Origin of the sequence: Pseudomonas sp. MH10 (assembly GCF_034353045.1) — a bacterium.
In the GTDB taxonomy this organism is placed as follows: Bacteria; Pseudomonadota; Gammaproteobacteria; order Pseudomonadales; family Pseudomonadaceae; genus Aquipseudomonas.
In genome coordinates this window covers 2,115,515-2,230,857 of record NZ_CP133783.1, presented here as the reverse complement: position 1 = coordinate 2,230,857, position 115,343 = coordinate 2,115,515, and the positions used below count along the sequence as shown (strand labels likewise).

The following is a 115,343-nucleotide window of genomic DNA, read 5'->3' as shown; positions in this document are numbered from 1 at the left end:
CATTTTTCCAAAACACAATGAACAGGATGTTCACTATGCAAACTAAAAGGGGTCGGGATTCCGGCAGCGGTCGTTTCATTTCAATCGACGAAGCGAAAAAACGGCCGAAGGAGACGACGGTCGAAACGGTTAAGCGTCGAGTCAAAAAAGAGACATGTCTGGCGGGCTAGTATTTTCCTGCGAGGTTCGTAGCGTTTGTCCGAGACCCGCGTTGCGACCCTTGCACCTACTAAAAGCTCGTGTACGGTATTCGCCCTGACGTGCCGTCTGATGCAAGACCTGTGGGAGAACGCCGTGGATGAAATTACTCGACTTGCCGCAGAACTCGGCAAGCGCCTGCAAGTACTCAAGGCTCAAGTGACCACCGCCGAGTCGTGTACCGGTGGGGGTATCGCCGAGGCTATCACGCGCATACCGGGCAGTTCGGCCTGGTTTGAAGCGGGTTATGTCACCTATTCCAATAGCCAGAAAACGCGCCAATTGAACGTGCCGACCGAACTGTTTTCCTCTGTAGGGGCTGTCAGTCGCGAGGTGGTTGAAGCCATGGTTTCCGGGGCGCAGGCTAACAGTCAGGCACATTTTGCGGTTGCAGTCAGCGGCGTGGCGGGTCCTGATGGTGGGTCGGACGAAAAACCGGTAGGCACCGTATGGCTGGCATGGGGTGAGGGAGCCCAGGTTATTTCTGAGCGTCGCCAATTCGACGGCGACCGCGACGAGGTCCGCCGACAAACGGTCAAGGCCGCGCTAGAAGGGCTGATCCGACGTACTGCCAGTTAAATACCAAAACGGGGGTAGGCGAGCGCTCAACCCTGTGGAATAATACTGGCTACTTATACAGTTATGTGGCCGCAAGGCCTTATTGATTACGAGAGGACTTCAATGGACGAGAACAAGAAGAAAGCCTTGGCTGCGGCCTTGGGTCAGATCGAGCGTCAATTCGGCAAAGGTGCCGTAATGCGCATGGGCGACCATGACCGCCAGGCGATTCCTGCTATCTCCACCGGTTCGCTGGGTCTTGATATCGCGCTGGGTATTGGTGGCTTGCCAAAAGGTCGGATCGTTGAAATCTACGGTCCAGAATCTTCGGGCAAAACCACGCTGACGCTTTCGGTTATTGCTCAGGCTCAAAAAATGGGCGCTACCTGCGCATTCGTCGATGCCGAACACGCATTGGACCCTGAGTACGCAGGCAAACTGGGCGTCAATGTCGACGACCTGCTGGTTTCGCAGCCGGATACTGGTGAACAAGCGCTGGAAATCACCGACATGTTGGTGCGTTCCAACGCCATTGACGTCATCGTGATCGACTCTGTGGCCGCACTGGTGCCTAAAGCCGAAATCGAAGGCGAAATGGGTGACATGCACGTCGGTCTGCAGGCACGTTTGATGTCTCAGGCATTGCGGAAAATCACCGGCAACATCAAAAATGCAAACTGCCTGGTTATTTTCATCAACCAGATTCGGATGAAAATTGGCGTCATGTTCGGCAGCCCGGAAACCACTACCGGCGGTAACGCACTGAAGTTCTACGCTTCTGTCCGTCTGGATATCCGCCGCACTGGCGCGGTAAAAGAAGGCGATGAAGTCGTCGGCAGTGAAACCCGCGTCAAGGTCGTGAAAAACAAAGTGGCTCCGCCGTTCCGTCAGGCAGAGTTCCAGATTCTCTACGGTAAGGGTATTTACCTTAACGGCGAAATCATTGACCTGGCTGTGCTTCACGGTTTCGTCGAGAAATCCGGTGCCTGGTACAGCTATCAAGGCAGCAAGATCGGTCAGGGCAAGGCCAACTCGGCCAAGTTCCTGGCAGACAACCCGGAAGTAGGCGCAACACTGGAGAAACTGATCCGTGACAAACTGCTGACTCCGGGCGTTGACACCAAAGCAGTCAGCTCCCGAGTGCCTGCTGACGATTTAGCTGAAGCTGACGTCGATATCTGATAGATAACGTCCATGGCTGCGGTACTTGATACGCCTCTCGCCATTCGGCGTACTGCAATGGACCTGCTCGCACGTCGCGAGCATGGTCGGGTCGAGTTGACGCGCAAGTTGCGTCAGCGCGGCGCCCCTCCTGAATTAATCGACCCAGCCCTTGACCGTCTTACGGAAGAAGGGCTGCTGTGCGAATCTCGTTATCTGGAAAGCTTCGTCTCCTACCGTGCCCGCTCAGGTTATGGTCCTTTGCGTATACGCGAAGAACTGAGTCAGCGCGGCTTGCAGCGCACGGACATCGAACAAGCGTTGAAAGAATGTGGTTTTGACTGGAAAGAAAAACTGCAAGAAACCTGGGAGCGCAAGTTTTCCGGACAAATGCCAAGGGACATGCGTGAGCGTGCACAGCAAGGCCGCTTTCTAAGCTACCGAGGTTATCCGCTGGATTTGATCGGCCGCTTGTTGAGCGGCCGGCATGAAGATGATTAAGCGATGGGCAGGCTACGTGACCTTCAAAGGCTTGCGTGCATGGGTTTGCTTTTGCGAGGGGGCGAGTGCCCAGCTTTCAGGCAGATTGATGTAATCGACAAGCTCTCGCAGGTGTCCGTTGTTTCGTCCGGTGAAGGAAAACGCCAGGCGAGCAAGGTGACTGAACTGTGCTTCGTCGTGCTCTTCCCCAAGATACGTATGCTGGTGGAAATTCTCACTCAGGCACAAGTCCGCATACGTTGCTTGTATGTGATCAATGGCTTGCTCGTTGAGCGGGTGATGCATACGAATGACGAACTTGTTTTTCAACCAGCGGGTGGAATGAAAGTTGGTGTAGAAGCTATTGATCTCTTCTACTGCTTCTTCAGCGCTGTACACCAGTCGCAATAACTTCATGTCGTTAGGCAAAATATAACGGTTGGCTTCCAGCTGGTTTTTGATGAAGTTAAGCGCCTCCTGCCAAAAACTACCACCCGGCGTATCGAGTAGCACGATGGGCACCAGAGGGCTCTTGCCCGTCTGAATCAACGTCAATACTTCCAGCGCCTCATCCAGTGTGCCAAAGCCGCCTGGGCAAAGCACCAGCGCGTCGGCTTCCTTGACGAAAAACAGTTTGCGGGTGAAGAAAAAGTGGAACGGCAGCAGGTTTTCAGTGCCTTCCACGGTGGGGTTGGCGTGTTGCTCGAAAGGCAGGGTGATGTTGAATCCCAAGCTGTATTCGAGACCGGCACCTTCGTGGGCTGCTGCCATGATGCCGCCGCCAGCGCCGGTGATGACCATCAGCTCCGAGCGGGCCAACAGCGCGCCGAGTTCTCGCGCCAGTGCGTAGAGTGGATGTTCAACAGGCGTCCGAGCTGATCCGAATACTGTGACCTTGCGACGTCCCTTGAACTGCTCTAACACACGGAAGGCATTTTCCAATTCGCGTATGGTTTGCAGCGTGATTTTGGCATTCCAACGGTTGCGATCGTCCTGAGCCATGCGCAGGACGGTCAATATCATGTCGCGGTAGAGCGGAAGATTTGGGCTGGTGGGAGCAACCAAACGGATTTGATCTTCAACCTCGCTTGCGAGGTCAAGGCCATCGCTCTGAAAATGTCGCGATAAAAGATCATTAGGTTCATAGGGCATTCAAGGTTCTCCTTTGCGGAACCATTAGCTGTCGACCACATGCTGATTGATCTTGTGCTTATATCGACAACACTGGCAACGAGTGATTACGGCAATAAGCCTATGCGTGTTGTGAGGGAGGAGTGCGGATCACTGAGGGCGCATTGATGATAAGTATCGTTGCGCCTGCCCCGATGTAGGGTTGCGATTAAAGATTAAACGCGACTATTTTTTCATTTTGCAGTCAGATGCCTTAAATACATGCGTAGCCACTGCACGGTTGGTTTTGTATTCAGTGAATTCATATTTGAGCAGTGCGCCTTTTGCCATGAGTTGGCGAAAGCCGTCGTTGTTGCAAACACTGGAACCCAGTTGATTGCGAACGGCGTCGGGATTGGCGCGCATCTCTACGGCATGGCTTTCGAGTACGCTCAAGTGGTCGATGAGCTCTCTTCCTTCGACGGTGTAACCTTGATCAAGGATGTTTTCGTTGATCGCCCGAGGCGTACCGACGCTGCTTTGCGCCGCTACTTTTTCCAGCATCTTGCTCAGTTCGTAATCCTGCTTTGATGCCGCTTGGGCGCCAAAGGGTACGATTAGCAAAAGTGTGAGGGTGGGGACGATAAAGCGAAGCATGAAACTCTCCTGATTCAGTGACTTGCCCTTGGACCATTGACTTGAATGTGCGTTCACCGGGCGTCTGATCCTTATAAACCAATAAGGTGCCGGGCGGGCCGGTAGCCGCGCGGCAGTATAAATGAATGGCTGCGGAAACAAAGTTTCCCTTGGCGACAAAGCGCGTCACGCAGCTCTGATAAACTGTGCCAACTTTTATTCAGCGAGTTTCTGTGGTGTCGATGTTTTCTATCTGGCGATGTAATCCCCTATGAGTCATGCCGTCTCCCGCCTTCGCGCCCAGCGCCTGGCCCGCGCGCTTAAACCTTTTATAGCCAGGGGTTCAAGAGCGCCGCGTTGTCCTGGATGTCGGGTAATCCCGAGTTATTGCCTGTGTGCCTGGCGCCCGACAGTGGCCGCAACATCGGCCATGTGTTTATTGATGTACGACGTTGAGCCATTAAAACCGACCAATACCGGCTGGTTGATTGCCGATATCATCGAAGAAACCCATGCATTTGGCTGGTCGCGAACGGAGGTCGATGCCCAATTGCCGGCGCTGCTCAACGATCCGCAATGGCAGCCTTATATCGTATTTCCTGGCGAGTTCGTTGCACCGGAAAGGGTGGTGACCCAGGTGAAGCTTGAACAGGGCAAGCGTCCGCTGTTCGTCCTGCTCGATGCGACCTGGAGTGAGGCACGAAAAATGTTTCGCAAAAGCCCGTATCTGGACCATCTGCCGGTGCTTAGCCTGGAGCCGGAACAGATTTCTCGCTATCGGCTGCGTCGTTCCCGCCGTGACGATCACTTCTGCACTGCTGAAGTGGCGGCGCTATGTCTGGAGTTGGCTGGGGATCAAGCGGCTGGCGGTGTATTGGATGCCTACCTCGATGTCTTTAGCGCGCATTACATGGGGGCAAAGCATCTACTCCCGATTGATCTGGAAGATGGGGCGCACACTTACCTGAAAGACTTCCTGTAGGAGCCAACTTGAACTGGCGAGAGGCATTATGGGATATGCCGGTTAAGCCGCCTTGCGAAGTTCGCTCCTACAGAATATTTTTACTCACGAACCGTGGCTGGGGTTCGGTATTTTCACGGACAACTCAGGTTTTTTTGGCCACAACTGAGCCACTAACATTCCCGTAAGCATCAATGCGCAACCGAGATAACCTTTCAACTGCAACGACTCGTTGAGCATCAGTGCGCCGGCTATCGCGGCAAAAACCGCTTCCAGGGAAAGAATGATCGCAGCGTGTGACGCGATAGCGTTTTTTTGCGCAATCACTTGCAAGGTGTAGCCGATCCCCACGGCGACCACTCCGCCGTACAGCAACGCTGGGCCGGCCGCGATGATGGACTGCAAATGGATGTCTTCAAAGATCAGCGCGAGGATCAAGCTGACGACGGAGCAGGTGACGAATTGCAGGAACGCCAGGCGAATAGGGTCGTGGCGGCTGGCGAACACGCTGACCAAAATCACATGCCCGCCCCAGACAAATGCCCCGATCAGTTGCAACCAATCACCGGCCGCGACCTTGAAGTTGTCCCCAACACTGAGCAAGAACATTCCCACCACGGCCATGCCTGCACCCAACCACGTTCCCATTCCAGTCTTATGCCCCATCAGCAATCCCAGAAGCGGAACTACAATGACGTAAAGACCGGTAATGAATCCCGCGTTGGTCACGCTAGTGAACAGCAGGCCGACTTGCTGAAGATTAATCCCCGCAGCCAGTGCAAGACCCATGACCAGTCCGCCGAGTAATAAGCTACGCGTCATAAAAGGTTCTGGTTTGGCTGCCTTCGCAGCGCGTGGACCACGCAAAATGAGCGGCAATAAGCACAATGACCCAAGGGTAAAGCGCAAACCAGTAAAAAGGTAGGGGCCGATATGCTCCATGCCTGCGCTCTGAGCGACAAAACCCGAGCCCCAGATCATTGCCGTAAGGAGCATTAAAAGGTCGGCACGCAGGGCTTGTTTTCGCATGATGGCGCTCAGGTCGGTGGGTCGCAGACTTTGCCGGAAATCGTTGAACTTGACCACCCCGACTTCGCTCGTCATCCTTGTCGCCGCAATACCGCTTGAACGCCGATTATCTGGGCTTGGCGTTAACCGTGCCAAGTTGGCGCCGTGAGTTTGCTGGCATCCATGGATGCCTTCGTGAGAGCTGAATTCTTCAGCACTCACCTAAAAACAGGATCATTTATAAATGACATACGAAATCCTGATTGCCGATGACCATCCGTTGTTTCGCAGCGCACTGCGCCAGGCTGTCAGTCTGGGTCTCGGCCCGGATGTGAAGTTGGTCGAAGCCGAAAGCATTGCCGAGCTTGAAGTCCATCTGGCGGATAAGCGTGATTGGGATCTGGTGCTGCTGGATTTGAACATGCCGGGCGCCTACGGATTTTCCGGGCTGGTGCTGTTGCGTGGGCAATACCCGCAAATTCCGGTGGTGATGGTGTCGGCGCAGGAAGAAGCCTCCATCGTTGTGCGTTCTCGTGAGTTTGGTGCCAGTGGTTTCATCCCCAAGTCCAGTTCCCTGGAAACGATTCAAGACGCTGTGCGTACAGTGCTCGCGGGTGATGTCTGGTGGCCGCCTCAGGTCAACGAAGCGATCAGCGTCTCCCCCGAAGCCAAAGCGGCCAGCGCCGGATTGGCGAGTCTGACGCCACAACAGTTTCGCGTGCTGACCATGGTGTGTGAAGGTCTGTTGAACAAGCAGATCGCTTACGAACTCAGCGTGTCGGAAGCGACGATCAAAGCGCATGTCACTGCGATTTTCCGCAAGCTTAATGTGCGGACCCGTACTCAGGCAGCCTTGCTGTTGCAGCAAATGGAGTCAATCCCGCATACCTGATCCGTAAGGGATTGGTTATTCACGCTTTTTTGACCTCTGTTGAATTAGCCTCTTGCTTCTTTTTTCAAGCAGTTAACTACCTATGTCGCCCTTCAAAGGTCAAACCGGTCTGAAACGCATCCTCAATGCCACGGGTTATTCATTCGATGGTTTGCGTGCAGCCTTTAAGGGCGAAGCTGCCTTTCGCCAGTTAGTCCTGCTCAATGTCATTCTCATCCCCCTGTCGTTCGTGTTTCACGTCAGTAGGGTCGAGCGGGCGGTGTTGATCGCGGTGTGTCTGTTGGCACTGATTGTCGAGTTGCTTAACTCGGCCATTGAGGCGGCGATCGACCGCATTTCGCTGGATTTACACCCGTTGTCGAAAAATGCCAAAGACATGGGCAGCGCAGCGCAATTTATTGCGCTGTGCATGATAGGCCTGGTCTGGGCGCTGATTCTGCTCGGTTGATGGCCGAAGGTTTAAGCAATACTCGGTAGGACGATTTCATCGCTGCGCTGCACGCCTGCGGTGAACGCCCGGCACAGGTCTAGAAACTCGCGTATGGCGGAGGTCTGGTACTTCTGTTTGTGCCAGATGAAATAAAACTGTCGCGTCAAGTCCAACTCAGGGGTTTCCACAGCCACCAGGCTGCCCCTGCGGAAGGCGTCGCGCAGGGCCAGGCGCGAGATGCATCCAATGCCCAAACCGGACTCCACGGCGCGTTTGATGGCTTCGGTGTGTTCCAGCTCCAGTCGTACGTTTAATGCATTGCGATGATGACGCATGGCTTGATCGAACGTTAGCCGGGTTCCTGAACCCTGCTCACGGAGAATCCAGGCCTCTTGAGTGAGTTCCTTCAGGGTTGCGTGACCGCGTTTCGCCAACGGGTGCTGCGGGGCGCAGAACACCACCAGTTCGTCCTCGACCCAGCTTTGCACTTCGATGTCTGGGTGTGTGCAATCACCCTCGATAAGACCTAGATCAATTTCGTATTGCGCCACTTGCTGCACAATGTGCGCAGTGTTCTGCACATGCAATTTGACTTGGCTTTCCGGGTGACGCTGCATGAAGCTGCCAATCAGCAGAGTGGCCAGGTAGTTGCCAATGGTCAGCGTGGCACCCACCGAAAGCGAGCCGAAGCCGGATTTGCCGTTGAGCAAGTCTTCTATTTCCTTCGCCTGATCAAGCAACGCAACCGCTTGGGGCAATAATTGGCGCCCGGTAGCATTTAAGCTCAAGCGTTTGCCGGCGCGGTCGAACAGTTGGCAGCTGGATTGGCGTTCCAGCTCGGTGATCGAGGTGCTGGCGGCGGACTGCGACAGCGCTAAAAGACCGGCAGCCCGCGAGACGCTTTCCTGCTGGGCGACGGAGACGAAAATCTGAAGTTGACGCAGAGTAAATCGCATATCTATATAACCGATAACCTATATCTTAATAATTCGTTTAACAGATATTGTGCTTGCTACTAGAATGACGCGCAATGGCGCTCAACGTTGGCGCAAGCGAAACTTTCAGGAGCCACCTTTACATGAGCAACATGAACCACGAGCGCGTCCTCAGCGTCCATCACTGGAACGATACGCTCTTCAGTTTCAAGTGCACCCGTGATCCAGGTCTGCGCTTCGAGAACGGTCAGTTCGTCATGATCGGTCTACAGCAGCCAAACGGGCGCCCGCTCATGCGCGCTTACTCTATCGCCAGTCCGAACTGGGAAGAGCATCTCGAATTCTTCAGCATCAAAGTGCAGGACGGTCCACTGACCTCGCAGTTGCAGCACTTGAAGGAAGGCGACGAGATCATCATCAGCAAAAAACCTACGGGTACGCTGGTGCTTGACGACCTCAAGCCGGGCAAGCACCTGTACTTGCTCAGCACCGGCACCGGCCTTGCGCCTTTCATGAGCGTGATTCAAGACCCGGAAACCTACGAGCGTTTCGAGAAAGTCATCCTTTGCCATGGCGTGCGCTATGTGAATGAAGTCGCCTACCGCGAGTTCATCACCGAGCATTTGCCACAGAACGAGTTCTTCGGTGAAGCGCTGCGTGAAAAACTGATCTATTACCCAACCGTCACCCGCGAGCCGTTCGAGAACGAAGGCCGGCTGACGGACTTGATGCGCAGCGGCAAGTTGTTCCGCGATATCGGTCTGCCGCCGATCAATCCTCAGGACGACCGTGCGATGTTGTGTGGCAGCCCGAGCATGCTTGATGAGACCAGTGAAGTGCTAAACGGCTTCGGTCTCAAAGTCTCTCCGCGGATGCGGGAGCCGGGTGATTATTTGATCGAACGCGCCTTCGTCGAGAAATAAATCGCTGCCGACGACGCATTTCTGTAGGCGCGAACGTGTTCGCGAGACGGTTTACCTCACTCGCCGCAGGTGACGCCTCGCCAACAAGTTGGCTCCTACAGGGCTACAGCGGGTACGACTTCAAGCACACGTATCAGTCCCGCCTGCGGATAATGCCAGCGCACATCCACATCCCACAGTTGCGCGCCGTAGCGTCGCTCGGGTGTAGGGATCTGATACGCCGGGCGCGGGTCTTGCGCCAGGCACTGCTCAATCAGTTCTATCAACGGCTCGCTTAAGCGTAAGGCGTGCTCCTGCGCTTGCAGCAGTGCGTTGTCTGCCCATTCCACCGCAATCAAGACGGGCGCTTCACTGGCGATGCGGTTTGATGCACCGTCGATCACATCGGCGTAGGGCACGTAGGGTTTGATGTCGATTACCGGTGTGCCGTCCAACAGGTCGATGCCCGAGACCCACAGCCTCCCAGCCTCGACCTTGTCCAGCTTCACCACAGATTGGCCGATGCCGTTGGGGCGATGGGTTGCCCGCGTGGCAAAGACGCCCATGGATTGGTTGCCACCCAGTCGTGGCGGCCGGACTTTCAGGCGAGGCTTTTCTTCCAGCGCTTGATGAAACAAAAATAGCAGCCAGACGTGGCTGACTTGTTCGAGCCCTTGCACGGCGTCGGCATGATCGAACGGCGCTATCAGTTCCAGTACACCGCGTGCGGCAGGTGCCAGTTGAGGCTGGCGGGGGATGGCGAACTTCTCTTTGAAGCAAGAGCGCATGAAGCCGATGGGCGAAACGGTGTAAGTCATGGTCGCCATCGGCCTCTGTGCAGTGATTAGCCGCGAATGCGCAGGGTCAGGCCCTTGAGGAAGTTACGCAGCAGCTGGTCGCCACAGGTGCGGTAGTTGCTATGCCCGAACTTGCGAAACAGGGCGCTTAGCTCAGGCTTGGAGACCGGGAACTCGGACGCTTTGAGGATCGCGTGCATGTCATCTTCTTTAAGCTCGAACGCGACCCGCAGCTTTTTCAAAACTGTGTTGTTGGTCACTGGCACTTCGATTTTTTGCGGTGGGCGGCTGTCATCTTTGCCACGCTTGAAAACCACCAGACCATCCAGAAAGTGCGCCATGATTTCATCGCTGCAATCCAGGTAACCTTCTTCTTCCTCGTCCTTCTTCATGAAGGCGATCACGTCGGCTTTGGAGACATCGTAGCCGCCGAGTTTGACGATATCGACGATTTTGCCATCGCTGATATCGAGCATATAGCGAACGCTACGCAGTACATCGTTGTTCATCATGGTGTTCGGTCCTGATAAGACGGGGGTGAGGGGCGCACGGAAATCCGAACGCCGCTCAAAGGTGGGTCAGCGAAGGGCTAGAACTTTTCCTTGCTGGACAGGTAACGCCACTGGCCTTCTGGCAGCTTGCCCATGGAGACGCCGCCGATACGGATACGCCGAATGGCAACGACTTTCAGGCCAACGGCTTCGCATAATTGAGCGATAACACCGGGCTGCGGGTTCTTCATCGCAAAGCGCAGTCGGTTTTCGTTCTGCCAGCTGGCTTTGACTGCTGGCAGATCCTTGCCCTTGTAGGTCAATCCATGAGTTAGGCGATTGAGCCCGTGGGCGACCATGTCGCCGGAAATCTCGACTACGTATTCTTGTTCGATCTTGCTGCGATCGTCGGTCAGCTTGCGTAATACCTTCCAATCTTGACTAAACACCATCAAGCCGCTGGAGTTGGCTTGCAGGGTGGAAATCGGTGAAAGGCGCATGAAATGCCCTTTGAGCGGGCGCTTACCGTAGCGATGCTCTTCGGACAACGTGTCAGGGCTGATCAGTTGCAGCGCGCTTTCAGCATCAAAGCTTGCCGGTTGATGCAGCAGAATAGTGACCGGCTCGGGCGCGGTAGCCTTGGCCTGTGGGTCCAGTTCGATCTTCTGCGCGTCAACCTTGAACTGGGGCTCTTCAATGACTTCGCCATCAACCGTGACCCAACCGCCTTCAATAAACAGTTCAGCCTCCCGGCGGGAGCAGCCGAACAGCTCGACAAGGCGTTTGGAAAGGCGAATGGGTTCTGTCATGACAAAGAGCCGTACTAAGGGGATAGGCGGCTATTGTACCCGCGCTCGCCCGGTTAATCGCGGCTACATTGAAAATGCCTTGATATAGCGGAGCCTGCGGTGATTTCACTAGGGAAAAATCATCAAGGACCCATCATCGGTTAAGTTGTCTGAGACGGTTGGCGTTTTTTTTCTGGAGTCCGGTCTTATGAGCAAATGGTTTGTCGTCGTCATGATGAGTGTCAGTTTGCCGCTCTTCGCTGCCGAAGCGCCGTCTTACGGCCCTCAACTAGAAGGGTTTGATTATCCCTATGCCGCAAAAAATTACGCGTTCGAGTCTCAGGGTCAGCGTATACAAATGGGCTACATGGACATTAAGCCGTCTGCCAAACCCAATGGGAGGACGGTGGTTTTGCTGCACGGGAAAAACTTCTGTGGCGCGACCTGGGAAGGGACGATCAAGCCGTTGAGTGAGGCCGGTTACCGAGTGGTTGTGCCCGATCAAATTGGCTTCTGCCGCTCAAGCAAGCCTGAGGATTACACCTACAGCTTTAAACAGCTGGCGCAGAACACCCGAGGACTCCTTAACAGTCTGGGTATCGACCACGCCACAATCGTCGGGCATTCCATGGGCGGCATGCTCGCCACCCGTTTTGCGCTGACCTACCCGAAACAAGTGGATCAACTGGTATTGGTCGACCCGCTAGGTTTGGAAGATTGGAAAGCCAAAGGCGTACCGGCCATTACGTTTGAGCAGTGGTATGCCCGTGACCTTAAAACCACGGCGCAAACCATTCGTAAGTACCAACAAGCGACCTACTACGCCAACCAGTGGCGCCCCGAGTTTGATCGTTGGGTCACTATGCAAGCCGGCATGTACACCGGCAGCGGCCGTGACGAGGTTGCCCGTGCATCTGCGATGACCTACGTCATGATCTTTAATCAGCCGGTGTTCTACGAGTTCGAGAAACTGCAAATGCCGACCCTGCTGCTGATCGGCCAGAAAGACAATACCGCCATCGGCAAAGACCTCGCGCCGGAACCGTTGCGCAGCACGCTGGGTAACTATCCCGATTTGGGCAAGGCGGTCGCCAAGCGCATACCCCATGCAACCCTGGTGGAGTTCGCCGAGTTGGGCCACTCACCGCAAATCCAGGATCCTGCGCTCTTTAACAAAGCGTTGCTTGATGGCCTGATGCCCAGCTTGTAGGAGCGAACTTGTTCGCGAATGGCTTGAGGCGGTGTGCCAGATATAACGCTTCCCGAATAAATTCGGTCCTACAGATTCGCTCCAACTGATTTCAAGCGCATGTGCAGTAACGGATAAGGCTGGCCCATACCGTCAAATTCCTCCCGTCCGATGACTTCAAATCCTTGCTTGAGGTAAAAACCTCGCGCCTGATGGTTTTGCACGTTCACGTCCAGTCTCTCGGCATGGAAGTGGTCAATGGCGTGGTTCAACAGCATCTTTCCCAACCCCTGGCCTCGGTGTTCAGGGTCGATGAACAGCATCTCGACCTTGCCTGCGGCGATCCCGGCGAAACCGGTAATGCGTTGCTGAGTGTCTTTGCTGCAAATCAACACCACAGCGTCCAGGTATTGATCGAGCACCAGGCCCTTGAGCATCAGAATGTAGGAGTCAGGTAAGAAATCGTGGGTCGCCCTTACCGAGTCTTCCCAAATACGAGCAAGTTCCGGGTAGTCGCTTTGCTTGGGTGTGTGAATGACGGAATGGTTACGCATACAACCTGTTCTCCTGAGGCCAGCGCGTCGATCAATGATTCGACAGCGCCTGAAGTCGATAGCTGAGGCGGGGGTGGATTCTTCTAGTGTGCTCGAATTACAAGAATCGCCCTACAGCTATATAGGACCTCGCTGGCTGTTAACAGATCAAGTGCCGGGCAGACTTTCGTCATCTTTCGATGTGGAGAATCTGCCAATGCCTCAGGCCGCCGTCCCAACCTTCACGCTGAGTGTGAAAGGTGTTGAACCCCGCCATTTTCAAGTCCTCGCATTTGATGGCACCGAAGCCGTCAGCACGCCGTACGCCTTCACCGTCGAACTGGTCAGTCGGTCGTCTGGTATTGAGCTGCCGGACCTGCTGCACAAGGCGGCTTTTCTTGGTTTTGGCCCGGACGGCGAAGGCATTCACGGGCAGATTCATTCCATCCGCAAAAGCGATTCCAATGCCCGGCTGACCCGCTACGTCGCGGTGCTCAAACCCTCTCTCGCGTACTTGGAACACAGCAGCCACCGCCGCTCGTTCCAGCAGATGAGCGTGCCGGCGATCATTCTTGAAGTGCTCAAAGAACACGGCCTGTTTGACGGTTTAGACGTGCAATTCGACAGTGGCGTGACCCGCGCTCCGATCCGTGACTATTGCGTTCAGTACGACGAAAGCGACCTGCACTTCGTCAATCGGCTGTGCGAAGAAGAGGGTTGGTTTTATCGCTTCGAGCATTCGGCTGACGGCCATCGGTTGATTTTCGCCGATGACGAAATAATGTTTCCCCACGCGGCGCGGGTTGTGCTGCCGTTCAGACCGTTGAACGGCATGGTGCCCGAGGACTATTCGATTCAGTCCTTCGGCGTGCGCTTGGCGGCACGCACCAGCCACGTGGTGCATCGCGATTATGATTTCCAGAAAGCCGGTTATTTGCTGGAAAGCGTTAGAGGTCCGCAGGCGACCCCAGCCCAAGTCCAAAGGGGTGAGGCCCTGCATGTCGATCCCAAGCTTGAGCATTACGTCTATCCCGGCCGCTTTCTGGAGGACGATCACGGCAGACGATTATCCAACCGAGACCTGGAACGGCACCGCACGGATTTCCAACTGGCCGACGGCAGCAGCGATCACCCGGTGTTGCGCAGCGGGACGGTGATTCAGCTGGAAGACCACCCGCAGTTGAAATGGAACAGTCCGTGGGTGCTGATTTCGATCAAGCACGAAGGGCGACAGCCGCAGGTGTTGGAGGAATCAGGCGCCTCGTCGGAGGTTGAAGCGGGTCGTATCGTTCAGGGTTATCGCAATACCTTCACCGCCATTCCAGAAACCATCCAGTTTCGCCCTGCCTTGCGCCACCCCAAACCACTGATCCACAGCAGCCAAACCGCCAAGGTCACTGGCCCGGAAGGCGAAGAAATTCACTGCGATAAATTCGGTCGGGTGAAGGTCAAGTTTCACTGGGACCGCCGCGAACTCAACGACGACACCAGCAGTTGCTGGGTGCGGGTGGCGTCGAGTTGGGCGGGCAACAGTCATGGCGCGGTGACCTTGCCTCGGGTCGGCATGGAAGTGTTGATCTCCTATTTGGAAGGCGATGCAGACCGGCCGATGGTCATGGGCTGTTTGCCGAACAGTCTGAATCCGGTGCCGTACGAACTGCCAACCCACAAAACCAAAAGCGTATTCCGCAGCCGCAGCTCCAAGGCAAGCCAGGGCTTCAACGAAGTTTCTTTCGAAGACCGCAACGGCGCCGAGTTGGTTTACCTGCGCGCCCAGCGCGACATGGAACAACTGATCCAGAACGACAGCCGCCTTGAGGTGCGCGGTCAGCGCTTGGAAACGGTCAAGGGCAACAGCGTTTCAGTGCTGGAGGCTGAACACCACCAAGCCGTCAGCGGCGACCGCAAGGTGCAGTTATCGGCGGGGGATCACCTGCAGGTCGCAGGTTCCAGTCATACCCGCATTACTCAAGCATTGGTTGTAGACGCTGCACAAGAGGTGCATATCTCTGCCGGTGAACACGTGGTTGTCGATGCCGGCCTGATCTTATCGCTGGCCGCTGGCGGTCAACACCTGGTTCTCAACCCCGCAGGTATTTTTTCCAGCGTACCGATCTTGCTCGGCGGCGTTCCGCTGCCGGGAACGCCTGCGATGCCGTTAGCGCCGGGCGACACTCAGCCATTGATCAGCAACGTTCTAATGGCTACCCAAGGTCAGATCGACAAAATAATGGAAGGGGAACTGACGTCTCCGTTGTGCGCTCAAGTCAAAGCCAGCGGGTGATTGAAATGAACGTCTGACGCTTATCCTTGGAGCAAGCGCCTAGCCGCGCTTTGCTTCTGCGACTTGCACGTCAACAAAATGCTGAATCAATGAAACCTGCGGCTCTTTTTCACGCAGGTCTTTGAGTTTTTTACTCATGCGCTGAAGTTTCTCGCTGGGCTTGGCCCATTCACTTTCCGGCAACGGCGCGGACCATGCTTGCATGGCCTCGGGTACGGCGGCGCGGCCTATGCTTTTGATCCGGCGGATTTCCCATTCGGTCAGGTAGTTGGGCAGGGTCCACAAGGTCATGACGTGATACAGGTACCACCAGAACGGATAACTCCAGCCGACTTCCCCAGCTTTACGCCGACGACGCATGCGTTCGCGGGCGCTGTAGAAGGTGTGTAAACCTTCATGGGGCGGGTCGTCCGGGCCTTGCAGGTCTAGCGGGTCCTGGATGTCCTTGAGGGTATGAACCTCGTATTCCATGTAAGCGCGGATGGCTTCCCAATTACAGACCGCCAGTTCAAAACCGCCGCATTGAAATTCCAGGGTGTATTGCTGATCGTCGGGCGGGTGGTAAAAGCCGATGCCCATGGCGTAGTGGAGCGTCGCGCCGTATTGGGTCACGGATTGGGATTGTATGACCCATGCGCAGAGGGATTCCCACGGGACGAAGATCGGTTCGGTTTGGCCGGCAGGGACGAAGCAGACTTCGCGGCGTTGGCGGTTGAAGCGGGTGGGGACGAGGGTTTCGTATTTGGCTAGGTTGTTGAAGGTGGTGATGAGGAGTATTGCAAGAACGGCTCCGCCGCCCCAGGCCCCAAACTGTGAGCCAGCCGGCATCAGGCTGAATATAAATTCGCCCGCTTCTTCCGGGTTCCCGCCGATAGCTAGAACCGTCAGTCCAACCAACAGTGGCAACAGCCCTACGCACATTAAGTACCAGAATAGTGGAAAGCCTACTGTCACTTGCCAGCCAAATACTGCTGGTAAACCTATGCCGAAATCCAAATGACTATCATTGACCGCACCTACGGCACCGCCATAGTCCTTAGCTGGTCTATCGGTAGGCAATGGAGTCGGTGCCAAATAACTAATCTGGGAACTAGCAAAGGTTTCGATCATCCCGGCATAGGGTTCACGGTTAATAGGGGGTGGACCGCCGAAGGATGACTTAGCCATATCAGTCTTCCTCCTGCGGCAGAAGTAGGGGTTCAATCCGGTAGTAAGAACATATTTCTCCCTTAGGGGTGAGGTTATTGTCAGAAATCTCGCCGCTGTAACCACTGAGCGATACGCGCAAGTAATAAACATTGAGGTCATGAATCTCAACGTCTGGGCGTAAATCGCCGAGTTCCACGACGACTACCACGTGGTCTTGTTCGCCAGCGATGGGGCGATGCTCACAAGCAGGCGCTTCAAATTCCAGTATCAGCGGGAATGTTTGTTTGATCCGTAGTGTCTCCACCACGGCCTCTGTCGCTACGGTCCAGCGTTCCACGGAGGTAGGTTTCGCAGGATGAATCCTTATTGCATAACAGCCAATTCTGAGCACGGTTCTGGCCGGTTTTCCGCCTAATGGCCTCATCAGATCGTTGCTGGAGGTGGTAGGCAGGTGCAGCATCAGTCGGGTCGCTGTCAGGTTGCCCAGCTTGTCGGCTAGGTTCGGCGTCACTCGGATTTTGGGGGCCTTGACCTGAACGTGTAGGTTTTTTTGGTACTCATCGATTGTCAGGGATAAACGTTTGTCCGGGTCTTGGCTCCATGGTGTCGTGTGCAGCCATCGATCATGGCGGCTAAGCTGATAACGGTTGTAAAACCAAGTGCCCGATAGCTCCAGGGCAGTGAATAAGATGCCGGCCACGCTGGTACGGAAAAACACCGTAGCCAAGCGAGGGCCGGCGATTGCCCACGCCGCTGCACGAGCTTCAGGCTGCCGGATAACCGCCAGGACGGCTTTTAAGGCGTTAGCACTGTGTTGCAGGCCATAAGCATTATTCAGAAAATACGCGCTGTTACCCGACATGCTTAGAGCGGCCCCTGCCTGAGCACCAACGTTGCCTTCGCGAGCAGCATTTAGCCAGTTACTGTGTGAGGCGTTTAGATTTATCAGCGAAGTTACTGCGCCCGCTGTATAGGCAACCAGACCTAGACCGATATGCAATTTTCCCATCTGCACATGTATGCCTTTCAGCTCTGCTGCTTTTAGCGATCTGCCCAGTTGAGTTGATTGAGCACTGAGAGCGGTGTCGGCTATCCCTTGGGCAGCACCAAATCCGGCAGCTACGGTTGTAAAAACCGGACTCCACAACAGATTTTGATCTCTTTGCTGACTCGATTGAGCGAATAGTTCTTTAGTTATCTGCACCAAATTCACCAACTGCGCCACAAACACCAACAACCCGACCCCATCCCCAATCAACCCTGCTTTAGGCGCAACCTTCAGCCCTAGCCGGTAGTTGTCCAGCAACGAGCGCACGTGCATGTGTTGCTCGTCTGGAAGCACCAACGCCAATCCAGGCCTGACCGACGTCGCCGTTTGCACATGCACCGCCCCCTCTGGCAACGCTGAAATCGGGCTCATTATTCGAGCAAGCCGTTCTTCCAAAACGTTCAGGCGCTCTTGAGTTTGCGGCCGTTTGGCCTGCAAGTACTGAGCATTTGAGTGATGTTTCTCGGTTTTATAGCGGCGTATTTCATTATTCAAATAACGCAGATGTTTGCGTTCTTCCTGCACCTCTTTGACCGTCTCACTCAGCGCCCTCAAATCATCCGCGTCAGCCACTTGAAAACTGACCTTTTCCCTTCGCGCCGCATCGAGCAACGAAACGCCCAGGGTCTTGGGCATGTAACGAAACAGCGCTTCGGTGTCCGGCATCTGGCCTTTGTCCAAGGCCTGCATGAACGCGTGTAACGCGCTTTGCACGCCCCATTGCATGGCAGGGGCGAGGGTTCCCCAGGCGGCGGTGGCGTAGATTTGCGTGGTGTGGGGCAGGGTGTCCACGTCCGGAAGATGGCCGTCAAACAGGGTCTTAAGTTTCTCGGACCATTCCGGCGCGTTTTTGAGCAAGTTCCAGCCGGCGTTGGCAAACACCGCGAATTGGGTGCCCAGTTCGGTTTGAACGCTCAGTGGCAAGGTATAAAACAGCGGACGGCTCTGATGCGGAGCGTCGTCGAGCCATTCCAGGACTTTCTCCAAGGCGGTGTCACTGCGCCCGATGTCTTTGAGGCAGGCGTATTGGGCGATAAATGCCTGGTCGATCTGCTCCGGGTCGCGGGCATCGAAATACCAGGCCGCACGATGAAACCGGCCTTGAACCAGCATCTCCAGCCGGTCCTCGGTGATGCGCTCCAGCAGGGCATTCCAATGCGCCAGCTTGGGACGTTGCTCTTCGAGAAAAGCGTCCATGCGCGGGCGGTCAATCAGGTCGTTGATTCCGCGCCGACCGAAGCCTGCACCGTATAGAAGATTTTTTAAGCGTTTATCCTGTTCGAGATGCAGCGTGATCAACGTTTCCCAGTGAGTGTTGATCAATCCGGGATCGGCAGCGGCCAGTTTTTGTTTGAAAAAATACGAGTCAGCCGCTTTTTTTAGTGCTCTGCTCATGTCGAAGCTGTTCGCCCGGTTAGGGCCGAGCCGGATATTCTCTAATAATGCTTTCAGTTCGGCGGGTAGATCAGCCTCCCCGGCGCCAGGCGCTGGATTGGCGACCGGATCCAGATTCAAGGCATCCACCAGCGCCTCTCCCGTCTGCCCGCGCTGAGGCTCGGGCAATTTCTCCAGATCGTGCATCAACGCCTTAACCGCAGGATCAGGACTGTCCAACGCCATTGCAGTCAAATTCGCCACACTGATCTGACTCAGTGACTCGATATAGCAAGCCAGCAAATAATCGCGCTCGGTATTGCCGGCCTGCTCACCGCTGCTGGCCCAGTCACCGATCCAGCCCACCACCTTGTCCTGATAGTTCGCCAAATCCCGCATGACGCCTAGATCATCGCGGACGGCGAGGAACAGGTAGTCCATCTTCTGTGCGTTGTTAACCTGACTGGTCAGCTCTTCAATAATGGTCTGGCGAAACAGTGGCGGGTGTTCCCACTGATAGGGGAGGTTTTCGTCAGGGGTTATTCCGTCCTGCGGCATCGGGTGATCGCGCACCACCTCCGCCAGCCATTTTTTTACGTGCCGCTGATGGATCAGGGGTGCGACGATGTTTTCGCTGTTGGCCTGGGTCAGGTCGACGCGCTGCATGAAGTGCTCGCGCTCACTGGCGTTGTCCAGCACTTGCCGGCATTTGGCGACCGCCCATTGTGTTTCCGCATAAGCCACATGCAGCACGCTGCGCCGGGAGAAAATCATTTCCGGTGGGTCACCCAGCGGCGTGCGATGTTCCTTGATGTCTTTACCGGTAAACAGCCAATACTCCAGGGAGCCGTCTTTGACGGTGTATTCGCTCAACAGGCCAGTGGCGCTGTCGATTACGTACAAAAAGCCACCGCGCAGCATCCGCAAACCCAAGGGTCGGCTTTGCAGCGTGTATGGCATTGCCATATCAGCGCGGGGATCAAGGCCCGGTTCGACCAAGCCGTAACGCATCGGCAGCAGTTGGATAGTGGTTTTCGTCAGCGGACACACGCCGATTTCGCCGAAAGGGGTGGCGCTTTTGGACAGGGCAACCAGATTGGCCATGTGACCGCGTGGGGTCATGAAGTCGGTCATTGCGCGTTCCTTGCAGTTTGAAAGCGCGCAGCCTGATGGATATGCAATGTCGCCTCAATCCCCCGAACAGCGTTTGGGAAAAGGCCTACACCTAGTGTCGGCACTTCCTCTCCGGCCACCGATGGCACGAATCCTGCGGCCATTGACCTGCATCGGGTCGGTGTTTGACATGTGGAGGGCAGTTTCAGATCAGCCCCTCCCAACATGATCCCGATAATCGATACCTTCCTAACGAGCGCGCCGAGGCCAGCATGACAACCCAAGCAATGACGCGGGTAGACCCTGCCACCTTGAGACGTGTGATCTGTGCGGCGGCCATTGGCAACTTTGTCGAATGGTTCGATTTCGCCGTGTATGGCTTTTTGGCAACGACCATTGCCCAGCAGTTTTTCCCCAGTGGCGACCCCAGCGCAGCGCTGTTGAAAACCTTCGCGGTGTTTGCCGTGGCTTTTGCGTTTCGGCCATTGGGCGGCATCTTTTTCGGCATGCTCGGTGACCGAGTGGGTCGCAAGAAAACCTTGGCCTTGACCATCTTGTTGATGGCCGGCGCCACGACCTTGATTGGCGTACTGCCAAGTTACGCCGCCATCGGCGTTTTGGCGCCGGTGCTTTTAACCACTATTCGCTGTGTTCAGGGTTTTTCTGCCGGTGGCGAATACGCCGGGGCTTGCGCCTATTTGATGGAGCACGCGCCGCGCACCGAGCGGGCTTGGTATGGCAGCTTCGTTCCGGTGTCGACCTTTTCTGCCTTCGCCAGTGCGGCGGTGGTGGCCTACGCGCTGGAGTCTTCGTTGTCGTTGGAGGCCATGAGCAGTTGGGGCTGGCGCTTGCCGTTCCTCATTGCCGCGCCGTTGGGCCTGGTGGGTTTGTACTTGCGCTGGAAACTGGATGAAACCCCGGCGTTCAAAGCCGTCGCCGAAGAACACGCGGTGGCGCACTCGCCCTTGCGCGAAACCCTGAAAACCCACGGCGCTGCTATCTGTTGCCTAGGGGCGTTCGTTTCGCTGACGGCGTTGTCGTTCTATATGTTCACCACCTACTTCGCCACTTACCTGCAAGTCGCGGGCGGGCTCAGCCGTGCTTCGGCGTTGTTGGTGTCGGTGATTGCCTTGATTTTTGCGGCAGCCATTTGTCCATTGGCGGGTGCGTTTTCCGACCGGGTAGGGCGTCGCGCAACCATGGCCAGTGCGGGCGTGCTGTTGCTGGTGGTGGTCTATCCCGCGTTTTTGATGGCCAGTTCGGGATCGTTCATCGCCTCGATTGTCGGCGTGATGCTGCTGGCCGTCGGCGCGGTGTTGTGTGGTGTGGTCACAGCAGCCCTGCTGTCAGAGACGTTTCCTACCCGTACCCGTTACACCGCCTCGGCGATCACCTACAACATGGCCTACACGATCTTCGGCGGCACCGCGCCGTTAATGGCTACATGGTTAATTACCTCGACTGACAGCAACCTCTCTCCAGCGTTTTACCTGATGGCGGTTAGCGTGCTGGCATTGATCGGCGGCATGGCGTTGCCGGAAACGTCGACAATATCCTTGCACGGCCCAGAAGGTGAAGACGGTCAAGGTCTGCAACAAAAAATGGCATTAACGCGCTAAAAAGTGGCACATTGGCGCCCCAGGCGCTGATGTCCGAACCTTGCAAAGGTTTGCAACGCGCATGTCCATTTAGACGGATGAACTCCATGGCTCTCACAAACGCTCAGTCGAGCGCGATACCCCCGGCGGCTTCAACGCAAAGCAGCCCATTGGTCATGCGCATCATTGGTGCGGTGGCGTTGGCGCACTTGATCAACGACTTGATTCAGTCAGTACTGCCGTCGATCTACCCGATGCTCAAGGCCAATTACGGCCTGACTTTCACCCAGGTCGGTTTGATTACGCTGACGTTTCAAGTCACGGCTTCGCTGTTGCAGCCTTGGGTTGGTTATTACACGGATCGCCATCCGAACCCGCTGCTGTTACCCGCAGGCTCTCTCTGCACATTGCTGGGTATTTTGATGCTATCGATGGTCGGCAGCTTTCCGCTGATCCTGTTGGCATCGGCGCTGATTGGCATCGGCTCTTCGACTTTCCACCCAGAGGCGTCGCGCATTGCTCGTCTGGCCTCGGGTGGGCGTTTCGGTCTGGCGCAGTCGACCTTTCAAGTGGGCGGTAACACCGGCTCGGCGTTCGGGCCGTTACTGGCAGCGGCAATCATTATTCCGTTTGGTCAGGGCCATATCGCCTGGTTCGGGCTGATCGCGGTGTTCGCCATCGGTTTGCTGTACGCCATCAGCCGTTGGTACAAGGCGCACTTGAACTTGTTCAAGCTAAAAGCCGGGCAGAAAGCAACCCATGGTCTGTCGAAAAATCGAGTGATTGCGGCGCTGGCGGTACTCGGGTTTCTGGTGTTCTCCAAGTATTTCTACATGGCCAGCTTCACCAGTTATTACACCTTCTACCTGATCCAGAAATTCGATATGTCGGTGGCCACTTCGCAGCTGCATTTGTTTCTGTTCCTTGGCGCGGTGGCAGCCGGTACGTTCTTTGGCGGCCCGATTGGCGACAAAGTAGGCCGTAAAACAGTGATCTGGTTTTCGATCCTCGGCGTGGCGCCCTTCACCTTGATGCTGCCTTACGCGGACCAGTTTTGGACCACCGTGTTGAGCGTGATCATTGGCTTTATCCTGGCGTCGGCGTTCTCTGCCATTGTCGTGTTCGCGCAGGAACTGGTGCCGGGTAACGTTGGCATGATTGCCGGGGTGTTCTTTGGGTTGATGTTCGGCTTCGGCGGGATCGGCGCGGCATTATTGGGTTATCTGGCGGACATAAAAGGCATTATCTACGTCTACACGCTGTGCTCGTTCCTGCCGCTGCTGGGAATATTTACCGCGTTGTTGCCCAATACCAAACAGGTGTAGATCGCTAAATCTGCAGGAGCCAACACATTGGCTCCTTGCGGGATGTATTTGCGGTTAACGCGCCAACGCCGCTGAACTGATGGTGTTGGTCGTATCCCCAAGGTTCGGCCATTGATCCGAGACCAGGAACAGCCGCTCGGCCTCTTCCCACTCGCCAGCTTGATTTTCGCTCAACCTCACCAGTAGTTGCGCCGGGGCCAGTGGGTCGAGTTGGCTGAGCCAATCGCTCAGTTGATCGTTGTGCCACGTCTGTTCTTCGCGGTAGTGCGCGGGTGCCAGCCAGGCATGACGCGGCAGCGGTTGCCAGCGGCCAACCGGGCTTTGCGCAATAAACGCCGGCCAATCCCGCTGATGCAGCCATCGGCCGTTCAAATGCTGACCGTGCACCCCAAACGGCGGTTGCGCATGGCCGGGCCATGGATAGAGTAGGTACCCTCCGAGCCACAGTTCTGCGCTAAGGAGCGTGATGCCCAATGCGGCTAACACCTCGCGACTCTCCGGTCGCGCCGAGATCGGCAATTGATGCTCGCTCAAATGGGCCAGTTTACGGTCCAGCCGGTCGTGGCAACCCGGCCCCAGCCATTGCGCCGGGTCCTTGCCATTGCCTGCTTGCGGCCCCAGATAGAGTTTGATCGCCAATTCCACGTGATGCACACCGTCAGCGTCACGCAGCAACATGTCCAGCTCGCCCAGCGTATGCCCGGCCACACGGATCGGCAGGTTGGCCGTGATCAGTTCAACGCCGGGGGCTTGATGCACGGCAAACTGCCAAAGTCGTTCGTAATACAGGCCCAAACGGCGGGTCGCGCCCAACGCCAGCCAATGATTGAGGGCGCCGCTGTCCTGATCAAGGCGCAATAGCCAATCGGCGAGGCGTTGCGGGGCCTGCACCCAATCACTGCCGGTCAACGGATGGCGTTGCGGCCATGGCGTCTGGCTGAGCATCGGCGGCGCGAGGATCACCCACGCCAGATCGCGCACTTCGGGATGGCGCAGTTGGCGGGGGAGGTCGAGTAAGCTGGGGAACAAAGTCATGGTCCGAGAATAGCTGGTGTTGCCCTGGCTGGCGCGTCTGGTGATCTGAAGTAGCCAACACGTTGGCTCCTCCAGAGGTTCTTCACGAAATACTCGGTGTTGGTTTGCCGCTGGGCAGGCCTTTCACCCATAATCGCTCTCTTTGAGTCGCATCGAATTTCGCAGGAGCCCCATGGAGCAATTTCGCAATATCGGCATCATCGGTCGCCTAGGCAGTTCGCAGGTGCTCGATACCGTGCGCCGCCTGAAGGCGTTTCTGCTTGAGCGGCACATGCATGTGATCCTTGAGGACACCATTGCCGAAGTCCTGCCGGGCCATGGATTGCAAACCTCGACGCGCAAAATGCTCGGGGAAGTCTGCGACATGGTGATAGTCGTCGGCGGTGACGGCAGCCTGCTGGGCGCCGCGCGGGCGTTGGCGCGGCACAATGTGCCGGTGCTGGGGATCAACCGCGGCAGCCTGGGGTTTCTCACCGACATTCGTCCCGACGAACTGGAAGTGAAAGTCGCCGAAGTGCTCGACGGCCACTATTTGGTGGAGAACCGCTTCCTGCTACAAGCCGAAGTCCGGCGCCATGGTGAAGCCATCGGGCAGGGCGACGCGCTGAACGATGTGGTGCTGCACCCCGGCAAATCGACGCGCATGATCGAATTCGAGATCTACATCGACGGTCAATTCGTCTGCAGCCAAAAGGCCGACGGCTTGATCGTCGCCACGCCCACCGGTTCGACCGCCTACGCGTTGTCGGCGGGCGGCCCGATCATGCACCCCAAGCTCGACGCCATTGTCATCGTGCCGATGTACCCCCACACCTTGTCGGGCAGGCCGATTGTGGTGGATGGCAACAGCGAGCTGAAAATCGTCGTGTCGAAAAACATGCAGATTTATCCACAGGTCTCTTGTGACGGTCAGAACCACTTCAGCTGCGCGCCCGGTGACACCATCACCGTCAGCAAAAAACCGCAAAAGCTGCGGCTGATCCATCCCCTCGATCACAACTATTACGAAGTTTGCCGCACCAAGCTCGGCTGGGGCAGCCGGCTCGGTGGTGGAGGCGACTGATGCTCGATCCCGCGCGTGGTTATGACCTGATCGGAGACGTGCACGGCTGTGCTCACACGCTTGAGCACTTGCTCGACACCCTCGGTTACCGTTTTCAGGCGGGCGTGTGGCGCCACCCTGAACGTATCGCTCTGTTTCTGGGCGACATCATTGATCGTGGCCCGCGAATTCGCGAAGCGCTGCACATTGTCCACGGCATGGTCGAGGCCGGCCAGGCGCGCTGCATCATGGGTAACCACGAATTCAACGCGTTGGGTTGGAGCACGCCGGCCCTGCCGGGCACCGACAAGCAATTCGTCCGCGAACACACCCCGCGTCACGCTCGGCTACTGGGTGAAACCCTGACTCAGTTCGAGCAACACCCCGCGGACTGGCATGACTTTCTCGCTTGGTTCTACGAGCTGCCGCTGTTCATTGATGCCGGGCGTTTCCGCATGGTTCACGCCTGTTGGGACGCAGATTTGATCGAGCCACTGCGGGCGCTGCACAGCAATGGTTGTATCGACGAGGCCTTCGTCCAGGCGTCTGCAGAGGCGGGCAGTTTCGCCGCCAACGTCTTTGATCGTTTGTTACGGGGCACCGACATGCGCCTGCCCCACGGCTTGACGCTGACGGGTGGCGATGGTCTGACCCGCGCCTTCTTCCGCACAAAGTTCTGGGAAGACGACCCGCAAACCTACGGCGACGTGGTGTTTCAACCCGATGCGTTGCCTGAGCTGGTGGCGAAGACGCCGTTAACCTCCACCGAAAAAAGCGCCTTGTTGCGTTATGGCAGCGGCGAACCCATGTTGTTCGTCGGCCACTATTGGCGCAGCGGTCATCCCGCGCCCATACGGCCTAACCTGGCCTGTCTGGATTACAGCGCGGTGCTTTACGGCAAACTGGTCGCCTATCGGCTGGACCAGGAAACCCAGATCAACCCGCATAAATTTGTCTGGGTCGACGTCGAACGTCCCGAGGCTTCGCAATGAGTGCTGTTGCCGTATTTCGTCTGCCATTGGCCACCGATTTGAGTGGTTTCGTCAGTCTGTTGCAGCGCTTGCGCGTGCCCCATCGCGTCAGTGAAGACGGCAGCGAGCAAGTGCTGTGGGTGCTTGACCCGCAATTGGCTGACGACATTCGCTCGCTGTATCAGCGCTTTCCCGAAGGCGATCCGTCTTTTGAGCTGCCGGCTGCGGAACACCGTACGACCCCCGCTAGGCCTGGCATCGTTCAGCAATTGCGTAACAGTCCGGTCACGACCCTGGTGTTACTGCTGAGTTTGATTGTTGCGGGCGTTACCCTCTTTGGTGAAAACCTTGAAAGCCTCAGTTGGCTGACGTTTCTCGATTTCAGCGTGCATGGCGATTACATCCAGTACACACCGTTGTCCAGCAGCCTCGCTGCCGGACAGTGGTGGCGCATCGTGACGCCGATGCTGGTGCATTTCGGCGTCCTGCACTTGGCCATGAACGGCATGTGGTTTTGGGAGCTGGGGCGCAGGATTGAATTGCGTCAGGGCAGTTGGCACTTGCTTGGCCTGACCCTGGTGTTCAGCGCCGTGTCCAATTACGCGCAATATTGGTACAGCGGGCCGACCTTGTTTGGTGGCCTGTCGGGAGTTCTTTACGCGTTGCTCGGTCATTGCTGGATCTACCAGATGCTGGCGCCGAACCCGATTTATCGGCTGCCACGCGGCGTGCTGGTGATGATGCTGGTGTGGCTGGTGCTGTGCATTTCGGGCCTGATCAGCATGCTGGGCTTTGGTGCCATTGCCAACGGCGCCCATGTGGGTGGACTGATCATTGGTTGTCTTACAGGTCTTTTGGGCGGTGCGTTAGCCCGTCGTAACCGTTAAAATCGCGCACATACTTTGGAGAGTGACATGTCCTCTTTCGTCGAAATGATCGAAAACATTACCCCTGATATCTACGAAAGTCTGAAGTTGGCGGTAGAGATCGGCAAGTGGTCCGATGGCCGCAAATTGTCCCAGGAACAACGTGAGTTGTCGTTGCAAGCGCTGATCGCTTGGGAAGTGCAAAACCTTCCGGAAGACCAGCGCACCGGCTACATGGGCCCGCAGGAATGCGCATCCAAGTCCATCACAGTGCCGAACATTCTGTTCAAATCGGATTCCGTCCATTGATCGAGATTGGTCGCGGTGCAGTCAACAAGATGTCGGTGCGCCTTGACGCGCCGACTGTGCAATACGGTTTTCGTTTGGGGGATGCGGACATTCCAGTCAACCCCATGATTGGCAAGACGGTGCGCCTGGAGTACTTGGGCGCTATCCATTGCAGCCATTGCGGGCGAAAGACCAAAACCAGTTTCAGTCAGGGCTATTGCTACCCCTGCATGCTCAAACTGGCCCAGTGCGACGTGTGCATCATGGCCCCGGAAAAATGTCACCACGAACACGGTACCTGCCGCGATCCGGCGTGGGGAGAACAATTCTGCATGACCGATCACGTGGTGTATTTGGCCAACTCGTCCGGGGTCAAAGTTGGTATCACCCGCGCAACTCAGTTACCCACCCGTTGGCTGGACCAAGGCGCGATTCAGGGTTTGCCCATCGCCCGCGTTGCGACCCGCCAGCAGTCCGGCTTTGTCGAAGACCTTTTCCGTAGTCAAGTCGCCGACCGCACCAATTGGCGTGCATTGCTTAAAGGCGATGCGCTGCCGGTTGATTTGAAAGCGGTTCGCCAGCAGCTTTTTCAGTCGTGCAATGAAGGCTTGTTGGCGCTGCAAGAACGATTCGGCCTACAAGCTATCCAACTCCTGCATGACGTCGAACCCACCGATATTCGTTACCCGGTTGAGGCGTACCCGGCCAAGATTGTCAGCTTTAACCTGGATAAAAACCCGATTGTCGAAGGCACCCTGCTGGGGATCAAAGGCCAATACCTGATCTTCGATACCGGCGTAATCAACATTCGCAAATACACGGCTTACCAACTGGCCGTGCATCACTAGACTTTGAATCACTAGGCACGTCTCCCCAGAACGTGCACCAGTAAGGGGATTCCAGCATGCGCACCGAACAACCGAAAATGATTTACCTGAAGGACTATCAGGCGCCTGAGTACCTCATCGACGAGACGCACCTGACCTTTGAATTGTTCAACGACCACACACTGGTCCATGCGCAGTTGATCATGCGCCGTAACCCTGCGCGGGGTGCGGGCCTGCCGCCGTTGGTGCTGGATGGGCAATTGCTTGAGTTGGTGACACTCAAGCTCAATGACGCCGAGCTGAACCCCACCGATTACCTGCTGACGCCGGATAACCTGACGGTGCAGCCGAACGCCGAGCAGTTCACCCTCGACACCACTGTGCGCATCCACCCGGAAACCAACACGGCGCTGGAAGGGCTGTATAAATCCAGCGGCATGTTTTGCACCCAATGCGAGGCCGAAGGCTTTCGCAAGATCACCTTTTACCTCGACCGCCCGGACGTGATGAGCAAGTTCACCACGACCCTCAGCGCCGAAAAGCACAGCTTTCCGGTGCTGTTGTCCAACGGCAACCCGATTGCCAGCGGCCCGGAAGACGGCGACCGGCACTGGGCGACCTGGGAAGACCCGTTCATGAAACCGGCGTACCTGTTTGCGCTGGTGGCCGGTGATTTGTGGTGCGTCGAAGACACCTTCATCACCCTGAGCAATCGTGAAGTGACTCTGCGCATTTACGTCGAGCCAGAGAACATCGACAAATGCCAACACGCCATGAACAGCTTGAAAAAGTCCATGCGCTGGGACGAAGAAACCTACGGCCGTGAATACGATCTGGACATCTTCATGATCGTCGCGGTCAACGATTTCAACATGGGCGCCATGGAGAACAAGGGCCTCAATATCTTTAACTCCAGCGCCGTGTTGGCCCGGGCCGAAACCGCCACCGATGCCGCGCACCAGCGGGTTGAAGCGATTGTTGCCCACGAATACTTCCACAACTGGTCGGGCAACCGCGTGACTTGCCGCGACTGGTTTCAGTTGTCGTTGAAAGAAGGCTTCACCGTATTCCGCGATTCTGGTTTCTCTGCCGACATGAACTCGCGCACGGTCAAGCGTATAGAGGATGTCGCCTACCTGCGTACTCACCAGTTCGCCGAGGACGCGGGACCTATGGCCCATGCTGTGCGCCCGGACAACTTCATCGAGATCTCCAACTTCTACACCTTGACCGTGTATGAGAAGGGCTCGGAAGTGGTCCGCATGATCCAGACGTTGGTCGGCGCCGAAGGCTTCCGCAAAGGCAGTGACCTGTATTTCGAGCGTCATGACGGCCAAGCCGTCACCTGTGACGACTTCATTGCCGCCATGGAAGACGCCAACGGTGTCGACCTGACTCAATTCAAGCGTTGGTACAGCCAAGCGGGGACGCCCCGCTTGGTGGTCAGCGAGTCTTACGACAGCGCGGCAAGCACCTACAGCCTGACCTTCCGCCAAAGCTGCCCGCAAACCCCGGACAAGCAGGAAAAGCTGCCGTTCGTGATTCCCGTAGCGCTGGGCTTGTTGGACGCTGCCGGTAATGAATTGCCATTGCGCTTGTCAGACGAAGCCGCCGCTGGCAGCACCACCCGGGTGATCTCGGTCACCGAAGCGGAGCAGACGTTCACCTTCGTCGACATCGCTGAACAGCCTCTGCCATCGCTACTGCGCGGTTTTTCGGCCCCGGTGAAAATGAGCTTCCCGTACAACCGCGACCAGTTGATGTTCCTGATGCAGCACGACAGCGATGGTTTCAATCGTTGGGACGCGGGTCAGCAGTTGTCGGTGCAAGTGTTGCAAGAAATGATCGGCCAGTATCAGAAGGGTCAAGACTTGGTGCTTGATCAGCGCTTGGTCACCGCGCTGAGCAGTCTCTTGGCGAACGATGAGTTGGATCAGGCCATGGTCGCTGAGATGTTGTCATTGCCGGGTGAGGCTTACCTCACTGAAATCAGCGAAATCGCTGACGTCGATGCAATCCACGCCGCACGTGAGTTCGCCCGCAAGCAATTGGCAACTTTGTTGTTCGATGGTTTGTGGAAGCGTTATCAAGCAAATCGCGCGCTGTCGAAAACCACCGCTTACGTCGCCGAAGCCGAGCATTTCGCCCGTCGCGGTCTGCAAAATATCGCGCTGTCGTACTTGATGCTCAGCGGCAAGCCGCAGGTGTTGGCGGCGTGTCTTGAGCAGTTCGAGGCCAGCGATAACATGACCGAGCGCCTAACGGCCTTGGCGGTGTTGGTCAACTCGCCGTTCGCCGAAGAAAGAGCCAAGGCACTGGCGACCTTTGCCGAAAACTTCAAAGACAACCCATTGGTTATGGACCAGTGGTTCAGCGTCCAGGCCGGCAGCACTATGCCGGGTGGTTTAGAGCGGGTTAAGGTGCTGATGCAACACCCGGCGTTCAACATGAAAAACCCGAACAAGGTCCGCTCGGTGGTCGGCGCGTTTGCCGGTCAGAACCTGATCAACTTCCACGCGGCAGACGGCTCGGGTTATCGCTTCCTGGCGGACCTGGTGATTGAACTGAACGCCTTCAACCCACAAATCGCCTCTCGCCAACTGGCGCCGTTGACCCGCTGGCGCAAATACGACAGCAAACGTCAGGCGCTTATGAAAGGCGAACTGGAGCGCATTCGCGCCTCAGGTGAACTGTCGAGCGATGTGTACGAAGTGGTGAGCAAAAGCTTGGCGTAACTGCTGATAAAGGCGGCGCGCCAAAAACGCCGCCTTCGCGAACACAATGACCCCTCGGAAGGTGATACCGCCCCGTCTCCGGCGCCTTACTGTCGCTCGGCACACTGCGTGGCACTTTGGGTTGTTTGAGGTTGCAGTGTGTCAGGACGCAAGCCTTCCCGAATAAATTCGGTCCTACAGTTTTCTCGGGCAATGCACAGATTTTGTAGGAGCTGCCGAAGGCTGCGATCGGTCGGAGGGTCCTTCGCCAACAAGTTGGCTCCTTGATCACTGACCTGCGCTTCTCGCCCATCAAGCAAACGAATACCCCATAATCACGACCCTTCTGCTTAACAAAAGATAACGTCATGTCGATTGTCATACGTTTCTAAAGCTGGATAGGATAGGCCTGCTTCCGAAAGGGTTCTGCTAGAGCGCTTGCCGCTGTCTAGCCTGAGCACCTTGAAGGTCGACCTAATAACAATAAGAAGGGGAATAGTCCATGAGTGAGCCCGTAAACCGGCGCACCCAGCTTGATGGGAATTTGGCCTTTGGCCGCCCATTAACGCCACCTAAAGGCTCGTCCCTGGCGGCAGCGCTTTCTGTACTCAGCGTGCTCTCGGTGTTTGCGTTTTGCACACCCGCGTACGCAGCTCAAGCCACCGCTGAAAACCATGACACCTCCATCCCGTCACCCCGGTCTTCTCGCAGCCTGTTGCTTGGCATCACTCACGCCGGTGCGCGTCTGGTGGCGGTGGGCGACCGTGGGCACATTTTGTATTCCGATGACCAAGGCAAAACCTGGACACAGGCAGCAGTGCCAAGTCGGCAGTTATTGACGGCAGTGTATTTTGTCGACGACAAACACGGCTGGGCCGTCGGGCATGACGCACAGATTCTTGCCAGCACCGACGGCGGCGTGACCTGGACCAAGCAGTTTGAAGACCTCAAGCGTGAGGCGCCGCTGTTGGACCTGTGGTTCAAAGACGCCAACACGGGTTTTGCCATTGGCGCGTATGGCGCATTGCTGACCACCACCGACGGTGGCGCACAGTGGGCAGATGTCAGCGACCGCATCGACAACGAAGAGCAGTACCACTACAACGGCATCGCCTACGTAAAGGACGCCGGTCTGTTTATCGTGGGCGAGCAGGGCAGCATGTTTCGTTCGGCCGACGACGGGCAAACCTGGAAGCATGTGCAAAGCCCGTATCAAGGTTCGCTGTTCGGCGTCGTCGCCACGGCTAAACCTTCAACGCTGTTAGCCTACGGTCTGCGCGGCAACCTGCTGCGCTCCACTGACTTCGGTGACACCTGGACCCCCATTAGCTTGAAAGGCGCACGAGGCCCGCTGGAATTCGGCCTGTCGGGCGCGTCCTTGTTGCCCGACGGTTCGTTGGTGTTGGTCGGCAATGGCGGCAGCGTCATGCGCAGCAGCGACGATGGCCAAACGTTCGTAGTGACCAACCGTTCTGATCGAATTTCCCTGTCCGGTGTGACCGTCGATGACAAAGGCGATCTGATCCTGGTAGGACAAGGCGGTGTCCACATCACCTCGCCCACCGGCGCTGAGCTGGTCCAACAATAAGACCTATTAAGGCGAGGATATTCTCCATGACCCATCACCAGCCACTAACGCCTCAAACCAAACCCACGCGCCTTGAAGACCTGATTTTCAACCATCGCCCGGCGGTGATCTTCATCTGCCTGGTGGTCAGTATTTTCCTGTTCTACCAAGCGACATTGGTGCGGCCATCCACCAGCTTTGAAAAAATGATTCCGCTGGAGCATCCGTTTATTCAGAAGATGCTTGAGCACCGCAATGACTTGTCCAACATGGGCAACACCGTGCGGATTTCTGTGGAAGCGGTGAAGGGCGATATCTTCACCAAGGAGTACATGGAAACCCTGCGCCAGATCAACGACGAAGTGTTCTACATTTCCGGGGTTGATCGCTCCGGGATGAAGTCGTTGTGGAGCCCTAACGTACGCTGGACCGAGGTTACCGAGGAAGGGTTTGCCGGGGGTGAAGTCATCCCGCAAAGCTACAACGGTTCCGAAGACAGCCTCGAATTGCTGCGCAACAACGTCCTTAAATCCGGCCAGGTCGGACGCTTGGTCTCCAACGATTTCAAATCCAGCGTGGTCGAAATTCCGCTGCTGGAGTCCTACCCGGACCCCAAAGATCAAGGCAAATTACTTGCCCTCGATTACCGGCAGTTTTCCCATGAGCTTGAAGAGAAAATTCGCAACAAATTCGAGGCGCAAAACCCTAATGTGAAAATACACATCGTCGGCTTCGCCAAGAAAGTCGGCGACCTGATTGATGGCCTGATCATGGTGGTGATGTTTTTCGGCGTCGCGTTCATGATCACTTTGGTGGCGCTGATCTGGTTCACTCGCTGCGTGCGAAGCACCGTCGCGGTATTGAGCACCACTTTGATTGCGGTGGTTTGGCAATTGGGCTTGATGCATGTGGTTGGCTTCGGTTTGGACCCGTATTCAATGCTGGTGCCGTTCCTGATTTTCGCCATTGGTATTTCCCACGGTGTGCAGAAAATTAACGGAATTGCGCTGCAATCCAGCGACGCTGAAAACTCGTTGATGGCCGCGCGACGAACATTCCGCCAACTGTTTCTGCCGGGGATGATCGCGATCCTCGCTGACGCCGTGGGCTTCATCACTTTGTTGATCATCAACATCGGGGTGATCCGTGAGCTGGCCATTGGCGCGTCGATTGGTGTGGCGGTCATCGTGTTTACCAACCTCATTCTGCTGCCGGTCGCCATTTCCTACGTGGGGATCAGTAGAAAGGCGATAAGTCGCAGTAAAGAGGATGCGGTGCGTGAGCATAAGTTCTGGCGTCTGCTGTCGAACTTTGCCAATCCGAAAGTTGCTCGGGTATCCATCGTCTTGGCGCTGCTGGCCTTTGGTGGCGGCCTTTGGTATAGCCAGAACCTGAAAATCGGTGACCTCGATCAGGGTGCGCCGGAACTGCGCCCGGACTCGCGTTACAACAACGACAACCGCTTCATCATCAACAATTACTCCACCAGCTCCGATGTGCTGGTGGTGATGGTCAAGACGCCCCCGGAAGGTTGTTCGGCTTATCCCACGATGTCGGCGATCAACGAGCTGACCTGGAAGATGGAGAACACCCCCGGCGTGCAGTCGGCGATCTCGCTGGTAACGGTCTCCAAGCAGATGATCAAGGGCATGAACGAGGGCAACTTGAAATGGGAGTCCCTGTCGCGTAACAAAGATGTGTTGAACAACTCCATTGCTCGCGCCGATGGCCTGTACAACAACGACTGTTCGCTGGCACCGCTGCTGGTGTTTCTCAACGACCACAAAGCCGAAACCCTCGACCGAGCAGTGAATGCGGTGAAGGACTTCGCCAAGCAAAACGACACCAAAGGCTTGCAATTCCAGCTGGCGGCAGGCAATGCCGGGATCGAAGCGGCGACTAACGAAGTGATCAAAGAGTCGGAGCTGACGATTCTGATCTTGGTCTACGTCTGCGTCGCGACCATGTGCATGATCACGTTCCGTTCATGGGCTGCGACCTTGTGCATTATCCTGCCATTGGTACTGACCTCGGTACTGGGTAACGCGCTGATGGCGTTCATGGGCATCGGGGTCAAGGTGGCAACGCTGCCGGTGGTGGCGCTGGGGGTAGGGATTGGCGTGGATTACGGCATTTACATCTACAGCCGTTTGGAAACCTTCCTCCGTGCGGGTCTACCGCTGCAAGAGGCGTATTACGAGACGCTGAAATCTACCGGTAAAGCGGTGCTGTTTACCGGTTTGTGCTTGGCGATTGGTGTTTGCACCTGGATATTCTCCGCGATCAAGTTCCAGGCTGACATGGGTCTGATGCTGACCTTCATGCTGCTGTGGAACATGTTCGGCGCCCTGTGGCTGCTACCGGCCATCGCGCGGTTCTTGCTCAAACCGGAAAAAATGGCTGGCCAAGTCGGGCACTCGTTGTTTTCTCACTGAGTGATTCAACGCTTCGCAGGCAAGCCTGCTCCCACAGGTGATGTGCACTCTCAGTGGGAGCAGGCTTGCGTGCGAATGGGGCTAATCGGTTTCTCAGATCAACCTTGGTTTTCCTGCCCCAACACCAACTTCAGCGCATATTTCGCATCATCCAGCTGCACCAGCGTGGCGTGCTTTGCGGCCAGGGTGTCGCGGTTTTCGATGGCGGTGAGGATCGCTTTGTGGCGCGGCATCGCCAGCTCATGCAGGTTGGGCCGCTGATTGGAGTGCTTCAACGCTTCGCGCAGGGCCAGCGACAACATATTGCTCAAGTGGGCGAGCAGATCGTTGTGAGTGGCATCGGCGATTCGGCTGTGGAAATCCAGGTCAGGCTGTAACAACTCTTCGGGTGACGTCGCGGCGTCCATGCGCTGGTACGCTTCGCTGATCGAGGCGATTTCTTCGTCCGTTGCATGCTGGGCGGCGAGGGCGGCGGCGGCAGGCTCAATGATGCTGCGAACGCTGGTCAGCAGGGCGAAGAACTCATTTTGTGGCGTGCTTTGCATGACCCAGTGCAACACGTCCGGGTCGAGCAAATGCCATTCACGGCGCGGTTTGACCACCGTGCCGACCCGAGGCCGGGAATACACCAGGCCTTTGGCAACCAATACCCGCGTGGCCTCACGCAGCACTGGCCGGCTGACCGCATATTCTTCGCACAAGGTCGCTTCAGCGGGCAGTTTGTCGTCGGGCTTGAAGCGACCGGAGACAATCTGCATGCCGATTTCCTGAACGATACGGGCGTGCATGCTTTTGCGGGCTGAGGGCTTACGGTAATCCATGGGGGACGTGTCGATCCTGAGTCGTGAATGCGGCGGATCATAACATTGCGCCCCTTATGTGGTGGGGCTGATGGCCTCTTCGCGAATGAATTCGCTCCCACAGAGTGACTAAACCCGTGGGAGCGAATTCATTCGCGAAGGCAATATTTCAAACACCAAAAATCAATGCGAATGACGCGGCACCTCGGATCCACGGCAGCCGACCAAGAAGTCGAAGTCGCAACCCTGATCCGCTTGCATCACGTGCTCGACATACAACTGACGGTAGCCACCCGAGATCAGTTTTTCAGGTGCTTTCCATTCAGCCAGTCGCGCAGCCAGTTCGGCGTCGGAAATGTCCAAATGCAAACGGCCGCTGGCGCAATCGAGTTCGATGAAGTCACCTTCTTGCACCACCGCCAACGGCCCGCCCGCTGCAGCTTCCGGTGCGACGTGCAAGACCACGGTGCCGTAAGCGGTGCCGCTCATGCGCGCATCGGAAATGCGCACCATGTCGGTCACGCCTTGGGCCAGCAATTTTGCCGGAAGGCCCATGTTGCCGACCTCAGCCATGCCTGGATAACCCTTCGGCCCGCAGTTTTTCATGACCATGACGCAGGTGGCATCGATGTCCAATTCCGGGTCGTTGATCCGCGCCTTGTAGTGGTCGAAGTTCTCGAACACCACCGCGCGGCCACGGTGTTGCATCAGCTCAGCCGTCGCCGCCGACGGTTTGAGCACCGCACCCAGTGGCGCGAGATTACCGCGCAATACGCAGATTCCGCCGTCAGCCCGGATTGGGTTGTCGAGGGCGCGGATCACTTCATCCTCGCCATAAATCGGCGCGGCTTTAACGTTGTCGCGGATGCTTTTGCCGTTGACGGTCAAGGCATCAGGATTGGGCAGCAGGTTGGCTTCATCCAGCCGACGCAGCACGGCGGGTAAACCACCTGCGTAGTAAAACTCTTCCATCAGGAAACGCCCCGACGGTTGTAGGTCGACGATGGTGGGCATGCCACGGCCCATGCGCGTCCAGTCATCCAGGTCCAGTTCGACACCGATACGTCCTGCAATCGCCTTCAAGTGAATCACCGCGTTGGTCGAACCGCCGATGGCGGCGTTGACCCGAATCGCGTTTTCAAAGGCTTCTTTGGTGAGGATTTTCGACAGGCGCAGGTCTTCTTTGACCATCTCAACCGCACGCATGCCGGACATGTGCGCCAGTACATAGCGGCGGGAATCGACGGCCGGGATGGCGGCGTTGTGCGGCAACGAAGTGCCCAATGCTTCGGCCATACAAGCCATGGTCGAGGCGGTGCCCATGGTGTTGCAAGTGCCGGCTGAGCGCGACATGTCGCCTTCAGCGGCGAGGAAGTCGTCCAGCGTGATTTGGCCGCCTTTATAGGCTTCGTGCATCTGCCAGACCACCGTGCCGGAGCCGATGTCTTTGCCTTTGTGCTTGCCGTTGAGCATCGGTCCGCCGGTGACGACGATGGCCGGAATGTCACAACTGGCCGCGCCCATCAACAGGGCCGGGGTGGTTTTATCGCAGCCAGTGAGCAGCACCACGCCGTCAATGGGGTTGCCGCGAATCGCTTCTTCCACGTCCATGCTGGCCAAGTTGCGGGTAAACATCGCCGTGGGGCGCAGGTTGGATTCGCCGTTGGAGAACACTGGGAATTCAACCGGAAAGCCACCGGCTTCGATCACGCCGCGTTTGACGTGTTCGGCGATGGTACGAAAGTGCGCGTTGCACGGGGTCAGTTCTGACCACGTGTTGCAGATGCCAATAATAGGTTTGCCATGGAATTGATGGTCAGCGATGCCCTGGTTCTTCATCCAGCTGCGGTACATAAAGCCGTTTTTGTCGGCAGCACCGAACCACTGGGCAGAACGCAGGACATATTTTTTATCAGGCATGTCAGACATGATCAGCACTCTTATTGTAAGACTTAATGGCTTTTTCGAAGGCTAAAGTAAGCCTAAACGGTAGCGTTTGGAAGTGTTGTAGCTCAAATAGTAATACTATATAGTCGATTTTCATTGAGGGACGACCCTGCAGACAGTGCCGATTGATTCGGGCGTCAGCGCGCAGAGGCGAGCCCCAGAGGTTCCATAACAAAAATAATTGGAGACCGCTTGCATGGGCCAGGAACTCAGGCTTATACGTCGCATCACCTTGAAGTTGATCCCCTTTTTAATCCTGTTGTACCTGGTCGCTTACGTCGATCGCTCTGCCGTGGGTTTTGCCAAGCTGCACATGGGCACGGACCTCGGTATTGGTGATGCAGCCTATGGCCTGGGCGCCGGTCTGTTTTTCATCGGCTACTTCCTGTTGGAAATCCCCAGCAACCTGATGCTCGAACGTTTCGGTGCCCGCCGTTGGTTTGCGCGGATCATGATCACCTGGGGCGCGATCACCATAGGTATGGCCTTTGTGCAGGGGCCTCACAGTTTCTATGCGATGCGTTTGCTGCTCGGCGCCGCTGAAGCCGGTTTCTTCCCTGGGGTGCTGTACTACATCACTCAGTGGTTCCCGGTTCGCCATCGCGGCAAGATTCTCGGGCTGTTCATCCTCTCGCAACCCATCGCTATGATGATCACCGGACCGGTTTCCGGCGGTCTGTTGGGCATGGACGGCGTGCTTGGGCTGCACGGCTGGCAATGGTTGTTTATCGCCATCGGCACCCCGGCGATTCTGCTGACATGGCCAGTGCTGCGCTGGTTGCCGGACGGCCCAAAACAAGTGAATTGGATGGATCAGGCCGAGAAGGATTGGCTGACCGGTGAGCTTAAACAGGACCTGGAAGAATACGGCCAAACCCGCCACGGCAACCCGTTGCACGCCCTCAAAGACAAACGTGTGCTGCTGCTGGCGCTGTTTTACCTGCCCGTCACCCTGAGCATTTATGGCTTGGGCCTGTGGCTGCCGACGTTGATCAAACAGTTTGGTGGCAGCGACCTCACCACCGGCTTTGTCTCCGCCGTGCCGTATATCTTCGGCATCGTTGGTTTGCTGATTATTCCCCGCAGCTCCGATCGTTTGAACGACCGTTATGGGCACTTGGCGGTGCTCTATGTGCTGGGCGCTATCGGCCTGTTTTTAAGCGCGTGGTTGACCCAGCCGCTGCTGCAACTGGCCGCGCTGTGCCTGGTGGCGTTTGCGCTATTTTCCTGCACCGCCGTGTTCTGGACCTTGCCGGGTCGGTTCTTTGCCGGTGCCAGTGCGGCCGCAGGGATCGCGTTGATTAACTCAGTGGGCAACCTCGGCGGTTACATCGGCCCGTTCGTGATTGGTGCGCTGAAGGAATACACCGGCAGCCTCGCGTCCGGTCTGTACTTCCTTTGTGCCGTGATGCTGTTCGGGTTGGTGCTGACCGGCGTCGTTTACCGTCTGCTGGAGCGCAAGCACGCGTTGGCGCCCAGCGAATTTGCCGCCAGCGCCCGTAATCAAAGGGCTCAGCCGGCCAGTCGTCCTTGAACCCTGCCTAGAAAGGAGCATGAACATGCGTTTAGTACAGTTCGAATTGAGCAACGGCGAACGTCGCGTCGGTGTGGTTGACGGTGAGCGTGTACACGAAGTATTGGGCGCTGGCAGCGTCCGTGAATTGGCCATCGCCGCTATCGAAGCCGGCCTAAGCCTGGTGGAGCAAGTCGACGGTCAAGGGCTCGGCGCCAATCATGACTACGCGCAGCTGTTGCAGGAATTGCGACCTTGTCGTTTGCCGACGGTGTACGCACTCAGCCGGGCGATCAATTTGAAATCAGCCAAGCCGATTTCGGTGCACCGTTGATCAACGGTATCGCGCCAGCTGACGCGGTGTTTGAGCCGGGGCAGGTCAAAGCGCTTTAACCTTGCAACACCGCATCAAACTTTCGCCGCCACGCCTGTTTCCACCTGGGAACAGGCGTGGCCGAGAGTACCTAATAACAATAACGAGGTGCGCCATGACCGCTGACACCCTGGCTATCGAACGACCGTATACCGAGTCTTTCGAAGACGCTATCTACCGCAAAGTGAATTGGCGGATCGTCCCGCTGTTCATTGCCTGCTTCCTGTTTGCCTACCTGGATCGGGTGAACATCAGCTTCGCCAAGTTGCAGATGCAAACCGATCTGGGCTTTAGCGACACCGTATATGGCTTGGGCGCGAGCCTGTTTTTCGTGGGTTATTTCCTGTTTGAAGTGCCGAGCAACATGCTCCTGCACAAGATCGGCGCGCGTGTCTGGATCGCTCGAATCATGGTTACTTGGGGCATCACCTCCGCGTGCATGATGTTTGTGCAGAACGAGTTTTGGTTCTACAGCCTGCGCTTTCTGATTGGCGTGATGGAGGCTGGTTTCGTCCCCGGCGTGCTGTATTTCTTTACCCAGTGGTACCCGAGCAATCGTCGGGCACGGGTGAATTCCTACTTCAAAAGCTCGATTTGCCTGTGTGGGATTGTCGGCGGCCCGATTGCCGGTTTGATCCTCGGTCATTTCAACGGCGCACTGGGGATGGAAGGCTGGCGTTGGCTGTTTCTGCTGGAAGGCATCCCCTCGATTTTGCTTGGCGGGTTGGTATTTTGGCTGGTGAGCGACCGCATCGAAGACGCGCCGTGGCTCGACGCAGAAGAAAAACAGGTGATGCGCGAGCGCATGGCCAAGGAAACCAAGCCGGCTGGAACGCAGCGTTTTGCTGATATCTGGAAACACCCGACCACTTACGTCATGTCCAGCATTTACTTGTGCCTGGTAATGGCCCTGACCGGGGTGCTGTTCTGGATGCCGCAACTGATCAAAACTGCTGGCGTGGCGGACACCCTGGACATTGGCCTGTTGACCGTTATCCCTTATGTGATCGCGGTAATCGGCAACCTGTTGGTGGGTGCCAGCTCCGACCGGCACGGCGAGCGACGTTGGCACATGGCCGGCTGTTCGGTACTGACGGCGGCGGGTTATCTGGTGTGCGCGCTGTATCCGGGGCAGCTGGTGCCGTTGATGATCGGCATGAGCATGATCCTGACCGGCATCATCGCCTGGATGCCGATCTTCTGGACCATTCCTCCGCGCTTTCTCAACGGTCTGGCCGCTGCTGCGGGCATCGCGCTGATTAACTCATTGGGCCAACTCGGCGGAATCATTGCGCCGTTCATGGTCGGTCGAATCAAAGACCTGACCGGCACCGCGACCCCAGCGTTGTATGTATTGGGCGCAGTGACACTGGTGGCGACCGGCTTGATTATTTGGGGCATCCCGGCGCGTTATTACGTGCGTGAGACGGTTCATGATTGACGGGTTCTAGGCGACCGCAAATCTGTAGGAGCCGACCTGGTGGTGATAAAAACAGCATTACGGCGCGTCCGATGCACCGCGCCGCCTGCCTCGCCAACAAGTTGGCTCCTACAGTACAATTCGCGCCTTTACCTAGGCGATCTTCCCATGACCACTCCAACGCTTTTGACCCTTTTGAAAACACCCCACATGCTGGAAATCGACGGCTTGCACGCCTTCGAATATGTACTCAACGACACCCACTTAGAAATCGAAGCCGTTGATGGCCGTGAACGCAAGGTGTGGAAGTTCACCGTGGCGCAGGTCGACGCCGCAACCTTCGATGCTCAATTGCAAAGCTGGGTGTTGACTGACGGCAACGCCGATCACCGCTTGGTATGCCTTGAGGCGTTTTCCCCAAGTGAAGAAGACGATTCCCAAGACGCTGCCGAACAAGACTGATCTGCGCATCTAACGCTGACAGCGGTAAGCAGTGTGAAGGTTCGGTGGCATTTCTGGCCATGCGCCTCGGCGCAATAAAACTAGTTGATTGAAGGTGCTGTCTACAGCGCAGGTCAATATTGACCGCGTGCGGCGCCCAACAAGCCTAATAACCAGAGAGATGCCCATGAACCGAAAAATTCTGCCCTGGCTGGTGATAGCCAGCGGCCTCACTGCTTTCCCTGTCCTGGCGCAAAACATGACTGATTACGACCTGCTGGTGGGTGCTTACACCCAAGGCAAGAGCGAAGGTATCTATCGCTACCGGTTCGACAGCAAGACCGGACAGATTGACGCACAGCCCCGGCAGGTGATCAAAAGTGAAAACCCGTCTTGGCTAACCCTTTCCAAAGATCAGCGCTTGCTGTTCGCGGTCAATGAGAACGGCCCAGGGCAGACGGACACCGTGGGCAAGGTCAGCAGCTTTGCGATTAATGGCAAAACCCATGAAGTCACGCCAATCAACCAGGTCGATAGCAAGGGTGATGAGCCGACTCACTCCAGCTTGAGCGCAGACGGGCGTTTCCTGTTTGTCGCCAACTACGCCGTGCACCCTGATCCGGGTGGCGCGCTGGCGGTGGTGCCGGTGGACAAGTCCGGCAAGCTCTCGCCGGTATCGCAGACCGAGACTCATCCGGCCAGCAAAGTTGATCCGGAGCGTCAGGCGTCTTCACACGTGCATTCGGCCGTGCTATCGCCGGATGGCAACTACTTGATCGCCAGTGATTTGGGCGCGGACAAGCTGTTCGTCTTCCACTACACGGGCAAAGGCCCGCAACCGTTGCAACCGGCCAAAACGCCCTCAGTGGACTTGCCACCTGGCAGCGGTCCTCGGCATTTGCTGTTCAGCAATAATGGCAAGCACGCGTACCTGACTCTGGAAATGGCTGCGCAAGTGGCGCTGTTCGATTACCACGATGGGGTGTTCAAGCGCACCCAGTTGGTTGATTTGTCCGACAAGAGTATCAAGCAGAAGGTCGGTGGCGGCGGGCTGCACAGCTCAGCCGACGGTAAGTTCCTCTACGTCGCGAACCGTGGCGACGTGAATCAATTGGTGGTGTTCGCCATTGATTCGGCCAGCGGCAAGCTCAAAGAGATTCAGCGCCGTTCGGTTGAAGGTACAGAGCCACGTGAGTTCAGCATTGATCCAACCGGGCATTTCATGCTGATTGCCAACCAGAAAAGCAACCAGATCGTCACCGTTCACCTTGATCCGAAGACCGGGATGCTGGGTGACACCGTGCAGAAAATGGATTTCGACTCACCATCGGACTTCAGGTTCCTCACTCGATAACGCCTGCCCGTAAAGCTGCAGCCCCTGTATAACGTGGGCTGCAGGCTGTATTAATTGGGCTGATATGGTCTAGTACCACAAAGCATTTCTGACATCGAACCCTCGGGCGTAAGTTTGGTTCAACGGCCTGAAACGGCAGCTATCCAAACCGAACATCGAGGCTTCCCAAAATGAATTTCAATCTGTTTTCCGTCATTGCAGCATCCGCTATCTCTGCCACCGTCGCCCTGCCTGCCAGCGCCAGTGTTGAGGTCAACCAGAAAAAATCCAGCATCACCCAGACTTACACCACCAAGTACCTGCAACAAAGCGCCAACTTCTACGCTGCATTGGATCATAAGATTCAATAAATGAAGTCTTCCACGAAATGAATCCATTCCCCGTTAACGATCATACCGATAACGGGGAATGGATTCGTCTGCGTTATTTTTTGCCTCTCGCACACTTCGCCGGTCCGCTGTCTGTAGTAGCCAACTTGTTGGCGACGGTCCTTCGAACTTACGCTGCTTACGGTAGCTCCTATAGAAATGTGGGCATCGCCGGACTCTCTGTGGGACCAAATTCATTCGGGAAAGCTTTAGCGCGCCTATCGTGTTAGTTGGTGTTTTCTATGGCATTAATTAGCGGTCTCAATGATTAACGTAACTGATGTTCACTATAGATTTATGTCACTTCTCGATGGTACCTATCTGGTTGATTCTGTCGGCCTGAAATATGCCCTCGGAGTTACACCAGATGACCACTGCAATCCTTCACTCAATCAAGCAAGGCGCTTATGTCGCCATTGCGCTTTACGTTGTTTTCATCGCAGTGGTCACCGTTACCAGCATGAACACGACATCGATTCATTCCATCAACGCCGCCATCAGCAGCACTGCCGTTGATGCCCAACGCTCTGCAGTTCCTGTGCAGGAGCGTGCGTCATGAGGGGCACGCAATTATGGATCATTGCTTTTTTCGCGGTCATCACTAACGGCTTTTCGTTGATCGGCTTAGGTCAGGCGTCGTCGGGTGGCCTTGCCAGAAGCATTGAAGCCAAACATGAAATTGCTCATGCAATTGAAATGGCCGGTGCACATAAGTTGATGGCTGGGAATCCACCAAGTAAGTACCGGTTGTTTGAGTTAGGGCCGTTTACGATGGCGTGTTGATAGGCGCCGGTTTTACCATGACCGTTATAAACAACTCCGAACTCAGAAAGCGCTCCAACCAATTGCGTAATCGCGGATACGAACTCTGCCAAAACCATTCCGGGTCAACAAAGCAAAACTGCCGCACAAACGGCGCCAGCGCGATATCGGCTAAGGTGACGTGGTCGGCGACTAAAAAACTGTACTGTTTTAATCGGTTTTCAAGCGACCGTAAAAACACCGCGCCTAGATCACGGTAGTGTTCCTGAGCAAATTCGGGATGGCGAATCGCATATTTATAGCGATCCAGATGCTTCTTGAATAGTTGGTCGTTTTCCTCAATCAGTTCAGCCATATCTTGCTGAGCGTTATCATCGTGCGTTAAAAGCCAATCATCAGGGTCGTTGCCGGCCAACGCCCAACGCATGATGTCCAGGCTTTCATCGATCACACCGCTCTCGCAGACCAACACCGGCACCGTGCCCTTGGGTGAACAGGCAAGCAGGTGCGCGGGTTTGTCTTTCAAGCTGACTTCGACTATTTCCACCGCACGCCCTGAGTAGAACAGCGCCATGCGAGCGCGCATGGCGTAGGGGCAGCGGCGGAAAGAGTAGAGGGTCGGGGTTGCGGTGTTCGATGCAAGCACCGGCGCAACCACCGACGCAGTCATTTACGCTTCTTCGGTCAGTTGACCGCAGTCAGCAATGGTGACTTTTTTGCTGGTACGGCCGGACTGCGAGCCCATGGCTTCGATGGCTTTAACGACGTCCATGCCTTCGACGACTTTACCGAACACCACGTGTTTGCCATCCAACCAACTGGTGACCACGGTGGTGATGAAGAACTGGCTGCCGTTGGTGTTCGGGCCAGCGTTGGCCATGGACAGCAGACCTGGCTCAGTGTGCTTCAAGGTGAAGTTTTCATCCTTGAACTTTTCGCCGTAGATCGACTTGCCGCCAGTGCCGTTATGGTTGGTGAAGTCACCGCCTTGCAGCATGAAATCAGTGATCACGCGGTGGAACGACGAACCCTTGAACGTCAGGCCTTCGCCTTTCTCGCCGGTGCACAGTGCACGGAAGTTTTCAGCGGTTTTTGGCGCCACGTCTTCGCGCAGTTCCATAACGATGCGGCCCATAGGCTCGTCGTTAGCGGTAATGTCGAAAAACACTTTTGAATTGGACATGGTTCTACCTTTCTCATTGAACAGGGCGCGACAGAGCGCGCCGTGGGTGTGTAGGGTCGCACAGAAAGTCCGATTACCGGTTTTGTACGACACAAAAATGCAGTTTACGTTCGCAAATGATCTGGTTTTATGACGAGCTGACCTCGATCGTACTCAGGCCGTTGCCTTGGCGCCGGACCTGAATCTGCACCGGAATCCGCTCGTGCATTTCCTGTACGTGGGAAATCACTCCGACCTTGCGCCCTTGGGCTTGCAAGCCATCGAGGGCGTCCATGGCCAGTTGCAGCGACTCAGGGTCAAGACTGCCGAAGCCTTCGTCGATGAACAAGGACTCAATTTTCAAGGTGCTAGAGGCCATCGACGCCAATCCCAGGGCCAAGGCCAGGGACACCAAGAACGTCTCGCCGCCTGACAATGAATGCACGGAACGCAGTTCGTCGCCCATTTCGGTGTCCATCACCAACAAGCCGAGCATGCTGCCGCCGCGTTTGAGCCGATAACGTCGTACCAACTGGCGTAACTGTGCGTTGGCGTGATGCACCAGCAGGTCGAGATTATACGCCTGAGCGATCTTGCGGAATTTGTCACCTTCAGCCGACCCGATCAACGTCGCCAGGCGTGCCCAGCGTAGATACTGCGCATTAGCCTCGGCAATCTGCTGCGACAGCGCCTGATTGGCGTCTTGCCGGCGCTGGTCGTCGGCCTGTTGGGCGCGCAACTCGGCACATTGCTGCTCACTGGCGGCGGCGTGGCCGTGGAGTTCAGTCAATGCGTTGTCCAACTGCTCGGCGTCCAATGTGCCGTCGTGTTGTGCTTGATGCAGGTGCAGGCGTTGTTCGCGCTCGTGCAGCAAAACCTTGGCTTGCTCAACGGCTTTTTCACTGCGTTGCAGCTGTTGCCGCAATGCGTTGACCTGATCATCGTCAACACTGAGCAGTTGCGCTAAACCGCTGTCGTCCAGCTCAGGATGACGGCTGCGCCAGTCAGCGATTTTAAGGCTCAGATCGCGGTGTTCCAGCTCGATGCTGCTCAGGCGTTCTTGTTCGGCTTTGAGTTCAGCGCTGAGTTGGGTCATCAGGTTTCGAGCATCCTGTAACGCCTGTCCCGCCGCGCTTTCGACGTTACGGGTGTGCTCGACCGCCTGTTCCAACTGCTGCTGCCAATGCTCGGCACTTGGGTGTTCGCCCAGCAATTCGCCTAATTGTTGCTGACTCGCGTGCTGCTGATCAGACAGAGCCGCGCACTGCAGTTGCAACTTTTCCTGCTCTTGGACGCGGGCGGTTTGCTGCGACTGCTCCAGCTCAACGTTGTGCTGACGGTCGCGTTGTTCGCGTTGTTCTTCGCCCTGTTGCTCCAGCTGTTGCAATCGCTGGGTCACCTGCTGATCCAGCTGCATGACCGTGACGGTTGGCTGGGTGCGCAGGCCCTCCAGGGTTTCAGCCGCCAGTAGCGGAGCGAACGCAGTCAGTTCTTCTTCCAGGCGCTCCCGGTCGCTGGCCAATAGACGATGCTGATCTGCCAGTTGGTGAGTTGCCGCCTGACTTGCTTCAGTGGCGATTTGCACTTGCTGTTGCAGGTGGGCGGCGTCTTTTTGCAGCGTGAGCAGGGCGTTTTGGCGCAACTCGTCTTGGGCAATATTTTGCGCCAATTGATTCAGGTGCTGAGTCAGCCAGACGTCGCGTTTGGATGAGTCCTGCTCTATCAGTCGAGCACTTAGGGGATGCGCTTGGAGGCTCGACGCCAAGGCCTGCTGCTGGGTCGTCAACTGCTCTTGCTGTTGCAGGAATTCTTTTTGCTGAGCGATCAGACCGGCGACCGTGGCGCGCAGCTCGACCAACTTTTCTTTCAGCGTATCTACGGCCTTCAGGGCGTTGGCTTCTTCGCTTTCGTCATGCTGAGTCAGGCTTTGCAGCAGGGCTTCAGGTTGGTGATAAGGGTGTTCGTGGCTGCCACACACCGGGCAGGGTTGGTCGTTTTGCAACCGCCCGCGCAGTTCTTCGACACTCGCGCTGCGGGCCAGGCGCTGGCGCTCCAGCAATTGGCGGGTGACGGACAGGGTGTGTTCGGCAACGGTCAATTCGCTTTTGGCCTGCAAGCCTTCGCGGTTGAGCTGTTCGCGCTGTTGCTGGGCATCTTGTTGCTTGTGCGTCAGCTCCAGCGCGCGCTGGTCGAGCTGCTGCTGACTGGCCCAGAGCCGTGAGAGGTCTTCGAAGGCGCGTTGCTGTTTGCGATTGTCGTGCAGCAGGCTGCCGAGGATTTGAATCTGCTCGCCAACCGCGTGGGCTTCCGCGCCCGCTTCGCGGTACAGCAGTTCAAGGGCATTGCGTTGTTCGGTGAGTTGCTGGCTGGCGCGGGCGGCGCCCTGTTCGAGCTGCGGCAGTTCGATGTGGCCTTTACTGAGGCGACCGCCGATTTGCATCAGTTGTTTCAAACGGTCGTGATAAGCATTCCATGCGGCGCAGAGCGGCGCCAATCCGACACTCTGCTCAAGCTGTGCGGCAATTCGCTCCAGGCGTTCAGCCACTTGCCGTTGTTGCTCCAGCAAATTGCTAACGGCTCGTTGACCCTCAGCGGTGTGCTGCTCGGCTTGTTGCTTGGATTCTGTGGCCTGATGCAAGTCCTGAATCAGCCGTGCGACGGTTCCCTGCGTATCGAACGCTAGTTGCAGCCGCGGCTTGGCATCGGTCAAAAGTTGCTGGGCATTGACCGCTGCGGATTGAGCGTCGAAGCGGTTTTTTTCAAGCTGGCCCTGCTGCGTGTGCAGCGCGCTGTGTTGCACCAGGTGTTGTTGAATCTTCGCGGCCAAGGGACTGAGCTGGGTGTTTAGTTCGGTCTGCCGGGCGAACTGATGACGCTGCGGCGCGAGATTTTCCAGGCGCGACAAGTTCAAGCGTTCGGTACTTTGGCTGTCCCAGCGCAGTTGGTCTTGCTGCAATTGCTCGGCGGCGGTTTGGTGCTCGTTTTGCAATTGCCCCAGCACCTTGAGCCATTGCTGTTGCAGCTCAAGTTGCTTGAGGTGTGCTTGCTGGTCTTTTAGCTGTTGTTGAGCATCATCAAAGCGTTTGTCGAGGTCGGCGCGGGCTTCGGGTTCCAGCGGGGTGACGCCGTTGGCCAGTGCCTTGAGGTCGTCATGAACCTTTTTTGCTTCATTACTTTTGCTGAAGGCGCGGCGGCCCAATTGGCTGTAAATCGCGGTGTCCGTGAGCTTTTCCAGCAGTTCGCTGCGTTCTTTGTCATCGGCTTTGAGGAACGCGCTGAACTCACTTTGGGCCAGCATTACGGCGCGGGTGAACTGTTCGAAGTTCAGGCCCAGGCGCGCTTCGAGCATCGTTTTGTATTCGGTTTTGTTCTGGCTGCTGAGCACTTGTTCGCTGTCCAGATCGATCAAGGTCTGGCGACTGGCTTGTAGTTTTTTGCTGGCGTTGTCCCGGGCGCGGTTGGTTTCCCAGCGGGCGCGGTAACGGCGGTTGTCGATGCCGACAAAATCCACTTCGGCATAACCGCTGCCGGTGCCACGGCGCAGCAAGGTGCGCGGGTCGTTGGTGCTGATGTCGCCGTCGATTTCCGGGACTTTGGATTGGCCGATATTATTGAGCCGAGGAATAGCACCGAACAAGGCCAAACACAGTGCATCGAGCAGGGTACTTTTGCCGGCCCCCGTGGGCCCGGTGATGGCGAACAAACCGGCGCTGGCCAAGGGCTCAGCGGTGAAGTCCAGCTCAAACGGGCCGGCCAGCGAGGCGAGGTTTTTCAAGCGGATGGCGAGAATTTTCATGGTTGTTCGCTCTCCAGTTGCACGTCTTGCAACAGCGTGGCGAAGTCTTGCAGCGTTTGCTCATCGACTTCGGTGCCGTAGTTGTCCAACCATGCGCGACTGAACAGTTCTTGTGGGCTCAGTTGATCGAGATTGATCAGCCCTGCGCCGCTGTCGTCGCCGTCAGCACCGCCTTTGCCTGCGTATTCGGCGCCTATTCGCACCAAGCGCACGGCTTTGCCTTGCAGCGCGGTTTCGATCTGATGGCGCAAATCGGGTTGCGGCTCGTCCAGACGGACTCGCACTTCCAGCCAAGGCTGGCGCTCGATATCTGCCAGCAAATCGATGTTGGGCAAGGACGTCAGTTGCAGCAGCAACTCCGCCAGGGGTGCCGGGCCGACCCGCTGGAGATTGACTGCGCGGGGGATCAATATGGGTTCAACACCCGTCAGTTGGTCACCGTTGCAGGTGATGTCGAGAATCTGATGCTGGTAGCCGATTTCTGAAAACGACAGCGGGATCGGCGAGCCGCTGTAGCGGATGCGTTCCTCGCCGTTGACCTTCTGTGGCTTGTGCAGATGGCCGAGGGCAACGTAGGTGATGCTCGGGCCGAACAGGCTGGCGGGCAGCGCTTCGGCGTTGCCGATGATCAGGCTGCGTTCAGAGTCTTCTGACACTGAACCGCCGGCCATGTGCGCGTGGCTGATGGCGATCAGCGCTTGTTCTGGCGTGCGCTTGAGGTTAGCGGCGTCGATCAGCAGTTCATGAACACGACCGATCCCCCGCAGATAATCATCCCCCAGCGTGGCGCCGGTGACTTCGGCTGGCCGTAAGAAGGGCAGGGCCAGGCACCAGGCAGCGATGGCCCCGGTTTTGTCAGGCAACGGCAGCAGCAGGCGTTCGGCGTCCAGTTGTCCGTCATCAAGCCACAACACCCGGCCTAGCGCGTGGGTGCGTAAACGGCGCATTAATGGCCCGGGCAATTCGATGCGTGAGCCGGAGTCGTGGTTACCGGCGATCATCACGATGGTCAGCAGCGGTTGTTGCTCATGGGCGCTGACGATGAATTCGTACAGGCGTTCCTGGGCTTTGACCGGCGGGTTAACGGTGTCGAAGATGTCTCCCGCGATCAACAGCACATCAGGTTCGCGCTCGGCGATACGGGCCAGCAGCCAACTTAGAAAGCAGGCGTGCTCGAAGTCACGCTCTTGACCGTGGAGGTTCTGCCCGAGGTGCCAATCGGAGGTATGAAACAGACGCATTGGAGGTCCTTGTGTCAAGCAGAGATCAAAACGTTGGCTTCACCCTGTGGGACCGAATTCCTTCGGGAAGGCGACGACGCGATATGTCTGTTGAACCGCGTGGCCTGTTTTGCGAATAAATTCGCTCCCACAGGGTGACTGTGTCTAGCCGTTAACCTTATTTCGGGTACAGCGGCGGCAGGCTGGTGTCGGCCGCTGGGTCTTGGGTTCGTTCGCGGGTGGGCAGGGTGCGCACGGCGCTCCATAGGGCTTCGCCTTGCCAGTCGTGGCCGGTTTCGCTGTAGAGCGCGCCGTTCAGTTCATCGAGGGCGTCGGACAACGGGACAAACCGCGCGGCCATGTCGGCCAGGGTTTCCGGTTGTTGACGGGCCCAGGCGTCCAGTGCCTGGCGGGTTGCTTGCGGGTCATTCGCCAGGCTGGCGCGTTTCAGTTCGTCCAGCACGGTGCGCGGGCTCGGGCCGGCTTGTACCACCCGCGCCTCTGCTGGTTGCCAACGGGCCCGCCACCAGAGGCCGAAGCCGATCAGGGTCGAGCAGGCCAACAAAAACGTGCTCAGTTGCCACGGCCACAGCACTGCACCGCCAACGCCCAGACCATTAGTGGTGTTGACCGGCATGTCGACCGACAAGCCTGGGTTGCTCGCAACCTGCAAGGTCCGGGCGGGCAAGCTGCTGTGTTCCAAGTGATCTTCGTGGGTGTTCCACCACACCACGTCAACGGTGGGCAAATCAATCGCGCCAGTGCGGGTCGGCACCAGGGCTTCGCGCTCTATACGACTGCCGATCAAGCCCCGGTCGCTGGCCTGATTGCTCAGTTGCGGTTGGTCAGGGTAGCGTCGCAGACCGCTGACAGTGGTCGCGGGCAGCGGCGGCAATTGTGCGCTGGACAGGCCTTCAGCCTTGAGGGTCAGGCTGCGGGTCAGGGAGTCACCGACCAAGCTGTGGTCAGGCTCAGGATTCCAGTCTTCGCTCAGGCTTACACTGCGGGCCGGCAACCATGGACTGTCGGCCGGGTAATCAACCGGTTGCGCCTTGACTGACAGGGTAATTTCCGTCGAGCTGACGTGCACCAATTTACCCGGTTTCGGGGCTGACGGTTGCGCGCTGTGGCCCTGGTCTTGAGTCTGGCTCGGACTGTCCTGGACCAAGGTTGCGCTGAACACCTGGGCGGGAATCAGTAGGTTGCCGCTGCGTTGTGGATAAATCGCGTAGCGCATTTCGATAACGCCGTGGCGAATACCGTTGATCAGCTTTTCATAGGTGCGGGTATCTCCGAGCCGTTCGATTCGGGTGTCCGGGATGACCAACGGCGTCAGGTTGCTGTCATCAAACAACGGGACCGAGTGATAAATACGCAGCGTTAGCACGGCTTGCGCCTGAACGTAGACGCTGTCTTGGTCGAGGCTGGCCTCAATAAACACTGGCGCCAAAGCGTTGCCTTGTGCCTGGTCTTCACCTTGGGTTACTTGCAGTGTGATGGGTTGGCTGGTGAGTTTGCCCAGTTGCAACGACGGAATTTCCACCGTGCCGTTCTGTCTGGGCAGCAGGGTAATGATCCAGCGCGTGGTGGCTTGAGAGCCACCGTCCAGGGTCGTCAGGTGGTTGACCTGGCGCGTGCCTTGAACGGTAAAGTCGTTGTCCAGCGCACTCAGGTCCGGTTTGCCAAACAGGGTAGGGTCGTCGGACTCCAGCGTCAGCTCCACGGTCTCGCCAGCGTTCAGCCGCGCACGGTCGACGCTGGCCACCAGCATCGCCGCTTGGGCAGATAAGGCCACGCAACAGAGCGCAAGGCTAATCAAAAAGGTGTGTACGCGACTCATCGACTCTGTCCCTGATGTTGTTGCTGTTCGTACCAGAATTTACGTCGCAACAGCTCGCCGGGATCGTCCGGGATCTGCCGTAACCATTGCTCCAACGCCTGCCGCCGCTCGCCGTCGAGGGTGGTGTCACTCGGGCGAATCGGTGGTCGGGTGGTGCCTTCGTCACCGAGTTGTGAACCCGGAACATCGTTGCCGCCCGCCGTCGCTGTCGGGTTGTTCAAACCGTTGTCGCGGGTTGCACTGTCATCGCCCGGGGGCGGCGTCGGTTGTGGCGGGGTTTGCGGTTCAGTGGTCGCGCCGGGTTGAGCGGTCTGGCCGAGGTCTTCAGTTTTGCTCTCGGCGGTTTTGTTTAGGTCGGCGTTGCGCTGCTGCTTGCGTTGTTCCAGCACTTGCTCGACCAAGGTTTTGTTGGCTAACGCCGGTTTCAAGTCTGGCTGACGTTCGAGTGCCTGTTCGTAAGCATCCAGCGCCGCTTCCAATTCACCGGCCTTGGCCAGAGCATTACCGCGATTGTAATGATCAGCAGCGGTGTTGCCTTCGGCGAATCGCTGAGCGGCACTGGCGTATTCGCCGGCCTCGTAAAGCGCCACGCCTTGCCATTGGCTGTCTTCGAAGTGTCGTGCGGCTTCGGCGGGACGGCTTTCTTCAAGCAAATACTGACCTTGTTGGTCGGGGCGTAGCCACAGGTCGTCAAATTCGAAGGCGTAGCTGGGTTGCGGCAGCATGAACAGCAGCGGCAGGCAAAAAAGCCAGCCTTTACGCCCGGCGCAGGCCGCCAGCAACAGTAATGGCAGGATCAGCCACGGACCTTGATCGTCCCAGCTGTCCAAGTGCAGGGTTTGACCGTTCTTACGCACTCTTTGCGGGCTGTCCAGTAAGCCGAGTCCGCGCAGATCGGAGTCGTCGAGACGTGCCTGACGATAGAGTCCATCAAGTTGGCTGGCGAAGTCTTTCAGGCTTGCGCCATCCAGGCGCGGCAGCAGAATCGCGCCTTGGTCATCCTTGAGGAAACCGCCTTTTTCCTGCGCAACTGGCACACCTTCAGCGGTGCCGATGCCGAGCAACAGCAGCGGCGGCGCATCCCGGCCCATCGCCTGACGAATGCCTTCGCGCTCTTGTTCATTGAGCGAAGAGCCTATCCATAACACCCGACCTTGGCCTTGGGCGCCTTGCTTGAGCAGGGCGAGGGCCTTTTTGACGGCCAAGTCGGCGCGGTGTCCGGCCTCCGGCATGATCGAGGGTTTGAGCGCGTCGAGCAGATTACGGCTGGTGCCCAAGTCATCGGACAATGGCACCAGCGTGTGGGCGCTCCCGGCGTACACCACAATGGCGGTCTGCGAGTCGCTGCGGTTTTGCAGTAAATCGAGCAGTTTGCGCCGCGCTTGTTCGACCCGTGTGGGGGGGGTGTCGGTGGCCATCATTTCCGGGGTCAGTTCGAGTACAACCACCAAGGGGTCCGCAGGTTTCTGGCTGATTTGTTCTACCCGCTGCCAACTGGGGCCGAGCAACGCCAGGATGGCGAGCGTCCAGCCCAGGCCGAGCGCGATCCACGGCAACTTACTGGCGCGGCCCTTGCCGCCGCCAAGAAGCACCGCATGGAACGCAGCAGGCAAAATCATTTGCCAGCGTCCGGCGCGTTGTTGCCGATTCCACAGTTGCCAGAGCAGCCAGCCCAACACGGGCACGGCAGCCAGCCAGCCAGGACGAAGCCAGTGCGGCCAAAGCGCGATCATCGACGCCTCCGCAAACGCTTGAGCCGCTGCCGCCACTGTTCGTTGGAGGGTAAAAAAGTTTTCTGTTTGAAAAACCGCTGCAACAGCGTGTTCGGCCAGCGCTCTCTCACCACCAACAGTAGGCTCAGCAATAACGCACCCGCCAGCGGCCAGCGATAAAGCGTCTGCGCCGGGCGTGCTTGGGTCGGTTGTTGGGCGACCGGTTCGAGTTTGTCGAGGGTCTGTTTGATCTTTTGTAACTGCTGACCATCACGGGCGCGGAAGTACCGGCCGCCGGTGATATCAGCGATTTCCTTGAGACTGGGTTCGTCCAAGTCAAGGCTGGGGCTGAGGCCAAGCATGGCCAGCGAGCCGCCTTGGTTGGGGTCGGCGCCGATGCCGATGGTGTAGATCTTCACGCCTTCGCCAGCGGCCAAGCGCGCCGCAGTAACGGGGTCGATTTGCCCGGCGTTGTTGGCGCCGTCAGTCACCAGAATCAGTACCCGGCTTTGCGCCGGACGTTGGCGCAGACGTTTGATGGCCAGACCGATAGCGTCACCAATGGCGGTATTTTTGCCAGCGATACCGACTTTTGCCTCATCCAGCCAGATGCGCACGGTGCGTCGGTCGAAGGTCAGCGGCGCCTGAACGTAGGCGCGGCTGCCAAACAGGATCAAGCCGACGCGATCACCTTGGCGACTGGCCAGAAAATCCCCTAATAGGTGCTTGACCAAGTTCAGGCGGCTGACGTCTTCGTCGTTCAAGCGCATGTCGGGGTAGTCCATGGAGCCGGAAACGTCCACCGCCACCAACAAGTCGCGGCCGCTGGCGGCTATCGGCAACGGATCACCCAGCCATTGCGGACGTGCCGCCGCCATCAGCAGCAACAGCCACAGCGCGATGAACGGAATTTGCTGACGCCATGCCGGCATATTGGCCCGCGCCTTACGCCCGGCCAGTTCTTCCAACTCGCTCAGGAAACCGATTTTTAGCGCCGCTTCGCCGCTGTCTGCCGCAGGCAGCAATACTCGTAATAGCCACGGCAGTGGCAGCAGGATGAAAATCCACGGCCAGGCGAGTTCAAACATGTTTGCGAATCCAGGTGTCGACCGCTTGATTCAGGCCAGTGATGGCTTTGTCGTCAAGTTTGCATTCGGGTTTGTAAGCGCCTTCGACCAATATCATCCACCGTGTGAGGCCCGCCGCGGGGCAGCGGTTGTCGAGGAACGCCAACCATTTTCGGCCGTTGAGCGTGTGGCTTTGGCTGTAGGGGTAGTGGTTGCGGCACAAGCGTTTCAGTAGCGCATTAAGTTGTTGCAACCAGGCGCCGGCGGGGGCGCCGTCGTAGGGTTTGGGCAGTTGCGCGAGTTCTTCCAGCGCTGCCAGTCGCAGTGGGTCCAACGGCAACTCGGACCTGATGATCAAGCGCTTGCCTGGCCAATAACGACGCAACCACCAAACGCCCCAGGCGGCAAACGGTAGTAAGAGCAACACGATCCACCAGCCCGGCGCCGGCGGCCAGATATCGATCGCCGAGGGCGGTATCAGCGGCTGCAGTTGCTCCAGGTTACTCATCGTTTTTTACCCGGGCGCTGGGCGCTCAGGTATTCGCGCAATTGCTCGACCATCCCGCTCTTGGTGCTCAGCGGAATCGACAGCACGTGCAGTTTTTGCGCGAGCAATTCCCAGCGTGCAACCCGTGCTTCGCCTTGGGCGCGGTAAGCCTGTCGCAACTCGGGATCCAAGGTGTCCAGTTCCAGTCGCGCGCCACGCTCGGCGAATCGCAGCAGGCCTGCCGCCGGCAACGCATGATCAAGCGGATCGGACAACGGCAACAGCAGCAGGTCGCAATGCCGTGATAGCAGGTTCAATTGTTGCTCCGCCGCGTCGGAAATCGCTCGTTCATCGCAAATCACAAATACCAGGCTGCCGGGGCGTAACACCTCTCGCGCCCGGCGCAAGGCGATACCGAATGCATCACGGTCGGCAGCAATTTCGGTGTTCAGTGATTGGTTGACCCGCACCAGCCGATTGAGCAATTGCAGCAGGCTCTGCTTACTGCGCCGAGGTTTGATCTCGTAGTGTTCGTTGTCGCCAAACACCAGTCCGCCGACCCGATCATTGTGGCCTAGGGCTGCCCAGCCGATCAGTGCGGCGGCCTGGGCCGCCAGCACGGATTTGAACATCAGCCCGGAGCCAAAAAATAGCCGACGGCTTTGCTCGACCAGAATGAAAATCGGCCGCTCGCGTTCTTCATGGAACAATTTGGTGTGCGGTTCCTGGGTGCGGGCGGTGACGCGCCAATCGATGGTGCGTACGTCATCGCCGGCCTGATAGACGCGCACCTGGTCGAAGTCGACGCCTCGGCCACGCAGTTTCGAGTGGTGCAGGCCGATCAGCGGGCTGCGCTGGCTGGGCGTGGAAAACAGCTGCACTTCGCGCACGCGATGACGCATCTCGATCAGTTCGTCGAGGCTGACGCGAATTCCGGGGTCGGCAATCGGCTGCGGTTGCATGGGGTCAGGCGACGGCCACGACGTCGAGGATGCGCTGGATTACGCGGTCCTGATCAATTCCGGCTGCTTCGGCCTCAAACGACAGGATGATGCGGTGACGCAGCACGTCGAACAGCACGGCTTGAATGTCTTCCGGGCTGACGAAATCCCGCCCGGCGAGCCAAGCGTGGGCCCGAGCGCAACGGTCCAGGGCGATGGATCCACGGGGGCTGGCGCCATAAGCGATCCAGTCGGCCATTTCCGGGTCGAACTTGGCCGGGGTGCGCGTGGCCATGACCAGTTGCACCAAGTATTCCTCCACCGCATCGGCCATGTACAGGCCAAGAATTTCTTTGCGCGCGGCAAAAATGGCTTGCTGGCTGACCCGGCGTTCTGGCTTGGTTTCGCCATTCAGCGCTTCGCCACGGGCCTGCTGCAGAATCTTGCGTTCGACGGCCGCGTCCGGGAAGCCGATTTTGACGTGCATCAGGAAGCGGTCGAGCTGGGCTTCGGGCAGCGGGTAGGTGCCTTCCTGCTCAATCGGGTTCTGGGTCGCCATCACCAAAAACAGCGGTGACAGTTCATACGTGCTACGCCCGACGCTGACCTGACGTTCGGCCATGGCCTCGAGCAGTGCCGATTGCACCTTGGCCGGCGCGCGATTGATTTCATCGGCGAGCACCAAGTTGTGGAAGATCGGCCCCTGTTGGAAGACGAAGCTGCCTGTTTCGGGACGATAGATCTCCGTACCGGTGATGTCGGCTGGCAACAGGTCGGGCGTGAACTGAATACGATGGAATTGCGCTTCAACGCCTTCGGCCAGTTCTTTGATCGCCTTGGTCTTGGCCAGACCCGGTGCGCCCTCGACCAACATATGGCCGTCAGCGAGCAGGGCAATCAATAGCCGTTCGATCAGTTTTTCCTGACCGAGAATCTGCGTTGAAAGAAAGGTTCGCAGCGCAATCAGCGCTTCACGATGTTCCATCGGATGACGGTTCCTGGCAGATGATCAGCGGCGTCAAATGACACCGCAACTGGGGGCGTTACTTTAATCCATCCGAGCGGTGCCGACTAACGGCTATAGGGTTTTTTCCGGGATTTCGAGGTGATTGCCCTATCCAGTGGACTTATAGCGCCGATTTTCGCCGCAACCCGGGGTCTGTCAAAAATCTTCTGTAGGAGCCACGTGTTGGCGAAGCGGTGTGTCAGGTATATCGTCTCGCCAAAAGGTTGCTGTTATAAAACTTATTTTAATCTTTTATAAACAATAGGTTGGCGCTGAGTTTCGTGTGTGTATCCGGCCTTTGTGGTTGCTGATCTTATGGTTTCGCTTTTACAGCGAGGCACCTTTTTCATACGCCCAAAAGGTCCCCCAAAACGCTTGCCCCACCATGCGGGCCCTCGCTTAGGCTCGGTCTTCCCTCACTCCGGCGTTGCTCCGGGGGTCGCCGTGAGCGGCCGTCCCTGGCCGCGCACGGCTTTCTCGGCATCCTTGCCTCGTTACCCCCTGCGCAACGCCTGCGTTCGGCCGCATGGTTTCACGGGGCCTCTTCCCGCAATTCGATATTCAATTCACTGGCGATCTACAGGGAGGCGGCCATCTGAGCCAACTTGTTGGCGAAGGTCCTTCGGCCTTGTCGCAGCCTTCGGCAGCTCCTACAGAATCTGTGCAGCGCCAAAACCCGTGGGACCGAATTTATTCGGGAAGGCGCCAGTCCTGACACCCTGCAATCTCAAACCACAGAAAGTGCCAACTAGTTTGCTGCGCGACAGCGCGGCGTCGAAGATGTGGCGGCCCCTCCTACAGGTCTGTGAACTGCGAAGCGGTATGTCGAGCACACCTCATACGTTCGGTTTCAATCAATTTCACTGACGTAGGTGCCCACATCATCAAGAATCAGCTGCAGGGTTTCCGCGACTTCCCGCAGGTCGGCCCCTGACATGCCGTGATGGATTTCGTACTGGCTATGGCCCTCCAGCTGTTTGGCATCTTCCGGATCGATTTCGATCAGCAAGCGCTCGGCGCTGAGGGTTGCCTTCAGGCTTTTCAGCTCCAGTGATTTGTCATCGCCGACGGTGATTTCGACCTGGGTCTCGTCCGGGAAACGCGTCAGCAAGAACAGGTCGCCGGTTTCGCCGTGGCAGCTCAGCATCGCCATGTCGTCGTATTCGTCGTCGCATGGATTGACGATGATGCTTGGGGTGTTGATCAGCATGAGTGAACTCCGGGTTTATCGAAAACGGGCAGGCGTGATGATACCGCAGTGGACGGCTCAGTTTACCCATGGGTTGCGCGGCGTCGGGCTGCCGATGACCGAATATGTCGCCGCACCGCAAGCACGGTCAGGCTCGCAATCGTTAAGCTGCGCAGCAGATGAAAGCCGGTAACGACAGCGCCTGCCTGGGCAGTGCCTTTTTAGATACGGCCCATTTTTTTCGTCACGCGCAGTCAAACAAACAGATGTGACTACCCGTTCGCGACGAGCGTTTGTTCTATAGCTTCACTACCCTGTCATGCTGTGCTGCTTTTGTTTAATTCCAGCACGCGTGATGGCGATCCCCCAGAAGGGGATGCGACGTTTCCATCAATAAAAGCCCAAGCGGAGTACCACAGATGGCGTTCTTCACCGCAGCCAGCAAGTCTGACTTTCAGCATCAACTGCAAGCAGCACTGGCGCAGCACATCAGTGAACAGGCACTGCCACAAGTGGCGCTGTTCGCTGAGCAATTCTTCGGCATTATCTCCCTTGATGAACTGACCCAGCGCCGGCTATCCGACCTGGCCGGTTGCACCCTGTCTGCCTGGCGACTGCTTGAACGTTTTGAAAGTATTCATCCGCAAGTGCGGGTCTACAACCCGGATTACGAACGTCACGGCTGGCAGTCGACCCACACCGCAGTTGAGGTTCTGCACCACGATTTACCGTTCCTGGTGGATTCGGTACGCACCGAACTGAACCGCCGCGGTTACAGCATTCATACCCTGCAAACCACCGTGCTCAGCGCCCGTCGGGGTGCCAATGGCGAATTGCTGGAGCTGCTGCCAAAAGGCAGCAACGGCGATGACGTGCAGCAAGAATCGCTGATGTACCTGGAAATCGACCGCTGCGCCAACTCCGCTGAAATGAACGTGCTGGCGCGTGAATTGGAACAAGTGCTGGACGAAGTACGGGTCGCGGTCGCTGATTTCGAACCGATGAAGAGCAAGATCGGCGAGTTGCTGGCCGGCATCGATACCATGGAGTTCGCCGTCGAAGAGGGCGAGAAATCCGAGGTCAAGGTCTTCCTGCAATGGTTGGTGGATAACCACTTCACCTTCCTCGGCTATGAAGAATTTGAAGTCCGCAGCGACGAGGCCGGTGGCTACCTGGTGTATGACGAGTCGTCGTTCCTCGGTCTGACTAAGCTGCTGCGTGCCGGGTTGACCAAAGACGACCTGCACATCGAAGACTACGCAGTGAATTACCTGCAAGAGCCGATGTTGCTGTCGTTCGCCAAGGCCGCTCACCCAAGCCGCGTGCACCGCCCGGCCTACCCGGACTACGTGTCAATCCGCCAGATCGACGCTAGCGGTAACGTCACCAAAGAATGCCGATTCATGGGCTTGTACACCTCGTCGGTGTACGGCGAAAGCGTGCGTCAGATCCCCTATATCCGTCGCAAGGTGGCGGAAGTGGAGCGTCGCTCGGGTTTCGATTCAAAGGCGCATTTGGGTAAAGAACTGACTCAGGTCGTGGAAGTGCTGCCGCGTGATGACCTGTTCCAGACGCCGGTGGACGAGCTGTTCAACACCGTGATGTCTATCGTGCAGATCCAGGAGCGCAACAAGATTCGCGTGTTCCTGCGCAAAGACCCGTACGGCCGCTTCTGCTATTGCCTTGCCTACGTGCCGCGTGACGTGTATTCCACCGAAGTTCGGCAGAAGATCCAGCAAGTGCTGATGGATCGCTTGAAAGCCAGCGATTGCGAATTCTGGACCTTCTTCTCCGAGTCAGTTCTGGCCCGCGTGCAGTTGATCCTGCGTGTGGACCCGAAAAGCCGCCTCGACATCGATCCGCAGCAACTGGAAAACGAAGTGGTTCAGGCCTGCCGTTCATGGCAGGACGACTATTCGAACCTAGTGGTCGAAAGCTTCGGCGAAGCCCACGGTACCAGCGTATTGGCCGACTTCCCGAAAGGCTTCCCAGCCGGTTACCGCGAGCGCTTTGCCGCGCATTCGGCGGTGGTCGATATGCAGCATTTGCTGAGCCTGACCGAAGCCAACCCCCTGGTGATGAGCTTTTATCAACCGCTGGCACAAGGCGGCAAGCAACAGCTGCACTGCAAGCTGTACCACGCAGACACACCGCTGGCGTTGTCCGACGTGCTGCCGATCCTGGAAAACCTCGGCCTACGGGTATTGGGCGAATTCCCCTATCGTCTGCGTCGTACCAATGGCCGCGAATTCTGGATTCACGATTTTGCTTTCACTGCTGGCGAAGGCTTGAACCTCGACATCTCGCAGCTGAACGACACCCTGCAAGACGCGTTTGTCCACATCGTCAGCGGCGATGCCGAAAACGATGCGTTCAACCGTTTGGTGCTGACCGCCGGTTTGCCTTGGCGCGATGTGGCGTTGCTGCGGGCTTATGCGCGCTACATGAAGCAAATCCGTTTGGGCTTCGACCTTGGCTACATCGCGAGCACCCTGAATAACCACACGGAAATCGCTCGCGAGCTGACCCGGTTGTTCAAGACGCGTTTCTATCTGGCGCGCAAACTCACCGGCGATGACCTGGAAGACAAACAGCTGCGTCTGGAACAGGCGATTTTGACGGCCTTGGACGAGGTTCAGGTGCTCAATGAAGACCGTATCCTGCGGCGTTATCTGGACCTGATCAAAGCCACCCTGCGGACCAACTTTTATCAGCCCGATGCCAACGGCCAGAACAAGAGCTATTTCAGCTTCAAGTTCAACCCGCGTCTGATTCCCGAGCTGCCGAAGCCGGTGCCGAAATTCGAGATTTTCGTCTATTCGCCACGGGTTGAAGGCGTGCATTTACGCTTCGGTAACGTCGCTCGCGGAGGTCTGCGTTGGTCGGACCGTGAAGAAGATTTCCGTACTGAAGTGTTGGGCTTGGTAAAAGCTCAGCAAGTGAAGAACTCGGTCATCGTGCCAGTAGGCGCCAAAGGTGGGTTCATTCCGCGTCGTCTGCCGTTGCTGGGTGGCAGCCGCGATGAGACTCAGGCCGAGGCGATTGCCTGCTACAAGATATTCATCTCCGCCCTGTTGGACATCACCGATAACCTGAAAGACGGTGGCTTGGTGCCGCCGCTGAATGTGGTGCGCCACGACGAAGATGACCCGTATCTGGTGGTGGCTGCCGACAAAGGCACCGCAACTTTCTCCGACATCGCCAACGGCATCGCCATCGAATACGGCTTCTGGCTCGGCGACGCGTTTGCGTCCGGTGGATCGGCCGGTTACGACCACAAGAAGATGGGCATCACCGCCAAAGGCGCGTGGGTCGGTGTGCAGCGTCACTTCCGTGAACGCGACATCAATGTCCAGAAGGACAACATCAGCGTGATCGGTATCGGCGACATGGCCGGTGACGTCTTCGGTAACGGCTTGTTGATGTCAGAAACCTTGCAACTGGTGGCCGCGTTCAACCACCTGCATATTTTCATCGATCCAAACCCGGAACCGGCTAACAGCTTCGTCGAGCGTCAACGCTTGTTCGATCTGCCACGTTCGTCCTGGTCGGACTACGACACCAGCATCATGTCCCAGGGCGGCGGGATTTATCCGCGCAGTTTGAAGAGCATTCCGATCAGCCCAGAGATGAAAGCGCGTTTCGACATCAGCGCCGACAAGCTGACCCCGACCGAGCTGCTCAACGCGTTGCTCAAGGCGCCGGTTGATTTGCTGTGGAACGGCGGCATCGGCACCTACGTTAAATCCAGCGAAGAAAGCCACGCTGATGTGGGCGACAAGGCCAACGATGCGCTGCGGGTGAACGGTAATGAGCTGCGCTGCAAAGTGGTAGGCGAGGGCGGCAACCTCGGCATGACCCAACTGGGTCGCGTCGAATTCGGCCTCAATGGCGGCGGTTCTAACACCGACTTCATCGACAACGCCGGTGGCGTGGATTGCTCCGACCACGAGGTAAACATCAAGATCCTGCTTAACGAAGTGGTTCAGGCAGGCGACATGACTGAAAAACAGCGTAACCAGCTGCTGGAAAGCATGACCGACGAAGTGGGCCACTTGGTATTGGGCAATAACTACAAGCAGACCCAGGCATTGTCCTTGGCTGCGCGTCGGGCTTACGAGCGGATCGCTGAATACAAGCGCTTGATGAACGATCTGGAAGCACGGGGCAAGCTGGACCGTGCCATCGAGTTCCTGCCAGCCGAAGAGCAACTGGCTGAGCGCATCGCGGCAGGCCATGGCTTGACCCGTCCTGAGCTGTCGGTGCTGATTTCGTACAGCAAAATCGACCTCAAGGAATCCTTGCTTGAGTCTCGCGTGCCGGACGACGACTACCTCGCTCGCGACATGGAAACGGCTTTCCCGCCGTCCCTGGCGGCGAAATTCTCCGAAGCCATGCGTCGTCACCGACTGAAGCGCGAAATTGTCAGCACCCAGATCGCCAACGATCTGGTTAACCACATGGGCATCACCTTCGTGCAGCGGCTCAAAGAGTCCACCGGCATGAGCGCTGCCAACGTGGCCGGTGCGTACGTGATCGTGCGGGACATCTTCCACCTGCCGCACTGGTTCCGTCAGATCGAAGCGCTGGACACCAAGGTGCCGGCTGAAATCCAGCTGGCGCTGATGGACGAGCTGATGCGCCTGGGCCGTCGCGCCACGCGCTGGTTCCTGCGCAGCCGTCGCAACGAATTGGACGCCGGTCGTGATGTTGCACACTTTGGTCCGCACGTCGCGGCCCTGGGTCTGAAACTCGACGAGTTGCTCGAAGGCCCGACCCGTGACGTCTGGATGAGCCGTTATGAGGCGTATGTCGAAGCCGGTGTTCCAGAATTGCTGGCGCGCATGGTTGCGGGCACTAGCCACCTCTACACGCTGCTGCCGATCATCGAAGCGTCAGACGTCACGGGGCAGAACGCTGCCGACGTGGCCAAGGCTTACTTCGCTGTGGGCAGTTCGCTGGACGTGACCTGGTACTTGCAACAGATCAGTAACTTGCCGGTTGAAAACAACTGGCAAGCGCTGGCCCGTGAAGCCTTCCGCGACGACATCGACTGGCAGCAACGGGCTATTACGGTGTCGGTCCTGCAACAGCCTGACGCGCCGGCAGAGATCGAAGCACGTCTGGAAGCGTGGCTTGAACAGCACATGCCAATGGTCGATCGCTGGCGCGCCATGTTGGTTGAGTTGCGTGCTGCAAGCGGTACGGATTACGCGATGTATGCGGTGGCCAACCGCGAATTGCTGGATCTGGCCATGAGTGGGCAAGCCAGCGTGATTTGATGGTTTGAGTTGAAGCGGTAAATCAAAAAGCCCCGCGTCGAGAGATGTGGGGCTTTTTTTGTGATTTGTAGGAGCGAACTTGTTGGCGAGGCACACATTGCTTCGCCAACAAGTTGGCTCTACAGATGATCTGCGAAGCGCCACCGAATGTATTCGGGAAGGGGGCGGCGCGGTGTTTCTTCACGCTTGATTAATCGGGACGTTGGTATTGCCTGCCGAGTAATGGAATTTGGCGATCTAGCCAGTCGAAACTTCAGGTTACCGATTTTCCTTTGATTGGGTTTTTGCAGGCCGCCAATCTTTCCAGCTCGACATAAACTGCTACAGGACTTGTCATGAGCCAGCACAACCTGGCAGAACCACACCAAAATAGAATATGAGGCCAACTATGTTTTTATGGATCAGTGGATTTTTAAAAGGGGATGACGAGGACGACTCATTGAAATATGACCTCGTGGTTCAGCCTAATCATGAAGTCGCCGTGATTAGGATTCTTGGCTGGAATAGTTTGAATGAAAGCCCTGATGGGGAATGGTTGCTGACCATTGAGCAAACACAGCAAATACGCATGGTAATCAATGAGCAGTTGCCGACGAATTTGGACTTGTTTATAGGCGTGCGCGCATAGCCAGCACTGAGTCAAAGTGACCCGAGACGAAGCGCATAGGTAGAGGCGATCTTCGGGTCATAAAAAAACCCCATCACCAGGATGGGGTTTTTTCAACGCGGTGTTTCTTTACGCTTGAATAACCGGGATGTTGGCATTGGCTGCCGACTCACGGAATTCTGCGATTTGATCGAAGCTCAGGTAGCGGTAAACGTCCGCTGCCATGGTGTCGATTTCTTTCGCGTAGGCCATGTACTCTTCGACGGTCGGCAGGCGACCGAGGATCGATGCAACGGACGCCAACTCAGCCGAAGCCAGGTAAACGTTCGCGCCATCGCCCAAGCGGTTCGGGAAGTTACGGGTTGAGGTCGAGACCACGGTGGAGTTTGGTTCAACGCGAGCCTGGTTACCCATGCACAGCGAGCAGCCCGGCATTTCCATGCGCGCGCCGGCTTTGCCGTAGATGCCGTAGTAACCTTCTTCGGTCAACTGGTGAGCGTCCATTTTGGTCGGCGGCGACAGCCACAGACGGGTTGGAAGCTGACCTTTAACCTTGTCCAGCAACTTACCGGCAGCGCGGAAGTGACCAATGTTGGTCATGCACGAACCGATGAACACTTCGTCGATCTTCTCGCCAGCAACGCTGGAAAGCAGACGGGCGTCGTCCGGGTCGTTTGGCGCGCAGAGCACAGGCTCTTTGATTTCGTCGAGGTTGATTTCGATGGTTTCGGCGTATTCGGCGTCAGCATCGGCAACCATCAACTCAGGGTTGGCAACCCAGGCTTCCATCGCTTGAGCGCGACGTTCCAGAGTCCGTGCATCGCCGTAGCCTTCGCCGATCATCCAGCGCAGCAGGGTGATGTTGGAGTTCAGGTACTCGGTGATCGACTCTTTGGACAGCTTGATGGTGCAACCGGCAGCAGAGCGTTCGGCCGAGGCGTCGGACAGCTCGAAAGCCTGTTCGATGCTCAGGTTGTCGAGGCCTTCGATTTCCAGGATGCGACCGGAGAACGCGTTCTTCTTGCCTTTCTTCTCTACGGTCAACAGGCCAGCCTGGATCGCGTAGTAAGGAATGGCATGAACCAAGTCGCGCAGAGTAACGCCCGGCTGCATTTTGCCTTTGAAGCGAACCAGGATCGATTCCGGCATGTCCAGTGGCATAACACCCGTGGCAGCAGCAAACGCGACCAGACCGGAACCTGCTGGGAACGAAATGCCCATTGGGAAGCGGGTGTGGGAGTCACCACCGGTACCGACAGTGTCCGGCAGCAGCATGCGGTTCAGCCAGCTGTGGATGATGCCATCGCCCGGACGCAGGGAAACGCCGCCGCGGGTCATGATGAAATCAGGCAGCGTGTGGTGAGTCTGCACGTCGATCGGCTTTGGATACGCCGCGGTGTGGCAGAACGACTGCATGACCAGATCGGTGGAGAAACCCAGGCAAGCCAAGTCTTTCAGCTCGTCGCGGGTCATCGGGCCAGTGGTGTCCTGGGAACCGACGGTGGTCATTTTTGGTTCGCAGTACGTGCCTGGACGGATGCCGGTTACGCCGCACGCCTTGCCGACCATTTTCTGCGCCAGGGTGAAACCCTTGGTGCTGGCAATCGGTGGCTCAGGCAGCTTGAACAGCGTCGAAGGCGGCAGGCCCAATTCGGTACGGGCTTTCTCGGTCAAACCACGGCCGATGATCAGCGGGATACGGCCGCCAGCACGGACTTCGTCCAACAGCACAGGGGTCTTCATTTCGAAGGTGGCCAGGACTTCTTCGCTGTCGTGTTTGGTGACTTTACCGGCGTACGGGTAAACGTCGATCACGTCGCCCATGTTCATGTGGGTCACATCGAATTCGATCGGCAGTGCGCCGGCGTCTTCCATGGTGTTGTAGAAAATGGGAGCAATTTTGTTGCCGAAGCAGAAACCGCCAGCGCGCTTGTTCGGCACGTTTGGAACGTCGTCGCCGAAGAACCACAACACGGAGTTGGTGGCTGACTTACGCGACGAACCGGTACCGACCACATCACCGACGTAGGCAATAGGGAAGCCTTCGCCGCGCATGCGCTCGATTTGCTTCATCGGGCCGATGGCGCCTTGTTGATCAGGCACGATGCCGTCACGGGCCATTTTCAGCATGGCGAGTGCGTGCAGCGGGATGTCAGGGCGGGACCAGGCATCAGGCGCTGGGGACAGGTCGTCGGTGTTGGTTTCGCCGGTGACCTTGAACACGCGCAGGCTGATTTTTTCGGCCAGGGTAGGGCGATTCTGGAACCATTCGCCGTCAGCCCAGGACTGCAGGACTTCTTGGGCGTGAACGTTGCCGTTCTTGGCTTTTTCGGCCACGTCGTGGAATGCGTCGAACATCAACAGTGTGTGCTTGAGTGCTTTGGCAGACTCTGGCGCCAATACGGCGTCGTCGAGTAGGTCGACCAAGGTGACGATGTTGTAGCCACCTTGCATGGTGCCCAACAGTTTAACGGCGTGTTTTTTGTCAATCAGCGGGGAGGTGACTTCGCCTTTCGCCAGAGCGGACAGGAAGCCGGCCTTGACGTAAGCGGCTTCATCAACGCCTGGTGGAACGCGATTGGTGATCAGGTCGAGAAGAAAGGCTTCTTCGCCAGCCGGAGGGGTCTTCAGCAGCTCGATCAAGCCTGCGGTTTGTTCGGCGTTAAGCGGCTGGGGAACGATACCCAGAGCGGCGCGCTCTTCGATGTGTTTACGGTAGGCTTCAAGCACAGTTATTACCCTCATCAGTGGTCCCAAATGGGTGTCCGGGACGCTCATCCAGAAATAACTCGCACCCTGCACGACGAAGCTTTTGAGCCCCTTGGTCAGAGAAACGGTTATTCCTTACAGAAGCTGTTTTCAAAGTTTGACGCCTGCAGGACGGCTGATGAGTGTCGACTCAGGGGATTTCACGAGGAATTCCTGGGTCGACACCGGACTGCGGGGTTACTTAACTGTGCTCGTGACGCTTTGAAAACAGCTTCTAACGGACATTGGCGCCTTAAAAGGCTCGCTGATTCTACGGCAAAAATTGGCTAAAAGTAAGTTAACCACAGCACGTTCAAGGGTGACCCTCGTTAGACAAAGGGATAACATGCTGACCTGTTTCGCCTGTCGTAGCCTTGTTTCCTATGCCCAATCAAACCATCAAAACCCCGTGCGTCGGCCTCTGTTCCACTGTTTATGGGGATCTGGTGTGCCGTGGCTGCAAGCGTTTTCACCACGAAGTGATCAATTGGAATGGTTACAACGAGGCTGAAAAGCGTGCGGTCTGGTTGCGACTGGAACAATTGTTGGTGCAGGTCATGGCGGGCAAACTTCAGGTGTTCGACCCCGCCAAGCTGCGCCTGCAACTGGAGCAGCGCAAAATTCGCTTCGTGCCGAATCAATCGGTGTATTGCTGGGCCTACCAGTTAATTGCTCGCGGGGCGCGGGTGATCACCCAACTCGACGCCTACGGCGTGGTCCTGATGCCGGAGTTTCGCGGCTGGAACCTGCCGGACCTGCGGGACGCCATTGATCGCGAGTTTTTCCTGTTGTCTGAAGCCCATTACGAACGTTACATCGCGCCGGGGTTTTTGAAGGATACGTTTGGCGGTTAAGCGGTGGTGCGGCTTTCCCGAATAAATTCGGTCCCACAGAATGAACTGCGCATTACCCGGCGGGAGCGAACTTGTTCGCGAAGGCGCCATCGCAGGCACCGCATCAGATCAGCCGTTGACGGCCAATGCTTCCAAATGCGCAATAACCTCTTCGGTTTTCAGCACCAGCACATCACTTTCCAGCGAATCGAGAATGACTTCAGCGGTGTTGCCGATCAATGCGCCTGAAATACCGGTGCGTCCGACGGTGCCGATGATGGTGACTGCGGCTTTAAGCGTGTGCGCGGTGTGCGGAATCAACACGTCGGCGGGGCCTTCTGCGATGTGCAAATGGCTGTCGTCAACGTCGAACTCAGTCTGAAACGCCAAACACTGCTCTTGATAACGCGCTTGGATATGGACGGCGGGATCGACTGCCGAGAGGATGGGCGCGGGGTGGGCAGCGATCACATGCAACTGACCCTTGGTCAATGCGGCAATTTCAAAGCCGTAATCGACGATGCTGAAATGCAGCGCCCGGTGCTCGCCGTCGGCGTTGCCGACATCCACGGCTGCGAGGATGACGCCGCCGGTCCATGAGGTCGCGGTCTTGACCATCAATACCGCGCTGGGGCATTTGCGCAGCAGTTTCCAATCGTCGGGTGTCAGCAGGGCTTTTTTCAGCGGGTTGTCGGGAAAGTGCTGCTTGATCACCAGTCCGCAGTTTTCTGCTTGCTGCACATCAATGATGGTTTGGTGTGGGCTGTCGTTCCAGGCCTGCTGGGCAGTGGCGTTGAAGTCGGCCCTGAGCAAGTCGTCCTTGAGTTCTTCGAGCAGTAGCGAATGGTCGTGTTTTTTGTCGCAGACCAGCAGGTGCAGGTGCGCTTGGGTCACGCAGGCGATCAGCTTGGCCCGGTTAAGGGCCAGGCTTTCGGCGTCATGAGGTTCGATGATCACAAGGATGCTGCGAACGGCTTGCATAGGGGAGAACCTCGGCCGATGGCGGTAGACACAACTATAGTTGCAGTCTGCTGACTCGCTAGTTGATTCAGATCAGGACAAATCCGCTACCTGACGCTGTTTCATTCCCACGGCCCTCGTATAATGCTGCGCTTTGCCCACCCCGGCCGACTGTGAACCTATGCAACTGAACCCAGCAATCGACGCTCCGCTTCCTGCCGCCAAGGCCCAACGGGCCTCCGTGATGCCTGAAATCCACGAGTTCCTTGGCTGCAAAACCCCTGACGCCTGGGTCGAAGCGGCGCTGGCTGATCAACCGACGATGCTGCTCGATCACAAAAATTGTGAATTTAAAGCCGCCAGCACCGCCATGAGCATGATCGCTAAATACGGCGCGTACACCGACATGGTCCTGATGATGTCGCGGCTGGCCCGGGAAGAGTTGGTGCACCATGAGCAGGTTGTGCGCCTGATGAAAAAGCGCAAGGTCGATTGGCGGCCGCTGTCCGCTAGCCGATATGCATCTGGTCTTAGATCCGCCGTGCGCAGCCATGAGCCGGTCAAACTCAGCGATACGTTGGTGGTTGGCGCGTTCATCGAAGCGCGCAGTTGCGAACGCTTTGAGAAGCTGGTGCCACATCTGGACGAAGAACTGGGCGCCTTTTATCACGGCTTGCTCAATAGCGAAGCGCGGCATTATCAGGGTTACCTGAAGTTGGCTTACCAGTATGGCGATGCCGCCGATGTGGCACAGACCATCGAAAGGATCCGGGTGGTGGAATCCAGCTTGATCGACAGCCCGGATGTCGAGTTCCGCTTTCACAGTGGTGTTCCGCAAAACCTGGCTCAGCGCTAAGCAGCCACGCCGCTGAACGTCCGTTCAGCGGTTTCTTCGAGATAAAAACAAAGCCTCCTATTTAATGCTTGGACATTCGCTGCCTAGGCAGTAACATCTTGTCATATTCCTGCCTAGGCAGCTTTTTGGTGACTCGATGAAACACTTCACTCCCGAGAACTTTCACGCCGGTCTCATGGGCTTGCTGATAGGCCGCGTTGACGGCCTGAAGAATCGCATCCTCGACACCCATCTGGTGCCTTACGGTGTGACCTCTTCGCAATTTAAAGTGCTGATTATCGTAGGCCAGTATCAGAGCGATACGCCGGTTGAACTGTGCCGGCATCTGTCTCTGGACAGCGGTTCGATGACGCGGATGATTGATCGTCTGGTGCAGAAGGGTTTGCTGGTCCGCGATCGTTCGGAAACCGACCGTCGTCAGGTCAAGCTCGCGCTGACCGACGAAGGCCAGAAGCTGTCGCAGCGGCTGCCGCAGATTGGTGCCGAGGCAATGAATGACTTATTCGCGGCGCTCGACAGCGCCGAAGTGAAACGTCTGGAGCAGATCCTGACAAAAGTGTTAGTGGCCGCTGACGATCAAATCACTATCGCCCGCCTGGGCTTCAACCAAGCGAGTGAGCAATGAACCGCTTAGTCGTCCGAACCTCGTTTAAGCCGGCATTCCTGATGCTGGCTTTCGCCATGAGCTTGGCCGGTTGCGCCAATTACCAGGGCTTGGTAACCAAGGGGATGAGCTTGGATGCGCACAGTTTGCAGACTGCGCAGAGCTTTAAGGACATCAAGCTGTCGCCAGCGGCCTGGCCGAAAAGTGAATGGTGGAAAAGCCTCGGTGATCCTCAGCTCGACCGTTTGATCGCCGAAGCGTTGCGCGACAGCCCCGACATGCAGATCGCCAGTGCCCGTGCGCATCAGGCCAGTGCTGCTGCGTATGCGGCCGATGCCCAGCGCACGCCAATCCTGGATGCCGAAGGCGGCGTTTCCCGTTCCCGCTTGGCTGCCGATCAGAGCCCAACGGGTGAGGGCGGCACTTACTCCACAGTGCGTAACCTGGATTTGAATTTTAACTACACCTTCGATTTGTGGGGCGGGCAACGCGCCACGTGGGAAGCTGCGTTGGGCCAAGCGCGTGCCGCCGAAATCGATCAACAGTCCGCCCGGCTGACACTCGCCGCCAATGTGGCCCGAGCCTATAGCGACCTCGGTCAGGCCCATGCGGTGTATGACCTGGCGGCGGATGACTTGAAGCGCACCCGGCAAATGCTTGAGTTGGGCAACCGCCGACTGAACTCAGGCATCGACAGCCGCTTTCAATTCCAGCAGACCCAAAGCCTGGAAGCCGGCTCCGAAGCCCAGTTGATCGATGCGCAAAAACGCCTGCGCAGTGCAAAAATCAGCTTGGCGGTATTGCTCGGCAAAGGTCCGGACCGCGGCGATGAAATCGCCCGGCCAAGCGTACTCAAGCCTAGCGCTGTAGCGCTGCCGTCGTCGTTGCCTGCGCAGTTGTTGGGGCGTCGTCCAGATCTGGTCGCGGCGCGCTGGCGGGTGGAAGCAGCGAGCAAGACTATTGTGGCCGGGAAAACCAATTTTTATCCCAACTTGAACCTGAGTGCTGCCGTCGGTAGTGAGTCACTGCTGGGGGATGCGATGTTTGGCTCGGCCAGCCGCTTCTTCAATATTGCTCCGGCGGTTTCGCTGCCGATTTTCGACGGTGGGCGCTTGCGTGCTGATCTTGATGCCCGCGATGCCGATTACGACCTCGCGGTGGCGCAGTACAACAAAAGTCTGGTTCAAGCCTTGGGCGATGTCAGTGACACCTTGTCCCAAATGCGCTCTATCAGTCGCCAAATCGAGGCTCAACAGCGCGCCAGCGACATTGCCAAAGCCTCGTATGACACGGCGACTCAACGTTTTGGCTCGGGGATCGGCAACTATGTCGACGTCCTGACCATCGAACAGCAACTGCTCCAGTCCCAACGCCAATTGGCCGACCTCACCGCCGAACGAATCGACCTCTCGATTCAGTTGATGCAAGCCTTGGGCGGCGGCTTTCAAAGCAGCTCTGCTGACCAGAACGCCGGCCCGGGTACCCCTTCAACCGCTTCGCAGACTGAATAACTCAAGGTAATCGTCATGGCTACTGCCGCTACCGATAATGCTTCGACAAACGACCAAAAAGATCAGAATGCGCCTAAGGATCAGGCCCAGCAAAAAGATCAGGCGCCTTCCAAGGACGCCAATCCGGGCAAGCGCAGGTTCTGGCTGTTGCTGGTCCTGGTGCTGGTCATTGTGGGCGCCTTGGGTATCTGGTTCTGGTACGAAAAGTACGGGCGCTGGAATGAAAGCACTGATGACGCCTACGTGAGCGGCAACGTGGTGGCGATCACGCCATTGGTAACCGGCACGGTAGTGAGCATTGGCGCCGACGACGGTGACTTGGTTCGAGAGGGACAAGTGTTGATTCAGTTTGACCCAAGCGATGCCGAAGTCGGCCTGCAAAGTGCTGAGGCAAACCTGGGCAAGACCGTGCGCCAAGTGCGCGGTTTGTACAGCAATGTCGACGGCATGAAAGCGCAGTTGGCAGCACAACGGGCTGAAGTGCAGAAAGCTCAGGACAACTTCAACCGTCGGAAAAACCTCGCGGCAGGCGGGGCGATTTCTCAGGAAGAGCTGTCCCATGCCCGTGACGATCTGACCACTGCTCAAAACAGTTTGAACAATGTGCAGCAGCAATTGGCGACCAGTTCGGCCTTGGTCGATGACACCGTTGTGTCCTCGCATCCGGACGTGAAAGCCGCCGCCGCGCAGTTGCGCCAGGCTTACTTGGCCAACGCTCGCAGTACCTTGGTCGCGCCGGTCACCGGATACGTGGCCAAGCGCACCGTTCAATTGGGTCAGCGGGTTCAGCCGGGCACGGCGTTGATGGCAGTGATTCCGCTCAATGAAGTGTGGATCGACGCCAACTTCAAGGAAACGCAACTGGGCATGATGCGCATCGGTCAGCAGGTCGACATTGAAGCGGATCTGTACGGCAGCGACGTGAAGTACACCGGTACCGTTGACAGTGTTGGCGCCGGTACGGGCAGTGCGTTTGCCCTGCTTCCTGCGCAGAACGCCACCGGTAACTGGATCAAGATCGTGCAGCGGATCCCGGTGCGTATTCACGTCAACTCGGATCAGTTGACCGAGCACCCATTGCGCATTGGCCTGTCCACTGTGGTCGATGTCAATCTCCACGACCAGAGCGGTCCGGTATTGGCGCAGCAACCGCCGAAGAAAGCGTTGTTCAGCACCAATATCTATGACAAACAGCTGGCCGACGCCGACGCAATGATCACGCGGTTGATTCACGAAAACAGTGCCGCCACTAGCAGCAAAACGGCTCAGCGCTGATACGCCAATCCATTAGCTCCGGCGCGTGTGCCGGAGCGCGGTTGAAGATTTAAAGGATTCGCGATGAGCTCGAACGCCCCGGCCTCTTTTACACCGCCCAGCTTGTTGATGTGCACCATCGGCCTGTCTCTGGCGACCTTCATGCAGGTGCTCGACACCACCATCGCCAACGTCGCGTTGCCGACCATCGCCGGTAACCTGGGCGTGAGTTCGGAGCAAGGCACTTGGGTGATCACCTCGTTCGCGGTGAGTAACGCCATTGCGTTGCCTTTGACTGGCTGGCTTAGCCGTAGGGTCGGCGAAGTGAAGCTGTTTCTATGGGCCACGATCCTGTTCGTGATGGCTTCGTTCTTGTGTGGTATTTCCACCTCGATGCCTGAGCTGGTGGGTTTTCGGGTGTTGCAGGGCGTGGTCGCCGGGCCGTTGTACCCGATGACGCAAACCCTGCTTATAGCGGTTTACCCGCCGGCGAAAAGGGGGATGGCACTGGCATTGCTGGCGATGGTCACGGTGGTGGCGCCGATTGCCGGTCCGATTTTGGGCGGCTGGATTACCGACAGCTACAGCTGGCCTTGGATCTTCTTTATCAACGTCCCCATTGGGATTTTTGCGGCCTTGGTGGTGCGCTCGCAGATGCGCACCCGGCCGGTGGTCACCAGTCGTCAGCCGATGGATTACGTGGGGTTAATCACCTTGATTATCGGGGTCGGGGCGCTACAAATCGTGCTCGACAAGGGTAACGACCTGGATTGGTTCTCGTCCCATTTCATCATGATCGGGGCGGTGATCTCAGCGATCAGCCTGGCCATTTTTGTTATTTGGGAATTGACTGACAAACATCCGATCGTCAATTTGCGTCTGTTTGCCTACCGCAACTTCCGCATCGGCACCATTACGTTGGTGGGTGGTTACTCGGCGTTCTTCGGTATCAATCTATTGCTACCGCAATGGCTACAAACGCAAATGGGCTATACCGCGACTTACGCAGGTTTTGCGGTGGCGCCGCTCGGTGTTTTGCCAGTGTTGATGTCGCCCTTTGTCGGCAAATATGCGCACAAATTCGACATGCGACTGTTGGCCGGGATAGCTTTTTTCGCGATTGGACTCAGTTGCTTTATGCGCGCTGACTTCACCAGTCAGGTTGATTTCTATCACATCGCCATGGTGCAGCTGTTCATGGGGGCGGGCATTGCGCTGTTCTTCATGCCGACCTTGACCATTCTGCTGTCTGACCTGCCGCCCAACCAGATTGCCGACGGCTCTGGGCTGGCGACCTTCCTGCGCAACCTAGGCGGTAGTTTTGCGGCTTCCCTGACGACATGGATCTGGATTCGTCGGGCTAACCAGCACCATGCGTACCTGAGCGAAAGCATCAACGCCTACGAACCGGCAACTCGCGATGCAATCACCACGCTGGGCGGGGCGGGGAGTAAGGCCTATGCGCAACTTGAATCAGTGGTCAATGCTCAGGCCTACATGATGTCCACCGTGGACTACTTCTACATGCTGGGTTGGTGCTTCTTTGCGTTGATCATCTTGGTGTGGATGGCCAAACCACCGTTCACCGCGAAAGCCGGGCCTCCGGCAGGGCATTGATGCAGCACCTCCTACAGAAAATTTTCGCTGTGAAAATGAGGACAACGGTGGGAGTTGGCTTGCCAACGAAGGCGGTGGGTCAGGCGCTACCGAGTCAATCGGTTCGCAGGCAAGCCTGTCTCGCACAGACTCTCGCCGTGGCGCAGAGCGCGTTGGGCCCCAACAGAGCTAATGCCGCCGGTTACGGCGAAAGCTGGGGGGTCGGGTTATCTGGCACAAAATCAAACGCCGCTAACTGAAAGCCCTGTTCATCCACCTGCAATGCCCAGCCCTGACGATCCCAATCCCCTAACACAATCCGCTTAGCCGCCTCATCACCGAGCTGCAGTTTATGAATCGCGGGGCGGTGAGTGTGGCCATGAATCAACGTGTGCACGCCATATAGCGCCATGATGCGAGGCACTTCTTCCGGGGTGACGTCGACGATGTCGTTGGCTTTCATTCGGGTCTGCGCCTGGCTTTCATTGCGCAGTTTGCGCGCCAGCGTGTGCCGGGTGCTTAGCGGGAGATGACGCAGCACAAACAGCGTCAGTGGGTTGCGCAAGTAACGGCGCATGCGCATGTAGGCTTCGTCTCGGGTACACAGGCTGTCGCCGTGCATCAACAGCACCGGTTCGCCGTTAATTTGCACCACGCTGGGGTCATTCAATAACGTGCAGCCCGCGGCTTTACAGAAGGCGCGCCCGAGCATGAAGTCGCGATTACCGTGCATCAGGAAGATTTTAGTGCCGCTGTCGCTGAGTCGGCTCAGGGCTTGGCAGATCGAAAGCTGAAACGGCGACATCGCGTCGTCGCCGATCCAGGCCTCGAAGAAGTCTCCGAGGATGTACAGCGCTTGGGCTGCCTTTGCTCGCCCTTCAAGCAGACCAAGAAACGTCCGGGTAATGTCCGGGCGTTGTTCTTCCAGGTGCAAATCAGAAATCAGTAAGATCACTCAACGATCTCGGCGTTAGTGATGATCACATCTTCAGCCGGCACGTCTTGATGACCGGCTTTCATCGTGGTGGCAACGCCTTTGATCTTGTCCACCACGTCGGTGCCTTCGACCACGTGACCGAACACGGTGTAGCCCCAACCTTGAACGGTGGGTGCCGTGTGATTAAGGAATTCGTTGTCACCCACGTTAATGAAAAACTGGGAAGAGGCTGAGTGCGGCTCCATGGTGCGGGCCATGGCAACCGTGTATTTCTCGTTGGAAAGGCCATTGCTGGCTTCGTTCTTGATGGTGGCGCGGGTTTTCTTTTGCGCCATGCCGGGCTCAAAACCACCGCCCTGGATCATGAAGTTGCTGATGACCCGATGGAAAACAGTGTTGGCGTAATGGCCTTCTTTGACGTACTGCACAAAGTTGGCAACCGTTTCTGGCGCTTTCTCGGCGTTCAGTTCCAGGACGATGTCGCCGTGGTTAGTGCTCAATTTGACTTTGGACATTGAAAAATCGCTCGTTTTGATTTTTTGGAAGCGGCGCGCCGGTCGCAACACCTTGACAGCTTCGGCTATGATAAGCGCTTTGATTTAGTCGGCCTACCCAGGCCGCGCACTTGTACGCCCAAGGATCCTATGAGCAAGCCCACTGACTCCGCTGCGAATTCCAAGGCAGGACCTGCCGTTCCGACCAATTTCCTGCGCACAATCGTGCAGGCGGACCTGGATTCGGGCAAGCACACCAAGATCGTGACTCGCTTTCCGCCTGAGCCCAACGGTTACCTGCACATCGGCCACGCCAAGGCGATTTGTGTGAACTTCGGTCTGGCCCAGGAGTTCGGCGGTGAAACGCACTTGCGCTTCGATGACACCAACCCGGCCAAGGAAGACCAGGAATACATCGACGCCATCGAAAGCGACGTCAAGTGGCTGGGTTTCCAATGGTCCGGCGCAGTGCGCTATGCCTCGCAGTATTTCGACCAATTGCACGATTGGGCGGTCGAGCTGATCAAGGCCGGCAAAGCCTACGTCGATGACCTGACCCCAGAGCAAGCGCGCGAATACCGTGGCAGTTTGACCGAGCCGGGCAAGAACAGCCCCTTCCGTGAGCGCAGTGTCGAGGAAAACCTGGACCTGTTCGCCCGCATGAAGGCCGGCGAGTTCATCGACGGCGCTCGCGTGCTGCGGGCCAAGATCGACATGGCTTCACCGAACATGAACCTGCGCGACCCGATCCTGTATCGCATTCGTCATGCACATCACCATCAGACCGGTGATAAATGGTGCATTTACCCGATCTACGACTTCACTCACGGTCAGTCGGACGCCATTGAAGGCATCACCCATTCGATTTGCACCTTGGAATTCGAAAGCCACCGTCCGCTGTACGACTGGTTTCTCGACAACCTGCCGGTGCCGAGCAAGCCGCGCCAGTACGAGTTCTCGCGCCTGAACCTGAACTACACCATCACCAGCAAGCGCAAGCTCAAGCAGTTGGTCGATGAAAAACACGTGTTCGGTTGGGATGACCCACGGATGTCGACCTTGTCCGGCTTCCGTCGTCGCGGTTACACCCCGGCCTCGATTCGCAACTTCTGCGAAATGATCGGCACCAACCGTTCCGACGGCGTAGTGGATTTCGGCATGCTGGAATTCAGCATTCGTGACGACCTCGATCACAGTGCACCACGTGCCATGTGCGTGCTGCGTCCGCTGAAAGTCGTGATCACCAATTACCCGGAAGGTCAGGTCGAGAATCTGCAATTGGCCCGTCACCCGAAAGAAGACATGGGCGTGCGTGAACTGCCGTTTGCCCGTGAAATCTACATCGACCGTGATGACTTCATGGAAGAGCCGCCCAAGGGCTACAAGCGCCTGGAGCCAAACGGCGAAGTGCGGCTGCGTGGCAGCTACGTGATCCGCGCTGACGAGGCAATCAAGGATGCCGATGGCAACATCGTCGAGTTGCGTTGCTCGTACGACCCGCAAACCCTGGGCAAAAACCCAGAAGGCCGCAAGGTCAAAGGCGTTGTGCATTGGGTGCCGGCAGCGGCCAGCGTTGAATGTGAAGTGCGTTTGTACGATCGCCTGTTCCGTTCGCCAAATCCGGAAAAAGCCGACGACAGCGACAGTTTCCTGGACAACATCAACCCTGATTCCCTGCAAGTGCTGACGGGCTGTCGTGCAGAACCTTCACTGGCTCACGCGCAGCCGGAAGACCGTTTCCAGTTTGAACGCGAAGGTTATTTCTGCGCGGACATCAAGGACTCGAAACCCGGTCAGCCGGTCTTCAACCGTACGGTAACTCTGCGAGATTCGTGGAGTTAAGCCACGGCACTTGTGGTGGGAGCAGGCTTGCCTGCGAATGCTTGACGCGGTGTGGCTGAACAACTGCATCCGCTTTTCGCAGGCAAGCCGGCTCCCACAGGTATCAGCAAAACCGGGTTAGGGATTCAACGTGCTATCGATTTACAACACGCTCAGCAAGAGCAAAGAAGTGTTCACGCCGCTGGACGGCAACAAGGTGCGGATGTACGTGTGCGGGATGACCGTGTACGACTTCTGCCACATTGGTCACGGCCGCAGCATGGTGGCGTTCGACCTGGTCACCCGCTGGCTACGCTTTAGCGGCTATGACCTGACGTATGTTCGCAACGTCACGGACATCGACGACAAGATCATCAACCGTGCCCGTGACAACGGCGAGTCGTTCGACGCCCTCACCGCGCGCATGATTGAAGCGATGCACGAGGATGAGGCGCGCCTGAACATCTTGCCGCCTGACCTGGAGCCGCATGCCACCGATCATATCCCCGGCATGCACGCTATGATCCAGACCTTGATCGACAAGGGTTACGCCTACGCGCCGGGGAATGGCGACGTGTACTACCGCGTCGGAAAATTCCTAGGTTACGGCAAGCTCTCGCGCAAGAAAATCGAAGACCTGCGCATCGGCGCACGGATCGAGGTGGACGAATCGAAAGACGATCCGCTGGACTTCGTGCTCTGGAAAGCCGTTAAACCGGGTGAGCCAAGTTGGGAGTCGCCTTGGGGGGCAGGGCGTCCGGGCTGGCATATAGAGTGCTCGGTGATGTCGACCTGCTGCCTGGGCGAGACCTTCGATATTCATGGCGGCGGTAACGATCTTGAGTTCCCGCACCACGAAAACGAAATCGCCCAGAGCGAGGCCGCTACGGGTAAGCCGTATGCCACTACCTGGATGCACTGCGGAATGATTCGCATCAATGGCGAGAAGATGTCCAAGTCGTTGAACAACTTCTTCACCATCCGCGACGTGCTGGAAAAGTATCAGCCGGAAGTGGTGCGCTACCTGTTGGTGTCCAGCCATTACCGCAGCTCCATCAACTACTCCGAAGACAGCCTGAAAGAATCCAAAGGCGCGCTGGAGCGGTTTTATCACGCGCTTAAAGGTTTGCCAGCTGTGGCGCCCGCTGGCGGCGAAGCGTTTGTTGAACGTTTCTCTGCGGCCATGAACGACGACTTCGGGACGCCGGAAGCCTGTGCGGTCTTGTTCGAGATGGTGCGTGAGATTAACCGCTTGCGTGACACCGACCTAAACGCCGCCGCCGGTTTGGCCGCACGGTTGAAAGAATTGGCCAGTGTGCTGGGTGTCTTGCAGCTCGAAGCCGATGATTTCCTGCGTGCTGGGGCGCAAGGTCGGGTTGATGCGGCAGAAATCGAAGCGCTGATTCAGGCCCGACTAACGGCCCGTGCCGACAAAGACTGGGCCGCTTCCGACCGCATCCGCGACCAACTCACCGCCATGGGCGTGGTGCTGGAAGACGGAAAGGGCGGGACGACCTGGCGTTTGGCTGATTGATAAAAGTCTTTGTAGCAGCCTACGGGTTGGCGAGGCGATCGATGGAGTGTGTCTGCCAAATCGCCAACACGTAGGCTCTACAGGGAGTGTGGGTGTTACGTGATTCGTTGCTCGCGCAATCGCTTGTACAGCGTGTTGCGGCTCAGCCCCAGTTGCTTGGCCAGTTGCGAGATATTGCCGCCGGCGGCGCGCAATAACTGCTGCAAGTCATCCGAGGTTTCCGCTTCGGTCGGGGCCGTGGCATCCTCCAGATCGGCAAAAAAATCGTCCGGCAAATACTCGGTGGTGATGAGTTTTTCATCTGCTAACGCCAGGGCGACCTGAATCACGCTACTGAGCTGGCGTAAGTTGCCCGGCCACGGGTGCCGATGAAACAGCCGTTGCACCTCGAGCGCAAAACCCGCGTGCTGATGGGGTTCACGGTGTTGTTCCCATAACTGCTGAAACAGCGCGCCTTTGTCGGTGCGGTGACGCAGGGGTGGAAGTTCCAGCGTCAAGCCACTAATGCGGTAATACAGGTCCTGACGAAACTCCCCACCCTGAACCCTTTCGTGCAGGGGCGAATGGGTCGCGGATATCAACCGAATATCCACCGGGTGCAACTCGCTACTGCCCAGTGGCTGAACCACCCGTTCCTGCAGCACCCTTAACAAGCGGGCCTGCACCGCCAGCGGCATGTCGCCGATCTCATCCAGAAACAGCGTGCCCCTATCCGCTTTGCGAATCAGACCAACGCTGCCCCGCGGGTTGGCGCCGGTGAATGCACCCTTTTCATAACCGAACAGCTCTGCCTCGACCAATTCCGACGGAATCGCCGCGCAGTTGATGGCAATCAACGGCTGATGCGCTCTGGAGCTGGCGTGATGCAGCGCCTTAACGAACACCTCTTTGCCTACCCCGGTTTCGCCGTGGATCAACAAGGGGATATTTTTTTCCAGCAGGCGCTCTGCCTGACGTACGGCCTTCTCGACATAGGGATCACCCAAGGCGATGGCTGACAGGGTCAGCGGCTCATCAGGTCGTCGAATGACCGCAGCTGGTGCTACTCGTATCGGCGTCGATAAAGCCCTTGGGTGGCGCATCAAACAATGGAACCGGTTGTTTCGTGCGTCCAACAACGAAAATGACTGCCCCTCTTTTTGCTCCAGCAGTTGCCGCAACGAGTTCTTGAACAGGTATTCGATGTCGAGCTGCGGTGGGTTGACCCCTAGCAAACTTTCGGCGCGGCGATTGGCGCATACAACCCGACCACGCTCGTTAAAAATCAACAACCCGGCCCATTGGCTGTCGAGGTTGTTGACGCCGGTATTGAACGTCAGTTGGAAATGAACGTCTTGGAACTGGTTAAGAATCAGCCGGTTTTCCACCGTCTGACTCATCATTTTCACCATTCCCAAGGTGTGAGAGGGTGGCAGAAAGCTGTCACTGGACACATCGAGGACGGCGATCATCTGCCTGGCGGGATCAAAGATCGGCGCTGCCGAGCCGGTCATGAATCGGTTAGCGGTGAGGAAGTGTTCATCGTGTTCAATATGAACCGCTTGTTCACAGGCCAAGGCAGTGCCGATGGCGTTGGTGCCGGTGCCGCTTTCAATCCAGCAGGCCCCGGCCATAAAACCCTGGTTTTCGTTTGATTCTACGAAACGCTGCTTACCCCATGACTTCAATAATCGGCCTTGATTGTCGGCAAGCAGAATCAGGCAATTTGAGTTGCTGAGGATGTTTTCATAAAACGGTAGCACTTCCTGATGCGTCGTTTGCGCCAGTGCGTGGTGACGCTCCAGTAACTGGGAGATCTGGTCGGCAGGCAGTTGGCCAAACGTAGGCTTGGACTGATGATTCAGGCCAAATTCGCGGCAGCGCGTCCATGAGTCCCTAATGATTGTCTCGTGCGCAAGCGATCGGCTAGAACGGGTCATAAAGGAAGTCCCTGTGGGTTCTTATTGTTCTTGTGGTCAGTGCTTGCGGCAAATTTCTTAGCGTAGTCGCCATGCGTGTCACGCCCATCAGTGTTGTTCAAGGTTGTTCAAAGTCAATGTTGATTCTGTTCAATTGTTCAATCTTAGATGAGCGGTGCTGAAGTAGTTAGTTTCCTATGTTAGTTAAAAATGACTACTAATCAGCACGATACATAAATTGATATGGTGACTAATCGAGTTGGCATGATTGTCGCTATGCAACAACGTCACACCGCTGTCCGGGACCTCCAATAATAAAATAGGGCACGCCATGTCGTTAACGTTAGAGCGCGTTAGTCGCTCCGTCGAAGGCCAGATTTGGATCGACGACGCCAACCTGAACTTCGAGGCTGGGTCGTTCAATGTGCTGCTGGGCCGCACCTTGTCTGGCAAAACCAGCTTGATGCGCCTGATGGCCGGGTTGGACAAACCGGACAGTGGAAGGGTCTTGATGAACGGCGTCGATGTCACCCAGACTTCGGTGCGCCATCGCAACGTCTCGATGGTCTATCAGCAATTCATCAACTACCCGACCATGACGGTCTTTGACAATATTGCGTCGCCGCTACGTCAAGCCGGGGTGTCGAAAGAACTGATTCAGAGCAAAGTCCTGGAAACAGCACGCATGTTGCGGATCGAGAAGTTTCTGCCGCGTTATCCTTTAGAGTTGTCAGGCGGCCAACAGCAACGTACCGCCATGGCCCGAGCCTTAGTTAAAGATGCCCAACTGATTCTGTTCGATGAGCCTTTGGTGAATCTTGACTATAAGTTGCGTGAAGAGCTGCGCCAAGAGATGCGCGAGCTGTTTGAAGCGCGCCACACCATCGCGATTTATGCCACCACCGAACCCAACGAAGCGCTGGCATTGGGCGGTACCACCACGGTGTTGCACGAGGGGCGAGTGATACAAAGCGGCAGGACGCCGGAGGTGTACCACCAACCGAAAACGGTATTGGCCGCTGAGTTGTTTTCCGAACCGCCGATCAACTTGATGCCGGGACGAATTGAGGGCAACGAAGTCAGTTTTGCCAATTTCGTGCATTTTCCACTGAACGTTGATCTGCGCTCGATTGGCGAGGGTGAATATCGATTCGGCGTACGTCCCAGCCACCTCAGCCTGGTGCCGTCCAACGACGATGACTTGGAGTTGGCGGTGACGGTGGAAGTCGCGGAAATCAGCGGCTCAGAGACCTTTCTGCATGTGCGTAACGAACACTTCCTACTGGTTCTGCACTTACCGGGGGTGCACGAGTACGACGTCGATGCGCCGATCAGTATTTACATCCCGACGCATAAATTATTCGTCTTCGATCAGCAAGGTCAGCTGATCCAGGCGCCCAGCCGCCGAATTGCGAGGGTTGCCTGATGGCCGAAATTCGCTTGCAGAAACTGGCCCACAGCTACAGCCGCCAGCCCAGCAGCCCTGACGATTACGCGATTCGTGAGATGAATCACATTTGGGAGCAGGGCGGTGCCTACGCCTTGCTCGGGCCGTCTGGCTGCGGCAAATCGACGTTGTTGAATATTATTTCCGGGTTGCTGAGTCCTTCAGAGGGGCAGGTGTTGTTTGACTCGAAGGTGGTTAATGACCTGACGCCCGAGAAGCGCAACATTGCTCAGGTTTTTCAGTTCCCGGTGGTCTACGACACCATGACGGTGTACGACAACTTGGCATTTCCCCTGCGTAATCAAGGCATGGCGGAGAATAAAATTCGGATCAAAGTCCAGGAAATCGCCGACATTCTGGACCTGCAAGCGCTGCTAAAAAAGAAGGCCCGCAACCTCACTGCTGACGAGAAACAGAAAGTCTCCATGGGCCGTGGGCTGGTGCGGGACGACGTCTCAGCGATTCTGTTTGATGAGCCGCTGACGGTCATCGACCCGCACTTAAAGTGGAAGCTGCGGCGCAAGCTCAAGCAGATTCATGAGCAGTTCAACATCACCATGGTCTACGTCACCCATGACCAATTGGAGGCGTCGACCTTTGCCGACAAGATTGCGGTGATGTACGGCGGGCAGATCGTTCAGTTCGGAACACCTCGCGAGCTGTTCGAGCGACCTCGCCACACCTTCGTGGGCTACTTCATTGGCAGTCCGGGCATGAACCTGATCGAGGTTCAGCCTCAGGCCGGTGGCGTCGGCTTCGGTGATGTTCATCTGCCGCTGCCCGAGGCGTTGCTGCGGCAGATTGCCGACACCCAATGGACCCACTTGAAAGTCGGGATTCGGCCGGAGTTCGTACATGTCTGGGAAGGCCCCTTCGATGATGCATTGCGCGCGGATGTCTCCCATATCGAGGACCTCGGGACCTACAAAATCCTGACGCTGACCTTGGCCGGGCAAATGCTCAAGGTGCGGATTCAGGAAGACAAGCCGATACCTGAGAGCCACGCCTGGATCAGCTTCCCGGCCCAATGGTTGATGGTCTATGCCGACGACTACCTGCTGGAGGTCAGCCCGTGAACAAGGTCCAGAACAACAAGGCTTGGTGGCTGGTCCTCCCGGTGTTCCTGTTGGTGGCCTTCAGCGCGATTATTCCGATGATGACCGTGGTCAATTATTCGGTGCAGGACATTTTTGACTTGTCGAGTCGGTATTTCGTCGGGGCCGACTGGTTCAGGCAGGTGCTACAAGACCCGCGACTGCATGACTCGTTGCTGCGCCAGTTCATCTACTCGTTCTGCGTCCTGCTGATCGAAATCCCGCTGGGCATCGGCATCGCCCTGACCATGCCAACCAAGGGGCGCTGGTCATCGGTGTGCCTGATTGTGATGACCATTCCTTTGCTGATTCCGTGGAACGTGGTGGGGACGATCTGGCAGATTTTCGGCCGTAGCGATATCGGCCTGCTGGGCTGGGCCCTGAACAAGATCGGCATGAATTACAACTACGCGGCCAACGCCTCGGACGCCTGGGCGACGGTGCTGCTCATCGACGTCTGGCATTGGACCTCGCTGGTGGCGCTGTTGTGCTACTCCGGTCTGCGCGCCATTCCGGACGTGTACTACCAGGCCGCGCGTATCGATCGTGCGTCGAGTTGGGCGGTTTTCCGACATATCCAGTTGCCAAAGATGAAGAGCGTGCTGTTGATCGCCGTGATGCTGCGTTTCATGGACAGCTTCATGATCTACACCGAGCCGTTCGTGCTCACGGGCGGCGGTCCGGGCAACTCCACGACGTTCCTCAGCCAGACCCTGACTACCATGGCGCTGGGGCAGTTCGACCTGGGCCCGGCGGCTGCGTTCTCGCTGGTGTATTTCCTGATCATCCTGTTGGTGTCGTGGGTGTTTTATACCGCCATGACCCACGGCGAAATGAACTGAGGTTCGGCCATGAGACTGGGGAAAATGAAGCTGCAAAAAGTCGTGCCGTTGTGGATCTACATCCTGTTCTTGCTGGTACCGATCTATTGGCTGGTGAATATGTCATTCAAGACCAACACCGAGATTCTCGGTGGTCTGACCTTGTGGCCGCAGGACTTCACGATGGCCAACTACCACATGATTTTTACCGATCCCGTTTGGTACAACGGCTATCTCAACTCGTTGTATTACGTGTGCCTCAATACTGTCATTTCCCTTAGCGTGGCACTGCCGGCAGCCTATGCCTTTTCCCGCTATCGCTTCCTCGGTGACAAACATTTGTTTTTCTGGCTGCTGACCAATCGCATGGCACCACCGGCGGTGTTCCTGCTGCCGTTCTTCCAGTTGTATTCATCCATCGGCCTGTTCGACACCACTCTGGCGGTCGCCTTGGCCCACTGCCTGTTCAACGTGCCGTTGGCGGTCTGGATTCTGGAAGGCTTCATGTCCGGCGTGCCCAAGGAAATCGATGAAACGGCTTACATCGACGGCTACAGCTTTCCCAAATTCTTCGTGAAGATATTCATCCCATTGATTGGCTCCGGTATCGGCGTAACAGCGTTCTTTTGCTTCATGTTTTCTTGGGTCGAGCTGCTGCTGGCGAGAACCCTGACCTCGGTCAACGCCAAGCCGATTGCGGCGGTCATGACGCGCACGGTATCGGCGTCGGGGATCGATTGGGGGGTGCTGGCAGCGGCGGGGGTGTTGACCATTCTGCCCGGCATGCTGGTGATCTGGTTTGTTCGTAATCATGTGGCCAAGGGCTTTGCCTTGGGTCGGGTTTGAGGAGCTGAGACATGGGGTGGATGGCCTGGACGTCCCTGACCGCTACGTTTTTCTGCTGCATCGGTGTGCTGCTAGCCAGCATGACGGTGTGGGAGTTGCGCTCGCCGAGTATTGCGCGCCGTGGGTTTTTGCCGATTGCCACCAGTCGTGGTGATCGTTTGTTTATCGGTCTTCTCGGAAGCGCCTTCCTGCATTTGCTGGTCATTGGCGCAACCGACTGGAGCATCTGGGTCGCGTCGCTGATGTCCCTGGTGTGGTTGTTAGTGTTGATGCGTTGGGGTTGAAAGATGGATGTTCGCGGGCAGTGGAGGCGACGTGATCAGTAGGTCCCGTAAGAATCTGGCGACGTTGGAATCAAACATTTGGAGGTGTCTATGTTCAACAAAAACAACAAACTTCGACATAGCGTGGCGCTCGCTTCGCTGCTGGCCCTCAGCGGATTGAGCGTGTCGGCCTGGGCGGATGCTTATGAAGATGCGGCCAAGAAATGGATCGGTGATGAATTCAAGCCATCGACCCTGACCCCGGAGCAACAGTTTGCCGAAATGCAGTGGTTCATCAAGACCGCCGAACCCTTTCGCGGCATGAGCATCAAGGTGGTGTCGGAATCGTTGACGACTCACAAATATGAGTCTGAGACGCTGGCGAAAGCATTCACCGAAATCACCGGGATCAAGGTTACGCATGACGTGATGCAAGAGGGCGATGTGATTGAGAAACTGCAAACCTCCCTGCAATCGGAGGGCAGGAGTATCTACGATGGCTGGGTAAACGATTCCGATTTGATTGGTACCCATTTTCGTTACAACAAGACGGAATCTCTGACTGATCTGATGGCCAACGAGGGCAAGAATTACACGTCGCCCACCTTGGACGTCAAAGACTTCATCGGAACGTCGTTCACCACTGCGCCGGATGGCAAGCTGTATCAACTGCCCGACCAACAATTTGCCAATCTGTACTGGTTCCGTGCTGACTGGTTTGAGCGCCCGGACCTGAAAGCCAAGTTCAAGGCTAAATACGGTTACGAACTGGGAGTGCCCGTTAACTGGTCAGCCTATGAAGACATCGCCGAGTTCTTCAGCAACGACGTCAAGGAAATCGACGGCAAGAAGGTCTATGGGCACATGGACTACGGCAAAAAAGACCCGTCTCTGGGTTGGCGCTTCACCGACGCCTGGTTCTCCATGGCAGGGGGTGGCGACAAAGGCCTGCCTAACGGCAAGCCGGTGGATGAGTGGGGGATTCGGGTTGAGGGTTGCCACCCGGCGGGTTCAAGCATTACCCGTGGTGGCGACACCAATGGTCCGGCGGCGGTGTATGCCACGCAGAAATACATCGACTGGCTCAAGGCCTATGCACCACCGGCTGCAGCGGGCATGACCTTTTCCGAAGCAGGGCCGGTACCGGCGCAGGGCAACATTGCGCAACAGATCTTTTGGTACTCGGCCTTTACCGCTGACATGACCAAACCAGGGCCGGTGATGAACGCCGACGGCACGCCGAAATGGCGCATGGCGCCGTCGCCTAAAGGCCCATATTGGAAAGACGGCATGAAGCTCGGTTACCAGGACGTAGGGTCTTGGACCTTTCTGAAGACCACGCCCGAGAAGGAAAAACTCGCAGCCTGGTTGTACGCGCAGTTCGTGACCTCGAAAACCGTGTCTCTGAAGAAAACTATCGTCGGCCTGACGCCGATTCGTGAGTCTGACATCAACTCCCAAGCCATGACCGATCTGGCGCCAAAGCTTGGCGGACTGGTGGAGTTCTACCGCAGCCCGGCCCGAGTGCAGTGGACGCCGACCGGTACCAACGTGCCGGATTATCCGAAGCTGGCACAACTCTGGTGGCCGCATGTGGCTGAAGCAGTGACCGGTGAAAAAACCGCGCAGCAGGCATTGGATGGTTTGGCCAAGGATCAGGATGATCTGATGACTCGTATCGAGCGTTCCAAGGTGCAGGATGCCAGCGGTTGTGGGCCGAAGATGAACCCAATCACGACAGCGGAGGAGTGGTACAAAAAAGGCGAGGAAGCTGGCGGCACAGCTCCGCAACGCAAGCTGGCCAACGAGAAGCCAAAAGGCGAAACGATCGGCTACAACGAGTTGCTGAAGTCTTGGAAAGACGCCAGTACCTTGAAATCTGCCGCTAAATAGGCAGTGTTGAAACTAAAAAACGGCAGCCCGGAGGTGCCGTTTTTTTTCTACCTACAGTCGCAATTTCCTGTAGGAGCCAACGTGTTGGCGAACGGTTGGCTGCGTTGCCTGTAGGACCGAATTTATTCGGGAAGCGTGCGACACGGTGTGTCTGATCAAACGCTTCGCCAACACGTTGGCTCTACAGAGTTTCATTTCAGACGTGAAGTGTTTCTGCCGCGTACAGGGTGTTTTCCAGTAAGCAAGCACGGGTCATCGGGCCGACGCCGCCAGGAACGGGGGTGATCCATCCTGCGCGGGGAAAAGCGGTTTCGTACACCACGTCGCCCACCAGCTTGCCGTCTTCCTGGCGGTTGATACCGACGTCAATGACGATTGCGCCTTCTTTGATCCACTCGCCCTTGACCAGACCCGGTTTGCCAGCAGCAACCACCACCAAATCGGCACGGCCCACATGGCCCGCTAAATCGCGAGTGAAGCGGTGGGTGACGGTGACGGTGCAACCGGCCAGCAACAGCTCCATTGCCATCGGGCGGCCAACGATGTTCGATGCGCCGACAACTACGGCGTCCAACCCATAAAGGTCAACACCGGTGCTTTCCAGCAGGATGATGATGCCTTTGGGGGTACAAGGGCGTAGCAGGGGAATGCGCTGGGCCAATCGACCGACGTTATACGGATGGAAACCATCGACGTCTTTGTCCGGGCGAATGCGCTCCAACAGTTTGGAGGCATCAAGATGTTCCGGCAGGGGTAACTGCAAGAGCACGCCATCAATATTGTCGTCGTTGTTGAGCCGATCAATCAGATTGGTCAGTTCATCCTGGGTGGTATAGGTGGGCAGGTCGTAGGCTTGCGAGAGAAAACCCACCTCTTCGCAGTCTTTGCGTTTGTGTGAGACATAAACCTGAGAGGCGGGATCGTTGCCCACCAGAATCACCGCCAAACCCGGCGTGCGCAGGCCCTGCTGGTGACGCTCGGCGACCCGTTTGGCGATCTGCTGGCGCAGGTTGGCTGCGATCGCTTTGCCGTCTATTAGTTTTGCAGTCATTACGCGTGATTAACCATCGAAAGGGATTGAAAAAGAGCGCGCATTCTCGCATGCCGTGACGCAAGGGCAAAGGCGCTTGGTTTGCATATTCTGCTAACCCCTTTATCTAGCTGAATTTTTTTCGAAAAAGAGTTGACGACTATCGGGGCCGTCTATAAGATTCGTCGCACTTGTCGGGCAGAGCCTAGCACTGGTCAAGAAAGTCAGGCAGAGTAGTTGGTTCGCTTGACGTGACTGAAAGCTCTTAATTTGTAGTCGTTAAAGATGCAGATTAAATAAGTGCCCGTAGCTCAGTTGGATAGAGCATCCGCCTTCTAAGCGGATGGTCGCAGGTTCGAGTCCTGCCGGGTGCGCCATTCAGGCAACTTTGGCACAAGTAACGTTGCATGTAGGCACCAGTCACACGCTATTTGGTGGGCGTAGCTCAGTTGGTAGAGCACGGGATTGTGACTCCCGTTGTCGAGGGTTCGATCCCCTTCGTCCACCCCATATTAGAAAAGGCGCCAGATCTAAACGTCTGGCGTCGTTGCTTCAAAAGCTTGACGCGCGGATGTGGTGGAATTGGTAGACACACTGGATTTAGGTTCCAGCGCCGCAAGGTGTGAGAGTTCGAGTCTCTCCGTCCGCACCAAATACAACTTTGCGAATGATGTATTCGCAGAGAGAAAAGAAGCCGCCTAGTGCGGCTTTTTTTTGTTTCTATATATTGGGTTTTTAGGTTTGGCGTCGACGGCTCATGCCGGTTTTTTCGACGTCAGGCGTGTTTTTGATAGGCGGTTTTTGGTTGGAAGGTTGGCTGTTGTAAGCCGGTGCGTCCTGCTTCCTTATATAGGGTAGGACTGCGCCAGACACTTCGCCTGCCCACTGGCATCAACTGTTCACAAGGATCGTCGTCGATCCCTCGCGCCGGTTGGATTCCACGCCGTTTATTTACCCTTTTTCAGTAGGGTGACTTCTTGAGTTTGACCCACTAGAATGCATGCCCTTGATTCTGGGGTCGGAAACGGCCGGCTAACGTTTGTGCAACGAGGAATATCCATGCAAGTTTCTGTTGAAAATACTACTGCTCTTGAGCGCCGCATGACCATTGGCGTGCCTTCCGAGCGCATCGAGACTGAAGTCAACAAGCGTCTGCAGCAAGCTGCCCGTAGTGCCAAAATCCCAGGCTTCCGTCCGGGTAAAGTGCCTATGAGCGTTATCCGTCAGCGTTATGAAGACGGTGCCCGTCAGGAAGCCTTGAGCGAACTGATCCAGGCAACTTTTTACGAAGCAGTGGTTGAGCAGAAGCTGAACCCGGCTGGCGCTCCGTCCGTAGAGCCAAAAACCTTTGAAAAAGGTAAAGACCTGGAATACATCGCTACGTTTGAAGTATTCCCGGAATTTACCGTTGCAGGCTTTGAGTCCATCGCTGTAGAACGTCTGAGTGCAGACGTGGCTGATACTGATCTGGACAAAATGCTCGAAATCCTGCGCAAGCAGAACGTTCGTTATGAAGCCGCCGAGCGCGTTGCTCAGAACGACGATCAATTGAATATTGATTTCGTTGGCAAGGTTGACGGCGAAGTATTCGCTGGCGGTTCGGCCACTGGCACTCAATTGGTATTGGGCTCCGGTCGCATGATTCCTGGTTTCGAAGAAGCCCTGGTCGGTGCTAAAGCTGGCGAAGAGCGGGTTCTGAACCTGACCTTCCCGGAAAACTACCAGAACCTTGACCTGGCTAACAAAGCCGTCGAGTTCACCGTGACCGTCAACACCGTCTCCGAGCCTAAATTGCCTGAGCTGAACGAAGAGTTCTTCACTCAGTTCGGTATCAAGGAATCGGGTGTTGAAGGTTTCCGCGTCGAAGTTCGCAAGAACATGGAGCGTGAGCTGCGTCAGGCGATCAAATCCAAGGTCAAAAATCAGGTAATGGACGGTCTGCTGGCTTCCAACCCGATCGACGTGCCTAAAGCGTTGCTCGACAACGAAGTCAACCGTCTGCGTGTTCAGGCCGTTCAGCAGTTCGGTGGCAACATCAAGCCTGACCAGCTGCCGGCAGAGCTGTTCACCGAACAAGCCAAGCGCCGAGTGGAGCTGGGCCTGATCGTTGCTGAAGTGGTCAAGCAGTTCGACCTCAAGCCAGACGACGCTCGCGTTCGTACCATGATTCAGGAAATGGCATCGGCTTACCAAGAGCCTGAGCAGGTTGTGTCCTGGTACTACAAGAACGATGAGCAACTGAACGAGGTTCGTTCGGTTGTGCTGGAAGAACAAGTTGTGGATACTGTTTTGCAGAAAGCTAGCGTGACCGATAAATCGGTCTCTTACGAAGAAGCTGTCAAGCCGGTTGAAGCTCCACAAGCCGACTGATTTTTTCTCTCGTTCGAAAACACCCATAAGCCAGCCTTCGTGCTGGCTTATGTGTATTCAAGAAATGACTATTTGGGAGTGAATGCAGGACATGTCCCGCAATTCTTATATTCAGCAGAACTCTGACATCCAGGCCGCTGGCGGCTTGGTCCCGATGGTTATCGAGCAGTCCGCCCGTGGCGAACGCGCCTATGACATCTACTCGCGCCTCCTTAAGGAGCGGGTGATCTTTCTGGTAGGTCCGGTAGAAGACTACATGGCCAACCTGATCGCGGCGCAACTGCTGTTCCTTGAAGCCGAAAATCCGGACAAGGACATCCATCTTTACATCAACTCACCAGGCGGTTCGGTGACTGCAGGGATGTCGATCTACGACACCATGCAATTCATCAAACCAGACGTGTCGACCATTTGCATCGGTCAGGCCTGCAGCATGGGTGCCTTGCTGTTAGCTGGCGGCGCCGCTAAAAAGCGTTATTGCCTGCCGAACTCGCGAATGATGATTCACCAGCCGTTGGGCGGCTTCCAGGGTCAAGCGTCGGATATCGACATTCATGCCAAGGAAATACTGTCCATTCGTGCTCGCCTGAATGAAATTCTGGCTCACCATACCGGGCAATCGATTGAGACGATCGAGCAAGACACCAATCGCGACAACTTCATGAGCGCCGAACGCGCTGCTGAATACGGTCTGATCGATCAGGTACTCACTCAGCGTCAAATGGCTAAGTAAGCAGCTCAATCGTGGGTGGTTGGAATTACTGACCACCTGCGGACTTGAAAAAGCCCGCAATAGCCTTCATCTTGTGTTGCAAGCCTACCGGATTGGATCGATCGAATGACTGACACTCGCAACGGCGAGGACAACGGCAAACTGCTCTATTGCTCCTTCTGTGGCAAAAGCCAGCATGAAGTGCGCAAATTGATTGCCGGCCCCTCGGTTTTTATCTGTGACGAATGCGTCGACCTGTGCAATGACATCATCCGAGAGGAGGTGCAAGAAGCTCAGGCTGAAAGCAGCGCGCACAAATTGCCATCGCCAAAGGAAATCAGCGGCATCCTTGATCAGTATGTGATTGGTCAAGAGCGTGCAAAAAAGGTTTTGGCCGTAGCGGTGTATAACCACTACAAGCGTCTGAACCAGCGTGACAAGAAAAATGATGATGTTGAACTGGGCAAAAGTAACATCCTGCTGATCGGCCCTACGGGTTCGGGCAAGACGTTGCTGGCTGAAACATTGGCCCGTTTGCTTAATGTTCCTTTCACCATCGCTGACGCCACCACCCTGACCGAAGCTGGTTATGTGGGTGAGGACGTTGAAAATATCATTCAGAAGCTGTTGCAGAAATGCGACTACGACGTAGAAAAAGCCCAAATGGGTATTGTCTACATCGATGAAATCGACAAGATTTCGCGCAAATCCGACAATCCTTCGATTACTCGCGACGTTTCTGGCGAAGGCGTGCAACAAGCTTTGCTGAAGCTGATCGAAGGCACCGTGGCTTCTGTTCCTCCTCAAGGGGGTCGCAAGCATCCACAGCAGGAATTCCTGCAAGTGGACACGCGTAACATCCTGTTTATCTGCGGCGGTGCATTCTCAGGCCTCGAAAAGGTTATTCAGAGCCGTTCCACTCGCGGCGGCATAGGCTTCAACGCCGAAGTTCGCAGCAAGGAAGAAGGCAAGAAGGTTGGCGAGTCGCTGCGTGAAGTCGAGCCTGACGATTTGGTCAAGTTCGGTCTGATCCCGGAATTCGTAGGCCGTCTGCCGGTTCTGGCGACGTTGGACGAATTGGATGAGGCTGCGTTGATGCAGATTCTTACCGAGCCGAAAAACGCGCTGACCAAGCAATATGCAAAATTGTTCGAAATGGAAGGTGTGGACCTTGAGTTCCGTGCTGATGCGTTGAAGTCCATCGCCAAACGTGCGCTTGAGCGCAAAACTGGCGCTCGGGGTCTTCGCTCCATTCTTGAGGGCGTTTTGCTCGACACCATGTACGAGATCCCTTCGCAGTCTGAAGTGAGCAAGGTGGTGATCGACGAGAGCGTCATCGAGGGCACGTCCAAGCCGCTGTTGATCTACGAAAACAGCGAGCCGCCTGCCAAGGCTGCTCCGGACGCGTAAGCAACAATTTGTAATGAAAAGGGGGCCTTCGGGTCCCCTTTTTCTTTATCTGCGCCAGCGCTTGTTTTTTTGGGGATCTACCCCCATCTTGGTTTCAAGCTTAATTCTATCTGTCCGCGGCTGTACGGCCGCCGTAGAGGCGAAAACATGAAAACAACCATCGAATTGCCTCTCTTGCCATTGCGTGATGTTGTGGTTTATCCGCACATGGTTATCCCGCTGTTCGTGGGGCGTGAGAAATCTATCGAGGCCCTTGAGGCCGCGATGACCGGCGACAAGCAAATCCTCTTGCTTGCCCAGAGAAATCCCGCAGACGACGATCCAGGTGAAGATGCTCTTTATAGCGTCGGCACCGTTGCAACGGTATTGCAGTTGCTCAAGCTGCCTGATGGCACCGTCAAGGTGTTGGTCGAAGGCGAGCAGCGTGGCACTGTCGAGCGCTTCATTGAAGTCGAGGGTCATTGTCGCGCTGAAGTAGCGCTGATCGAAGAGGTGGATGCACCCGATCGCGAATCCGAAGTGTTTGTGCGCAGCCTGTTGGCTCAGTTCGAACAATATGTACAGCTGGGCAAAAAAGTGCCCGCTGAAGTCCTGTCTTCCCTCAACAGCATTGATGAGCCGGGTCGCCTGGTCGATACCATGTCCGCGCACATGGCGTTGAAAATCGAGCAGAAGCAGGAAATTCTCGAAATTGTTGACCTGTCTGCACGGGTAGAGCACGTGTTGGCATTGCTGGACGCTGAAATTGACCTGCTGCAGGTTGAGAAGCGTATCCGCGGCCGTGTCAAAAAGCAGATGGAGCGCAGCCAGCGCGAGTACTACCTGAATGAGCAGATGAAGGCCATTCAGAAAGAGCTGGGCGACAGCGATGAAAGCCACAACGAAATCGAAGACCTCAAAAAGCGCATCGATGCAGCTGGTTTGCCTAAAGATGCCCTGACCAAAGCGCTGGCGGAGCTGAACAAGCTCAAGCAAATGTCGCCGATGTCGGCTGAAGCCACGGTGGTTCGCTCTTACATCGATTGGCTGGTACAGGTGCCTTGGAAGGCTCAGAGCAAAGTCCGTCTGGACTTGACCCGCGCTGAAGATATTCTCGACGCCGACCATTACGGCCTGGATGAAGTCAAAGAACGCATTCTCGAATACCTCGCCGTGCAAAAACGCGTGAAGAAAATTCGTGGTCCTGTGTTGTGTCTGGTCGGTCCGCCGGGTGTGGGTAAAACCTCCCTCGCCGAGTCAATTGCCCATGCAACCAACCGTAAATTTGTGCGCATGGCCTTGGGTGGCGTGCGTGATGAAGCGGAAATTCGTGGTCATCGCCGGACGTATATCGGTTCGATGCCCGGACGATTGATACAAAAGATGACGAAAGTGGGCGTTCGCAACCCGCTGTTCCTGCTCGACGAAATCGACAAAATGGGCAGCGACATGCGTGGCGATCCGGCCTCGGCATTGCTTGAAGTACTTGATCCAGAGCAGAACCACGCCTTCAACGATCACTATCTGGAAGTCGATTACGACCTTTCCGATGTGATGTTCCTGTGCACGGCTAACTCGATGAATATTCCTGCGGCGCTGCTGGACCGAATGGAAGTCATCCGCCTGCCTGGCTATACCGAAGATGAAAAAATCAACATTGCAGTCAAGTACTTATCGCCTAAACAGATTCAGGCTAATGGCTTGAAGAAAGGCGAAATCGAGTTTGACGAAGAAGCGATCCGCGACATCGTGCGTTATTACACCCGTGAAGCGGGCGTGCGGAGTCTGGAAAGGCAAATTGCGAAAATCTGCCGCAAGGCCGTTAAAGAGCACGCGCTTGAAAAGCGCTTCTCGATCCGCGTAACGGCGCAAATGCTGGAGGATTTCCTCGGTGTTCGTAAATTCCGCTACGGTTTGGCCGAAGTCCAAGACCAAATTGGACAAGTAACCGGTTTGGCATGGACTCAGGTGGGCGGTGAATTACTAACCATTGAAGCGGCCGTGGTCCCGGGTAAAGGTCAGTTGATCAAGACCGGTTCATTGGGTGATGTAATGGTTGAATCCATCACCGCTGCGCTGACGGTTGTGCGCAGTCGGGCCAAAAGCTTGGGAATCCCTCTGGACTTCCATGAGAAGCGCGACACCCATATCCATATGCCGGAAGGCGCGACGCCTAAAGACGGTCCTAGCGCGGGCGTAGGTATGTGCACGGCCCTTGTTTCAGCGCTGACACAGATACCGGTGCGTGCTGACGTGGCAATGACCGGTGAAATCACCCTGCGGGGGCAGGTTTTGGCGATCGGCGGCTTGAAGGAAAAACTGCTCGCGGCGCACCGTGGCGGGATCAAAACCGTGATCATTCCTGAAGAGAACGTACGGGATTTGAAGGAAATTCCGGACAATATCAAACGGGACTTGCAGATTAAACCGGTTAAATGGATTGACGAGGTCCTGCAAATTGCGCTGCAATACGCGCCGCAGCCCTTACCGGATGTGGCTCCTGAACTGGTAGCCAAGGACGAAAAGCGCGAGTCTGACGCTAAGGGAAGAATTAGCACGCATTAGTCTGCATGGCCTTCCTTGACAGCTTTTTAGAGCCCTTGTTATAAAGCGGCTCTAAAAGAGTCTGTAGGCCATTCAGCGCTCGTTTTGCTTAACACCAAAAAACTTAGAAACGTACTCAATAGATATAAGGGGACTTAGAGTGAACAAGTCGGAACTGATTGATGCTATCGCTGCATCTGCTGATATCCCGAAAGCTGCTGCTGGCCGTGCGCTGGACGCAGTAATCGAATCCGTCACTGGCGCTCTTAAGGCTGGCGACTCTGTTGTACTGGTAGGTTTCGGTACGTTCTCCGTTACTGATCGTCCTGCTCGTATCGGTCGCAACCCTCAAACCGGTAAGACGCTGGAAATAGCTGCCGCAAAAAAACCAGGTTTCAAAGCCGGTAAAGCACTGAAAGAAGCTGTTAACTAAGCTACTTTCACGCCTTTGCCTATCCAGGCCAGAGTCATTTCTGTCTTGGCAGCGGAGCGGTAGGTCAGCCGGTACAAAAGCCGTGCTGGTCCACCGAGGTCGCGGATTCGAGCCTCGACCGCTCCGCCAGTTACGAGAAGGCGCATCCTCGGATGCGCCTTTCTTCTTTCCGGATTCTACCCACGCTCCGCGGTTGGTTTAATTCAGTACAACCGTTTCTGGGGGACGCATGCTGCAGAATATCAGGGACAATTCCCAAGGCTGGATTGCCAAGACAATCATTGGCGTGATCATGGCGCTGATGGCCTTGACCGGCTTCGATGCCCTATTCAGGGCCACCAGCACCAGTCAGGATGCTGCCAAGGTCAATGGTGAAGAAATCACCCAAACCGAGCTGAGTCAGGCGATTGAGATACAACGCCGGCAGCTCGCGCAACAGCTGGGCAAGGATTTCGATCCCGCGCTGCTGGACGAAAAAATGCTGCACGACTCGGCCCTTAAAGGCTTGGTCGATCGCAAATTGTTGCTCGAAGGTGCCGCTGACTCCAAATTCGGTTTCTCCGAGGCTGCGTTGGATCAGCAGATTTTGCAGACACCTGAGTTTCAGGTAGACGGCAAATTCAATCCTGATCGTTTTGATCAGGTCATCCGCCAGTTGGGCTTCAGCCGTTTGCAATTCCGCCAGATGATGGGTCAGGAAATGTTGATCGGTCAGGTGCGCGCCGGTTTGGCGGGCAGCAGTTTTGTCACCGACGCTCAGGTTGACGCGTTTGCCCGTCTGGAAAAACAGACGCGTGATTTCGCCACGCTGACGTTTATTCCCGACATCGCGGCCGCAAAAGTGACCGACGCTGAAATCAAGACGCATTACGACGAACACGCCAAAGAGTTCATGAGCCCCGAGCAGGTCGTGCTGGATTTCATTGAATTGAAGAAATCCGCCTTTTTTGATCAGGTTCAAGTCAAGGACGCTGATTTGCAGGCGGCGTATCAGAAAGAAATCGGCAACCTTGCCGAGCAGCGTCGTGCTGCACACATTCTGATCGAAGTGAACGACAAAATGACCGATGCCCAGGCCAAAGCGAAGATTGAAGATATTCAAAAGCGCTTGGCCAAAGGTGAGGATTTTGCGGCGTTGGCCAAAGAATTTTCACAGGATCCGGGTTCTGCCAGCAGAGGCGGTGACTTGGGTTATGCAGGTCAGGGCGTCTACGATCCGGCTTTCGAAAAGGCGTTGTATGACCTGAAGAAAGACCAGGTATCGGTACCGGTGCGCAGCAGTTTCGGCTGGCACTTGATCAAGCTGTTGGGTATTGAAGCGCCGTCTGTTCCAACCTTCGCCAGTTTGAAAGACAAGCTAACCCACGAGCTGAAATCTCAGCAGGTTGAGCAGCGTTATGTCGATGCCACCAAGAAGCTTGAAGACTCGGCGTTCGAAGCGTCCGATCTGGCGCAGCCTGCCCAAGAGCTTGGCCTGAAAGTGCAAACCTCCGCGCCGTTCGGCCGTGAGGGAGGGGAAGGTATTACCGCCAACCGTGCCGTGATACAGGCCGCGTTTAGCCGGGAAGTGCTTGAGGATGGTTCTAATAGTGCCGCCCTCGAACTCGATCCGGAAACATCTGTGGTGGTGCGGGTCAAGGAACACCGTCAGCCAGAGCAGTTGCCACTTGAAAGCGTTGCCAGCAGCATTCGGGCGCAGTTGATGAAGAATCACGCCAGCGATGCGGTCAAGGCCAAAGGTGAGGCGTTATTGGCGGGTCTGCGCGACGGTAAAATACCGCTGACAGCCAAACAAGACGGTCAAAGCTGGAAAGTGCTGGAAGCGGTTAGCCGCAGTCAGGAAGGTGTTGACCCGGCAGTGCTGCAAACGCTATTCCGCATGCCCAAGCCAGAAGGCAAAGGCAAGCCGGTCTACAAGAGTCTGAAAGCAGCTGACGGTAGCTTCGTGATCGTGCGCCTTAATGGCGTCAATCAAGCCGCAGCGCCGACAGCTGATGAAAAGACTCAGTACCGCCGCTTCCTCGCCTCGCGGGCAGGTCAGCAGGACTTTGCTGCTTACCGTGCACAGCTGGAAAGCAAAGCGAAGATCGAACGTTACTAACGTTTAGCCTCGCTACAAAAAAAGGCCGCTCAACTGAGCGGCCTTTTTTTTCAAGCTCCGCGAATGCTAACCGCCTGTAGATACCAACTTGTTGGCGAGGCGCTATAACTGACACGCCGCATCAAGCCCATCGCCAACAAGTTGGCTCAGAACGTTTGCGGTGTACCCCAGCCAACAAAAAGCCCGCAACTCGTGCGAGCGGCGGGCTTTTGATCAAGCGGTGAAATCAGTCTTCGAGGTTGCCCATCGCGGTGGTGTTGAAGCCGCCGTCGACGTACATGATCTCGCCGCTGATGCCGGACGCCAGGTCGGAGCACAGGAAGGCGCCGGCGTTGCCGACCTCATCGATGGTCACATTGCGACGCAGCGGAGTTTGCGCTTCGTTGACGGCGAGCATTTTTCGGAAATTTTTGATGCCAGAAGCCGCCAAGGTACGGATCGGACCAGCCGATACGGCGTTGACGCGGGTGCCTTCTGGGCCAAGGCTGCCGGCCAGGTAACGTACACCCGCTTCCAGGCTGGCTTTGGCCATGCCCATCACGTTGTAGTTAGGCATGGTGCGCTCTGCGCCCAAGTACGACAGGGTCAGCAGGCTGCCGTTACGGCCTTTCATCATTTCGCGACCGGCTTTGGCCAAGGCCACAAAGCTGTAAGCGCTGATGTCGTGAGCGATACGGAAGCCTTCGCGGGTGGTTGCTTTGGTGAAGTCACCGTCAAGCTGGTCACCGGGTGCGAAGCCTACTGAGTGGACGATCACGTCCAGGCCATCCCACTTCTTGCTCAGCTCTTCGAAGACCTTGGCGATCTCTTCGTCGCTGGCCACGTCGCAAGGGAAGCACAGTTCAGGATTTGAACCCCAGCCTGCAGCGAACTCTTCGACACGACCTTTCAATTTTTCGTTCTGATACGTGAAGGCCAGCTCTGCGCCCTCGCGATGCATGGCGGCAGCAATGCCGGATGCGATGGACAGTTTGCTAGCGACACCGACGATCAGGACGCGCTTACCGGCGAGAAAACCCATGTGTTGTTCCTCTTCAGGTTAATCGACAGCTACCGGCGCCAAAAAGGCGGCCTCCAGCAGCTGCTGTGTATAGGGATGTTGCGGCGCGGCAAAAATGCTGCGCGCCGAACCTTGCTCAACGACTTGTCCTTGCTTGATCACCATCAACTGGTGGCTCAACGCTTTGACTACCGCCAGGTCATGGCTGATAAACAAATAGGTCAGGTTGTACTTTTTTTGCAGTGACCGCAGCAGCTCCACTACTTGGCGCTGAACGGTCCGGTCGAGCGCCGACGTGGGCTCGTCCAACAAAATCAGCGCCGGTTTTAACACTAATGCCCGGGCAATGGCGATTCTCTGCCGTTGCCCGCCGGAAAATTCATGGGGGTAGCGGTGCCGAGTCTCCGGATCCAGACCTACCTCCTTAAGCGCCTCAATGATCGCGCTTTCTTGCTCGGCCGGGGAGCCCATGCGATGAATGCGCAGGCCCTCACCGACAATTTCACTCACCGTCATGCGTGGGCTCAGGCTGCCAAACGGGTCCTGGAACACCACCTGCATTTGCCGACGCAGGGGACGTATCTGCTGCTGCGTCAGGCAGTCTAGCGTTTTGCCCTGAAAGCGTATGGCGCCTTGGCTCCCGATCAACCGAAGAATGGCCAGGCCCATGGTCGATTTGCCCGAGCCGCTTTCGCCCACTATCCCCAGTGTCTGCCCTTGGAGCAGGCTGAAATTAACCCCGTCCACTGCCTTGACGTGATCGACAGTGTGTTTGAACAGCCCTTTCTTGATCGGAAACCAGACGCGCAGGTCTTCTACTTCAAGCAGCGGGGCACCTGCCACCGTGGTCGCCGGGCCGCCGCTAGGCTCCGCGCCCAGCAACTCTTGGGTGTACGGATGCTGCGGTGAACGGAACAGCTGTTCACAGGACGCTTGTTCGACGATGCAACCGCGCTGCATGACACATACTCGGTGCGCAATTTGCCGTACCAGGTTCAAATCGTGGCTGATCAACAGCAGCGCCATGCCCAACCGGGCCTGTAATTCCTTGAGCAGTTCGAGGATTTTCAGTTGCACCGTGACGTCCAGCGCGGTGGTCGGTTCGTCGGCAATCAACAGTTCGGGTTCGTTAGCGAGGGCCATGGCAATCATTACGCGCTGCCGCTGACCGCCTGAGAGCTCGTGTGGCAGGGCTTTGAGTCTTTTGTGTGGCTCATTGATACCAACCAACTCAAGCAGCTCCAGTGTCCGCACAGTGGCCGCCTTGCCTTGCAAGCCCTTGTGCAGGCTAAGCACTTCGTTGACCTGTTTCTCGATGGATTGCAGCGGGTTGAGCGAGGTCATGGGTTCTTGAAAAACCATCGCGATCCGGTTGCCACGAATCGCACGCAAGCGTTTCTCACTGAGCTTGAGCAAGTCATGCCCTGCGTAATGAATTGTGCCGCTGGGATGGCGCGCCAGCGGGTAGGGCAGCAGACGCAGTATTGAATGCGCGATGACAGACTTGCCCGACCCGCTTTCGCCGACCAACGCCAGGGTTTCGCCGCGACGGACATCGAAACTGATGCCCTCGACCACCCGATGGATGTTCCCGTCGGCAACGAACTCCACGGCGAGATCGCGGACTTCGATCAAATTGTCCTTGTTCATCTCATTTCCTTGGGTCGAAAGCGTCGCGGGCGGATTCGCCGATGAACACCAGCAAGCTGAGCATCAGGGCCAATACGGCAAACGCGCTGATCCCGAGCCATGGTGCCTGCAAATTGGATTTGCCTTGGGCCACCAGTTCACCCAGCGATGGCGAGCCAGCGGGCAGGCCAAAGCCGAGAAAATCCAGCGCGGTCAGTGTACCGATGGCGCCGGTCAGAATGAACGGCATGAAAGTCATGGTCGAGACCATGGCATTGGGCAGAATATGCCGAAACATAATCGCCATGTTCTGCATGCCCAACGCCCGTGCAGCGCGCACGTATTCCAGGTTGCGCCCACGCAGGAACTCGGCCCGCACCACGTCCACCAGGCTCATCCAGGAAAACAGCAGCATGATGCCTAGCAGCCACCAGAAATTGGGCTGGACGAAACTTGCCAGAATGATTAGCAAGTAGAGCACCGGCAACCCTGACCATATCTCCAGAAAGCGCTGCCCGACCAAATCTACCCAGCCGCCATAAAAACCCTGAAGCGCACCGGCAATCACCCCGACGATTGAGCTGAGGATCGTCAATGTCAGGGCAAACAATACCGAGATGCGAAACCCGTAGATGACCCGCGCCAACACATCGCGACCTTGATCATCGGTGCCGAAGTAATTTTCTAACGAGGGCGGTCCGGGCGCCGGGACTTTCAGGTCGTAATTAATGCTTTGGTAGCTGAATGGGATCGGCGCCCACAGGGTCCAGGCGTCTTTGGCCTTCATCAGCTCCTTGATGTACGGGCTTTTGTAGTTAGCTTCCAGCGGGAATTCGCCGCCGAAGGTGGTTTCCGGGTAGCGCTTGAACACCGGGAAATACCATTGGCCGTCGTAATGCACGGCCAGCGGTTTATCGTTGGCGATCAATTCGGCGCCAAGGCTCAGGCCGAACAAGACCAGAAACAACCACAGCGACCACCAGCCCCGCTTATTGGCTTTGAAGCGGGCGAAGCGACGACGATTGAGCGGTGAGAGCGTCATATCAATGCTCCCTGCTTTCGAAGTCGATACGCGGATCGACCAGCGTATAGGTGATGTCGCCAATCAATTTCACCACCAGTCCCAGCAGGGTAAAAATAAACAAGGTGCCGAACACTACGGGGTAGTCGCGGTTGATCGCCGCTTCGAAACTCATCAATCCCAGCCCGTCCAGGGAGAAAATGACTTCCACCAGCAGCGAGCCGGTAAAGAAGATGCCAATAAACGCAGACGGGAAACCGGCGATGACCAACAGCATGGCGTTGCGGAATACGTGGCCGTACAAGACGGCCCGCTGACTCAAGCCTTTGGCTTTGGCCGTGATCACGTACTGCTTGCCGATCTCGTCGAGAAAGCTGTTCTTGGTCAGCAACGTCATGGTCGCGAAGTTGCCGATCACCAATGCAGTGACGGGCAACGCCAAGTGCCAGAAGTAATCGAGAATTTTGCCGCCCCAGCTCAGCTCATCAAAGTTGTTCGAGGTCAGGCCACGCAATGGAAACCAGTCGAAATAGCTGCCACCGGCAAAGACCACGATCAGCAGAATCGCAAACAGGAAGGCCGGTATCGCGTAACCGATGATGATTGCGGTGCTGGTCCAGACGTCGAAGTGGCTGCCGTGTCGTGTGGCCTTAGCAATCCCCAATGGAATCGACACCAGGTACATGATCAACGTGCTCCACAGCCCGAGGGAAATGGAGACCGGCATCTTCTCTTTAATCAGGTCGATGACTTTGGCGTCGCGAAAAAAACTGTTGCCGAAATCCAGCGTGGCGTAGTTCTTGATCATGATCCACAGGCGTTCGGGGGCAGACTTGTCAAAGCCGTACATGTGCTCGATTTCTTTCACCAGCGCCGGGTCCAGCCCTTGAGCGCCACGATAGCTGGAACCGGCCACCGACACTTCCGCACCACCGCCAGCGATGCGACTGGTGGCGCCGTCGAAGCCTTCGATCTTGGCGATCATTTGCTCCACGGGGCCACCGGGAGCTGCCTGAATGATCACGAAATTGATCAGCAAGATGCCGAACAGGGTGGGAACTATCAGCAGCAAGCGCCGAAAAATGTAGGCCAGCATCTTATTGCTCCACGCTCGCCGGCTTGGCTTGCTCAGGGGTTGGGCCGGGCATAGGCACGGGAATAGCCCGTGTGGCGTCGGGTTTGACCCACCAGGTCGAAGGCGCCACATCGTACAGTGCCGTGGTTTTCGGGTGGCCAATAGGGTCCCAATACGCCACGCGCCAGGTTTTAATGTGCCAATTGGGGATGACGTAATAACCCCAAAGCAGCGCCCGGTCCAGTGCTCGCGCGTGGGTGATCAGGCTTTGCCGTGAATCGGCGTTGATCAGGCCCTCGACCAAGGTGTCGATGGCCGGGTCTTTAAGTCCCATGAAATTGCGGCTGCCCGGTTTATCGGCGCTGGAGGAGTCCCAGTATTCCCGCTGTTCGTTGCCCGGCGAATTGGACTGCGGGAAACCACTGACGATCATGTCGAAATCCCGCGAGCGCAAGCGATTGACGTATTGCGAGACATCGACTCGGCGCAGCACGAAATCGATGCCAAGGTCGCTGAGGTTGCGCTTGAACGGCAGCAACACCCGTTCGAATTCGGTCTGTGCCAGTAAGAATTCGATCTGCACCGGCTTGCCTTGGGCATCGACCATCTTGTCGCCGACGATGCGCCAACCGGCCTCTTGCAGCAGTTGAAAGGCCTGGCGTTGTTGTGGACGAATCATCCCGCTGCCGTCAGTCACTGGCAGCTTGAATTCATCGGTGAACACTTTGCCCGGCAACGTGCTGCGCAGGGGCTCAAGAATCGCCAGTTCATCGGCGGATGGCAGGCCGCGTGAGGCCATTTCGGAATTATCGAAGTAACTGTTGGTGCGGGTGTAGGCGCCATTGAACAGCTGCTTGTTGGTCCATTCAAAATCCAGCAGCAGGCTAAGTGCTTCACGCACACGGGGGTCCTGAAAAATCGGACGCCGCAGGTTGAAGACAAACCCCTGCATGCCGGTGGGGTTGCCATTGGGGATTTCTTCCTTGATCAAGCGTCCGGCGTTGACTGCTGGGGTGTTGTAGGCGGTGGCCCAGTTCTTCGCGCTGATCTCCAGCCAATAATCGAATTGCCCGGCCTTTAGCGCTTCGAGGGCTACGGTGTTGTCCCGGTAGTAGTCGAAGGTCATGGTGTCGAAATTGTAAAAGCCGCGGTTGACCGGCAGGTCCTTGCCCCAGTAGTCCTTGACCCGCTCGTAGCGAATCGAACGCCCGGCCTTGACCTCGGCGACCTTGTACGGTCCGCTGCCCAACGGAATTTCCAGATTGCCCTTGCTGAAATCTCGGTGTTCCCACCAGTGCTTGGGCAGGACCGGTATCTGGCCGAGGATCAACGGCAGCTCGCGGTTGTTGGTGTGCTTGAAGGTGAACAGCACGCGTAACGGGTCTTCGGCAATCACCTGATCGACATCGGCGTAGTAGCCGCGAAACATCGGCGCACCACTTTTGATCAGGGTCTGAAAACTAAACACGACGTCTTCAGCGCGTATCGGGTGGCCGTCGTGAAAATGCGCTTCCGGGCGCAGATAGAAGCGCACCCAGCTGTTGTCCGGGGCCTTTTCAATTTTGCCGGCGATCAACCCGTATTCAGTGAACGGTTCGTCCAGGCCTTGGCGGGCCAGGGTGTCGTAGATCATGCCGATGTCGTCGGCCGCGACGCCCTTGTTGATAAAGGGGTTGAGACTGTCGAAACCACCGAAGCCCGCCTGACGAAACGTGCCGCCCTTTGGCGCATCCGGGTTGACGTAGTCGAAGTGCTTGTAGTCAGCGGGGTATTTCGGCGCCTCGTTATAAAGGGTCACGGCGTGTTCGGGGGCGGCTTGCGTGACGCAGGCCAGGCCCATCATTACGATGCCGCTAGCCTGCAACAGCAGGGAGCGCATGACAGTCATTGAATCTTCTCCGAAGGCTTGAGCCACCACGCGCGCAAACCCAGGGTATAGGGCGGGGTGGTGACCATGACGAACCGGTTACGGTATGCCAGGCGATGATAGTCGAGGTACCAATTGGGAATGCTGTAATGCTGCCAGAGCAACACCCGATCCAGTGCGCGGGCGGCGGCGAGTTGATCTTCGTGGGTTTGTGCGGCCAGCAACTGTTTGAGCAGGCTGTCAACCACCGGGCTGGAAACCCCCGCGTAGTTCTTGCTGCCCTTGGTCGTCGCCTGACTGGAATGGAAATACTGCCATTGTTCAAGCCCTGGGCTCAGGCTCTGGTTGAGGGTCATCGAAATCATGTCGAAGTCGAATGGGTCCAGGCGCTGTTTGTATTGGGCGGGATCTACCGTGCGCAGGTGGGCTTCGATGCCGATCCGCGATAAATCCTCGACGTAGGGTTGCAAGATGCGTTCGAGGTTCGGATTGACCAGCAGTATCTCGAAGCGCAGCGGTTGCCCGTTGCGGTTCAGCAGGCGTTGGTCGGACAGCGTCCAGCCTGCTTCGGTCAATAGACCGAGGACCCGGCGCAAGGTTTCCCGAGGAACCCCGCCGCCGTCAGTCTTTGACAGGCTAAATGGCTCAGTGAACAGCTTCGGTGGCAACTGATTGCGCCAAGGCGTCAACATTAACCATTCACGCCCCATAGGCAGGCCGCTGGCGGCGAATTCACTGTTGGGGTAATAGCTCAACGAGCGGGTGTAGGCGTCGCTAAACAGCGTGCGGTTGGTCCACTCAAAATTGAACATCAGGCTGAGTGCTTCGCGAACCTTGACGTCGGCAAACATGTTGCGCCGGGTGTTCATGAACAGCCCTTGGCTTTGAGTCGGAATCTTGTGCGGAATCTGCGCCTTGATCACATCGCCACGGGCGACCGCCGGGAAGTTGTAGCCGGTGGCCCAGTTCTTGGCCTGATGCTCGATGTAGATGTCGAACTCATTGGCTTTGAATGCTTCGAACGCTACATCGCTGTCGCGGTAAAACTCGACTTCAACCCGATTGAAGTTGTACTTGCCCCGATTGACGGGTAAGTCCTTGCCCCACCAGTCCTTGACCCGCTCGAAGACCAGACGCCTGCCGGGCTGCACGTGGGTAATCCGATACGGACCGCTGCCCACCGGAGGTTCGAACGTGGTGGCTTTGAAATCGCGGTTTTTCCAATAGTGCTGGGGCAACACAGGCAACTCGCCCAGACGCAGAATCAGCAGTGGATTACCGCCGCGCTTGAATACGAAGCGAATCCGGTGCCGGCCCAGAATATCGACCCGTGCGACCTCCTGCAGGCTGGTGCGGTATTGCGGGTGACCTTCTCTGAGCAACAACCGATAGGAAAACGCGACGTCGTAGGCGGTGATTGGTTTGCCATCGTTGAAGCGGGCCTGCGGGCGGAGGTTGAACACCACCCAACTGCGGTCGTCGCTATATTCGACGCTCTGCGCAATCAAGCCATAACTGGACGTGGGTTCGTCGCCGGAAGGGTCGTATTGGCCGGTGCCAACCATCAGTGGCTCGTTGAGCTCATTGACGCCGTATTGCAGGAAATTGGGCGTCGAAATCGGGCTGCTGCCCTTGAAGGTGTAAGGATTAAGCGTATCGAATGTGCCAAACGCCATGATGCGCAAGGTGCCACCTTTCGGCGCCTCGGGATTGACCCAGTCGAAGTGAGTGAAGCTGGCTGGGTACTTGAGTACACCGAACTGCGCATAGCCATGGCTTTCGCTGATGGTAGCGGCTGCGGGAAAGCTCAAGGCCAGGCTGATGAATAGCAGGAGAAAACGTATCACGTCTGACATCCGACTCAGGCGGCTTGGGCTACTGGGGCGGTACAGTAACAGCTTGTATCGGCTGGAAAAAGACGGCGGGCAGGCGGTGTCAGATACGTGACTCCTACAGGTTTTGTGCTCGCCCAAAAAACCGGTGGGACCGAATTCATTCGGGAAAGCGTCAGCGCTCCTTGGCGCAGCCTAACTCAGTCGTTCCGATACACCGTTAACGTCTCACCCGGCTTCAACGCCATGCCGCTGCGCGGATTCCAGCGTTTGAGATGCTGCATTTCAACGTTGAACCGCTTGGCCACCAAGTACATCGAGTCGCCTTTGCGAATCGTGTATTGAGTGGTCGCCTTTTCGCTGGCTTTTGATTTGGTACTGGCGACAGCGGTTGATTTCGAGCGGGATTTTTTGTTGGCGTCTTGCATGACCAGCGTTTGACCGATTTTCAAATGCTGGCCCGAGAGGCCATTCCAATGCTGCAGTTCTTTGACTTCGACCTTATGGGCTTTGGCGATAGTCGCCAAGCTGTCGCCTTTTTTTACCTGGTAGCTGCGGCTCGCCGAGGGAATGTCTCGGCTGGCCATTTCCTCGAACGCAGGCCCGGCAGGGGTCATGCCGGGTATGGTTGGAATGCTTAACGTCTGGCCCGCGTGAACGCCTTTGGCGGACAGCTTGTTCACGTCCTTGAGGGTATTGACTGACACCCGATAACGGCTGGCCAGGCTTACTAATGTATCGCCACGGCGTACTTTGTATTGCTGCCAGTCCACCAGTTCTTCGGGTTTCATGTTCGACAGGTTGGCGGTCAATAGCTGCGCCTTGGCCGTCGGCACCAGCAGATGCTGAGGACCGTCGATGGTCATGCGCTTTTTGAAGGCCGGGTTGAGCTGAAACAGCTCGTCTTCGTCGATATCGGCCATGGCGGCCACTTTTGACAGGTCCATCGTGTGGTTAAGCTCGACGACCTTGAAGTACGGCTCATTGGCAATCGGGCTCAGGTTGACGCCATAAGCTTCTGGCGCCATGACCACTTGCGAGAGTGCCAGGAACTTGGGCACGTAATCCTGGGTTTCCTGTGGCAATGACAGGTTCCAGTAATCGGTCGGCAAGCCAAGTTTCTGATTGCGCTCAATGGCGCGACTGACCGTGCCTTCACCGGCGTTGTACGCCGCCAATGCCAGTAGCCAGTCACCGTTGAACATGTCATGCAGCCGCGTCAGGTAGTCCAGTGCCGCAATCGTCGACGCCGTAATGTCACGGCGACCGTCATAGAAGCTGGTTTGACGCAAATTGAAGTAGCGCCCAGTGGAGGGGATGAATTGCCACAAGCCCACGGCATCGCTGCGCGAATACGCCATTGGGTTGTAGGCACTTTCGATCACCGGCAGCAGGGCCAGTTCAAGTGGCATGTTGCGTTCTTCGAGGCGCTCTACGATGTAATGCATGTAGAGGCTGCCGCGTTCGCCAGCCGCTTCGATGAACGCGGGGTTGTTAGCAAACCAGAGGCGTTGCTGATCGATGCGTGGATTTTGGCCGTTGCCTTCTTGCAACTGAAAACCCTGACGCATCCGCTCCCAGACATCCTGTGGTGCTAACGGCGTCGGTTTGCCGGTGAGGAAAATCGGCTTCTGTTTGAATTCACCGGCCAGATTGGGTGCCCGATGACTGCTCACAGGCTCAATGTGGCTCGTGGTCTGACAGCCAGCCAGCGTGGCGCTCAGGACTACAGCAATAGCCTGGGCTAACCGCGTCAATGCGTCTGAATTGATGGCTATACGTATGGATGACGACATTGGCTGGGGGGGTGTTCCAAGCGAAAATGTCGGGCGATTCTAGGAACCGCTCGCCCAATGGTCAACCTTTCAGAATTTTTGTACCGATAAAGGTCGTAATTAGAACGTGTCTTTCCACGCGCGCAGGCTAGCAAAAATCGCCGTAGGCGACCGATTGTCGGTACCTGTCCGTTCGTCTGCTTTTTCCTTGACGGCGCTTTCGTGGGTCCTAATAAACGGGTTGGTGAGTCGTTCCAGCGCTAAATTTGAAGGCAGGCTAATGCGATTTTTACTGCGCCAGTGGCTGACTTGCGCAAAACGTTCCGCGATGTCGAGGTTGGCCGGTTCTACCGCTTGCGCGAAGCGCAGGTTACTCAGCGTATATTCGTGGGTGCAGTAAATGAGGGTGCTGTCGGGCAGGGCGGCGAGCCGACTGAGGGATTCATGCATTTGTGCCGGCGTGCCTTCGAACAGACGACCGCACCCCGCAGCGAACAGCGTATCGCCGCAGAACAACAGCGGGGCTTGCGGGTCTTCATGGTAGAAGGCGATATGGCCCAAGGTATGACCTGGGACTGAAAAGACAGCGAAATCCAAGCCGAGAACGGTGATCGAATCGTTGTCCTTGAGCGCGACGTCCCGCGCAGGGATTGTTTCAGCCGCAGGACCGAGCACCCGAGCGCCGGTGACGGCTTTGAGTTCGGTGACGCCACCCACATGGTCGTGATGGTGATGGGTGACCAGAATGTCGCTGAGCTGCCAGTCGGGATGCTGTTTCAACCATGCCAGTACCGGTTCGGCATCGCCGGGATCGACCACGGCGCAGCGTTTGCTGGAAGCGTCTTGTAACAACCAAATATAGTTGTCAGTAAAAGCGGGCAGGGCATCAATCTGTATCATGGCTCAGTTCGCTAAGCAGGAAACAATGGTGCATCTTAGGGTTTGTTGCGGCTCTAAGCGAGCGCCCACATGGAGATCCCAAATGACCGATGAAGCTTTCGCCCAAGCTGATCCTGAATGGCTTGCGCTGATCAGCTCGGCCCGAGAGTGGTTGTCCGAGCCCTTGGGGCAGCTGTTGCTAGAAGAGGAGCGACGCGTTCTTGAAGACGAGTTGGGCCGTTACTTTGGCGGTTATCTGGTGCATTACGGCCCTTCTGCCGACGCGCCACCTGAGGCCAAGCAGGTTCAGCGCAACGTGCGCCTCGGTGCGCCGTTGCCCGGTGTAGAAATCGTTTGTGAGGAGCAGGCTTGGCCGCTCAGCGAGCATGCGGCTGACGTTGTGGTCATGCAGCACGGCCTGGATTTTTGCTTGTCGCCCCACGGTTTGTTGCGGGAAGCAGCGGCCAGCGTACGGCCGGGCGGCCATTTATTGATCATTGGAATTAACCCTTGGAGTGCGTGGGGGTTGCGTCATTTCTTTGCCCACGACGCGCTGCGCAAGGCCCGTTGTATTTCCCCTTCCCGGGTCGCGGACTGGTTGAACCTGCTGGGCTTCGCGCTGGAGAAACGACGCTTCGGGTGCTATCGTCCTCCGCTTGCTTCTGCGGCCTGGCAAGCGCGACTGGCGGGGCTCGAACGTCTCGGCGACAGTTGGCAAAGTCCTGGCGGCGGCTTCTATTTATTAGTGGCACGCAAGATTGTGGTCGGCTTGCGTCCCGTGCGTCAGGTCCAGCGCCAGCCCATGGGCAAGCTGCTGCCGTTGCCGATGGCCAAGGTCAATCGGCGCAACCCGCAACCCTAAAAGCCTGATGGCCATATTTTTAAGATGGGAAGTTTGATGGAACCGGTTGTCGCGAACGAAAGCGTTGAAATTTTTACTGATGGCGCCTGCAAGGGCAACCCCGGCCCAGGCGGCTGGGGTGCGCTGCTGGTGTGCAAAGGCGTGGAAAAAGAGCTCTGGGGGGGCGAAGCCAATACCACCAACAATCGCATGGAGCTGACGGCGGCCATTCGTGGGTTGGAAGAGCTCAAGCGCCATTGCAACGTGCTGGTGGTGACAGACTCGGAATACGTCATGAAGGGCATGAAGGAATGGCTGGTTAACTGGAAAAAGCGCGGCTGGAAAACAGCGGCCAAACAGCCAGTGAAAAATGCTGATTTGTGGCAATTGTTGGATGAGCAAGTGAATCGCCATACCGTGACTTGGAAATGGGTACGCGGGCACACCGGGCATGATGGCAACGAACGTGCTGACCAATTGGCGAATCGCGGGGTTGATGAAGTCAGAGGTATGAAGCACGGCTGAACAAATTTCAGCAGAAACGCAATTCTCTGTAGGAGGGGCCGCCACGTCTTCGACGCCGCGCTGTCGCGCAGCAAACTGGGTGGCACTTTGTGTGGTTTTGGTTGCAGGGTGTCAGGACTGAAGCCTTCCCGAATAAATTCGGTCCCACAGTTCTGGCGCTGCACAGATTTCTGTAGGAGGTGCCGTGGCTGCGATAAGTCCCAAGGACCTTCGCCAACACGTTGGCTCCTACAGATGTTTCGCGCATTAATCCCCCGCTTTTAAAACCGAAAGTTCCCTCTTTTCCCATCAACTGTAGGCATTGCGACTATTGATACGCGTCGATGGCTGCGGTTACCGGGGCTAGATAGAGTCATCACCCATAGCTCACGCCATGAGGTGTCAAATGCAACGCTCGATTCGTCCCGAATCCAAAGACACCGCCGCAACAGTCGAATCCAAAGACCGTTTCGTCGGTCAACCTGCTACCCATCACGTATTGATACGGATTGAGTCCATCGGTATCAGCCCTTACGACGCCTTGTGGCGCCTGAATCCGACTACTGCTGAGGCCCGGCTGCTTGAAGGGCTGGGCAAAGAAATTGCGGGCGTCGTGCTCGCGGTTGGCGACGCAGTTACCGACGTGTCTCCCGGTGATAAGGTCGCGACCTATTCGTGCGAAGGTGCTTGTACATGCACCTTGAACGGCGAGTTTCTGGAATTGCCACGTTCGGCAGTGACGGTGTATCCCGATGTGCTGACTGCGGCCCAGGCCAGCGTGCATTACACATCGCTGCTGCTGGCGTATTTCGCGTACGTTGATTTGTCCAAGGTCAAACCGGGGCAGACGGTGCTTGTTACCGACGCGAGCCAATGTGCCGGTCCTGCTTTTCTGCAGTTGGGCAAAGCGCTTGGCCTGAATGTCATTGCCGCCGCCAAGAACACCCACGATAAGCAACGTTTACTCGACCTCGGCGCGCAGACAGTGGTGCTCACAGAAGAGCACGACCTGATTCATCGGGTAAACAAACTGACCGGCGGTAAAGGCGTTGATGCCATATTCGACGGTTTGGGCGGTTCACAGATGAACCTATTGGTGGATGCCCTTGCACCACGGGGCAGTGTGGTGCTTTACGGCCTGAAAAATGGCAATCAAACGCCGTTTCCGGCCCAAGAGGCGTTTCAGAAGAACATCAAGTTTTTCGTGCACTGCCTGAGTAACTTCACCGGCAAAGCTGAGTCGGGCGTCGAGCCCAACTACGAAGCGGTGCACAAAGCGTTAAGCGTCATCAACCAACTCACGGCGGACGGCCTGTTGACGTCGCGAGTGGACAAAGTGTTTCCGCTGGAGAAGGCGACATCAGCACAGCGCTATATGGCCGAGGTTCCCGTCATCGGCAGGGTGGTGTTGCAGCCGTCATGATTGCGCGCTGAATTCTGCGTCACCCGTGCGATGCCGTGGGGCGGCATTTTGCGCGGCGGGGTGTGCTAAAATTCCGCTCTTGTACGGTGTTGAAGCGTTGAGAATTCACAATTTATGGTGCTTAGATCTGTTGTACTCGATACCGAAACCACTGGTATGCCCGTTGCCGACGGGCATCGGGTGATCGAGATCGGCTGTGTTGAATTGATCGGCCGACGCCTGACCGGGCGACATTTTCACGTGTATTTGCAGCCGGATCGCGAAAGCGATGAAGGCGCTATTGGCGTTCACGGCATCACCACCGAATTCCTGGTCGGTAAGCCGCGCTTTAATGAGGTCGCTGAAGAGTTCTTTGAATTCATCAAGGGCGCTCAACTGATCATCCACAACGCCGCGTTCGACGTTGGTTTCATCAATAATGAATTTGCGCTGCTGGGACAGCGGGACAAGGCTGATCTCACTCAGCATTGCACCATTCTTGACACCCTGGCCATGGCCCGTGAGCGCCACCCCGGTCAGCGCAATAGCCTCGACGCACTCTGCAAACGTTATGGTGTAGACAACTCCGGTCGAGAACTGCACGGCGCTTTGCTTGATGCCGAGATTCTTGCCGACGTTTATCTGACGATGACCGGCGGTCAGACCAGCTTGTCCCTGGCGGGCAATGCAACGGACGGGAATGGTTCGGGCGAAGGGTCGGGCAATACCGCCACGGAAATTCGTCGCCTGCCCAGTGATCGGCAGCCAGCCCGTGTGATTCTGGCCAGCGACAGCGAGATGGCAGAGCACGATGTGCGTATGGCGGCCATCGCTAAATCCGCCGGAGCACCTGCGTTGTGGGTTCAGTTGCTTGAGGCTCAGACGCAAGCGGCCGTTCAATAGCGCGGTTTCATCAACCTCACTCAGTGGTGCCATGACCCAAGCTAACCCTGAACTGTCCATTCGCGTTGCGGATGAGCGCTTTGAGGATTACATCCTCAACAGTGAGTTCACCTTTACCGTCAGCGGCTACGCGCTTGCGCAGGTCGGGCAGCGCGTCGAGCGCTGGGAGGTTGAACCGGTCAAGCCTTACCGCAAGAATTACGGGATCGACGCTCAAGAGTTCGATCATTACCGGCACGGGCCTGATAACACTGTTCTCGTAGCGTGGCTCGGGGAGCGGCCAGTAGGTCATATGGTGCTCAGCACCCACTGGAACGGTTTTGCCCATGTCGATGAATTGGCAGTTGATGCGTCGGCCCGGCGCACAGGGGTTGCCCGGTCGTTGCTTGAGGTGGCGCAATTCTGGAGCCGCAAGCGTCACTTGCCTGGGATCATGCTCGAAACCCAAAACAGCAACTTGGCGGCGTGCAAGCTTTATGAGCGTTGCGGGTACATAGTCGGCGGAATAGACCACTTGCTGTACCGCGCAATTGATCCCGACACCCGAGAAACGGCCATTTTCTGGTATTTGATTTTTGAATAACCGAAAGAGACAGGCTGGTATCGCGCAAATCATTTGAACTGCCGCTTGGACTCGCTCTTTATCGCTCTTTGTAGAGTCGAGAAAGGGAGCAGAGCATCCAAGCGGCAGGCAGGTAATCACATGACAACGTAACCAATAGCCCGAATCAGGTGCGGGTCATTTTTACTTTGGACTGGAGCAACTCAAAGTCGTCCCCGCCCAGGTGGGTGACTCGATCACCGATGGCCAAACGATAGGTTGTGACAGGCTCCTTGCCGCTCGCCGCATCCGGCTGTGATTCCTGGAATTCATGCACTGAATAGACACGGCCTTCCGCGTCCCTTGCATGGAATTGTCCAACGAGAACTGAAGCCATTTGCTTTGTAACCTCTGAAGATAACCGCTCAATTGCGCTGACATGCTAACACTGCGCGACGACAGTCTACGCCCGCTTGTAAGGTAAGTCTGAAAGAACAGGTTCAGTGACTGCTTACTGGTGGATCAGACCGTATTTTGACTGATGAGTTTTCGTCCGCAGAAAAAAAAGTCTGGGGGCTAAGCACCGTGCCATGGGCTGCATCCGTTTGAGTTATTCTGCGCGGTGTTGCAACGCTCGGCATTGAAAACCAGACGAAGTGTGCTGCATCATCTATAACTGAATCTCCCCATATCATAAGCGGAAACTCTTCATGAGCCAGGTCTACAAGATTGCAGTCCTCGTGGGCAGCCTGAGAAAAGACTCGATCAACCGTAAGGTCGCACTTGCGCTGGCCGCGTTGGCGCCTGAAACCCTTGAACTAAAGATTATCGAGATCGGTGATCTACCTCTTTATAACGAAGACATCGACGCAGGTAATCCGCCGGCTGCTTATGTGGCATTTCGCCAGCAACTAATGGCGGCAGATGCTTTCTTGTTTGTAACTCCAGAATACAATCGCTCAGTGCCAGGCGTGTTGAAGAATGCCATCGACGTTGGTTCTCGTCCGTACGGCCAAAGCGCTTGGGGTGGCGGTAAACCCGGCGCTGTCGTCAGCGCGTCGCCAGGCGCCGTGGGGGGCTTTGGCGCTAACCATCATTTGCGCCAATCTTTGGTGTTCCTCAACGTACCGTGTATGCAGCAACCGGAAGCCTACTTGGGCAACGCCGGGGTCCTTTTTGACGAGTCGGGCACGCTTTCTGAAAAAACCAAACCTTTCCTGCAGGCTTTTGTTGACGCGTTTGCGGTATGGGTAGCGCTGAACAAAAAAGTTTGATTTCGCTGAGATCAATAAAGCGATAAGCGTTATGTAACGCAGGCAGCAACGGCGGCCAAGGTAAGTTTCCTCTTCATATCTAGCCACTTCCGGGACCCGTTCCCGAGAAGTGGCGTCGACGAAGGAAGCTTGCCATGTTGCTCGATTCAATCTCCACTGCCGCCCCCTCCGTATCACTCCCCTATTTTCATGCCGAATCACTCAAGCAGCGATTCACTCAAAATGTCGAGAATGCGCTTCTTGCCGAGCACATTGATGAAGCCGAGGCGCTATGGTTGCGAACCTTAGTGACACCTCCTTCCGACACCCAGGACTGGAATCCGCCGCGATTGGACGGTTTGAAAAAAAACGGAGGCTTGCCCGCTAACGTTGAGCTGGCTGCTGCGCTACAGATCAGTTATCGGTCGAGCGATACCACGATTTTTCTCGATACCTTGCTGTATGGCTTGGAGCGCTTTGATGATCGAGAGCAACTGCTAGGTACGTTATTGCAACGTTTCGGTTCAAGAACCGAAGAAGTCCCCACGTTTGAAGATGTGCTAATCGAAACGCCGGTGTTCGAAAACAGAATGTTCAACATCATCGATCACCATGTGGAGAAAATCGAAGCGCTTGCCCAGCATTTAGAGCAGATCCCCTCTTTGCAAATGGTATTTCAATGTGGGCTGCAGCAGACACTCGCTGGCTCATTACCCGGTTTAGCGGGGGATCCTTCATCCCATCTTTTACAGATTCTGGAGTCACCTGAGTCGCCAAAAGTGGACGGATTGGTTTCCGGCACACAAAGCCTTCTGGATGCAGCGCTGGATGATTACAGTG

General features: G+C 56.6%; 94 protein-coding genes, 3 tRNA genes and 2 pseudogenes (1 of these 99 cut by a window edge). 60 read left to right on the top strand and 39 right to left on the bottom strand.

What is annotated here, in order from left to right; genetic code table 11:
* Positions 1-270: 270 nt before the first annotated feature.
* The 3 genes from RHM59_RS10000 to recX all read left to right on the top strand — a co-directional run bounded on the left by RHM59_RS10000 (position 271) and on the right by recX (position 2,418).
* A complete protein-coding gene (locus RHM59_RS10000; RefSeq protein WP_416195065.1) occupies positions 271-777 on the top strand; it encodes a CinA family protein in 507 nt (168 codons plus the stop codon).
* Between the two features lie 102 nt (positions 778-879).
* Positions 880-1,938: a recombinase RecA gene (gene recA / locus RHM59_RS09995; RefSeq protein ID WP_322168105.1), complete on the top strand. Its 1,059-nt coding sequence runs from the start codon at positions 880-882 to the stop codon at positions 1,936-1,938.
* A 12-nt stretch (positions 1,939-1,950) separates the two neighbouring features.
* Positions 1,951-2,418, top strand: coding sequence for a recombination regulator RecX (recX, locus tag RHM59_RS09990; protein ID WP_322168106.1), 468 nt, complete (start codon positions 1,951-1,953; stop codon positions 2,416-2,418).
* Positions 2,419-2,430: 12 nt separating this feature from the next.
* Here recX and RHM59_RS09985 read toward each other — a convergent pair whose 3' ends face one another.
* Positions 2,431-3,549 (bottom strand): TIGR00730 family Rossman fold protein, encoded by a 1,119-nt coding sequence (locus RHM59_RS09985; protein ID WP_322286501.1) that lies wholly within the window; start codon positions 3,547-3,549, stop codon positions 2,431-2,433.
* A 204-nt stretch (positions 3,550-3,753) separates the two neighbouring features.
* The gene (locus RHM59_RS09980; protein WP_322168108.1) at positions 3,754-4,164 is read right to left on the bottom strand and encodes a quorum-sensing-regulated virulence factor family protein; all 411 of its coding nucleotides are present in this window, start codon (positions 4,162-4,164) and stop codon (positions 3,754-3,756) included.
* Positions 4,165-4,414: 250 nt separating this feature from the next.
* Between RHM59_RS09980 and RHM59_RS09975 the strand changes: the two genes are divergently transcribed.
* A complete protein-coding gene (locus tag RHM59_RS09975) occupies positions 4,415-5,125 on the top strand; it encodes a tRNA-uridine aminocarboxypropyltransferase (protein WP_322168109.1) in 711 nt (236 codons plus the stop codon).
* 84 nt (positions 5,126-5,209) lie between these two features.
* Here the strand turns inward: RHM59_RS09975 and RHM59_RS09970 are convergent, their stop codons facing one another.
* Positions 5,210-6,133, bottom strand: coding sequence for a DMT family transporter (locus RHM59_RS09970; protein ID WP_322170798.1), 924 nt, complete (start codon positions 6,131-6,133; stop codon positions 5,210-5,212).
* Positions 6,134-6,356: 223 nt separating this feature from the next.
* Here RHM59_RS09970 and erdR point away from each other — a divergent pair, with 223 nt between their 5' ends.
* Positions 6,357-7,004 carry a response regulator transcription factor ErdR gene (gene erdR / locus RHM59_RS09965; protein ID WP_322168110.1) on the top strand — a complete coding sequence of 216 codons (648 nt, stop codon included), beginning with the start codon at positions 6,357-6,359 and terminating at the stop codon, positions 7,002-7,004.
* An 82-nt stretch (positions 7,005-7,086) separates the two neighbouring features.
* Entirely contained in the window at positions 7,087-7,452 is a 366-nt protein-coding gene (locus tag RHM59_RS09960; protein WP_322168111.1) for a diacylglycerol kinase, read from the top strand.
* Between the two features lie 11 nt (positions 7,453-7,463).
* Here RHM59_RS09960 and RHM59_RS09955 read toward each other — a convergent pair whose 3' ends face one another.
* Entirely contained in the window at positions 7,464-8,390 is a 927-nt protein-coding gene (locus RHM59_RS09955) for a LysR family transcriptional regulator (RefSeq protein WP_322286500.1), read from the bottom strand.
* Positions 8,391-8,512: 122 nt separating this feature from the next.
* On the opposite strand from RHM59_RS09955, the gene fpr reads away from it, so the two are divergent.
* Complete coding sequence (gene fpr, locus RHM59_RS09950) at positions 8,513-9,292, top strand: ferredoxin-NADP reductase (protein WP_322168113.1); 780 nt, start codon at positions 8,513-8,515, stop codon at positions 9,290-9,292.
* Between the two features lie 95 nt (positions 9,293-9,387).
* Here fpr and tsaA read toward each other — a convergent pair whose 3' ends face one another.
* The 3 genes from tsaA to RHM59_RS09935 all read right to left on the bottom strand — a co-directional run bounded on the left by tsaA (position 9,388) and on the right by RHM59_RS09935 (position 11,368).
* Positions 9,388-10,089: a tRNA (N6-threonylcarbamoyladenosine(37)-N6)-methyltransferase TrmO gene (gene tsaA / locus RHM59_RS09945; protein ID WP_322286499.1), complete on the bottom strand. Its 702-nt coding sequence runs from the start codon at positions 10,087-10,089 to the stop codon at positions 9,388-9,390.
* Between the two features lie 26 nt (positions 10,090-10,115).
* Positions 10,116-10,580 carry a DUF1456 family protein gene (locus tag RHM59_RS09940; RefSeq protein ID WP_322168115.1) on the bottom strand — a complete coding sequence of 155 codons (465 nt, stop codon included), beginning with the start codon at positions 10,578-10,580 and terminating at the stop codon, positions 10,116-10,118.
* A gap of 77 nt (positions 10,581-10,657) precedes the next feature.
* Positions 10,658-11,368: an rRNA pseudouridine synthase gene (locus RHM59_RS09935; protein ID WP_322168116.1), complete on the bottom strand. Its 711-nt coding sequence runs from the start codon at positions 11,366-11,368 to the stop codon at positions 10,658-10,660.
* 187 nt (positions 11,369-11,555) lie between these two features.
* Between RHM59_RS09935 and RHM59_RS09930 the strand changes: the two genes are divergently transcribed.
* A complete protein-coding gene (locus tag RHM59_RS09930; RefSeq protein ID WP_322286498.1) occupies positions 11,556-12,557 on the top strand; it encodes an alpha/beta hydrolase in 1,002 nt (333 codons plus the stop codon).
* A 68-nt stretch (positions 12,558-12,625) separates the two neighbouring features.
* Here the strand turns inward: RHM59_RS09930 and RHM59_RS09925 are convergent, their stop codons facing one another.
* Entirely contained in the window at positions 12,626-13,090 is a 465-nt protein-coding gene (locus RHM59_RS09925; protein ID WP_322286497.1) for a GNAT family N-acetyltransferase, read from the bottom strand.
* A gap of 196 nt (positions 13,091-13,286) precedes the next feature.
* Between RHM59_RS09925 and tssI the strand changes: the two genes are divergently transcribed.
* Positions 13,287-15,353 carry a type VI secretion system tip protein TssI/VgrG gene (tssI, locus tag RHM59_RS09920; protein WP_322286496.1) on the top strand — a complete coding sequence of 689 codons (2,067 nt, stop codon included), beginning with the start codon at positions 13,287-13,289 and terminating at the stop codon, positions 15,351-15,353.
* A 39-nt stretch (positions 15,354-15,392) separates the two neighbouring features.
* Here tssI and RHM59_RS09915 read toward each other — a convergent pair whose 3' ends face one another.
* Positions 15,393-16,520 carry a hypothetical protein gene (locus RHM59_RS09915; protein WP_322286495.1) on the bottom strand — a complete coding sequence of 376 codons (1,128 nt, stop codon included), beginning with the start codon at positions 16,518-16,520 and terminating at the stop codon, positions 15,393-15,395.
* Position 16,521: 1 nt separating this feature from the next.
* Complete coding sequence (locus tag RHM59_RS09910; RefSeq protein WP_322286494.1) at positions 16,522-20,058, bottom strand: toxin VasX; 3,537 nt, start codon at positions 20,056-20,058, stop codon at positions 16,522-16,524.
* A gap of 251 nt (positions 20,059-20,309) precedes the next feature.
* Between RHM59_RS09910 and RHM59_RS09905 the strand changes: the two genes are divergently transcribed.
* Together RHM59_RS09905 and RHM59_RS09900 are read left to right on the top strand one after the other, a co-directional pair.
* The gene (locus RHM59_RS09905; RefSeq protein WP_322286493.1) at positions 20,310-21,656 is read left to right on the top strand and encodes an MFS transporter; all 1,347 of its coding nucleotides are present in this window, start codon (positions 20,310-20,312) and stop codon (positions 21,654-21,656) included.
* Between the two features lie 86 nt (positions 21,657-21,742).
* Entirely contained in the window at positions 21,743-22,960 is a 1,218-nt protein-coding gene (locus RHM59_RS09900; protein ID WP_322165445.1) for an MFS transporter, read from the top strand.
* A gap of 54 nt (positions 22,961-23,014) precedes the next feature.
* Here the strand turns inward: RHM59_RS09900 and RHM59_RS09895 are convergent, their stop codons facing one another.
* Positions 23,015-23,995: a DUF1853 family protein gene (locus RHM59_RS09895; protein WP_322286492.1), complete on the bottom strand. Its 981-nt coding sequence runs from the start codon at positions 23,993-23,995 to the stop codon at positions 23,015-23,017.
* 172 nt (positions 23,996-24,167) lie between these two features.
* Between RHM59_RS09895 and RHM59_RS09890 the strand changes: the two genes are divergently transcribed.
* From RHM59_RS09890 to RHM59_RS09855, 8 genes are all read left to right on the top strand, one after another.
* Positions 24,168-25,058 (top strand): NAD(+) kinase, encoded by an 891-nt coding sequence (locus RHM59_RS09890; protein WP_322165443.1) that lies wholly within the window; start codon positions 24,168-24,170, stop codon positions 25,056-25,058.
* Complete coding sequence (locus RHM59_RS09885) at positions 25,058-26,029, top strand: metallophosphoesterase (protein WP_322286491.1); 972 nt, start codon at positions 25,058-25,060, stop codon at positions 26,027-26,029. Before RHM59_RS09890 ends, RHM59_RS09885 begins: the two co-directional genes overlap by 1 nt.
* A complete protein-coding gene (locus RHM59_RS09880; RefSeq protein WP_322165441.1) occupies positions 26,026-26,895 on the top strand; it encodes a rhomboid family intramembrane serine protease in 870 nt (289 codons plus the stop codon). The genes RHM59_RS09885 and RHM59_RS09880 overlap by 4 nt, the downstream gene beginning before the upstream one ends.
* Positions 26,896-26,922: 27 nt before the next feature.
* A complete protein-coding gene (locus RHM59_RS09875; protein WP_322165439.1) occupies positions 26,923-27,183 on the top strand; it encodes a YeaC family protein in 261 nt (86 codons plus the stop codon).
* Entirely contained in the window at positions 27,180-28,010 is an 831-nt protein-coding gene (locus tag RHM59_RS09870; protein WP_322165438.1) for a DUF2797 domain-containing protein, read from the top strand. Before RHM59_RS09875 ends, RHM59_RS09870 begins: the two co-directional genes overlap by 4 nt.
* 56 nt (positions 28,011-28,066) lie before the next feature.
* Positions 28,067-30,724: an aminopeptidase N gene (gene pepN, locus RHM59_RS09865; protein WP_322286490.1), complete on the top strand. Its 2,658-nt coding sequence runs from the start codon at positions 28,067-28,069 to the stop codon at positions 30,722-30,724.
* Positions 30,725-31,205: 481 nt separating this feature from the next.
* Complete coding sequence (locus RHM59_RS09860) at positions 31,206-32,291, top strand: WD40/YVTN/BNR-like repeat-containing protein (RefSeq protein ID WP_322286489.1); 1,086 nt, start codon at positions 31,206-31,208, stop codon at positions 32,289-32,291.
* Positions 32,292-32,308: 17 nt separating this feature from the next.
* On the top strand, positions 32,309-34,705 hold the full coding sequence (locus tag RHM59_RS09855) for an efflux RND transporter permease subunit (RefSeq protein ID WP_416194815.1): 2,397 nt from the start codon (positions 32,309-32,311) through the stop codon (positions 34,703-34,705).
* A 98-nt stretch (positions 34,706-34,803) separates the two neighbouring features.
* Here RHM59_RS09855 and RHM59_RS09850 read toward each other — a convergent pair whose 3' ends face one another.
* Together RHM59_RS09850 and RHM59_RS09845 are read right to left on the bottom strand one after the other, a co-directional pair.
* Positions 34,804-35,526 (bottom strand): FadR/GntR family transcriptional regulator, encoded by a 723-nt coding sequence (locus RHM59_RS09850; RefSeq protein WP_322165434.1) that lies wholly within the window; start codon positions 35,524-35,526, stop codon positions 34,804-34,806.
* A 162-nt stretch (positions 35,527-35,688) separates the two neighbouring features.
* Entirely contained in the window at positions 35,689-37,425 is a 1,737-nt protein-coding gene (locus RHM59_RS09845) for an IlvD/Edd family dehydratase (RefSeq protein WP_416195090.1), read from the bottom strand.
* 223 nt (positions 37,426-37,648) lie between these two features.
* Between RHM59_RS09845 and RHM59_RS09840 the strand changes: the two genes are divergently transcribed.
* The 9 genes and pseudogenes from RHM59_RS09840 (at position 37,649) to RHM59_RS09805 (ending at position 43,704) form a co-directional block, all read left to right on the top strand.
* The gene (locus RHM59_RS09840; protein WP_322183592.1) at positions 37,649-38,986 is read left to right on the top strand and encodes an MFS transporter; all 1,338 of its coding nucleotides are present in this window, start codon (positions 37,649-37,651) and stop codon (positions 38,984-38,986) included.
* Between the two features lie 25 nt (positions 38,987-39,011).
* Positions 39,012-39,218, top strand: a pseudogene (locus RHM59_RS09835) (FAH family protein); the annotation flags it as partial.
* Positions 39,209-39,358 (top strand): annotated as a pseudogene (locus RHM59_RS25510) (FAH family protein); the annotation flags it as partial. The pseudogenes RHM59_RS09835 and RHM59_RS25510, both read left to right, overlap by 10 nt.
* Before the next feature lie 95 nt (positions 39,359-39,453).
* A complete protein-coding gene (locus RHM59_RS09830; protein WP_322286488.1) occupies positions 39,454-40,779 on the top strand; it encodes an MFS transporter in 1,326 nt (441 codons plus the stop codon).
* A gap of 147 nt (positions 40,780-40,926) precedes the next feature.
* Complete coding sequence (locus RHM59_RS09825; RefSeq protein ID WP_322165429.1) at positions 40,927-41,220, top strand: DUF5629 family protein; 294 nt, start codon at positions 40,927-40,929, stop codon at positions 41,218-41,220.
* Between the two features lie 166 nt (positions 41,221-41,386).
* The gene (locus tag RHM59_RS09820) at positions 41,387-42,553 is read left to right on the top strand and encodes a lactonase family protein (RefSeq protein WP_322286487.1); all 1,167 of its coding nucleotides are present in this window, start codon (positions 41,387-41,389) and stop codon (positions 42,551-42,553) included.
* A gap of 170 nt (positions 42,554-42,723) precedes the next feature.
* Entirely contained in the window at positions 42,724-42,903 is a 180-nt protein-coding gene (locus RHM59_RS09815; RefSeq protein WP_322165427.1) for a hypothetical protein, read from the top strand.
* A 385-nt stretch (positions 42,904-43,288) separates the two neighbouring features.
* On the top strand, positions 43,289-43,480 hold the full coding sequence (locus RHM59_RS09810) for a hypothetical protein (protein WP_322165426.1): 192 nt from the start codon (positions 43,289-43,291) through the stop codon (positions 43,478-43,480).
* Positions 43,477-43,704 carry a hypothetical protein gene (locus tag RHM59_RS09805; protein WP_322165425.1) on the top strand — a complete coding sequence of 76 codons (228 nt, stop codon included), beginning with the start codon at positions 43,477-43,479 and terminating at the stop codon, positions 43,702-43,704. The genes RHM59_RS09810 and RHM59_RS09805 overlap by 4 nt, the downstream gene beginning before the upstream one ends.
* Here RHM59_RS09805 and RHM59_RS09800 read toward each other — a convergent pair.
* From RHM59_RS09800 to RHM59_RS09750, 11 genes are all read right to left on the bottom strand, one after another.
* On the bottom strand, positions 43,688-44,353 hold the full coding sequence (locus RHM59_RS09800) for a glutathione S-transferase (protein WP_322165423.1): 666 nt from the start codon (positions 44,351-44,353) through the stop codon (positions 43,688-43,690). The genes RHM59_RS09805 and RHM59_RS09800 overlap by 17 nt on opposite strands.
* On the bottom strand, positions 44,354-44,866 hold the full coding sequence (locus tag RHM59_RS09795; protein ID WP_322165422.1) for a peptidylprolyl isomerase: 513 nt from the start codon (positions 44,864-44,866) through the stop codon (positions 44,354-44,356).
* A 127-nt stretch (positions 44,867-44,993) separates the two neighbouring features.
* Positions 44,994-48,641 (bottom strand): SbcC/MukB-like Walker B domain-containing protein, encoded by a 3,648-nt coding sequence (locus RHM59_RS09790; protein WP_322286486.1) that lies wholly within the window; start codon positions 48,639-48,641, stop codon positions 44,994-44,996.
* Positions 48,638-49,882, bottom strand: a complete 1,245-nt coding sequence (locus tag RHM59_RS09785; protein ID WP_322286485.1) for an exonuclease SbcCD subunit D C-terminal domain-containing protein — start codon at positions 49,880-49,882, stop codon at positions 48,638-48,640. Before RHM59_RS09785 ends, RHM59_RS09790 begins: the two co-directional genes overlap by 4 nt.
* A gap of 157 nt (positions 49,883-50,039) precedes the next feature.
* On the bottom strand, positions 50,040-51,701 hold the full coding sequence (locus RHM59_RS09780) for a BatD family protein (protein ID WP_322286484.1): 1,662 nt from the start codon (positions 51,699-51,701) through the stop codon (positions 50,040-50,042).
* Positions 51,698-53,434, bottom strand: coding sequence for a VWA domain-containing protein (locus tag RHM59_RS09775; protein ID WP_322183603.1), 1,737 nt, complete (start codon positions 53,432-53,434; stop codon positions 51,698-51,700). The genes RHM59_RS09780 and RHM59_RS09775 overlap by 4 nt, the downstream gene beginning before the upstream one ends.
* Complete coding sequence (locus RHM59_RS09770) at positions 53,431-54,501, bottom strand: VWA domain-containing protein (RefSeq protein ID WP_322165417.1); 1,071 nt, start codon at positions 54,499-54,501, stop codon at positions 53,431-53,433. The genes RHM59_RS09775 and RHM59_RS09770 overlap by 4 nt, the downstream gene beginning before the upstream one ends.
* Complete coding sequence (locus RHM59_RS09765) at positions 54,494-54,988, bottom strand: DUF4381 domain-containing protein (RefSeq protein WP_322165416.1); 495 nt, start codon at positions 54,986-54,988, stop codon at positions 54,494-54,496. Before RHM59_RS09765 ends, RHM59_RS09770 begins: the two co-directional genes overlap by 8 nt.
* A complete protein-coding gene (locus tag RHM59_RS09760) occupies positions 54,985-55,929 on the bottom strand; it encodes a DUF58 domain-containing protein (protein WP_322286483.1) in 945 nt (314 codons plus the stop codon). Before RHM59_RS09760 ends, RHM59_RS09765 begins: the two co-directional genes overlap by 4 nt.
* A gap of 4 nt (positions 55,930-55,933) precedes the next feature.
* Positions 55,934-56,893 carry an AAA family ATPase gene (locus RHM59_RS09755; RefSeq protein WP_219061506.1) on the bottom strand — a complete coding sequence of 320 codons (960 nt, stop codon included), beginning with the start codon at positions 56,891-56,893 and terminating at the stop codon, positions 55,934-55,936.
* Between the two features lie 871 nt (positions 56,894-57,764).
* The gene (locus tag RHM59_RS09750) at positions 57,765-58,124 is read right to left on the bottom strand and encodes a hypothetical protein (protein ID WP_322286482.1); all 360 of its coding nucleotides are present in this window, start codon (positions 58,122-58,124) and stop codon (positions 57,765-57,767) included.
* Between the two features lie 398 nt (positions 58,125-58,522).
* Between RHM59_RS09750 and RHM59_RS09745 the strand changes: the two genes are divergently transcribed.
* Entirely contained in the window at positions 58,523-63,385 is a 4,863-nt protein-coding gene (locus RHM59_RS09745; RefSeq protein WP_322286481.1) for an NAD-glutamate dehydrogenase, read from the top strand.
* Between the two features lie 388 nt (positions 63,386-63,773).
* A complete protein-coding gene (locus tag RHM59_RS09740) occupies positions 63,774-64,013 on the top strand; it encodes a pyocin S6 family toxin immunity protein (protein ID WP_322286480.1) in 240 nt (79 codons plus the stop codon).
* A gap of 108 nt (positions 64,014-64,121) precedes the next feature.
* Here RHM59_RS09740 and acnB read toward each other — a convergent pair whose 3' ends face one another.
* Complete coding sequence (acnB, locus tag RHM59_RS09735; protein WP_322171050.1) at positions 64,122-66,722, bottom strand: bifunctional aconitate hydratase 2/2-methylisocitrate dehydratase; 2,601 nt, start codon at positions 66,720-66,722, stop codon at positions 64,122-64,124.
* Between the two features lie 401 nt (positions 66,723-67,123).
* Between acnB and RHM59_RS09730 the strand changes: the two genes are divergently transcribed.
* On the top strand, positions 67,124-67,594 hold the full coding sequence (locus tag RHM59_RS09730) for a DUF1289 domain-containing protein (RefSeq protein ID WP_322165412.1): 471 nt from the start codon (positions 67,124-67,126) through the stop codon (positions 67,592-67,594).
* 108 nt (positions 67,595-67,702) lie between these two features.
* Here RHM59_RS09730 and RHM59_RS09725 read toward each other — a convergent pair whose 3' ends face one another.
* Complete coding sequence (locus tag RHM59_RS09725; protein ID WP_322286479.1) at positions 67,703-68,554, bottom strand: universal stress protein; 852 nt, start codon at positions 68,552-68,554, stop codon at positions 67,703-67,705.
* A 223-nt stretch (positions 68,555-68,777) separates the two neighbouring features.
* On the opposite strand from RHM59_RS09725, the gene RHM59_RS09720 reads away from it, so the two are divergent.
* The 5 genes from RHM59_RS09720 (at position 68,778) to RHM59_RS09700 (ending at position 74,375) form a co-directional block, all read left to right on the top strand.
* Positions 68,778-69,389 carry a tRNA-(ms[2]io[6]A)-hydroxylase gene (locus RHM59_RS09720; protein WP_322286692.1) on the top strand — a complete coding sequence of 204 codons (612 nt, stop codon included), beginning with the start codon at positions 68,778-68,780 and terminating at the stop codon, positions 69,387-69,389.
* A gap of 136 nt (positions 69,390-69,525) precedes the next feature.
* Positions 69,526-70,014, top strand: a complete 489-nt coding sequence (locus RHM59_RS09715) for a MarR family transcriptional regulator (protein WP_322183608.1) — start codon at positions 69,526-69,528, stop codon at positions 70,012-70,014.
* Positions 70,011-71,504, top strand: coding sequence for an efflux transporter outer membrane subunit (locus RHM59_RS09710; RefSeq protein WP_322286478.1), 1,494 nt, complete (start codon positions 70,011-70,013; stop codon positions 71,502-71,504). The genes RHM59_RS09715 and RHM59_RS09710 overlap by 4 nt, the downstream gene beginning before the upstream one ends.
* Before the next feature lie 15 nt (positions 71,505-71,519).
* A complete protein-coding gene (locus RHM59_RS09705; protein ID WP_322165408.1) occupies positions 71,520-72,779 on the top strand; it encodes an HlyD family efflux transporter periplasmic adaptor subunit in 1,260 nt (419 codons plus the stop codon).
* Positions 72,780-72,842: 63 nt separating this feature from the next.
* Positions 72,843-74,375: a DHA2 family efflux MFS transporter permease subunit gene (locus tag RHM59_RS09700; protein WP_322165407.1), complete on the top strand. Its 1,533-nt coding sequence runs from the start codon at positions 72,843-72,845 to the stop codon at positions 74,373-74,375.
* A 181-nt stretch (positions 74,376-74,556) separates the two neighbouring features.
* Here RHM59_RS09700 and RHM59_RS09695 read toward each other — a convergent pair whose 3' ends face one another.
* Complete coding sequence (locus RHM59_RS09695) at positions 74,557-75,309, bottom strand: UDP-2,3-diacylglucosamine diphosphatase (RefSeq protein ID WP_322183614.1); 753 nt, start codon at positions 75,307-75,309, stop codon at positions 74,557-74,559.
* Positions 75,306-75,806, bottom strand: a complete 501-nt coding sequence (locus tag RHM59_RS09690) for a peptidylprolyl isomerase (RefSeq protein WP_322165405.1) — start codon at positions 75,804-75,806, stop codon at positions 75,306-75,308. The genes RHM59_RS09695 and RHM59_RS09690 overlap by 4 nt, the downstream gene beginning before the upstream one ends.
* Before the next feature lie 129 nt (positions 75,807-75,935).
* Here RHM59_RS09690 and RHM59_RS09685 point away from each other — a divergent pair, with 129 nt between their 5' ends.
* Positions 75,936-77,627 (top strand): glutamine--tRNA ligase/YqeY domain fusion protein, encoded by a 1,692-nt coding sequence (locus RHM59_RS09685; protein WP_322165404.1) that lies wholly within the window; start codon positions 75,936-75,938, stop codon positions 77,625-77,627.
* A 130-nt stretch (positions 77,628-77,757) separates the two neighbouring features.
* Positions 77,758-79,140, top strand: coding sequence for a cysteine--tRNA ligase (cysS, locus tag RHM59_RS09680; protein WP_322165403.1), 1,383 nt, complete (start codon positions 77,758-77,760; stop codon positions 79,138-79,140).
* 95 nt (positions 79,141-79,235) lie between these two features.
* Here cysS and RHM59_RS09675 read toward each other — a convergent pair whose 3' ends face one another.
* On the bottom strand, positions 79,236-81,059 hold the full coding sequence (locus RHM59_RS09675; RefSeq protein WP_322286477.1) for a sigma-54-dependent Fis family transcriptional regulator: 1,824 nt from the start codon (positions 81,057-81,059) through the stop codon (positions 79,236-79,238).
* Between the two features lie 310 nt (positions 81,060-81,369).
* Between RHM59_RS09675 and RHM59_RS09670 the strand changes: the two genes are divergently transcribed.
* From RHM59_RS09670 to RHM59_RS09645, 6 genes are all read left to right on the top strand, one after another.
* A complete protein-coding gene (locus RHM59_RS09670; RefSeq protein ID WP_322165401.1) occupies positions 81,370-82,464 on the top strand; it encodes an ABC transporter ATP-binding protein in 1,095 nt (364 codons plus the stop codon).
* Positions 82,464-83,561: an ABC transporter ATP-binding protein gene (locus RHM59_RS09665; RefSeq protein ID WP_322183618.1), complete on the top strand. Its 1,098-nt coding sequence runs from the start codon at positions 82,464-82,466 to the stop codon at positions 83,559-83,561. The genes RHM59_RS09670 and RHM59_RS09665 overlap by 1 nt, the downstream gene beginning before the upstream one ends.
* On the top strand, positions 83,558-84,421 hold the full coding sequence (locus RHM59_RS09660; protein WP_322165399.1) for a sugar ABC transporter permease: 864 nt from the start codon (positions 83,558-83,560) through the stop codon (positions 84,419-84,421). Before RHM59_RS09665 ends, RHM59_RS09660 begins: the two co-directional genes overlap by 4 nt.
* 24 nt (positions 84,422-84,445) lie before the next feature.
* The gene (locus RHM59_RS09655) at positions 84,446-85,246 is read left to right on the top strand and encodes a carbohydrate ABC transporter permease (RefSeq protein WP_322165398.1); all 801 of its coding nucleotides are present in this window, start codon (positions 84,446-84,448) and stop codon (positions 85,244-85,246) included.
* A gap of 11 nt (positions 85,247-85,257) precedes the next feature.
* Entirely contained in the window at positions 85,258-85,530 is a 273-nt protein-coding gene (locus RHM59_RS09650) for a DUF2160 domain-containing protein (RefSeq protein ID WP_322165397.1), read from the top strand.
* A gap of 90 nt (positions 85,531-85,620) precedes the next feature.
* A complete protein-coding gene (locus RHM59_RS09645) occupies positions 85,621-87,402 on the top strand; it encodes an ABC transporter substrate-binding protein (protein WP_322183620.1) in 1,782 nt (593 codons plus the stop codon).
* A 196-nt stretch (positions 87,403-87,598) separates the two neighbouring features.
* Here RHM59_RS09645 and folD read toward each other — a convergent pair whose 3' ends face one another.
* Positions 87,599-88,453: a bifunctional methylenetetrahydrofolate dehydrogenase/methenyltetrahydrofolate cyclohydrolase FolD gene (folD, locus tag RHM59_RS09640; protein WP_322165395.1), complete on the bottom strand. Its 855-nt coding sequence runs from the start codon at positions 88,451-88,453 to the stop codon at positions 87,599-87,601.
* A gap of 279 nt (positions 88,454-88,732) precedes the next feature.
* Here folD and RHM59_RS09635 point away from each other — a divergent pair.
* The 9 genes from RHM59_RS09635 (at position 88,733) to RHM59_RS09595 (ending at position 97,981) form a co-directional block, all read left to right on the top strand.
* Positions 88,733-88,809, top strand: a tRNA-Arg gene (locus RHM59_RS09635).
* A 57-nt stretch (positions 88,810-88,866) separates the two neighbouring features.
* A tRNA-His gene (locus RHM59_RS09630) sits at positions 88,867-88,942 on the top strand.
* A gap of 57 nt (positions 88,943-88,999) precedes the next feature.
* A tRNA-Leu gene (locus RHM59_RS09625) sits at positions 89,000-89,084 on the top strand.
* A gap of 407 nt (positions 89,085-89,491) precedes the next feature.
* Entirely contained in the window at positions 89,492-90,802 is a 1,311-nt protein-coding gene (gene tig, locus RHM59_RS09620) for a trigger factor (RefSeq protein ID WP_322165394.1), read from the top strand.
* Positions 90,803-90,893: 91 nt separating this feature from the next.
* Positions 90,894-91,535, top strand: a complete 642-nt coding sequence (gene clpP / locus RHM59_RS09615) for an ATP-dependent Clp endopeptidase proteolytic subunit ClpP (protein WP_297835915.1) — start codon at positions 90,894-90,896, stop codon at positions 91,533-91,535.
* Between the two features lie 105 nt (positions 91,536-91,640).
* On the top strand, positions 91,641-92,924 hold the full coding sequence (gene clpX / locus RHM59_RS09610) for an ATP-dependent Clp protease ATP-binding subunit ClpX (RefSeq protein ID WP_322165393.1): 1,284 nt from the start codon (positions 91,641-91,643) through the stop codon (positions 92,922-92,924).
* A 147-nt stretch (positions 92,925-93,071) separates the two neighbouring features.
* A complete protein-coding gene (lon, locus tag RHM59_RS09605; protein ID WP_322165392.1) occupies positions 93,072-95,468 on the top strand; it encodes an endopeptidase La in 2,397 nt (798 codons plus the stop codon).
* Positions 95,469-95,607: 139 nt separating this feature from the next.
* Positions 95,608-95,880: an HU family DNA-binding protein gene (locus RHM59_RS09600; RefSeq protein ID WP_002552737.1), complete on the top strand. Its 273-nt coding sequence runs from the start codon at positions 95,608-95,610 to the stop codon at positions 95,878-95,880.
* Between the two features lie 229 nt (positions 95,881-96,109).
* Entirely contained in the window at positions 96,110-97,981 is a 1,872-nt protein-coding gene (locus tag RHM59_RS09595) for a SurA N-terminal domain-containing protein (protein ID WP_322165386.1), read from the top strand.
* Between the two features lie 226 nt (positions 97,982-98,207).
* Here the strand turns inward: RHM59_RS09595 and fabI are convergent, their stop codons facing one another.
* The 8 genes from fabI to gloB form a co-directional block, all read right to left on the bottom strand.
* Positions 98,208-99,002: an enoyl-ACP reductase FabI gene (gene fabI, locus RHM59_RS09590; protein WP_322165385.1), complete on the bottom strand. Its 795-nt coding sequence runs from the start codon at positions 99,000-99,002 to the stop codon at positions 98,208-98,210.
* 18 nt (positions 99,003-99,020) lie between these two features.
* Positions 99,021-100,631 (bottom strand): ABC transporter ATP-binding protein, encoded by a 1,611-nt coding sequence (locus RHM59_RS09585; RefSeq protein WP_322183622.1) that lies wholly within the window; start codon positions 100,629-100,631, stop codon positions 99,021-99,023.
* Between the two features lies 1 nt (position 100,632).
* A complete protein-coding gene (locus tag RHM59_RS09580; RefSeq protein ID WP_322165383.1) occupies positions 100,633-101,652 on the bottom strand; it encodes an ABC transporter permease in 1,020 nt (339 codons plus the stop codon).
* A 1-nt stretch (position 101,653) separates the two neighbouring features.
* Positions 101,654-102,727 carry a microcin C ABC transporter permease YejB gene (locus RHM59_RS09575; protein ID WP_322183624.1) on the bottom strand — a complete coding sequence of 358 codons (1,074 nt, stop codon included), beginning with the start codon at positions 102,725-102,727 and terminating at the stop codon, positions 101,654-101,656.
* A gap of 1 nt (position 102,728) precedes the next feature.
* Entirely contained in the window at positions 102,729-104,594 is a 1,866-nt protein-coding gene (locus RHM59_RS09570; protein WP_322183626.1) for an extracellular solute-binding protein, read from the bottom strand.
* Positions 104,591-106,420 (bottom strand): extracellular solute-binding protein, encoded by a 1,830-nt coding sequence (locus RHM59_RS09565; protein ID WP_322183627.1) that lies wholly within the window; start codon positions 106,418-106,420, stop codon positions 104,591-104,593. The genes RHM59_RS09570 and RHM59_RS09565 overlap by 4 nt, the downstream gene beginning before the upstream one ends.
* Positions 106,421-106,605: 185 nt before the next feature.
* Positions 106,606-108,201, bottom strand: a complete 1,596-nt coding sequence (locus tag RHM59_RS09560; protein WP_322165379.1) for a LysM peptidoglycan-binding domain-containing protein — start codon at positions 108,199-108,201, stop codon at positions 106,606-106,608.
* A gap of 99 nt (positions 108,202-108,300) precedes the next feature.
* A complete protein-coding gene (gloB, locus tag RHM59_RS09555) occupies positions 108,301-109,080 on the bottom strand; it encodes a hydroxyacylglutathione hydrolase (protein WP_322165378.1) in 780 nt (259 codons plus the stop codon).
* 82 nt (positions 109,081-109,162) lie between these two features.
* Here gloB and RHM59_RS09550 point away from each other — a divergent pair, with 82 nt between their 5' ends.
* From RHM59_RS09550 to RHM59_RS09530, 5 genes are all read left to right on the top strand, one after another.
* The gene (locus RHM59_RS09550; RefSeq protein ID WP_322165377.1) at positions 109,163-109,921 is read left to right on the top strand and encodes a class I SAM-dependent methyltransferase; all 759 of its coding nucleotides are present in this window, start codon (positions 109,163-109,165) and stop codon (positions 109,919-109,921) included.
* Positions 109,922-109,957: 36 nt separating this feature from the next.
* Complete coding sequence (gene rnhA, locus RHM59_RS09545; RefSeq protein ID WP_322183629.1) at positions 109,958-110,425, top strand: ribonuclease HI; 468 nt, start codon at positions 109,958-109,960, stop codon at positions 110,423-110,425.
* A gap of 385 nt (positions 110,426-110,810) precedes the next feature.
* Positions 110,811-111,827 carry a zinc-dependent alcohol dehydrogenase family protein gene (locus tag RHM59_RS09540; RefSeq protein WP_322165375.1) on the top strand — a complete coding sequence of 339 codons (1,017 nt, stop codon included), beginning with the start codon at positions 110,811-110,813 and terminating at the stop codon, positions 111,825-111,827.
* 114 nt (positions 111,828-111,941) lie between these two features.
* Positions 111,942-112,709: a DNA polymerase III subunit epsilon gene (gene dnaQ / locus RHM59_RS09535; RefSeq protein WP_322183631.1), complete on the top strand. Its 768-nt coding sequence runs from the start codon at positions 111,942-111,944 to the stop codon at positions 112,707-112,709.
* Positions 112,710-112,740: 31 nt separating this feature from the next.
* Positions 112,741-113,292: a GNAT family N-acetyltransferase gene (locus RHM59_RS09530; protein ID WP_322183633.1), complete on the top strand. Its 552-nt coding sequence runs from the start codon at positions 112,741-112,743 to the stop codon at positions 113,290-113,292.
* 145 nt (positions 113,293-113,437) lie between these two features.
* On the opposite strand, the gene RHM59_RS09525 is transcribed toward RHM59_RS09530, so the two are convergent.
* Positions 113,438-113,647: a hypothetical protein gene (locus RHM59_RS09525; RefSeq protein WP_322165372.1), complete on the bottom strand. Its 210-nt coding sequence runs from the start codon at positions 113,645-113,647 to the stop codon at positions 113,438-113,440.
* Between the two features lie 313 nt (positions 113,648-113,960).
* Between RHM59_RS09525 and RHM59_RS09520 the strand changes: the two genes are divergently transcribed.
* Together RHM59_RS09520 and RHM59_RS09515 are read left to right on the top strand one after the other, a co-directional pair.
* A complete protein-coding gene (locus RHM59_RS09520) occupies positions 113,961-114,524 on the top strand; it encodes an NAD(P)H-dependent oxidoreductase (protein WP_322183634.1) in 564 nt (187 codons plus the stop codon).
* A 134-nt stretch (positions 114,525-114,658) separates the two neighbouring features.
* On the top strand, positions 114,659-115,343 hold the 5' end (the start) of the coding sequence (locus RHM59_RS09515) for a dermonecrotic toxin domain-containing protein (RefSeq protein WP_322286476.1). The gene runs 4,595 nt beyond the window's last position; the window shows 685 of its 5,280 coding nt (coding positions 1-685); its start codon is at positions 114,659-114,661; its stop codon lies beyond the right edge, outside the window.

Excerpts from the sequence above, each read along its gene's own strand:
- RHM59_RS10000 (WP_416195065.1), top strand. The coding sequence starts at position 271 with ATGCAAGACCTGTGGGAGAACGCCGTGGATGAAATTACTCGACTTGCC.
- recA (WP_322168105.1), top strand. The coding sequence starts at position 880 with ATGGACGAGAACAAGAAGAAAGCCTTGGCTGCGGCCTTGGGTCAGATC.
- recX (WP_322168106.1), top strand. The coding sequence starts at position 1,951 with ATGGCTGCGGTACTTGATACGCCTCTCGCCATTCGGCGTACTGCAATG.
- RHM59_RS09985 (WP_322286501.1), bottom strand. The coding sequence starts at position 3,549 with ATGCCCTATGAACCTAATGATCTTTTATCGCGACATTTTCAGAGCGAT.
- RHM59_RS09980 (WP_322168108.1), bottom strand. The coding sequence starts at position 4,164 with ATGCTTCGCTTTATCGTCCCCACCCTCACACTTTTGCTAATCGTACCC.
- RHM59_RS09975 (WP_322168109.1), top strand. The coding sequence starts at position 4,415 with ATGAGTCATGCCGTCTCCCGCCTTCGCGCCCAGCGCCTGGCCCGCGCG.
- RHM59_RS09970 (WP_322170798.1), bottom strand. The coding sequence starts at position 6,133 with ATGCGAAAACAAGCCCTGCGTGCCGACCTTTTAATGCTCCTTACGGCA.
- erdR (WP_322168110.1), top strand. The coding sequence starts at position 6,357 with ATGACATACGAAATCCTGATTGCCGATGACCATCCGTTGTTTCGCAGC.
- RHM59_RS09960 (WP_322168111.1), top strand. The coding sequence starts at position 7,087 with ATGTCGCCCTTCAAAGGTCAAACCGGTCTGAAACGCATCCTCAATGCC.
- RHM59_RS09955 (WP_322286500.1), bottom strand. The coding sequence starts at position 8,390 with ATGCGATTTACTCTGCGTCAACTTCAGATTTTCGTCTCCGTCGCCCAG.
- fpr (WP_322168113.1), top strand. The coding sequence starts at position 8,513 with ATGAGCAACATGAACCACGAGCGCGTCCTCAGCGTCCATCACTGGAAC.
- tsaA (WP_322286499.1), bottom strand. The coding sequence starts at position 10,089 with ATGACTTACACCGTTTCGCCCATCGGCTTCATGCGCTCTTGCTTCAAA.
- RHM59_RS09940 (WP_322168115.1), bottom strand. The coding sequence starts at position 10,580 with ATGATGAACAACGATGTACTGCGTAGCGTTCGCTATATGCTCGATATC.
- RHM59_RS09935 (WP_322168116.1), bottom strand. The coding sequence starts at position 11,368 with ATGACAGAACCCATTCGCCTTTCCAAACGCCTTGTCGAGCTGTTCGGC.
- RHM59_RS09930 (WP_322286498.1), top strand. The coding sequence starts at position 11,556 with ATGAGCAAATGGTTTGTCGTCGTCATGATGAGTGTCAGTTTGCCGCTC.
- RHM59_RS09925 (WP_322286497.1), bottom strand. The coding sequence starts at position 13,090 with ATGCGTAACCATTCCGTCATTCACACACCCAAGCAAAGCGACTACCCG.
- tssI (WP_322286496.1), top strand. The coding sequence starts at position 13,287 with ATGCCTCAGGCCGCCGTCCCAACCTTCACGCTGAGTGTGAAAGGTGTT.
- RHM59_RS09915 (WP_322286495.1), bottom strand. The coding sequence starts at position 16,520 with ATGGCTAAGTCATCCTTCGGCGGTCCACCCCCTATTAACCGTGAACCC.
- RHM59_RS09910 (WP_322286494.1), bottom strand. The coding sequence starts at position 20,058 with ATGACCGACTTCATGACCCCACGCGGTCACATGGCCAATCTGGTTGCC.
- RHM59_RS09905 (WP_322286493.1), top strand. The coding sequence starts at position 20,310 with ATGACAACCCAAGCAATGACGCGGGTAGACCCTGCCACCTTGAGACGT.
- RHM59_RS09900 (WP_322165445.1), top strand. The coding sequence starts at position 21,743 with ATGGCTCTCACAAACGCTCAGTCGAGCGCGATACCCCCGGCGGCTTCA.
- RHM59_RS09895 (WP_322286492.1), bottom strand. The coding sequence starts at position 23,995 with ATGACTTTGTTCCCCAGCTTACTCGACCTCCCCCGCCAACTGCGCCAT.
- RHM59_RS09890 (WP_322165443.1), top strand. The coding sequence starts at position 24,168 with ATGGAGCAATTTCGCAATATCGGCATCATCGGTCGCCTAGGCAGTTCG.
- RHM59_RS09885 (WP_322286491.1), top strand. The coding sequence starts at position 25,058 with ATGCTCGATCCCGCGCGTGGTTATGACCTGATCGGAGACGTGCACGGC.
- RHM59_RS09880 (WP_322165441.1), top strand. The coding sequence starts at position 26,026 with ATGAGTGCTGTTGCCGTATTTCGTCTGCCATTGGCCACCGATTTGAGT.
- RHM59_RS09875 (WP_322165439.1), top strand. The coding sequence starts at position 26,923 with ATGTCCTCTTTCGTCGAAATGATCGAAAACATTACCCCTGATATCTAC.
- pepN (WP_322286490.1), top strand. The coding sequence starts at position 28,067 with ATGCGCACCGAACAACCGAAAATGATTTACCTGAAGGACTATCAGGCG.
- RHM59_RS09860 (WP_322286489.1), top strand. The coding sequence starts at position 31,206 with ATGAGTGAGCCCGTAAACCGGCGCACCCAGCTTGATGGGAATTTGGCC.
- RHM59_RS09850 (WP_322165434.1), bottom strand. The coding sequence starts at position 35,526 with ATGGATTACCGTAAGCCCTCAGCCCGCAAAAGCATGCACGCCCGTATC.
- RHM59_RS09845 (WP_416195090.1), bottom strand. The coding sequence starts at position 37,425 with ATGCCTGATAAAAAATATGTCCTGCGTTCTGCCCAGTGGTTCGGTGCT.
- RHM59_RS09840 (WP_322183592.1), top strand. The coding sequence starts at position 37,649 with ATGGGCCAGGAACTCAGGCTTATACGTCGCATCACCTTGAAGTTGATC.
- RHM59_RS09830 (WP_322286488.1), top strand. The coding sequence starts at position 39,454 with ATGACCGCTGACACCCTGGCTATCGAACGACCGTATACCGAGTCTTTC.
- RHM59_RS09825 (WP_322165429.1), top strand. The coding sequence starts at position 40,927 with ATGACCACTCCAACGCTTTTGACCCTTTTGAAAACACCCCACATGCTG.
- RHM59_RS09820 (WP_322286487.1), top strand. The coding sequence starts at position 41,387 with ATGAACCGAAAAATTCTGCCCTGGCTGGTGATAGCCAGCGGCCTCACT.
- RHM59_RS09815 (WP_322165427.1), top strand. The coding sequence starts at position 42,724 with ATGAATTTCAATCTGTTTTCCGTCATTGCAGCATCCGCTATCTCTGCC.
- RHM59_RS09810 (WP_322165426.1), top strand. The coding sequence starts at position 43,289 with ATGACCACTGCAATCCTTCACTCAATCAAGCAAGGCGCTTATGTCGCC.
- RHM59_RS09805 (WP_322165425.1), top strand. The coding sequence starts at position 43,477 with ATGAGGGGCACGCAATTATGGATCATTGCTTTTTTCGCGGTCATCACT.
- RHM59_RS09800 (WP_322165423.1), bottom strand. The coding sequence starts at position 44,353 with ATGACTGCGTCGGTGGTTGCGCCGGTGCTTGCATCGAACACCGCAACC.
- RHM59_RS09795 (WP_322165422.1), bottom strand. The coding sequence starts at position 44,866 with ATGTCCAATTCAAAAGTGTTTTTCGACATTACCGCTAACGACGAGCCT.
- RHM59_RS09790 (WP_322286486.1), bottom strand. The coding sequence starts at position 48,641 with ATGAAAATTCTCGCCATCCGCTTGAAAAACCTCGCCTCGCTGGCCGGC.
- RHM59_RS09785 (WP_322286485.1), bottom strand. The coding sequence starts at position 49,882 with ATGCGTCTGTTTCATACCTCCGATTGGCACCTCGGGCAGAACCTCCAC.
- RHM59_RS09780 (WP_322286484.1), bottom strand. The coding sequence starts at position 51,701 with ATGAGTCGCGTACACACCTTTTTGATTAGCCTTGCGCTCTGTTGCGTG.
- RHM59_RS09775 (WP_322183603.1), bottom strand. The coding sequence starts at position 53,434 with ATGATCGCGCTTTGGCCGCACTGGCTTCGTCCTGGCTGGCTGGCTGCC.
- RHM59_RS09770 (WP_322165417.1), bottom strand. The coding sequence starts at position 54,501 with ATGTTTGAACTCGCCTGGCCGTGGATTTTCATCCTGCTGCCACTGCCG.
- RHM59_RS09765 (WP_322165416.1), bottom strand. The coding sequence starts at position 54,988 with ATGAGTAACCTGGAGCAACTGCAGCCGCTGATACCGCCCTCGGCGATC.
- RHM59_RS09760 (WP_322286483.1), bottom strand. The coding sequence starts at position 55,929 with ATGCAACCGCAGCCGATTGCCGACCCCGGAATTCGCGTCAGCCTCGAC.
- RHM59_RS09755 (WP_219061506.1), bottom strand. The coding sequence starts at position 56,893 with ATGGAACATCGTGAAGCGCTGATTGCGCTGCGAACCTTTCTTTCAACG.
- RHM59_RS09750 (WP_322286482.1), bottom strand. The coding sequence starts at position 58,124 with ATGCTGATCAACACCCCAAGCATCATCGTCAATCCATGCGACGACGAA.
- RHM59_RS09745 (WP_322286481.1), top strand. The coding sequence starts at position 58,523 with ATGGCGTTCTTCACCGCAGCCAGCAAGTCTGACTTTCAGCATCAACTG.
- RHM59_RS09740 (WP_322286480.1), top strand. The coding sequence starts at position 63,774 with ATGTTTTTATGGATCAGTGGATTTTTAAAAGGGGATGACGAGGACGAC.
- RHM59_RS09730 (WP_322165412.1), top strand. The coding sequence starts at position 67,124 with ATGCCCAATCAAACCATCAAAACCCCGTGCGTCGGCCTCTGTTCCACT.
- RHM59_RS09725 (WP_322286479.1), bottom strand. The coding sequence starts at position 68,554 with ATGCAAGCCGTTCGCAGCATCCTTGTGATCATCGAACCTCATGACGCC.
- RHM59_RS09720 (WP_322286692.1), top strand. The coding sequence starts at position 68,778 with ATGCCTGAAATCCACGAGTTCCTTGGCTGCAAAACCCCTGACGCCTGG.
- RHM59_RS09715 (WP_322183608.1), top strand. The coding sequence starts at position 69,526 with ATGAAACACTTCACTCCCGAGAACTTTCACGCCGGTCTCATGGGCTTG.
- RHM59_RS09710 (WP_322286478.1), top strand. The coding sequence starts at position 70,011 with ATGAACCGCTTAGTCGTCCGAACCTCGTTTAAGCCGGCATTCCTGATG.
- RHM59_RS09705 (WP_322165408.1), top strand. The coding sequence starts at position 71,520 with ATGGCTACTGCCGCTACCGATAATGCTTCGACAAACGACCAAAAAGAT.
- RHM59_RS09700 (WP_322165407.1), top strand. The coding sequence starts at position 72,843 with ATGAGCTCGAACGCCCCGGCCTCTTTTACACCGCCCAGCTTGTTGATG.
- RHM59_RS09690 (WP_322165405.1), bottom strand. The coding sequence starts at position 75,806 with ATGTCCAAAGTCAAATTGAGCACTAACCACGGCGACATCGTCCTGGAA.
- RHM59_RS09685 (WP_322165404.1), top strand. The coding sequence starts at position 75,936 with ATGAGCAAGCCCACTGACTCCGCTGCGAATTCCAAGGCAGGACCTGCC.
- RHM59_RS09675 (WP_322286477.1), bottom strand. The coding sequence starts at position 81,059 with ATGACCCGTTCTAGCCGATCGCTTGCGCACGAGACAATCATTAGGGAC.
- RHM59_RS09670 (WP_322165401.1), top strand. The coding sequence starts at position 81,370 with ATGTCGTTAACGTTAGAGCGCGTTAGTCGCTCCGTCGAAGGCCAGATT.
- RHM59_RS09665 (WP_322183618.1), top strand. The coding sequence starts at position 82,464 with ATGGCCGAAATTCGCTTGCAGAAACTGGCCCACAGCTACAGCCGCCAG.
- RHM59_RS09655 (WP_322165398.1), top strand. The coding sequence starts at position 84,446 with ATGAAGCTGCAAAAAGTCGTGCCGTTGTGGATCTACATCCTGTTCTTG.
- RHM59_RS09650 (WP_322165397.1), top strand. The coding sequence starts at position 85,258 with ATGGGGTGGATGGCCTGGACGTCCCTGACCGCTACGTTTTTCTGCTGC.
- RHM59_RS09645 (WP_322183620.1), top strand. The coding sequence starts at position 85,621 with ATGTTCAACAAAAACAACAAACTTCGACATAGCGTGGCGCTCGCTTCG.
- folD (WP_322165395.1), bottom strand. The coding sequence starts at position 88,453 with ATGACTGCAAAACTAATAGACGGCAAAGCGATCGCAGCCAACCTGCGC.
- tig (WP_322165394.1), top strand. The coding sequence starts at position 89,492 with ATGCAAGTTTCTGTTGAAAATACTACTGCTCTTGAGCGCCGCATGACC.
- clpP (WP_297835915.1), top strand. The coding sequence starts at position 90,894 with ATGTCCCGCAATTCTTATATTCAGCAGAACTCTGACATCCAGGCCGCT.
- clpX (WP_322165393.1), top strand. The coding sequence starts at position 91,641 with ATGACTGACACTCGCAACGGCGAGGACAACGGCAAACTGCTCTATTGC.
- lon (WP_322165392.1), top strand. The coding sequence starts at position 93,072 with ATGAAAACAACCATCGAATTGCCTCTCTTGCCATTGCGTGATGTTGTG.
- RHM59_RS09595 (WP_322165386.1), top strand. The coding sequence starts at position 96,110 with ATGCTGCAGAATATCAGGGACAATTCCCAAGGCTGGATTGCCAAGACA.
- fabI (WP_322165385.1), bottom strand. The coding sequence starts at position 99,002 with ATGGGTTTTCTCGCCGGTAAGCGCGTCCTGATCGTCGGTGTCGCTAGC.
- RHM59_RS09585 (WP_322183622.1), bottom strand. The coding sequence starts at position 100,631 with ATGAACAAGGACAATTTGATCGAAGTCCGCGATCTCGCCGTGGAGTTC.
- RHM59_RS09580 (WP_322165383.1), bottom strand. The coding sequence starts at position 101,652 with ATGACGCTCTCACCGCTCAATCGTCGTCGCTTCGCCCGCTTCAAAGCC.
- RHM59_RS09575 (WP_322183624.1), bottom strand. The coding sequence starts at position 102,727 with ATGCTGGCCTACATTTTTCGGCGCTTGCTGCTGATAGTTCCCACCCTG.
- RHM59_RS09570 (WP_322183626.1), bottom strand. The coding sequence starts at position 104,594 with ATGACTGTCATGCGCTCCCTGCTGTTGCAGGCTAGCGGCATCGTAATG.
- RHM59_RS09560 (WP_322165379.1), bottom strand. The coding sequence starts at position 108,201 with ATGTCGTCATCCATACGTATAGCCATCAATTCAGACGCATTGACGCGG.
- gloB (WP_322165378.1), bottom strand. The coding sequence starts at position 109,080 with ATGATACAGATTGATGCCCTGCCCGCTTTTACTGACAACTATATTTGG.
- RHM59_RS09550 (WP_322165377.1), top strand. The coding sequence starts at position 109,163 with ATGACCGATGAAGCTTTCGCCCAAGCTGATCCTGAATGGCTTGCGCTG.
- rnhA (WP_322183629.1), top strand. The coding sequence starts at position 109,958 with ATGGAACCGGTTGTCGCGAACGAAAGCGTTGAAATTTTTACTGATGGC.
- RHM59_RS09540 (WP_322165375.1), top strand. The coding sequence starts at position 110,811 with ATGCAACGCTCGATTCGTCCCGAATCCAAAGACACCGCCGCAACAGTC.
- dnaQ (WP_322183631.1), top strand. The coding sequence starts at position 111,942 with ATGGTGCTTAGATCTGTTGTACTCGATACCGAAACCACTGGTATGCCC.
- RHM59_RS09530 (WP_322183633.1), top strand. The coding sequence starts at position 112,741 with ATGACCCAAGCTAACCCTGAACTGTCCATTCGCGTTGCGGATGAGCGC.
- RHM59_RS09525 (WP_322165372.1), bottom strand. The coding sequence starts at position 113,647 with ATGGCTTCAGTTCTCGTTGGACAATTCCATGCAAGGGACGCGGAAGGC.
- RHM59_RS09520 (WP_322183634.1), top strand. The coding sequence starts at position 113,961 with ATGAGCCAGGTCTACAAGATTGCAGTCCTCGTGGGCAGCCTGAGAAAA.